Below are 109,271 nucleotides of genomic sequence, written 5' to 3' on the forward strand. Positions count from 1 at the left end.
CACGGCCCTTCCCGGGGCACCGCAGCCCCACCCGAACCCCCGCCGGGGGCGGGCCCGTCCGACCGGACGCGCCCGCCCCCGCCGCACTTTCCGGCCACTGCCCGCCTTACCGGCCACGCCGCTTCTCTTCACTGCGCGCGACCGGCCCACTAACGTGGCCGACCGTGGCGGACGAACAAATCGTGCCGGGGCACGAACACACGGGCGCACCTCTTCCCGCACCGCGCGCGGCCGGTGAAGCCGCCCCCTCCGGACCGGCGGGACCCCCAGGCGGCACCGAGCTCATACCCATGGCCAAAGCGGCCCCGCGCGAGCAGCGCCCCGACGTGAAGAACTCCGTCGTCCTCGCGTTCGCCATCGTCATCCTGGCCTTCACCGCCATCAGCGGCGTCGCCATCTGGGCAGCGGCAAGCTTCGAGGGCGGGCAACCCGGCATCACCGCCCCCGCCGACGGCCATCGCGAAGACCCGGTCATCCGGCCCGCCGACCGCACCCGGCCGCCCGCGCCCGAGGAGACCACCGAACCCGTCGGCGAGGCCAAGGCCGGCGAGCCCAAGCCCGCGACCCCCGCCGAAGACCCGCGCACCCCGCAGCCCCAGACCGGCCGCGGCAACGAGCGCCCCGCGCCCGTCGACTGGACCGCCGTGGCCTACCCCATGGACTGCTCCGGCGCGCCCTTCGAGATCCGCGACGCGCGGCCGCTCGCCCCCGGCAGCGCCACCCACATCGTCCAGGTCCGCTGCGCCGCGGGCGCCGGCGCCGCACCCGACGCCGTCTACGCCTACACCGTCGCGCCCGACGGAACCGCCGCGCGCGACCGGACACTCCTCGACACCGAGGACGACAAACTCGTGAAATCCCTCGACATCAAGAACGGCCGCGTCACCGCGACCGTGCTCGGCTATTCCACCGAGGACATCCCGCGCTGCTGCCCGGACATCGAGGAGACCCGCGACCTCACTCCGTGAGCGCCCGGCGCGAACTCCCCGCGCCGGCCTCAGGCGGCGTCGGGTCCGTACACCTCGACGCCGTCCCCGACACGCCGCACATGAATGCACTCACCTGGGCATTTGCGTGTGGCGTCGATCACTTCGACCAGCAGCGGGGCAGGCACCGGCACCGCCGCACCCACCTCGGTGCGCAGCTCGTCGTCGTCGCCCTTCACGTACGCAAGGCCGTCGATGTCGAGCTCGAACACCTCCCGGGCGAACTGCACACAGATCCCGTCACCGGTGCAAAGATCCTGGTCGATCCACACCTCAAGAGGTTCATTCTCGGTGGACATCAGGCCTCGCACTTCGCTGTTGCGTACTCAGAACCGACCAAGAGACCCTACCGCCGCCCGCTTCTTGATGTTGTCCGGTGGGTATCTGCACCACACGACAGTGGGGGCAATCGCAAGGGTGAAGATCGGACACGCCCGGACCGTCTTTTGATCAAGGGGTTTCAACCCCTCCTGCCGCAGGTAGGGTCGGAGACGTCGCAGCTCCCAGGAGGAGGTGAGGACCGTGGCAGCCCACGACGACGACATGAACCGTGGCGGGAGGCCGGCTCGGGGTACGGACGACCTCATGAGCCAGGTGTCCTTTCTTGAGCAGGAAGTCGCCGTCCTGCGTCGCAAGCTCGCCGACTCGCCGCGTCAGACGAGGATGCTGGAGGAGCGCATTGTCGAGCTCCAGACCAGCCTCGCCGGTCTGACCACACAGAACGAGCGGCTTGTTGCGACGCTCCGAGAGGCCCGCGATCAGATCGTGGCCCTCAAGGAGGAGGTGGATCGCCTAGCGCAGCCACCTTCCGGATTCGGCGTATTCCTGAACGCAAACGATGACGGCACGGCCGACATCTTCACCGGAGGCCGCAAGCTCCGCGTGAACGTCAGCCCCAACCTCGACCTAGAGGATCTGCAGCGTGGCCAGGAGGTCATGCTCAACGAGGCCCTCAACGTGGTCGACGCCATGGAGTTCGAGCGGATCGGCGATGTCGTGATGCTCAAGGAACTCCTCGAAGACGGCGAACGGGCCCTGGTGATCGGGCACACCGACGAGGAGCGCGTGGTGCGCCTCGCCGAACCGCTGCTCGACGGCCCCCTTCGGGCCGGGGACTCCCTGTTGCTCGAACCCCGCTCCGGGTACGTGTACGAACGCGTCCCCAAGAGCGAGGTCGAGGAACTTGTCCTCGAAGAGGTGCCGGACATCGACTACACGAAGATCGGCGGTCTGCGAAACCAGATCGAGCTGATCCGCGACGCGGTCGAACTGCCGTACCTCCACCCGGACCTGTTCAAGGAGCACGAACTCCGGCCACCTAAGGGCATCCTGCTCTACGGGCCCCCCGGATGCGGAAAGACGCTCATCGCCAAGGCCGTCGCCAACTCGCTGGCCAAGAAGGTCGCCGAGGCCAAGGGCGGCGAGACCGGCAAGAGCTACTTCCTCAACATCAAGGGACCCGAACTCCTCAACAAGTACGTCGGCGAGACCGAGCGGCACATCCGCCTGGTCTTCCAGCGGGCCCGCGAGAAGGCCAGCGAGGGAACCCCCGTCATCGTCTTCTTCGACGAGATGGACTCGCTCTTCCGCACCCGCGGCTCGGGTGTCAGCTCGGACGTGGAGAACACCATCGTCCCGCAGCTGCTCTCCGAGATCGACGGCGTCGAGGGCCTGGAGAACGTCATCGTGATCGGCGCCTCCAACCGCGAGGACATGATCGACCCGGCCATCCTGCGGCCCGGACGACTCGACGTGAAGATCAAGATCGAGCGCCCGGACGCGGAAGCGGCCAAGGACATCTTCGCCAAGTACCTGACGGCCAACCTCCCGCTCCACGAGGAGGACCTGAAGGAGCACGGCGACGACAAGGCCACCACCGTCGTCAACATGATCCAGCGCGCCGTCGAGCGCATGTACTCCGAGAGCGAAGAGAACCGCTTCCTCGAGGTGACGTACGCCAACGGGGACAAGGAGACCTTGTACTTCAAGGACTTCAACTCCGGCGCCATGATCGAGAACATCGTCGGCCGGGCCAAGAAGATGGCCATCAAGGACTTCCTCGAACTGGGCCACAAGGGCATCCGCGTCTCCCACCTCCTCGCCGCCTGCGTCGACGAGTTCAAGGAGAACGAGGACCTGCCCAACACCACCAACCCCGACGACTGGGCGCGGATCTCCGGCAAGAAGGGCGAGCGGATCGTGTACATCCGCACGCTCGTCACCGGCAAGCAGGGTGCCGACACGGGACGCTCCATCGACACCGTCGCCAACACCGGACAGTACCTGTGACACCAGCCGCCGCGGCCCACACACTGCTGTGGGCCGCGGCGGCGTGTCCGGGACCGGACGGCCCGGCGGGAACACCGCCGGCAACAATCCGGGCCGGCCGTATCCACACCGCCTGACAAGCGCAATAGGCTCGACATATGACCAGGGTGTACCCGGCCGGCTACCCGTCGGCCAGCGACACCTCGGCGGCCCACCGCCGAGGCGCAGACGGCCGGGTAAGTGATGAGGGGGTCGCATGACCGTCCAGCGCGTGATGGGCATCGAGACCGAATACGGGATCTCCGTGCCGGGGCACCCCGGCGCCAATGCGATGCTGACGTCGTCTCAGGTCGTGAACGCGTATGCGGCCGCCATGCAGCGCGCCCGCCGCGCCCGCTGGGACTTCGAAGAAGAGAACCCGCTGCGTGATGCCCGCGGCTTCGACCTCGCCCGCGAACTCGCCGATGCCAGCCAGCTCACCGACGAAGACGTCGGCCTCGCCAACGTCATCCTCACCAACGGCGCACGGCTCTACGTCGACCACGCGCACCCCGAGTACTCCGCCCCCGAGACCACCAACCCCCGCGACGCCGTCGTCTGGGACAAGGCCGGCGAGCGCATCATGGCCGAGGCCTCCCGGCGGGCCGGCGAAGTACCGGGCGGGCAGCAGATCCTGCTCTACAAGAACAACACCGACAACAAGGGCGCGAGCTACGGCTGCCATGAGAACTACCTCATGCAGCGCGCCACGCCCTTCGCCGACATCGTCCGGCACCTGACCCCGTTCTTCGTCTCCCGCCAGGTCGTCTGCGGCGCAGGCCGCGTCGGCATCGGCCAGGACGGCTCCGCGCACGGCTTCCAGATCAGCCAGCGCGCCGACTACTTCGAGGTCGAGGTCGGCCTGGAGACGACCCTCAAACGACCGATCATCAACACCCGCGACGAACCGCACGCCGACGCCGAGAAGTACCGCCGCCTGCACGTCATCATCGGCGACGCGAACCTCTCCGAGATCTCCACGTACCTCAAGCTCGGCACCACCGCGCTGGTCCTGTCGATGATCGAGGACCGCTTCATCACCCACGACCTCTCGGTCGACCAGCCGGTCCGCACCCTGCACCAGGTGTCGCACGACCCGACCCTCAAGCAGCTCGTCACGCTGCGCGGCGGCCGCAAGCTCACCGCGGTCCAACTCCAGATGGAATACCTGGAACTCGCCCGCAAATACGTCGAGGACCGCTTCGGCACCGACGTCGACGACATCACCGCCGACGTCCTGGACCGCTGGGAATCCGTCCTCACCCGCCTGGAGACCGACCCCATGTCGCTCTCCCGCGAACTGGACTGGGTCGCCAAACTCCAGATCCTCGAGGGCTACCGGCAGCGCGACGGCCTCGATTGGGACGCCCCGCGCCTGCACCTCGTCGACCTGCAGTACGCCGACGTACGCCCCGACAAGGGCCTCTACAACCGCCTCGAAAACCGGTTCGAGCGGATCGCCGCGGAGCCCGAGGTCCAGCGCGCCGCGCACCTGCCCCCCGAGGACACCCGCGCCTACTTCCGCGGCCGCTGCCTGGAGCAGTACGCGGACGAGGTCGCGGCCGCCTCCTGGGATTCGGTGATCTTCGACGTGCCCGGCCACGACTCGCTCCAGCGGGTCCCCACCATGGAACCCCTGCGCGGCACGAAAGCGCACGTCAAGGACCTCCTGGACCGCTGCCGGACCGCCGAGGAGCTGGTCGCCGCCCTGACCGGCGGCTGACCCCGCCCAGGCCCCGTACGGGCCCTCCAGGCGCCGCGGCGGCCCATGATCATCCGTCGGGGTGAAACACGTGTTCGCGGGCAGGTGAACCGGCCCGCGGATGGGTGAACCTGACCCGTGTGGGGGAAGAAGCGGGTGGAGGTCCCGGACCACCGACCGTGTCGCCCGCGATGCGCTCGGTGGTCCCGTGGTCCTCACGGCAAGCCGGCCGTCCGAGCCCAGTGTGACAAAAAGAATTCCCGTGAGCCGGAACAACTGTCGGCCTACGCTTGTAGTGTCTGATCACCTGGCCCGGCAGGGCCGTTCGATCGGATCGTCGAGCGGGACGGCATTGTCCTGCACGGGATCGAGACGAAAAGGCGGGGTGAGTCCCATGGCTGCAAAGGACACCGGTGGACAGGCCCGGGCGAATAAGCGCTCGGAAGAGGTCGAAGAGAATTCCGCCGAGGCCACCGAGGCTTCCGACCTGCAGGAACGCCACGAAAAGCTGACGGACGACGTCGACGCGGTGCTCGACGAAATCGACGAGGTACTCGAGGAGAACGCTGAGGACTTTGTCCGCGGATTCGTCCAGAAGGGCGGCCAGTGACCCAAATGCCCGATTCGCTGTCGAGCGGGAAATTCCCGCCCGGCGAACGGCGTTTGGCGAGTATTTCCCGAGCTTTCGGGGAATTGGTCGGCGGGCCGCGGTGCTGCTGCCGAAAACACCCGGCGGGCCGCGCTGCGGCCGGTCCGGAAACCGGGGTGATGAATACCCCGGTTCGAATTCGACGCACCTGGATCGCGCATGCCCCGGGCACGGGGCGAAGAAGTCGAGTGCGCAGCGCAGTGGGAGCGGAAGTACGGCCTCGCCGGGGCTGCGTACCCGGCGCCGGCAGAGGCGTGGGCACATTGCCGCGCAACATGCCTCGCGGCGCGGGCGGAACACGTCGACTGCGATCACGCAGCGGGTAAAGTCCCAGCCGTACTCTGCTTCATCTGCTTCAACTGCAATGCCGCACTAGGGCACTTCAAGGATCGTCCCGACGCCCTGCGCCGGGCCGCCGCCTACTTGGAAGGGATCGTGTGGAAGCCAACACGCGTGGCACCGGGCGTCTACCGGCTGCCTTCCTGACCCCCGGGTCTTCCTCGTTCACCGAGTTCCTGGACGCCTACCAGCCCGAGTTGCTGCCGTCCCGCCGCACGCTGCCGGCCACCCCGGTGACCGTCGAGGCGCCGCACGGGACCACGATCGTGGCCGTGACCTTCCCCGGCGGTGTCGTGATGGCGGGCGACCGCCGCGCCACCATGGGCAACCTCATCGCGCAGCGGGACATCGAGAAGGTGTTCCCGGCCGACGAGTACAGCTGCGTGGGCATCGCGGGCACCGCCGGCCTCGCGGTGGAGATGGTCCGGCTGTTCCAGGTGGAGCTGGAGCACTACGAGAAGATCGAGGGCGCCACCATGTCCCTCGAGGGCAAGGCCAACCGCCTGTCGCAGATGATCCGCGGCAACCTCGGAATGGCCATGCAGGGGCTCGCGGTGGTGCCGCTGTACGCGGGCTTCGACGTGGGCCTCGGGATCGGGCGGATCTACAACTACGACGTCACCGGCGGCCGGTCGGTGGAGCAGGGCTTCACGTCGGTGGGCTCCGGCTCGCTGTTCGCGCGCGGCTCGCTCAAGAAGCTGTACCGCGACGACCTGAGTGCCGAGGACGCGGTCACCGTGTGCGTGCAGGCGCTGTACGACGCGGCCGACGACGACTCGGCGACCGGCGGCCCGGACGTGTCCCGCAAGATCTACCCGATCGTGACCGTGGTGACCGAGGACGGCCTCGACCGCTGGAGCGACGAGCGGGTCGGCGGCGTGGTGCAGACCATCCTCGGCGAGCGCCTGATCCGTCCGAACGGCCCCAACGCCCCTGTGAACTGAACCTGTCTACGGCCTTCTTGAACCTCTACCGGCAAAGGACTCCACGGTGACTACGCCTTTCTATGTGTCGCCGCAGCAGGCCATGGCGGACCGGGCCGACTACGCCCGCAAGGGCATCGCCCGGGGCCGCAGCGTGGTGGTGCTGACGTATGCGGACGGCATCTTGTTCGTGGCCGAAAACCCCTCGCGGGCGCTGCACAAGATGAGCGAGATCTACGACCGGATCGCCTTCGCGGCGGTCGGCAAGTACAACGAGTTCGAGAACCTCCGTATCGGCGGCGTGCGTTACGCCGACATCCGGGGCTACTCGTACGCCCGGCACGACGTGACGGCGCGCGGTCTGGCGAACGTGTACGCGCAGACGCTCGGCACGATCTTCTCCAGCGGCGGGGAGAAGCCGTACGAGGTCGAGCTGATCGTCGCCGAGGTGGGCAGCACCACCGCGGACGACCAGATCTACCGCCTGACGTACGACGGTTCGATCGCCGACGAGCACCACTACGTCGCGATGGGCGGCAACGCCGACCAGATCACCGAGCAGCTCAAGCGCACGCACCGCGAGGGGCTGCCGCTGGACGAGGCGCTGCGGGTGGCGGTCGACGTGCTGGGCCGGGACGGCAGCGGCGAGAAGCGCACGATCACCGCGGCGCAGCTCGAGGTCGCGGTGCTGGACCGGACCCGGAGCCAGCAGCGCAAGTTCAAGCGGATCGTGGGTGCGCAGCTCGCCCGGCTGCTCGGCGAAGCGGCGCCGGCTGCGGAGGAGCCGGCGGACACCGCGGCCGACGGAGCCGCTGCGGACGGTGCCGGCGAGGCGAACGGTGCGGCGGAGAACGGCTCGACGCCCAAGGCCGAGGGCTCGCCGGAGGAGTAGCGGCAAGTCAGCAGCAGTACAGGCCGGACGCCACGGGCGCGCCCCTTTCGAGGGGGCGCGCCCGTCCGCATTCACCGCAGCGGGTCAGGTGCGCGCGGGCGGCGGAGCGGTGGAGCCGCGGACGGTCAACTCGGCGGGCAGGGACTGGTCTTGCGGGCGGCGTCCGTCGAGGAGGTCGAGGAGGGCGCTCATGCCGTCCGCGCCGAGCCGGTGCGCGGGGAGGCGGACGGTGGTGAGTTCAGGGTCCATGACGGTCGCGATGATGAGGTCGTCGAAGCCGGTGACCGAGAGGTCCTCGGGGATGCGCAGGCCGCGCTGCCGGGCGGCTTTGTAGGCGCCGGCGGCCAGGACGTCGTCGTCGCAGACAAGTGCGGTGGGCCGGTCGGGGCGGTCGAGCAGGGTGAGGGCGGCCTCGGCGGCGTCGTGCACGGTGAAGTGCGTGCGGGCCCGGGTGCTGCGGGTGCCGGGCACGCCGGCGAGGGCGGTGCGGAAGGCGTTCTCGCGGGCGGTGAACGTCCAGCCGTCGATGTGCGGGGTGAGGCGCCCGAAGTCGCGGTGGCCGAGGTCGAGCAGGTGGCCCACGAGGTCGCGCATGCCGGCCGCGACGTCGACGTTGACCGTCGCCGGGCCGACGCCGGGTTCGCTGTCCAGCATGACCAGCGGGAGTCCGGGCCCTGGGCCGGTGCTGCCGAGGAGTTCGGACAGCGTCTCGACCGCGGTGGACGAGGCGAGGACGCCGTCCAGTGCGGTGTGCGCGGCGGCGAAGGGGCTTGCGAAGGGCGCGCGTTCGGTGCCCGCCTCGATGCGGGACGGGTAGATGACGACGGAGAAGTCGCGCCGCGCGGCCGCCTCGGACGCGCCGGTGTGCACGGCCCCGAAGAAGGGGTTCGTCAGCGCGGGGACGACGAGCAGCACGGTGCGCGTGGTGCCGAGGCGCAGGTGGCGGGCGGCCTGGTTGGGCCGGTAGCCGAGCGCCGCGCTGGCCTCGTTGACGGCGCGCACGGTCCGCTCGGAGACGCGGCCGGGCCATTTTCCGGCGTGCACGAGCGAGACCGTGGACTGCGAGACGCCGGCCAGTCTGGCGACGTCCTTGCTGGTCGGGCGGGTCTCGGGGGTCTTGCCGGGGCGGTGGTCCGCGGGGCCGGCCGGGGGCTCCGCGGGCGAGCCGGTCGGGGGCACGGTGACGGTGTTCCCTTCGTACGTACGGGCGTCTGATGCCTGCCGCCACCTTAGGACGTCCCGCCGCAGGGGAGGGGGAGGACCCGGCGGCCGGGTGCGCGCGGGCTTGCTCTTTCCGCGGTGTCTGGTCAGACTGTCGACCAGGAAGTCATACGTATGACGGCAAGGAAATGGCGGCAGGCAGACCGATGCGCATCTACGTGGACCTCTTCCGGGCCCGCCACGCCGGGCGCCTGCTCGGCGGCACGCTGCTGGGTCGGCTGCCCAACGGCATGGGCATCCTGGCGATCCTGCTGCTGGCCCGCGCGGACGGGGCCGGCTACGGGGTCGCGGGCACGCTGTCCGCGCTTTCCGGCCTGGCCACCGCGATCGGGCAGCCCGCGCTCGGGCGCTGGATGGACCGCCGCGGCCAGACCCGGGTGCTGATAGGCGGCGCCCTCGTGTCGGCGCTGGGGTACGCGGTGTTCGCGCTCGTCGGCACCGATCCGCTGTGGCTCGCGTTCGTCGCGGTGCTGGTCGCCGGGTTCGCCACGCCGCCGCTGGAGTCGGGGCTGCGGGCGCTCTGGCCCGCGGTGCTGCGGCCCGACCAGGTGCACGCCGCGTACGGCCTGGACGCCGCGGCGCAGGAGATCCTCTTCACCGCCGGTCCGCTGATCGTCGTGGTGGTCGCCGAGACCGTGTCGGAGTCGGCCGCGGTGCTGGTGACCGGCCTTCTCGGGGTGGTCGGGACGTTGGTGGTGGCGACCTGTGCGCCGTCGCGGCAGTGGCGTCCGGTCGCGCATGTGCAGCATTGGGCCGGGCCGCTGCGGTCCGCCGGACTGCGGGTCCTGCTGGCCTCGCTCGTCCTGGCCGGCACCGCGCTCGGCGTGTTCAGTGTGGCGGCCGTCGCGTACGCCGAGGACATCGGGCAGGACGCCTGGTCCGGCGGCATCATGGCCGCGATGTCGACCGGTGCCTTCGTGGGCGGTGTCGTGCACGGCGCACGCCGGTGGGCACGCCCCGCTCATCAGCGACTCCCGTGGCTGATGGCGTGTCTGACGGTGGGTTACCTGCCGCTCATCGCCGTGCCCGGCCCCTGGCCGATGATGGTGCTGGGCGCGGTGTCCGGGGTGTTCCTGGCACCGGTCATCGCCTGCACGTTCACGCTGGTCGACGAACTGGCCCCGAAGGGCACGGTGACCGAGGCGTTCGCGTGGGTCGTCGCGGCGATGGGCACCGGTGCCGCGATCGGTACGGCGGTCGCCGGATTCGCCGGTGAAGTCGGCGGTGTCAGGGCCGCGTTCGCGGTGGCGCCGGTCGGTGTGGCGCTGGGTTTGGCGGTGTTGGCAGCCGGCCGGAAGCGGTTGTCCGGCGGCGTGATCGACATCGAGGGAATCACCCCCCGCGAGTTGGTGCCGTAACAGCACATCAGCGGCGTAATGTTGGTTCATGGACCGCCGAATCTTCGGGCTCGAAAACGAGTACGGCGTCACCTGCACGTTCCGCGGACAGCGCAGGCTGTCCCCGGACGAGGTGGCGCGGTACCTGTTTCGCCGAGTCGTCTCGTGGGGCCGGAGCAGCAACGTCTTCCTACGCAACGGGGCCAGGCTGTACCTGGATGTGGGCAGCCACCCCGAATACGCCACGCCGGAGTGCGACTCCGTACCCGAACTGGTCGTGCACGACAAAGCGGGCGAGCGCATCCTCGAAGGCCTTCTGGTGGACGCCGAACGGCGGCTGCACGAAGAGGGCATCGCCGGCGACGTGTACCTGTTCAAGAACAACACCGACTCCGCGGGGAACTCGTACGGCTGCCACGAGAACTACCTGGTGGCCCGGCACGGCGAGTTCTCCCGGCTGGCGGACATCCTCATCCCGTTCCTGGTGACCCGTCAGATGCTGTGCGGCGCGGGCAAGGTGCTCCAGACCCCGCGCGGTGCGGTGTACTGCGTGAGCCAGCGGGCCGAGCACATCTGGGAGGGCGTCAGTTCGGCGACCACCCGGTCGCGTCCGATAATCAACACCCGCGACGAACCGCATGCGGACGCCGAGCGGTACCGGCGCCTGCACGTGATCGTGGGCGACTCGAACATGGCCGAACCGACCACGATGCTCAAGGTCGGCGCGACCGACCTGGTGCTGCGCATGATCGAGGCCGGCATGGTCATGCGGGACCTGACCCTGGAGAACCCGATCCGGGCGATCCGCGAGGTCAGCCACGACATGACCGGCCAGCGCAAGGTGCGGCTGGCGAACGGGCGCGAGGCGTCCGCGCTGGAGATCCAGCTGGAGTACCTGACCAAGGCCATGGACTTCGCCGACCGCCGGGGCATCCGCACCGGCACCGTGCAGCAGGTCCTCGACCTGTGGGAGCGCACCCTGACCGCGGTGCAGACCGGGAACCTCGACCTGGTCGGCCGGGAGATCGACTGGGTCATCAAGTACCAGCTGATCGAGCGGTACCGGGCCAAGCACAGCCTGCCGATGGCGTCGCCGCGGGTGGCGCAGATCGACCTGGCGTACCACGACATCCACCGCCGCCGGGGGCTGTACTACCTGATGGAGCGGCGCGGCCAGATCGAGCGGATCGGGCAGGACGTCAAGATCTTCGAGGCGAAGTCGGTGCCGCCGCAGACCACCCGGGCGCGGCTGCGCGGCGAGTTCATCAAGAAGGCGCAGGAGCAGCGCCGCGACTTCACGGTCGACTGGGTGCACCTGAAGCTCAACGACCAGGCGCAGCGCACCGTGCTGTGCAAGGACCCGTTCCGGGCGGTCGACGACCGCGTGGAGAAGCTGATCGCCAGCATGTAGCACGCCGCAGAGTGCGGCAGCAGTGCGGCAGTAGTGCGGAAGCAGCAGGCAAGCAGTGCGGAAGCGGTACGGAATCCGCGGGCCGCCTGCCGGGGCCGTCGCAGGGGCAGGGGTGCCCGTGCGGCGGCCCCGTTCCGTCCGGCGCGGGGCGCGGGGCCGTGATGTTACGCACGGGTACGGTTCGGCAACGGGTTTGGTCTTCACACGATTCCGACTTGGGTTGGCCGTAGAGTGTCCGCGTCCTGTCGGCTCTTGTAGAGGATCACCGTGCGCCGTTTTGCCGCGCTGCTTCTTGTCCCTGCCTTGATGCTCGGTGCCGCGGCGTGCGGCGACGACGACAAGGCCGGCAAGAACAACGCCACTTCCAGCCCGTCGTCGACCAAGGAGGCCCGCAAGGCCGGGGTCAGCACGACCGGCGCTGCGACCGCGAATCCCGCCTTCGGGCAGGCCCCGGACATCAAGATTCCGGACGGCAACCCGCCGGCGGGCCTGCAGGTCCAGGTGCTGACCGAGGGCACCGGGGCGGTGGTCGGCGGACAGGACATGGTCAACGCCAACTACGAGGGCGTCTCCTGGAGCAGCCGCAAGGTCTTCGACAGCTCCTTCGAGCGCGGCGAGCCCGCCGAGTTCTACCTCGAGGCCGTCATCAAGGGCTGGACGCAGGCCCTGACCGGCAAGAAGGTCGGCAGCCGCCTGCTGCTCACCATCCCCTCGGAGCTGGGCTACGGCGCGACCGGCAAGGGCGACGACATCAAGTCGAACGAGACCCTGGTCTTCGTGGTCGACATCGTCGGCACGCGCCCCGGGTACGCGACCGGCACCCCGGTGCCGCCGAACCCGGACCTGCCGACCGTCACCACCGAGGGCGTCAAGGTCACCGGCATGACGTTCCCGGCCGGCAAGGCCGCGCCGACCGCGATCGCCAACCAGAACCTGATCGAGGGCACCGGCGCGCCGGTGGCCGCGGGCGACACCGTCGAGGCCCAGATCGTGCAGTGGATCTGGGGCCAGCCGCAGGCGTACGGCTCGTCGTGGGCGACGACCGGTCCGCAGGAGCTGCCGCTGACCGAGGCCGGCACCTCCGGCGCCCCGCCGATCCTGAAGTCGCTGATCGACGGCCTGACCGGCAAGAAGGTCGGCAGCCGCGTGATGCTGGTCCTGCCGCCGGACAAGGCCTTCGGCGCGGCGGCGCAGGCGGACAAGAACATCCCCGCGAACGCCACGTTCGTGCTGGTCCTGGACATCGTGAAGTCGGGCCCGGCGAAGGCTTCTTGACCGGTCCGCCTGCCGCGGCCGCCGGGAAATCCGGTCCGGCCGCGGCGGGGCGGGGCGCATGGTGCGCCCCCGGACTGGAAGAGTGTCGGACGACAGTCGTCACGCAACAAGGAGCAGTACCGCGATGAGCAGCAACGAGAAGCCCGAGATCGACTTCCCGGGCGGCGAGCCGCCGGCCCAGCTCGAGATCACCGACATCTGGGTGGGCGAGGGCGAAGAGGCCAAGGCCGGCCACACCGTGGCGGCCGACTACGTCGGCGTGGCCTTCTCCACCGGCGAGGAGTTCGACGCCAGCTGGAACCGCGGCGCGCCGCTGGAGTTCCCGCTCGGCGGGGGCCGCGTCATCCAGGGCTGGGACCAGGGCATCCAGGGCATGAAGGTGGGCGGCCGCCGCAAGCTGGTCATCCCGCCGCACATGGCTTACGGCGACCACAGCCCGACGCCGGCGATCAAGCCGGGCGAGACGCTGATCTTCGTGGTCGACCTGCGCGGCGTGCGCTAAAGCGCACCGGAACGCACCAAGGGCGGCATCCCCCAAGGGGTGCCGCCCTTTCGCGCACTAGGTGTCGGTACGGGGGCGCTCCTGACCACCTGTGCCGCCGCACTTCCGCTGTACCCCTGGAGTGGGGGCGTGTGGCGGTTGGTGATCAAGCAGTGGTGGTTGGCGCAGTGGTGGGCGGCAGCAGGGTCGCTGCGTGGCGTCCTGCGGCTGCCGAGGCCAGGAAGTGCGCGTAGTCCTCGTCCAGTCCGCGGCCCATCGTGGACAGCTTCACCGGTGCGGACCGCAGCGCCTCGTCGAGTCCGTCGACCGGCACGGTGACCACACGATGCCGGGCGCGCAGCGGCGCGACGTCGGCGACCAGCTGTGAGGCCAGGGGTTCGGCGACCTCCGGGACGATGACATCGGCGGCCACCAGGGCCACACGCCCGTATGCGGTGAGGCTGTGGTGCGAGATGCCCTGGTGCCGTTCGCGCGCATCCGCGTCGGAGATGCGCAGTGCGGCGACCGCACGGCCGCCCAGCGCCGCCGCGGCGTTGACCGCCTCGCCGGCCGCGACGCCGGAGAAGCCCCAGCGGGTGTCGGTGCCGAGGTTGCCCGGCCCCTGGGTCACCACCGCGATGTCGGCGCCGAGGACGTGCCGGGCGGCGAGCAGGCCGGTGTGCACGGTGACCGCCTCCAAGTCGCCGCCTACGGCCTGACCGGTCGTGACCGTACCGGCCAGCCAGCCGGCCTCGCGCAGCGCCGCAGCGGTCATGGAGAACCACGCAGGCAGCGCGCCCCCGTCCGTCATCACGTAGACGATGCGCGCGCCGGGGCGCACCGCGCGCACGCCCGCGCAAATGGCGGGCAGGGCGGAGTGCAGGTCCGCGACGACGACGGGCATCGCGCCCAGGTCGTCCGCGTCGCGGAGCACGTCGTGGTGCGGCGAATCCTGTTCGTCCGCGCCGAGCACGACCGCTTGCAGGGGCGAGTAGCGGCCCTTGACGAGATGCCCGGGGCCGGCGGGCGGGTCCGCGGGCAGCCGGTCGGGGAGCGCGACGACCAGGGCGTATCCGCCGGTGCCGAGCCCCATGGTCTGCGCGGTGGTGTTGAGCAGCACGGTGTCGCCGGGCTCGGGCCGACCCACGAGCTCCGGGTAGGCGAGCGCCCGCACCGATGCCCCCGCGTTCCCGTCGTCCTCGATGCGGACGGTCAGTTCGACCGCGCCGCGCCACTCGCGCCGGATGTCCACTACCTCACCGCGCCGCCACGTGATCACGGTGGGTGAGGCTAGTGGAGACGCCCGCGCAAGGCGAGTCGGCTGCGCAGAGCCGCTGCCGGCGCTTGGCAGCCGGTCGCACAGAGTGCGCGCGGACGCGGTACGGTCGGGGCGGAACGCGCTGCGCTGCCCCGTGAGTCACACGCCGGGGAGCGGGCTGCGCCCGGACACCGGACAGGCCGGACACACCGGACAGTCGAGCCAAGCCAAGGGGCGGGAACGGATGGCGATCCCCAAGCAGGAGCGGTTGGTGAGCCTGGTCATGTGCCTGCTCGCCGCGCGCCGGTACGTCACGAAAGAGGAGCTGCGCTCCTCGATCGAGTCGTACCGCATGTGCACCTCCGACGAGGCCTTCGACCGGATGTTCGAGCGCGACAAGGACGACGTCCGCGAGCTGGGCTTCACCATCGAGACCGGCGCGAACGACCCGCTCGTGGAGTCGGCGGACGGCTACCGGATCCGCCCCGAGCACAACACGCTGCCGCCGGTCGACCTCGACCCGGAGGAGGCCGCGGCGCTCGCGCTGGCGGCGGGCGCGTGGCAGCAGTCGTCGCTGTCCGGTGCCGCGACGGGCGCGCTCTACAAGCTGAAGGCGGCCGGCGTCGAGATCGACACCGCACCGCTGACCTCGGTCGAACCGCGGGTCACCGCGCGGGAGTCCGCGTTCGGCCCGCTCCTGGAGGCGCTGCGGGCGCGGCGTCCGGTGCAGTTCACGTACCGCGGTTCCGGCGCCGCCGAGGCCAGCCAGCGGGTCGTGGAGCCGTGGGGCATGAGCTGCTGGCGCGGCCGCTGGTACCTGGTCGGCTGGGCGCGCGACCGCGAGGAGCAGCGGGTGTTCCGCCTGGAGCGCGTGCTGGACAAGCCCAAGCCGAAGATCCTGCGCGAGGAACTGCGCGCGCCGGTCCCGGAGAACGTCGACATCCGGGCGCAGGTCGCCCGGTTCGCGGGCGAGGGCGGCGAGGGTTCGGCGCGGATCCGGCTGCGGGCCGGCGCCGGTTTCCCGCTGCGCGCCCGGGCCACTGCGGTGAAGCAGGTCGACGAGGCCTGGGACGAGCTGGAGTTGCCGTACGGGCACGGCCTGCACAGCTGGCTGGCCGAGTTCGGTGCGGACGTGGTGGTGCTGGACCCGCCGGACCTGCGCGGCGCGGTGGTACGGCAGTTGCGGGCCGCGGCCGGCCTCCCGGTGGGTGCGGGAGCCGCGGGCGTCGGGGCGGGGCACGAGGCGAGTGAGGGCATTTCCGCATGAGCAATGCACTGGATGACACCCGCCGGCTGCTGTCGCTGGTCGCGTACCTGCGGGAGCGGCCCGGGGCGCGCCTGGAGGACGTGGCGCGTGCTTTCGGCCACGACATCGGCGCCATCGAGGCCGACCTGGGCACGCTGCACATGTGCGGCACCAGCTTCATGGCCGACGACCTGCTCGAACCGCACGTGGACGCGGACGGCCGGGTGTGGCTGGACAACGCGGACGCCCCGGTGCGGCCGGTGCGGCTGGCCCCGCACGAGGCCCTGACGCTGCTGGTCGCGCTCCGCGCGCTGGCCGGGCTGTCCGGGCTCCGGGACCGGGACCGCGAGGCGCTGGGCCGGGTCACCGCCAAGCTGGAGGACGCGGCGGGCGAGGCGGCCCAGGTCGCGGCGCACGTGAGCGTGGAGTTCGAGGCCGAGGAGTCGTCGTTCGCGACGATGGACCGGGCGATCGCCGAGAAGCGCGTGCTGAAGCTGAGCTACTACGTGCCGCGCCGCGACCAGGTGACCGAGCGCGTGGTGGACCCGGTGCGGCTGCTGCTCGTCGAGGGCCGCCCGTACCTGCTGGCCTGGTGCCGTACCGCGGAGGACCGGCGGCTGTTCCGGCTGGACCGGGTGGTGGCCGCGGAGCTGCTGGACGAGGCGTCCGAGCCGCCCACGGTGGCGCCTTTCGATCCGGCGGACGGCCTGGTGCAGCCGACCCCCGACGACATCGAGGTCGTCCTCGAACTGGGGCCCGGCGGGCGCTGGGTGCGGGAGTATTACCCGTACGACAGCCTCGAGGAACTGCCGGACGGCGGCCTGCGGTTGACGCTGCGCACGCCGGACCCGTCGGTGATGCGCCGGCTGGCGCTGCGGCTGGGCGAGCACGGCCGCGTGGTGGCGCCCGCCGAGCTGGCCGACGAGGTGCAGCGGACCGCCGAGGCGGCGCTGGCGGCGTACGCGGGCGTCTGACGCCGCTGCGGCCTCTTGCCCGGCGCGGCAGGACGGCAGGACAGTAGTGCGGCGGTGCAGCAAGACCGAGGGTCCAGAGTCCGACCGGTGCGCTCTGCGCGGGCGCGCTGCACACATGAGGAGCGGCGGATGGCGACGTTCACGGCGCGTTGCCCGGAGTGCGGCCGGGTCGAGCTGACGGCGGATCAGCTGCGGCTCGTGCTCCGCAGGGACAAGCCGGGGGAGCCGAGCAAGTCGTTCTACGTCTTCCGCTGCCCGGGCTGCGACGACTCGGTGCGGCGCCCGGCCGGCGAGAAGATCGTCGAACTGCTGTCGGACGGCGGCGTGCCGTCGATGCAGGTCGCGGGCTGAGCCCCGGGTAGGGTCGCGCCATGCTTCTGTGGGTTCTGCTCGCCGCCGCGCTGCTGCTGGTCGTCGCGGGTCTGGCGGTCCTGGGCCGGCTGGCCTTCCGGCTGGCCCGTGAGGTGCGTCACTTGGCGGGGGAGATCGGCGATGCGACGGACCGCATCGGCCGTGCTGCGGCCGATCTGGACGACGCCCGCGCCGGCCTCCACTGAAAATTTAGTCAATCCTGGGTCTGTACAGGGCTGACAGGTTGGAAGATCGTGGATTAACGTCCGGTCACCAACGGGTTCTCAAAGCGCCCGGTGTTCGCCACGATGGCGTTGCACAGCCGTAACACTGATCGGCGTACGATCGGACCCATCAACCCCCCGGTTATGAGGTAGCAACTATGTTCGGCAGGCTTGGACCCACCGAGATCATCCTGATCCTGGTCATCGTCGTTCTTCTGTTCGGTGCCAAGAAGCTGCCGGACACCGCTCGGGCGCTCGGCCGCTCGATGCGCATCCTCAAGAGCGAGGCCAAGGCGATGAAGACCGACGACGCGCAGGCCGACGCGGCCGCCGCGAAGCCGGCCGACACCGCGGCCGAAGCCCCCCGGACGATCCAGGCGGCGCCCGGCGACGTGTCGCAGGCGCGCCCCGTGAGCGAGCCCGTGTCGCAGCGCCCCGTGGGCGAGCCCGACGCGAACCGTCGCTGACCCTTTCCAGCCCCCCGGAGTCGGCCCGCCAAGGTGAGCGAACGCAGAGGGCTCTGGCGTAAGCCTGCCCGCCCGCCCAAGAACGACGAGGGGCGCATGCCCCTCATGGACCACCTGCGCGAACTGCGCAACAGGCTGGTCAAATCGCTGCTGGCCATCATGGTGGTCACCATCCTGGCGCTGTTCTATTACCGGGACATCGCCAAGTTCCTGGTGGACCCGGTCTGCGACCTCGACAGCGTCAGCGGCGTCGGCAACGACGTCGAGTGCGGCCAGGGCATCCTCGTGCAGTCGGGTGTCCTGAACCCGTTCTCGACGATGCTCAAGGTCTCGCTCACCACGGGCGTCGTGGCCGCCGCGCCCATCTGGCTGTGGCAGCTGTGGGGCTTCCTCGCCCCCGGCCTGCACAAGAACGAGAAGCGGTACGCGGTCGCCTTCGTGGGCCTGGGCGCGCCGCTGTTCGCGGCCGGCGCGTGGTTCTCGTACTCGATCCTGCCGCACGCGCTCGACGCGCTGCTCGGCTTCACCATTGCGGACGCGAACAACCAGCTGCAGTTCGACGAATACCTCGACTTCGTGCTCCGCATGATCATCGTGTTCGGGCTGGCGTGCGAACTGCCGCTGATCCTGATCCTGATGAACGTCGCGGGCCTGGTCACCGGCCGGCAGCTGATCGGCTGGTGGCGCTGGGTCGTCATGGGCATCTTCGTCTTCGGTGCGGTGGCCACGCCGACCACCGACCCGCTGACGATGTGCCTGCTGTCGGTGCCCATCACGGTGCTGTACCTGGTCGCGGTCGCGTTCTCGCTCATCAACGACAAGCGCCGCGGCAGAAGCCGCAAGGCGGCCCTGGGCGGCGACGTGGACGACGACGAGGCGTCCGCGCTCGACCTGACCCCGTCGCCCGCCGAGCCGGCCACCCCGGCGCCGCGCAGCCCGGAGCCGGAACCGCAGTCCGTGCACGCGGACGACATCACCTGATCCCGAGTCCGGTTCGGAATCCGAGCCGGTGCCCGGGCCGGAGCCTGACCGGGCACCCCGCGCTTCCCGAGCCCTGACCAGCGGAGATGGCACGCCCTGCACTACTGTGCCGGGCGTGTCCCGTGAGATCGCACTCTTCGTGAACCCTGCCGCAGGCCGCGGCCGTGCCGCCCGTGCCGCCGCCCCCGTGGCGGCCGGACTGCGCGCCGCGGGCCTGGTGGTCCGCGAGATCCGCGTGCCGACCGCGGCCGACGCGCTGGAGCGGCTGCGCTCCGAGGTGCGCGGCGGCGTCGGCTCGGTCGTCGCGGTGGGCGGCGACGGCACCGTCTCGCTCGCCCTCCAGGCAGTCGCCGGCACCGGCGTGCCGTTGGGCGTCGTCCCGATCGGGTCGGGCAACGACTTCGCGCGGACCGTCGGCCTGCCGGTCGGCGACGCGGCCGCCGCGGTCCCGGTGATCGCCGCGGGCCACACCCGCGACCTGGACCTGGGCCGGGTCGGGAACCGCTGGTTCGGCACCGTGATCGCATCCGGGTTCGACTCGCGCGTCAACGAGCGGGCCAACGCCATGACGTGGCCCCGCGGCCGGATGCGCTACAACCGCGCGGTGGTCGCCGAACTGCCCGCGCTGGGGCCCATCCCGTACGAGATCGAACTGGACGGCAAGCCCCTCGAGGTCGAGGCCATGCTCGTCGCGGTGGGCAACGGCAGCTCCTACGGCGGCGGCATGAAGATCTGCCCGGACGCCGACATGACCGACGGGAAGTTCCAGATCACCGTGGTCGGCGCCTGCGGGCGGCTGGAACTCCTGCGGGTGCTGCCGCGCGCCTACAGCGGCCGGCACGTGGACCATCCCGCGGTCACCACCTACGAGGCGTCCGTCGTGTCGCTGTCCGCGCCCAAGGTGACCGCATGGGCGGACGGCGAGCGGATCGCCGCACTGCCGGTCACCGCGACCACCGAGCCCGGCGCGCTGCGGCTGCTCTGCCCGGCGCCCGCCGGCGACGTGCCGCGCCCCCGGATAAACGTGATCACATCCGAGGACGCCGCCCGGTAACCTGCTCGGTGAGATGCTTCTCGATCCTTGCCGCGGCGACTGCTGCGATCCCCGAGTCCTGAACAGCGCGCGACCGAAGAGCGGGTGGTCCGAATGACGAAACCGGACCGCACTCCCGACCCTTCCGAGGCTGCCGAGCCGTCGCCCGCAGAGCGCTTTGCCGCCGCCCGCGCGCGGCAGATCGAGGAACGCACCAGCCTGCACGCCTTCCGCAGCGAGTACGAGTTCGGCCTCGACCCCTTCCAGGAAGAGGCCTGCCGGGCCCTGGAGGCCGGGCGCGGCGTCCTGGTCGCGGCACCGACCGGCTCCGGCAAGACGGTGGTCGGCGAGTTCGCCGTGCACCTGGCGCTGGAGCAGGGCCGCAAGTGCTTCTACACGACGCCGATCAAGGCGCTGTCGAACCAGAAGTACGGCGACCTGGTCAAGCGCTACGGCGCCGACAAGGTCGGCCTGCTGACCGGCGACAACTCGGTGAACGGCGACGCACCCGTGGTCGTGATGACCACCGAGGTGCTGCGCAACATGCTGTACGCGTCCTCGCACACCCTCGAAGGCCTCGGCTACGTGGTCATGGACGAGGTGCACTACCTCTCCGACCGGTTCCGCGGCGCGGTGTGGGAGGAGGTCATCATCCACCTGCCGCCGTCGGTCACCCTGGTGTCCCTGTCCGCCACGGTGTCCAACGCCGAGGAGTTCGGCGACTGGCTCGGCACGGTCCGCGGCGACACCGAAGTGGTCGTCTCCGAGCACCGCCCGGTCCCGCTGTGGCAGCACGTCATGGCCGGAAACCGCACGTACGACCTCTTCACCGACGACAACCACCGCGAGGTCAACCCGGACCTCACCCGGCTGGCCCGGGAGACCAACGAGCGCAGCGGCCGCCCGTACGACCGCTACCGCAAGTCCCGCGGCCGCGACGAGGGCACCCGGGCCCGGCGGGTGTGGACGCCCAGCCGCGTGGACGTCATCGAGAAGCTCGACGCGCAGGGCCTGCTGCCCGCGATCACCTTCATCTTCAGCCGGGCGGGCTGCGCGGCCGCGGTCCAGCAGTGCCTGCACGCGGGCCTGCGGCTCAACACGCAGGCCGAGCGCGACCAGGTCAAGTCCATCGTGGAGTCCCGCACCGGGCACATCCCGGACGAAGACCTCCAGGTGCTCGGCTACTTCGAGTGGCTCGAAGCCCTGCAGCGCGGCATCGCCGCGCACCACGCGGGCATGCTGCCGACCTTCAAGGAGGTCGTCGAGGAGCTGTTCGTACGCGGCCTGGTGAAGGCCGTGTTCGCCACCGAGACGCTCGCGCTCGGCATCAACATGCCCGCGCGCTCGGTGGTGCTGGAGAAGCTCGTCAAGTGGAACGGCGAGACGCACGCCGACCTCACCGCGGGCGAGTACACGCAGCTCACCGGCCGCGCCGGGCGCCGCGGCATCGACGTCGAGGGCCACGCGGTCGTGCTGTGGCACCAGGGCTTCGACCCCAAGCACCTGGCCGGCCTGGCGGGCACCCGGACGTATCCGCTGCGCTCGTCGTTCCGGCCCTCGTACAACATGGCGGTCAACCTGGTCGGCCAGGTCGGCCGGCACCGCTCGCGCGAGCTTCTGGAGACCTCGTTCGCGCAGTTCCAGGCGGACCGCTCGGTCGTGGGCATCGCCCGCCAGGTGCAGCGCAACGAGGAAGGCCTGGAGGGCTACCGGGAGGCGATGACCTGCCACCTGGGCGACTTCGAGGAGTACGGCGCGCTGCGCCGGCAGCTCAAGGACCGCGAGACCGCGCTCGCCCGCGAGGGCGTCGCGAACCGCCGCGCGGAGGCCGCCGCGTCGCTGGAGAAGCTCAAGCCCGGCGACATCATCGTGGTGCCCACCGGCAAGTACGCGGGCCTGGCCGTGGTGCTGGACCCCGGGTTCGACGACGGCCACGACGGGCCGCGGCCGTTCGTGCTCACCGCGGACCGGCAGGCCCGCCGGCTGGCCTCGATCGACTTCCCGACCCCGGTCGCACCGGTCGAACGCATGCGCATCCCGCGGTCGTTCAACGCCCGCAACCCGCAGTCGCGCCGCGACCTCGCGTCCGCGCTGCGTACCAAGGCCGGCCACATCGAGCCGTCCCGCCCGCGCCGCGGCCGCTCGGCGGCCGCCGACGACCCGGAGATCACGCGGCTGCGCGCGGCCATCCGGCAGCACCCCTGCCACGGCTGCGACGAACGCGAGGACCACGCGCGCTGGGCCGAGCGCTACTACCGGCTGGCCCGCGACACCGAGCAGCTCGAACGCCGTATGAAGGGCCGCACGCACACCATCGCGCGGACCTTCGACCGGGTCTGCGGGATGCTCACCGACCTGGGCTACCTCACGGGCGACACGGTCACCGAGGACGGCCGGCGCCTCGCGCGCATCTACGCCGAGCTCGACCTGCTGACCGCGGAGTGCCTGCGCGAGGGCCTGTGGGAAAACCTCACGCCCGCGGAACTGGCCGCGTGCGCCTCGGCGCTGGTCTTCGAGGCCCGCCAGCCCGACGACGCCCTCGCCCCCAAACTGCCGGGCGGCGCGGCGAAGTCGGCGCTGGCCGACATGGTCCGCCTGTGGGGGCACTTGGACGCCCTGGAGGACCGCCACCACCTGGACTTCCTCCGCGAACCGGACCTCGGCTTCGCCTGGACCGCGTACAGCTGGGCCTCGGGCCGCCGCCTGGACGCCGTCCTCGGCGAATCCGACCTCCCGGCCGGCGACTTCGTGCGCTGGATGAAGCAACTTGTCGATGTCCTGGGCCAGATCGCCGACGCTGCGCCGGACAACGGCCAGGTCCGCAGCACGGCCCGCAAGGCGGTCGAGGCGGTGCGCCGCGGGGTCGTGGCGTACTCGTCGTTGAACTGACGCATGGCTCGGGGCGCCGGCCGGGACTCCATGAGGAGGCCCGGCCGGCGCTTCAGTCTTGCGGCGGCAAGGCGAACGCCTCCCGCAGGGCCGCGGTCAGCCGCGCGGCCTGCGCAGGCACCTGCGCAACCGCCCAGGCGTGCGCGAGGGCGGCGAAGCCGGCCAGATCCTGCTCGGCACCGGCCAGGAGCCTCCGCAGCTCGTCGGGCGCGACGTCGATGAACGGGCTGTTTGCCGCCTCGCCGTCCACGGTCAACCGCACCCGGTCGCCCAGGCGTTCGGCGGTCGGGTCGGGACCGTGCCCGAAGCCCGCGAAGCCGCTGCCGTCGAGCACGTCGTACCAGGCGAGCCGGTCCTCGAAGCCGTTGCAGCACCCGGGCAGGAAGACCACGCCGGACGCACTGTCGACCACCCGCATGCCGCCGGGCGCGAGTGCTCCGTCGCCGGTGAGCAGCGCGTCCAGGAACGCGGCACGGGGATCGCCGGAGGGCCCCGCCTCGGGCGCTACGTCGTTGTAGCGGGCCAGCGTCATGACCGCGGTCCCGACCTCGGCCGGGGACATTCCGCCGTGCAGCGCCAGGTAGCCGAAGCCGTCGGAGGCGACCACCGGCCACAGCGCGAAGCCGTCGTCGGCGGCCACTTCGAGGACGGGCTGCATCACGATCATGCCGCCATTGTCGCGCGGCGGTCAGCCGGCGAGGGCGACCACCGCCTCGGCGTCCATCACCGCACGCAGCGCGTGCCACGTGCGCGGGGCCTGCTCGCGGACCGCCTCGGCAAGCCGCACCTCGGCGGCGACGTACGGATGCCGGTAGGTGCCCGCGGCGTTCGCGTCCAGGCCGTACACGCCGATGGCGTCGGCGTGGACCGCCAGCAGGCACAGCGCCTCGGCGGGCAGCAGCCAGACCGCCGCGTCCGGATCCCGCCCGGCGAACTCCGCGGCCAACCCGGCCAGCGCAGCACCGACCTCGGGCGAGCCCGCATGCTGCCGCGCCAAGGTGCCCAGCACCATACGCACGTCGGCCGGGACGACGACAACGGACTCGCGGGACAAGCTGATCGGCTGAGGCATACCAGCATGGTTGCGCCCCGCACCGACACGAGGCCCGGAAGGCGACTGCGGGCACGCGCCGCCGTCGCGGCAGCGCCCCAGGCACGGTCGAGTCACCGCCGCGGCACCCGAACGCTGACCATCCGGGCATGCGCACGGCTGCCCTGCCGAGGACACGCGCAAGGACGCGTAGGGGCGGTGCTCACGGCCCCAGCGCTCACGCGGGATCTCCACGTTCCCGGCTTGGCCGGGCTGTCGCGGGCGACCGAGCGACGGCGAACCAGCCCGGCAACTCTCCGGCCGGTCCGAACCGGACATCACCTGGGGCGGTCGGCGCAGTGCAGGCCCTGGCGACCGGTGCCCCGCGGCGTGCAAGGGGCCTGGGGGTGCGGTCAGAGGGCGCCTGGCGTGGCCGGCCCGGACCGCACGTCGCTTGGGGCGGTCGGCGCGCTGCGGGCCCCTGCCGACCGCCGCCACGCGGCGTGCCGGCGTCCTGGGGCTGCGGTCAGAGGGCGTTGAGCGGCGGCACGGTTTTTCGGTGTCGGGGGCGACCCCCGCACTTCCGCTCGGTCCGGAGGTCACCTGCGGCGGTTGGTGAGGCGTGGGTCGTCTGCCCACCAGAACCGCACGGCACTTCGGTCCCCTGGGGGTGACCCGCGTACCTGCGTCCGGACCGGAGGTTACTTGCGGCAGATGGTGAGCCTGGGGTTGCCTGGTTGGCCGAAGTCGCGGCATGTCGGGGCGGGGGTGGGGCGGTTCGGGTTGGCGGGGCGGTTGGGGACGGTCAGGGTGACGTGTTCGCAACGCGGCATGCCGGCATTCGGGACCGGCTGGCCGGCGCACTCGAAGCGGGCGCGGCCGTTGTCGATCACGATGCGGGTCGGCTCGACGATGATCGTCGGCTTGCCGGGCTTCGGGGGCTTGGTCGGCTTCGGCGGGTCCGGCTTCGGGGGCTTCGGGGACTTGGACGGCAGCGCCGCGGCCGGCGGCGGGGCCGGCTTCGTGGTGGGCTGCACGGGCGGGGGAGCCGGCTTCGGGGGCGGGCTCTTGGGCGGGGTGGGCTTCGGGGGCGGCGGGGTGGCCGGCGGGGTCGCCGGGGGCTGGACCGGCGGCGCGGGAGGGGGCGTGGGCTTGGGCGGCGGGGTGGCGGGTGAAACCGCGGGCGGCGGGGCGGCCGCGACCGGCTTCTTCGGGTCGTCCTGATTGGCCACGAACGCCCAGGCCACCGCGGCGACCACGGCGATCGGGGCACCCGCGATCGCGGCCGCCTTCACCATGGTCCCGCCGCCCTCGGCGGCGGCTCCGGCCCCGGCGCTGCCGCCGGAGCCCGCGCTGCCCGCACCCGCGGCACCAGCCGACCCGGCTCCGGCACCTGCGCCGGCTCCCGCCGACCCCGTGCCCGCGGCGCTTGCGCCGACCGCGCCGGTGCCGCCCGCGACTGCCGCGCCGACCGCCGCGGCAGCTGCCGCGGCCGTCGCCAGGTACGCCAGTCCGGCCGCGCCCAGCAGGCCTTCGGCGACGACGCGCATGCACGTGCTGACACTTGCCAGTTCGACGCACGCCGCACGGCACCGGTCGCACGCGTCCAGGTGCGCCTTCACGCTGTCCTCGGCGCGGTCGCCGAGCCGGTGCCGTACGTAGGCGCCGTAGTTCTTGGCGAACGGGCGGCACTCCTTGGGCAGTCCGTTCTCGACGTAGACCTTGAGGTACGCCTCCCGCAGGCCGTCGCGGGCGCGCTCCTTGAGCTTCGACAGCGCATTGGGGCTGACCCCGAGGAGCGGCGCGACCCGGTCGCGGGGCTCGCGTTCCACCTCGGTGTACCAGAGCACCGCCTGCCAGCGCTCCGGGAGTTCCTGGAACGCCTTGGCGGCGAGGTTGCGGTCCGTCGCGGCGACCGCGGGGTCCTCCGGCTCGCCGCCCGGGCTCGCCTCGTACGCGGCGACGTCGTCGGTGAGCAGCACGCGGCGCTCGTTGCGCGCCCAGTCGCCCGCCACGCGCCTCACCGTCGTGAGGAGGTAGGGGCGGCATGCCTCGCGCGGTCCGTGGCCGGAGCGCAGGGCGTGCAGCGTGCGGGTGAAGGTCTCGCCGACGAGGTCCTCGGCGTTCTCGCGGGTACGGGTGCACAGCCGGGCGAGCCGGCGGACCGCGTCCACGTGGCGCTGGTACAGGACTTCGTACGCGGCGTCGTCGCCGTCCCGGACCCGGTCGGCCAAGTACGCGTCGGACGGGCCGTCGTCGCCGCGGTCGGCGGCGTGCTGGTGCTCGGCGCCCGCACCGCCGTCGTCGGCGCCGGGCGCGGGTTCCGGGGCGTCGCCGGGCAGGCCCGGTCCGGGCCCGGGCGGCCCGGGTTCGGGGCGCGGCGCGGGGCCGGTGCCGGCCGCTGCGGTGTCGTCCGGAGGCCCGAGGGGGGCCGGGACGGCACCGGGCGCTGCGGGGTCGGCCGGCCCGGTACCGGTCGCGCCGGCTCCGGCCGGCTCGTGCCCCCGCGGAGCCGGGAACGGTCCGCGGCGGTGGCGGGCGGTGCGCTGCCCGGGGACGACGGGGTGCGGCGGTCCGGCGTGGCGGCCCTGGCCGGGGACCCAAGCGGCGTCCGGGCCTTCGGCCGGCTCCGGTGCGGGGTCGGCCGGCTGCTCCGGCGGCTGCCGGTCGGGACCGGAGGCCGAAGGGTCGTCCTCGCGTGACACCCGTGACCCCCTTGAGCGGTGCTCGTCGCCCCGGTAGCTGCTGCGGCCTCGGTCGGCTCTGTCGTCAGCATCGTGGCGATCTCGCGGGGATCTGTCCAGATCGTCAGGGGGCGTGCGCGGTAAGGGTTGTGCGCTCCGGCGCGCGTAGTGCAGAGCAGGCGCGAGGATTTCCCGTTCGCGCCCGCCCCGAATTTCGCGACGCAGCCGGGGTGACGCTGCGTCATGTGCTGTCCCGCAGACCCCCCGCGGCGGACGGGACAAGCCGTACATGCGGTGCGAGAGGTGCAAGAAGTGCGCGAAATGCTGGAAGTGCCACCAACATACGAACAGATGGAACGGGAAGTGCGGGTGGTGCTGTACACGTTCAGCTCCCCTGGGGAGTACCGGGCTCGACGGCGAGCCGGACGTGCGGGCGTGGGACGGAGGGGACGTGTCCGGGGGCGCCCTGGACCCCGGACAGCGGGTCCACGGGCGCGCGGCAGAGCCGGTCGAGCCGGTCGGTGAGGGCGGGTTCGTCACCGTCCACGAGCGCCATGAGGCGGCCCGCCGGCACGGCGTGCACGTCTTCCTGGAGGGCGCGCTCCATGTGCCGGGCGGTCAGCAGCAGGTGCCGCAGGTGCGCCCAGAAGCGCGACTCGGCGACCTCGAGCTGGACCACCACGAGCCGGGTGCGCTCGCCGGCTCCGGCGCGCGCCTGCAGGCTCCGCTGCAGGACGGCGGCGGAGGGCAGTTCGGTGAGGGGGTCGGTGCCCGGCGGCAGCGTGCCGGGCGCGGTGGCGCGGGCGCGGGCTCCCACGTACGCCTGGACCACCGCGGCGGGGGCCGCGTAGGCCAGTGCGCACAGGAAGAGCGCGTCCAGTTCGGCGAGCGCCACGTCCAGCGGGATCTCGGCGGCCGCGCGGTCGCGGCCCAGCGCGAGGCAGGCGGCCCGGACGTGGCCGGTCGTCACGAACGACTCGATGCACAGCTCGACTGCTTCGCTGTGCCATTCGACGCGGGAGGGCCAGCCGGCCCGCTGCGTCACACGGTGCCACTCGCCCCGCAGCCAGGCGGGGTCGGCGGTCGATGCGATGTCACACTCGGTACCCATGCCAAGGGAGACCGGGGTCCCCCCGAGAAGTGACGCGACTTCCGAGTAATATTCGATGTGACCTGGGTCACACTCTCATTGCGCGCCCGGCGCGCAGCGGGGTGACCCTTTCGAGCGAGAGCTTTGCCTTGCCTTGACCCCCTTGCGAGGGTCGCTCGCAAGGGGGACGAAGTCGGGTCAACTGCCGCCTGCGAGCACCGCCACGAGGCGCTGCACCGAGGTGTTCAGGCCCCAGCGGGCGGCCAGCGCGTCCACCGCGGCGGGATCGCGGGGCGCGCGGGGGAGCGCGAGGTCCAGACCCGGCGGAACCGGAACATCGCGGACGACCTGCACGACCCCCGGAGCCACGTCCAGATAGTCCGCGGCCGCCACGATGTTGCGCCGACGCGCGGGAGTCAGCGACGACGCCGGGTCCTCGGCCGCCGCCCGCACCCCGGCCAGGTCCCCGAACTCGGCGATGAGCTGCGCGGCGGTCTTCTCGCCGATGCCCTTCACGCCGGGCAGGCCGTCGGACGCATCGCCGCGCAGCGTCGCGAAGTCCGCGTAGGACGACGCCGGCACGGCGTACTTGGCCAGCACCGCGGCCTCGTCCATCACGTCGACCACGCCGACGCCCTTGACCGGGTACAGCACCCGTACGCCGCGCTTGTCGTCGACCAGCTGGAACAGGTCGCGGTCGCCGGTCACGATGTCGACCGGCAGCAGGGACTGCGTCGCGAACGTCCCGATCACGTCGTCCGCCTCGAAGCCCGGCGACCCCACGCGCGCGATCCCGAACGCGGCCAGCACCTCCTCGATCACCGGGACCTGCGGGCTCAGCGTGTCCGGGACCTCCTCGGTGTCGGGGGCGTCGCCCTCGACCTCCTCGGCGACCCGGTGCGCCTTGTACGACGGGATGGCGTCCACCCGGAACTGCGGGCGCCAGTCGTCGTCCCAGCAGGCCACCAGCTGGTCCGGGCGGTGGTCGGCGACCAGGCGCGAGATGAAGTCGAGCAGCCCGCGCACCGCATTGACCGGGGTGCCGTCCGGAGCCTTCATCGACTCGGGCACGCCGAAGTAGGCGCGGAAATAGAGCGACGCGGTATCGAGGAGCATCAGTTGTCCAGGCACGCGCCCTATCGTGCCGTACAGGTGTGCCACAGGCCCCGATGCCGCGCGCTCAGCCTGCCGGGCCGAGGCCGAACATCTCCAGGCAGGCGCCCAGGCCGTGCAGTTCGACCGGCACGGTCCGGTGCGCGAGCCACGCCTCGCGGTCCAGCCGGACGCGCTGGAAGAGGCGCTGCCGCCCGTCCGGCGCCGCGTACACGTCGATCCCGTCCGGCACGTACCCGAGCTTGCGCGAGACGCCCAGCGAGGCCGGGTTGTCGGTGAACGCCGACGACACCGCCCACTGCGCGCCCAGCCCCTCGAACGCGAGGTGCAGCACCGCGGCGCGCATCTCCGCGCCCAGCCCGTGCCCGTGCCGCCGGCTCTCCAGCCACGAGCCGGACGAGACCTGCCGGGTGACCGGGAAGTCCGCCCCGCTCAGGTCCTGCGCACCCGCGGGCACCCCTTCGTGGAAGACCACCAGGTCCAGCGTCCAGTCCTCGGGTGTCCACGACGCCCACTGGTGCCAGTGGTGCTGCAGGGCCTTGCGCGAACGCTCCGGCTCGGGCAGCGCCGTCCAGGGGAAGTTGAACGGCATGTAGTCCGGGTCGTGCACGCCGCGCGCCACGGCCGCGAAGAGGCCGTCGAAGTCCTCCATGCGGGGCAGCCGCAGCTCCAGGCGCGGCGTGGTCACCCGCAGGCCGAACAGCGGCCAGTGGTCGGTGATCATGTCCGATCTTCCCGCGGCCGCGATGCCGGGCGCGAGCCGGTTTCCGGCGCGCCGCGGCGTGCTGCCGGGCAGGCCGGTGCAGTTCGGCGGTGCCCCCGCCTCAGACCGAGAACTCGTCCAGGACTTCCTGGAGCGTGTCGCGGACCCCCAGGATGTCGATCAGCCCCGTCATGCGCAGCGTCGCCCGCACATGCCGGTCCGGCGCCGCGAGCCGCAGCCCGCCGCCGCATGCATGCATCGCCTTGAACGCGTCGATCAGCACACCCAGCCCCACCGAGTCGCAGAACGTGAGCGCCGTGGCGTCGACCACGATACGGCGGCAGCCGCCGTCGATGAGGTCGATCAGCGTGCGGTGCAGGAGCGGGGCGTTGTGCAGATCGAGTTCGCCGTGCAGGTGGACGACGGCGCACCCGCGCCAGATCGTCACCCCGGTGACGGGGTGTTCCTGACCGAGCATGCCGAGCCGCGCGACCATGGCCTCGACCTTTCCGTGGTCGGGACGGAAGTGGAACCTCACGGCGCCGACTGCATTCTGAAGCATGCGGGGCGCCGTGGACAGTCCTTGCCGAGCGCGTCTTGGTCGGGACCGGGCGGATCGCGGGTGACTTGGCCGGTTAAGGGGGCTTTCGAGGCTTGTCGGGTTCCGAAAAACCGGGCATTCCCCCGGCTCTGACGGAAGATCAGCAGCGCGCCGTCACCGCCGCGTCACAGGAACGTGCGGCCCTCTCCGCGGTACGTCGGGACCGTGCCGACGACCTCGTCGCCGGACACCAGGTGCAACTGCTCGAACCGCTCGCACAACTCGCCCGCCTTGGCGTGCCGGAACCACACCCGGTCGCCGATCAGTAGGTCGTCCGCGGCGCTCCCGCGCAGCGGCGTCTGCACCTCGCCGGCGCCCTCCTGCGGGTCGTACGCGAGGCCCTCGGGCAGGTACGGCTGCGGCAGCCGGTCCCGGCCCGCCGCACCGGACGCGGGGTAGCCGCCGCCCAGCACCGACACCCAGCCCACCCCGGGCCGGCGTACCACCGGCAGCGCGAACAGCGCCGCCGGGCGCCCCGAGAACGACGTGTAGTCGTCGAACAGCCGCGGCTGGAACAGCCCCGAACCGGCCGCGACTTCGGTGATGCACGGCTCCGCGGCGGTGCGCTCCACGCTGCCGGTGCCGCCGCCGTTCACGAACTCCAGATCCGCCACCGCGCGCACCGCCCGGACGATCTCCGCCCGGCGCGCCGCGAGCTCCGCGCCCGCGCGCGCCTGCATGAACCGGATCGCCCGCCCGTACAGCGCGCGCCCCTGCGGCGCATCCCCGACACCGGCGATCTGCGCCTCGTAGGCCATCAGCCCCACCAGGTGGAACTGCGGCCGCTTCACGACCTGTTCGGCCACCTCGGCGACCTGCTCGGGAGAGTGCAGCGGGGACCGGTGCGCACCCACCCGGATCCGCCCGCCGAACGGCTGCCACGAGCAGTCGATGTCCACGCACACCCGGATCCGCTCGGTGCCGTCGCCGCGCACCCGGTCGATGTAGTCCAGCTGCGCCACGTCGTCGACCATCACCGTCACGCGCGCCGCCGCCACCGGGTCCGCGGCCAGCGCCCGGTACGCCTCGCGGTCCGTCGACGGGTACGCCACCAGTACGTCCTCGACGCCCTGCGCGGCCAGCCACAGCCCCTCCGGCAGCGTGAACGCCATCACGCCCGCGAACCCGTCCAGCTCCAGCACCTCGCGCAGCAGCGGCAGGCAGCGCACCGACTTGCTGGCCACCCGGACCGGCACCCCGCCCGCGCGGCGCACGAGGTCGGCGGCGTTCGCCCGGAACGCCTCGAGGTCGACGATCGCGAACGGCGCGTCGAGATGCGCGGTGGCACGGTCGTAGCGGGCCCGGTCGTCGGAGCGGCGGTACGCGGTGCGCGGGGTGGTGAGGCCGGTCATGGGCGCAGCCTGCCAGATCCGGTTACCAGACGGTAGGGCGAGTGGCCCGCGGCCTGGCCGGGCAGGCCGGAACCGCGGCATCCGGTCCCGCGCCCGGACGGGCGGTTCCGGCGGCATCCGCCCCTCCCCGCCGGTTTCCGGCGGCCCGCCCGCCCCCGGTGCCGGATCCTCCGCCTCGGAAGGGTCCCCCACCACGCGTGCAGATCATGGCAAGGTGCTCAGTGATCCACTTGTTCCCCACGTTCCACCTCGCGCCGGCGCACTCTCGCCACTCACCTCGCGGCCCGGCCAGGCCGGGAAGGCGGACCCCATGCACGTGCGTGCCCTCGACCTGATCGACACCGTCCTCGATCCGGGCAGCTTCACCGCCTGGGCCGACCCGCTGCCGGAGCCTGCCGGGATCGAGCCGCGCTACGCCGAGGAACTGCGCGCCGCACGCGAGAAGACCGGCCTGGAAGAGTCCCTGGTCACCGGCGAAGGCCGCATCCACGGGCGGCGCGTCGCCGTCGCCGCCTGCGAATTCGCCTTCCTCGCCGGGTCCATCGGGGTGGCCGCGGCCGAACGCCTGGTCCGCGCCGTGGAGCGCGCCACCGCGGAACGCCTCCCGCTGGTCGCCTCGCCCACCTCCGGCGGCACCCGCATGCAGGAAGGCACCGTCGCGTTCCTGCAGATGGTCAAGATCTCCGCCGCGGTCGCCGCCCACAAGGCGGCCGGCTTGCCGTACCTCGTCTACCTGCGGCACCCCACCACCGGCGGCGTCTTCGCCTCGTGGGGCTCCCTCGGCCACGTCACCGCCGCCCAGCCCGGCGCGCTCATCGGCTTCCTCGGCCCGCGCGTCTTCGAGGCCCTCAACGGCGAGCCGTTCCCGACCGGCGTCCAGGTCGCCGAGAACCTGTACGAACACGGCCTGCTCGACGCCGTCGTCCCGCCCGGGCAGTTGCGCGAGATCGTCGGCAAGGTCTTCGCCGTCCTCGGCCCCGACGATGATCCTGATGACACGCCCCCGCCCGCGCCCGCTTCCGCCGCCGCCACTGCGCCCGCCCCCGCCGCGCCCGTCGAGCCTGCGCCCTTCCCGGACACCCCCGCCTGGCACAGCGTGCAGCGCTCCCGCGACCCCGAGCGCCCCGGCCTGCGCACCCTCCTGCGGCACGGCGCCCAGTCCGTCACCCCGCTGCGCGGGACCGGCGAAGGCGAGAGCGAACCCTCGCTGCGCCTCGCCCTCGCCCGCTTCGCCGGCCCCGGCTCCGCGGGCCGCCCCTGCGTGGTCCTCGGCCAGGACCGCACCCGGCAGAGCGAGTACGGCCCCTTCGGGCCGGCCGGCCTGCGCCAGGCCCGCCGCGGCATGCGCCTCGCCGCGGAACTCGGGCTGCCCCTGGTCACCGTCGTCGACACCGCCGGCGCCGCGCTCTCCGCGGACGCCGAACAAGGCGGCCTGGCCGGGGAGATCGCCCGCTGCCTCGCCGAACTCGTCATGCTCCCCGCCCCGACCGTCTGCCTCCTCCTCGGCCAAGGCGCGGGCGGCGGCGCGCTGGCCCTCCTCCCTGCCGACCGCGTCCTGTGCGCCCAGCACGGCTGGCTCTCCCCGCTGCCCCCGGAAGGCGCCTCAGCCCTCCTCTTCCGCAGCACCGACCGCGCCCCGGAGATCGCCGACCGCCAGGGCATCCGCGCCGCGGACCTCCTGGCGCACGGGATCGTCGACCGGATCATCCCCGAACTCCCCGATGCGGCAGCCGAACCCGAGTCCTTCGTACGCCGCGTCGCGGCCACCCTCGAACACGAACTCACCGCGCTCCAGGCGGACACCCCGGAGGACCGCATGCATCGCCGCCTCGCCCGCTACCGGAACCTGGGCCTGCCCGAGGTGTAAGACCGGCCGACGCGCGAGGAGGACAGGGGCTTCGCCGCCTCGGATTTTCGCTCTGCGGCATAGCGAAGGCGGCACCGAGGCCACCTAGTTCACGGCGGGCGATGCGCGCTGAGAGCTCCGCGACGCCCCGCGCCCCGGCATGTACCGCGTCGGAAGCTGCCTGAGGGGGGAGCGGTCGCAATCGAGATCCGGCTCGGCGGCTCCGGTCGCTGGTCCGCCCCCGCAGGGCGGCCTTTTCGCCTGGCCGGCGCCACCCGTACGCCAAGCCGGGGGCTCACTCGTACGGGTGAGCGACCGGTGATCGGCTGGCGGCAACTCCGGGGGTGCGTAGCCTGATTCACGTTCGGGATCACGGGTCGTAGCAGCCCGTCCCGCGCCGCGTGGCGGCCGACGACACTGATCGCAGAGTCGTCCGCACCGCGGGCCGCAGCCCCGGACGGGATGCCGCGCGCGGCCCAGTGGTCAAGCCGCGCGCGGCATCCCAGCGCCGGTGCCGTGCAGGTCCGGGGCCCGTCCGGGGCGGTCCGGAGGGGTGCCGCCCGGGCGTTAGGGTCGAGCCGTGGACTTCACCGGCAAGAGCATTCCCGACCCCGGATTCTCCGGCGACGACGGCACCGCCGACGCCGCCCTGGCAGCGGCACTGGCCGCCGACGCGGAGGACGCGTCCGGGCCCGAGGCGGTACTCGGTGCACTCGCCGGGGCGCGCCTGCTCGTCCCGGTGGTCGCGATCCTCGGTGAACTGGAGGAGACCGCCCCCGGCGAGCTCGCCCGCGAGAAGTCCAGCGACATGGCGATCCCCACGATCGTCGGCCCCGGCGGCCGCAAGGCGCTGCCCGCGTTCACCTCGACCGAGGCCCTGGCCCGCTGGCGCCCCGACGCGCGTCCGGTACCGGTCGACGCCCGCCGCGCCGCGCACGCCACGTACTCCGAAGGGGCGGACACGCTCCTGCTGGACCTCGCGGGCCCATACCCCTACGAGGTGACCGGCGCCGCACTGCGGGCGCTCGCCGAGGGCCGCGAGCTGACCGCTCCGCACCTCGACGAGCAGGTCCGCACCGCAGTACGGGACGCCGCGGCAGCAGAGGAGGCGGTCACCGCCGTGTACCTGACCGCAAGCCCCACCGCCGACCTGCAGCTCACCCTCGCCACGACGGCCACCCCCGCAGAAATCACCGCCGCCGCCCAACGCATCGCCGCCCGCCTGGCCGAGAACGACATCCTCCGATCCCGCCTGACCCGAGGCCTGGACTTGGCCCTGCTACCCCCCGACGCAGCGCCCCCGGCACCCCCGCTGTACATCCGCACCCCCTGACCACCGGCAAGGCGCCCCCGCTCGGCCGTGCGCACGAGGGCGGACGCGCCTCCACCGCAGCCGGCAAGACAGCGCCCCGACGCGCACCCGCTCGGACGGCGCACGTCTGCGGGCAATCACGCCGCCCAAGCCGCCACCTGGCCCTGCATGTCCCGAGCTTGGGCCTGGCCCCGTTGCCCCCCGACGCAGCGCCTCCGGCCCCGCCGCTGCGCGTCCGCAGTGGCTGACCACTCGCAGCGCCGCCTCGGCGATAGGCCAACGCCCGCTCGCGCCTGCCTCCGGCCCGTTGCTTCCGCCTGACACGGCACCCCCCCCGGCGCCGCTGTCGTCCGGACCTGCTGATCGCTCACGGCGGTGCCGACCCCGCGCGGCCGCGACGCGAGGCGTGGTCGCGACTCCGCCAGCCGTGCTGCCGCGGCGCGGCACCGCCCGAAGGCCCGTGGGCGGGCCGTGTCGGGGTATCGCCGTCGCGACTGCAGCCGCCCGAACGGCATGCGGCCCGTCGCTCCGCTCCGTATCCGTGCGGTGTCCGTGCGCGCCGGCCGCCCGCGTGCGGCCAGTGCTGCTGTGGAGCCCAGCCTGGCTCGCCCTCGCGGCACGTGATTCCCTGCCGTGCCGGAGGCGCCCCGCCGGAGTGCCGCTCGGGTGCCCGGGCAGGCGCGCCTGGGTGTCTGCGGTTGTTCTTGCCGCTGTGGCATCCCCGCGGGGGCGCGAAGGCGCCCGTACGCTCGGTCGGGCTGCAGGGGGCAGCAAACGCGTGGTGCGGGGGAGTGGATGGTGGACGCTGTCAGCGTGCCCGACGCGGGCGCGCGTTCCTGGTGGGGCCGGGTGTTTCGGTGGGAGCGGCGGCGGTTGGGGGATCCGCCCAAGCGCGTGTTCGTCGGGTGCCTGGTCACCGTCTCGCTGGTGTGCGCGTGGACGTCGAGTTGGCCGAACGGCAGTTTGTTCTGGTTCTTGGCCGAGGCCTTCGCGTGGTTCGTGCTCGGCGTGGTGTGGGCGTTCCTGTTCGGCGCGGCGGTGCTGACCCGGTCCGGGCGGGCCCGGCTGCGGGCTGCGCGGTGGCGTTGGGCGGCGGTGCCGGTCGCCGTCGTCCTGGTGCTCGCCGGGCTGCGCGCGGGGCTGCCGCTGCAGGCCCGGTTCGCGGCGTCGGAGGACGCGCTGCGGGCCACGGCGGTGGAGGCGGCCCGCGGCGGGGAGCCGCAGTTGGGGTGGCGCGGGTTGTACCGGGTGACCGCGGCCGAGCCGCTGGCCGCAGGCCGCGGCGCGCTGCTCAGCGTGCCGGGCGGTAGCGGGGTCTTCCGGATCGACGGCGGCTTCGCCTACGCCCCGGACGGGAGCCCGGCTGCGGACCGCGGGCGGGTGTCGTTCATCCATCTCACAGGTGATTGGTACACCTGGTACGAGTCCTGGTGATGCGGCTGCGGCCGGCCAGGGCAGTGCGAGAACGCCTGGGCCGGCCGCAGCGGGTGCGTCCTAGCCGTAGACCGGGCCGGTGAACTTCTCGCCGGGGCCCTTGCCGGGCTCGTCCGGGAAGAGCGAGGCCTCGCGGAACGCGAGCTGCAGCGACTTGAGGCCGTCGCGGAGCGGTCCCGCGTGCTGCGATCCCAGTTCGGGGGCGCCCGCGGTGACCAGGCCGGCCAGCGCGGTGATGAGCTTGCGGGCCTCGTCGAGGTCCTTGTCCTGCTCGCCGTCCTCGGCCAGGCCGAGCTTGACCGCCGAGGCGCTCATGAGGTGGACGGCCACGGTGGTGATCAGTTCCATCGCGGAGACGTCGCCGATGTCGCGGGTCATCGCGTCCACGGAGCCGGCGTCGTCCGCGGGGGAGGGCTGTGCGCTGTCGGTCATGGCACCCAGTGTCGGGCATCGCGGCACGCCGCCCGCCCCCGGTACTCCGGTCACGGAGCATCCGGTCCGGTCGCGTACAGTAGGGGGCGCGCCTACGCCGCCCGGTGTCCGGTTCATCCGGCCGGGTGGTATTGTGGTGCGTCGACCGATCGGGCACTGATGTGTCCGACCTGCAAGCGGAGGCTCCGTCTCCCACCCGATCGACCTCACGGTCGACGGGTCCCGGTCCGGTGCGGATCATCCTCGGATGATTCCGTGGTGCCGCCCGTCCCCTGTCAGGGGGAATGGGCTGCGCCTGCCACCGGTTATGGAGCCTCGCATGCATCCCATGCGGGGCTTTTCGCATGTCGGGCCGCTTCGGCCGGCCCGGCGCGCAAAAAGGCCCGCCCGGGAGATCGAAGCAGGAGTACGTGGCAGCGGGAAGGACCGCCGACCACTTCAGGAATCGAGGAGGCCCCATCAGCGCCGAGCCCCGCATCAACGACCGGATTCGCGTCCCCGAGGTGCGACTCGTCGGTCCCAGCGGCGAGCAGGTCGGGATCGTTCCGCTTGCCAAGGCCCTGGAGCTTGCCCAGGAGTACGACCTCGACCTGGTCGAGGTCGCGGCCAACGCCCGGCCGCCGGTCTGCAAGCTCATGGACTACGGCAAGTTCAAGTACGAGTCCGCCATGAAGGCCCGTGAAGCGCGCAAGAACCAGGCGCACACGGTCATCAAGGAGATGAAGCTCCGGCCGAAGATCGACCCGCACGACTACGAGACCAAGAAGGGTCACGTCGAGCGGTTCCTGAAGCAGGGCGACAAGGTCAAGATCACGATCATGTTCCGCGGTCGTGAGCAGTCCCGCCCCGAGCTGGGCTTCCGTCTGCTGAAGCGGCTGTCCGAGGACGTCCAGGAGCTGGGCTTCGTCGAGTCCAGCCCCAAGCAGGACGGCCGCAACATGATCATGGTTCTCGGTCCGCACAAGAAGAAGACCGAAGCCATGGCCGAGGCCCGCGAAGCCGCCGCCGCCCGCAAGGAAGCGCGCCGTGGCGAGGGCGAGGCCCCGGAGGCTGCCGAGGCGCCTGAGGCGGCCGAGGCCGCCGCTGCGCCGGCCGAGGAGCCCGTCGCGGCTCCGGCCGCCGCGGACGAGAGCTGACCCCGGTCGTCCCACGACCAGTAGTTCCACACACATCTGTGCCTGCCCGGTGCGATGCCGGGCAGGCGCGGCACGACGAGGAGACAGCGGCGACATGCCGAAGAACAAGACGCACAGTGGTGCCAGCAAGCGCTTCAAGATCACCGGCTCCGGCAAGGTGGTCCGTCAGCGTGCCGGCCGCCGCCACCTGCTCGAGCACAAGCCCTCGACGCTGACCCGCCGCCTCGCGGGCACGGTCGTCGCGGCGCCGGCTGACGCCAAGAAGATCAAGAAGATGCTCGGCAAGTGAGCCACGTGTGCCTGTCCCCGCGAGCCTGACGGCGAAGCGGAGGCGGCGGGCGCCGGTCCCAGTCGTACCCCGGGTCGGGGTCACCACGCCCCGGTCTGAAGTCAAGGAGTCATCTAGTGGCACGCGTCAAGCGGTCCGTCAACGCCCAGAAGAAGCGCCGCGTCATCCTCGAGCGCGCGAGCGGTTACCGCGGTCAGCGTTCGCGCCTGTACCGCAAGGCCAAGGAGCAGGTCACCCACTCCCTGGTCTACAACTACAACGACCGCAAGAAGCGCAAGGGCGACTTCCGTCAGCTGTGGATCCAGCGCATCAACGCCGCTGCCCGCCTGAACGGCATCACCTACAACCGCTTCATCCAGGGTCTGAAGGCCGCCAGCATCGAGATCGACCGCAAGATGCTCGCCGAGCTCGCGGTCAACGACCCGACGGCGTTCGCCGCGCTGGTCGAGGCCGCCCAGAAGGCGCTTCCGGCCGACGTGAACGCGCCGAAGGAAGCCGCCTGATCTTTCGGGCATCACCGGTGGGTCCCCGCACCGGCCGCCGCGGTCCGCAAGGACCGCAGGCGGCCGCGGGGGCCCATCGGTACATTCGGGGGCAGAACGCCCCTGCTGCGGCGGTCCGCCCCCGGATTTCCGTACCTCTCCCGCCGAGCCACGTAGAACGGTTGCCCCCATGGCGAGTCCCGAGCTGACGTCCACCCGCTCACCGCGTGTGGTGGCGGCCCGGCGGCTCGCCAAACGCGCGTTCCGGGCCGGCGAGCGGCGCTTCCTCGCCGAGGGCCCGCAGGCGGTCCGCGAGGCCGTGGCACTGCCCGGCACGCCGATCGAGGTGTACGCCACCGCCGAGTCCGCGGAGCGCTACCCGGACATCGTCGAGGCGGCCCGCGCGGCCGGCGTCCCGGTCCTGCAGGCCAGCACCGAGGTGGTGGCCGCGGTCAGCCAGACGGTGACCCCGCAGGGCATGGTCGCGCTGTGCCGGTTCGTCGACGTGCCGCTCGCCTCGCTCGCCGACGGCCCCGCCCCGGACCTCGTCGCGGTCCTCGCGCACGTGCGCGACCCGGGCAACGCCGGGACCGTGCTGCGCGCCGCGGACGCCGCCGGTGCCGAGGCCGTGGTGCTGACCGACGCTTCCGTCGACCTCTACAACCCCAAGACCGTGCGCGCCTCGGTGGGCAGCCTGTTCCACCTGCCCGTGGTCGTCGGCGCGCACATCGAGGACACCGTCGCGCAGCTGCGCGCCGCGGGGCTGCGCATCCTGGCTGCGGACGGCGCGGGCGAGGCCGACCTGGACGCCGAGCTGGACGCGGGCGGCCTGGACGGGCCCACCGCCTGGATCTTCGGCAACGAGGCGTGGGGCCTGCCCGAGGAAGTCCGGGCGCTCGCCGACGCGGTGGTGCGGGTGCCGATCCACGGGCGTGCGGAGAGTTTGAACCTGGCGACCGCGGCGGCCGTGTGCCTCTATGCGTCCGCGCGGGCGCAGCGCGGGAGTTCCGGCTGCCGCACGCTGCGCGCCGGTTAGCTTCGATGCGCCGGGGCCGCGCGGGCGTGCGCCCGCTTTCGCCATGGGCGCGCAAGGAAAACTGGTCGCGTGACTGTCGAGTGGTGCGGCCCGTTGGAGTAGTGTGACCGGCCCGGAGCATCTGCTTCATAGGGGTATGCCGTTCCGCGGGGGGCCACGGAATGGTGCAATCCCTCGGCCGTGTGGGGTCGGAAGGGGGCCGGTGGACGTGGACGCGGATCCGTACGTGGCGGACATGCTGGGCGGGCTGAGTGCCGACGCACTGCCCGACGGCCTGGTGGTGGCGGACGCGGCGGGCACCGTGGTGTGCTTCAACGCCGCCGCCGAGCGCATCACCGGGGTCAAGGCCGGGGACGCCCTCGGCAAGCAACTCGCCGACGCCCTCCCGCTGGAGGACATAGACGGCCGGCGCTGGTGGGTGTGCACCGACCCGTACGGCGGACTGGGCATCCGCACCCGGCAGCCGGAGCGCAACCTGGTGCTGGGCGGCCGCGAAGTGCTGGTCACCGCCTCGTACGTACGCGAGGACGGCGCGAACTCGCCGGTCAAGCACGTCGTCGTCGCACTGCGCTGCACCTCCGCCCGGCGCCGCGGCGAGCGCAACCACGCCGAGCTGATCGCCACCGTCGCGCACGAACTCCGCTCGCCGCTCACCAGCGTCAAGGGCTTCACCGCCACGCTGCTGCGCAAGTGGGAGCGCTTCACCGACGAGCAGAAGCGCCTCATGCTGGAGACCGTCGACGCGGACGCCGACCGCGTCACCCGGCTCATCACCGAACTGCTCGACATCTCCCGCATCGACTCCGGGCGCCTGCAGCTGCACCGCGAGGTCGTGGACCTGCGCGAGGCCGTCGACCGGCACGTGCGCGCCCAGATCGCGGCCGGCCAGCCCGAGGACCGCTTCCGGGTCAAGGCCCAAGGCCCCCTCCCGCCGACCTGGATGGACCGCGACAAGCTGGACCAGATCCTCGGCAACCTGCTGGAAAACGCGGTGCGCCACGGCGCGGGAGCCGTCACCATCGAGATGGCCGGCACCACGTTCGGCGCGGCCGGCCCGGCCGCCGACGGACTCGGCGGCACGGGCGACGACGAGGGGACGGAGATCACGGTGAGCGACGAGGGCCCGGGCATCCCGGACGAGTTGCTCGGCCGCGTCTTCACCCGGTTCTGGCGCGGCAACCGCCGCGGCGGCACCGGCCTGGGCCTCTACATCGTCAAGGGCCTGGTCGAGGCGCACGGCGGCACCATCGACGTGGGCCGCGCCGAGTGCGGCGGGGCGATGTTCCGATTTCGGCTGCCCGCGGGGATGCCGGACGTCCTGGCCTGAGCGCCGGACCGCACCGCCCCGCGGGCCTGGCCCCCGCGACGATCCCGGGTCCGCCCCGGCCGCCGGGCCGTACCGCCGCAGTGCACGACCGCGATCCCGCGGTGCCGCGGCACGGCCGGGTTCCAGGTCCGCGGCCCGATTCACCTAGACTCGCCCTGTCGCCCCGTACTCCACCGTCCGTACCGCATGCGGTCGGCCGAGGCCCGGAGTGCGTGGCCGCCCGGCTTCGACCGGACACCCCCGCGGGCGAGCATCCCTACAGGAGCACTGGAAGCAGATGTCGGCACCGAACAAGTCGTACGACCCGGTCGAGGTGGAGAGCCTGAAACCGGAGGAGGTCGACAAGGCGCGGGACGCGGCGCTGGCCGCCTTCGCCGCCGCCCAGGACCTCGCCGCCCTCCAGGAGGCCAAGGTCGCGCACACCGGCGACCGCTCGCCGCTCGCCCTGGCCAACCGCGAGATCGGCGCACTGCCGCCGCAGGCCAAGGCCGAGGCCGGCAAGCGCGTCGGCCAGGCCCGCGGGCAGGTCAACCAGGCGCTCGCGGCCCGCCGCGAGGAGCTCGAGGCGGAGCGCGACGCGCGCGTGCTGGTCGAGGAGACCGTCGACGTGACGCTGCCGTGGGACCGCGCCCCGCGCGGCGCGCGGCACCCGCTGACGACCCTCGCCGAGCGCGTCGGCGACGTCTTCGTGGCGATGGGCTACGAGATCGCCGAGGGCCCCGAGGTCGAGGCGGAGTGGTACAACTTCGACGCCCTCAACATCGCCCCGGACCACCCGGCGCGCACCATGCAGGACACTTTCTTCGTGCAGGCCGCGGACGGCTCCCCGGACTCCGGCGTCGTGCTGCGCACCCACACCTCGCCGGTGCAGATCCGCACCATGCTCACCCGCACCCCGCCGATCTACGTGATCTGCCCGGGCCGCGTGTACCGCACCGACGAGCTGGACGCCACGCACACCCCGGTGTTCGGCCAGGTCGAGGGCCTCGCGGTGGACAAGGGCCTGACGATGGCCGACCTGCGCGGCACGCTGGACCACTTCGCCTCGTCGATGTTCGGCGAGGGCATCGTGACCCGCATGCGGCCCTCGTACTTCCCCTTCACCGAGCCGTCCGCCGAGGTCGACCTGCAGTGCTTCGTGTGCCGCGGCGCCTCGGTCGGCGACCCGGACAACCCGTGCCGGACCTGCCGGTCCGAGGGCTGGATCGAGTGGGGCGGCTGCGGCATGGTCAACCCGCGCGTGCTCGTCGCGTGCGGCATCGACCCCGCGGTGTACAGCGGTTTCGCCTTCGGCATGGGGCTGGAACGCACCCTGATGTTCCGGCACAACGTCGAGGACATGCGGGACATGGTCGAGGGTGACGTGCGCTTCACCCTTCCGTTCGGGATGGAGATCTGATGCGGGTCCCGCTTTCTTGGCTGCGGGAGTACGTCGACCTGCCGGCCGGCCAGTCCGGCCGCGACGTCGCGGAAAAGCTGGTCGCGCTCGGCCTCGAGGTCGAGACCGTGGACCAGCTCGGCAGCGACCTCAAGGGTCCGCTCGTGGTGGGCCAGGTCCTCGAGATCGAGGAGCTGACCGGCTTCAAGAAGCCCATCCGGTTCTGCAAGGTCGACGTCGGCGACGCCAACGGCACCGGCGAGCCGCAGGAGATCGTCTGCGGTGCCACCAACTTCGAGGTGGACGACAAGGTCGTCGTGATCCTGCCCGGCGGCGTGCTGCCCGGCGGCTTCGAGATCTCGCAGCGCAAGACGTACGGCCACACGTCGGCCGGCATGATCTGCTCGGCCCGCGAGCTCGGCATGGGCGACGACCACGACGGCATCATCGTGCTGCCCATCGAGGTCGAGGTCGGCTCGGACGCGATCGAACTCCTCGGCCTGGTGGACGAGGTGCTCGACATCGCGGTCACCCCGGACCGCGGCTACTGCCTGTCGATGCGCGGCGTGGCCCGCGAGGCGGCGATCGGCTACGGCATCCCGCTGCGCGACCCCGCGCTGCTCGACGTGCCGGCGCCGAACTCGTACGGCTACCCGATCGCGGTCGAGGACCCGGAGGGCTGCCGCCGGTTCGTGGCCCGCACCGTGGTCGGCGTGGACCCGTCCGCGCCGTCGCCGCTGTGGCTGCAGCGCCGCGTGCAGATGGCCGGCATGCGGCCCATCTCGCTCGCCGTCGACATCACCAACTACGTGATGCTCGAACTCGGCCAGCCGCTGCACGCCTACGACCGCGCCAAGCTCCAGGGCACCATCACGGTCCGCCGCGCGCACGAGGGCGAGAAGCTCAGGACGCTGGACGGCGCCGAGCGCACGCTCGACCGCGAGGACCTGCTCATCACCGACAAGAGCGGCCCGATCGGGCTGGCCGGCGTGATGGGCGGCGAGACCACCGAGATCGGCGCGGAGACCCGCGACATCGTGATCGAGGCGGCCAACTTCGACCCGGTCTCCATCGCGCGCACCGCGCGCCGCCACAAGCTGGGCTCCGAGGCGTCGCGGCGCTTCGAGCGCGGCGTCGACCCCGAGGCCGCCCGGGCCGCCGCGCAGCGCGCGGTGGACCTGCTGGTGCTGCTCGGCGGCGAAGGGGCGGTCGCCGAGGCGGGCGTCACCGAGGTCGACGCGCCGCGCGAGCCGGTGCGCATCGGCATGGCGGTCGACCACCCCGGCAACGTCGCGGGCATCGCGTACGCCGCCGAGACGGTCGCGCAGCGCCTCCAGGAGGTCGGCTGCACGGTCGAGGGCATCGACGCGCTCACCGTGACGCCGCCGACCTGGCGCCCGGACCTCACCGACCCGAACGACCTGGCCGAAGAGGTCATCCGGCTGGAGGGCTACGACGAGGTCCCGTCGACCCTCCCGCAGGTGCCGCCGGGCCGCGGGCTCACCCCCGCGCAGCGGCTGCGCCGGCGGATCGGCCGCGCGCTGGCCGGCGACGGCTACCGCGAGGTGCAGAACTACCCGTTCGTGGGCGAGGCGGTCTTCGACGCGTTCGGCCTGGACGCGTCCGACCCGCGCCGCATCACGGTCAAGCTGGTCAACCCGATCTCCGACGAGGAGCCGGCGCTGCGCACCACGCTGCTGCCGGGCCTGCTCGCCACGCTGCGCCGCAACGTCGGGCGCGGCAACGCGGACGTCGCGCTGTTCGAGACCGGGCTGGTCTTCCGGCCCAAGGCCGAGCGGCCGGTCGCGCCGCGCCTGCCGGTGGACCGGCGGCCGACCGAGGCCGAGCTGGAGCAGCTCGCCGCGGCACTGCCGGACCAGCCGTACCGCGTCGCCGCGGTGCTGTCCGGCGAGCGCGCGCCGTCCGGCTGGTGGGGCGGCGGCCGGACCGCGACCTGGGCGGACGCCGTCGAGGCGGCCCGCACGGTGGCGGCCGCGGTGGGCGTCGAGGTGACCGTGCGCCAGGACCGGCACGCTCCTTGGCACCCGGGCCGCTGCGCCGCGCTGCTGGTCGGCGACACCGTCGTCGGCCACGCGGGCGAGCTGCACCCGCGCGTCGTCAAGGCGCTGCAGCTGCCGGACCGGACCTGCGCGATGGAGGTCGACTTCGACCTGCTGACCGCGGAACTGGCCGCGACCGGCGGCGAGAAGCTCGCGGTCGCGGGCCACATCTCGTCGTTCCCGGTGGCCACCCAGGACGTCGCGCTGATCGTGGACGAGACCGTCCCGGCCGCCGATGTCGAGGGCGCGCTGCGCGAAGGGGCCGGCGAACTGCTGGAGTCCCTGCGCCTGTTCGACGTCTTCACCGGCGAGCAGGTCGGGGCCGGCAAGAAGTCGCTGGCCTACGCGCTGCGCTTCCGCGCGACCGACCGCACGCTGACCGCCGAGGAGTCCACGGCGGCCCGCGACGCGGCGGTGGCGCTGGCGGCGGACCGCACGGGCGCGGTACTCCGCGGGGCGTAGCGCTCCGCGCGATCGACAAGACGAAGGCCCGGCAGCCGAGGAATGGCTGCCGGGCCTTCGGCGTGTCCGGAGAGACGGGAAGCCGCCCACCCGAAGCACACGCGAGACCGCGTCGGCACCGACCGCAAGCGACGCGCAGGGGCCGAGGGGGCTGACGAGTGGAGAACGTGAGGCGTTGGCGGGCTGAGTCGCGGAGGCGCCGAAGTTGTGGGGACGTGGCGCTGAGGGGTGGAGGGAGTGCCCGAGGGGCGGGCGTGGCGTGGCGCTGAGGGGCGGAGGGAGTGCCCGCGGGGGCGGGTGGGGCGTGGCGTCGGCCCCAGGCGTCTGTCGGCCCCCAACCCGCCTGGTAGGGCTACTGCTGCGGGTCGTCGGGGCCGTACGGCCTCAAGTGGAGGCGGCGGGCGTCGTGGTCGGCCAACTCGGCGGCGCGGGTGGCGAGGGCGTCCAGGTCGTCCTTGCCGGCATGCAGGAAGCGGCCCGCGAGGGCGTCCAGGCGGCCTTCCGCCACGGCCACGAGTGCGTCGAGGAAGCGGTCGGGGGAGTACCAGTCGGTCTTGCCCGCGAACATGGCCATGCCTGCGGTCATGTCCGTCTCCAGCGCGCCCGGCGAGATGTCGAAGACGTACACGCCCTTCGCGGCCAGCGGACCGGCGATGGTGTCGGTCAGCCGGAGCAGCGCGGTCTTGGACGTGCTGTACGCCGAGTAGTCCGGGAACGCCTCGACCGCGAACCCGCTGCTCACGTTGACGATGCGGCCGCGGCCGCGGGCCACCATGCCGGGCAGTACCGCGCGGTCGACGTTCGCCGGGCCGCGCAGGTTGGTCTCGACGACGGCCCACCACTGGTCCTGGTCGGCCTCCCAGAACGGGACCTCGGCGGCGTCGATGAGCCCGGCGTTGTTGAGCACCAGGTCGAGCGGGCCGAGCGCGGCCTCGGCCTCGGCGACCGCGGCGCGCACCGCCTCCGGGTCGGTGACGTCGGCGACCACCGGGACGCTCCGGGCGCCGCCCGCCGCCAATTCCTCGTGCAGCGCCCGCACCCCGTCCGGGCTGCGCCCGAGCAGGGCGACGGCGATCCCCTCCGCGGCCAGCCGCCGCGCGGCGAGTCTGCCGATGCCGCGGGCTGCGCCGGTGACCAGGGCTGCGGACGTGGGGCTCATCAGGCGTGCTCCTCGGGGTCGCGCGGGCGGGGACCGGCGCGATCGTATCCGGGCCCTTCGGCCTGTTTCGTGCCGCCGCGCGCGGATTACGCGCCGCATTCCGGCCGGATCCGGGCCGTTTCGTGAGCAGGACCACACGTTGGGCGGTGGGTGCTGTCGAGACAGCGTCGTGCAGGAGATATCTTGATGTCGAGCAATGTTGCAGACGTGGAGTGGAGCGGAGCACCCGGTGACTGACTCGACCATCATCTACACGCACACCGACGAGGCCCCGGCCCTGGCGACGTACTCGTTCCTGCCGGTGGTGCAGGCGTACGCCTCGACGGCCGGCGTGACCGTGGAGACGCGTGACATCTCCCTCGCCGGGCGGATCATCGCGGTGTTCCCCGAGTACCTGCGCGAGGACCAGCGCATCGCCGACGCCCTGACCGAGCTGGGCGAGCTGGCGAACACCCCGGCCGCGAACATCATCAAGCTGCCGAACATCTCGGCCTCGATCCCGCAGCTCAAGGCCGCGATCGCGGAGCTCCAGGAGCAGGGCTACGCGCTGCCGGAGTACCCGGACGACCCGCAGACGGACCAGGACAAGGACGTCCGCGCGCGGTACGACAAGGTCAAGGGCAGCGCGGTGAACCCGGTGCTGCGCGAGGGCAACTCGGACCGCCGCGCCCCCGCCTCGGTCAAGAACTTCGCCAAGGCGCACCCGCACCGCATGGGCGCGTGGTCCGCGGACTCGAAGACCAATGTCGCGACCATGGGCGAGAACGACTTCCGCTCCACCGAGAAGTCCGCCGTGGTCGCCGAGGCCGGTGCGCTGCGCATCGAGCTGGCCGCCGCGGACGGCACCACCACGGTGCTGCGCGAGTCGGTACCGGTGCTGGCCGGCGAGGTCGTCGACGCCTCCGTGCTGCGCGTCGCCGAGCTGCGCGAGTTCCTGACCGCGCAGGTCGCCCGGGCCAAGGCCGAGGACGTGCTGTTCTCGGTGCACCTCAAGGCCACCATGATGAAGGTCTCCGACCCGATCATCTTCGGCCACGTCGTGCGCGCGTTCTTCCCGCAGACGTTCGCCAAGTACGGCGACACCCTCGCGGCCGCGGGCCTGACCCCGAACGACGGCCTCGGCGGCATCCTCAAGGGCCTGGAGGCCCTGCCCGAGGGCGCCGACATCAAGGCGTCCTTCGACGCCGAGCTGGCCGACGGCCCGGCGCTCGCCATGGTCGACTCGGACCGCGGCATCACCAACCTGCACGTGCCCAGCGACGTCATCGTGGACGCCTCGATGCCGGCCATGATCCGCACCTCCGGCCACATGTGGGGCCCGGACGGCGAAGAGGCCGACACCCTCGCGGTCCTGCCGGACAGCAGCTACGCGGGCATCTACCAGGTCGTCATCGACGACTGCAAGGCGCACGGCGCGTACGACCCGGCGACCATGGGCTCGGTGCCCAACGTCGGCCTCATGGCCCAGAAGGCCGAGGAGTACGGCAGCCACGACAAGACCTTCGAGATCGCCGCCGCGGGCACCGTGCGCGTCGTCGACGCGTCGGGCACCGCCGTGCTGGAGCAGGCCGTGCAGCCGGGCGACATCTTCCGCATGTGCCAGACCAAGGACCTGCCGATCCAGGACTGGGTCAAGCTGGCCGTCTCGCGCGCCCGCGCCACCGGCAGCCCGGCCGTCTTCTGGCTGGACGAGGACCGCGCGCACGACGCGCAGCTCATCGCCAAGGTCAAGGCGTACCTGCCGGAGCACGACACCGAGGGCCTGCAGATCGAGATCCTCTCGCCGGTCAAGGCGATCGCGTTCTCGCTGGAGCGCATCCGCCGCGGTGAGGACACCATCTCGGTGACCGGCAACGTGCTGCGCGACTACCTGACCGACCTGTTCCCGATCCTCGAGCTCGGTACGAGCGCGAAGATGCTGTCGGTCGTCCCGCTGATGAACGGCGGCGGCCTCTTCGAGACCGGCGCGGGCGGCTCGGCCCCCAAGCACGTCCAGCAGCTGGTCAAGGAGAACTACCTGCGCTGGGACAGCCTGGGCGAGTTCCTCGCGCTGGCGGTCAGCTTCGAGCACCTCGCGCAGACCGCCGGCAACGCGCGGGCGCAGGTGCTGGCCGACACGCTCGACCGCGCCACCGGCACGTTCCTCAACGAGAACAAGTCGCCGGCCCGCCGCGTGGGCAGCATCGACAACCGCGGCAGCCACTTCTACCTGGCCATGTACTGGGCCCAGGAGCTGGCGCAGCAGACCGCGGACGCCGAGCTCGCCGCGGCGTTCTCCGCGCTCGCCGCGACGCTGGCCGCGCAGGAGGAGACGATCAACGCCGAGCTGATCGCGGTCCAGGGCTCGCCGGCCGACATCGGCGGCTACTACCAGCCCGACCCGGCCAAGGCCGCCGCGATCATGCGGCCGTCGGCCACCTTCAACCAGGCCATCGCAAGCCTGGCCTGACGGCACACGGCAGGCGAACGGCCCTTCGCACCGGGCCGGTCCGCCCGCCCGACGTCCTGAGCTCCGCCCCGTCCGGTCTTGTGCCGGGCGGGGCGGACGCCGTTCACGGCCGGTCCGGGGAACGGTCCGGGGAACGGTCCGGGGAGCGGACCGGGATCAGGCGGCTTCGGCGGCGGGACGGTTCTCCACCGCGGCACCGACCAGCACGGCCGTGGTGAGGCAGGCGGCGATGACCGCCTCCGCCCACAGGAATGCCAAGTAGTCGAGCAGCGAACCCAGGGGCGGGTTGCCGGGCGCGGTGTTGCGGAACGCGGCGAGCGCGAACAGGGTGGCGGCCATCCAGCCCAGAGCCGGCCAGACCAGGCCGCGGCGCCCGGCGACCAGGATGCGGGTGGCGATCGCGACCGAGACGGCGAGCGCCCACATCGCGGCCATCATGAAGACCGCGAAGACCAGGACTGTCGTGGACCGGTCGACGCCCACGTCGAACAGTGCGGCGCCGTCCTCGGCCTGGGCGTCGACGTCGAGCGAGAAGAGCGCGTCGCTGTTGCCGAGCGTCATGTCGACCGGGACGGGCCTGCCGTCGGCCTGCGCACTGACCTCGATGCTCGTGCGGTAGTCGTCGAACGGATAGTCGGTCACCGAGCCGCCGGAGAGCGCGACCGCGAGGTCGGTGGTGGCGATCCGGGTGTGCGCGCGGTAGTTGAGGTCGCCGCGGACCTGCGGCGACGTCTGGAGGGCCAGGTCGACGGCCGGGGCGAGGCCGCCGTCCTCGGCGAGCGCGCCGCGCGGGGTGACCAGGACGCGCAGGACCAGCTCGCGGGCTGCCGCGTCGACGCGCACGACGGTGGCGGTCACGTCGACCCGGTCGGCGTCCGCGCCGGCCGGGACCGCGCGGTACCGGGTGTCCAGGTCGGCCCGTTCGCCGAACTGCAGCCACACGCCCGTCGCAAGGACGGCGGCGACGACGGCCGCGACGGCCCCCGCGACGGCGATGCGGCGGCGCTTGCCCGGGCCGTGGCGCCGCCCTCCGTCCGGATCGCGGCCTTGCCCCCGAGCCGGATCCCGGCTTGGGTCCGTCATGCCGGGGGAGTGCCCGGCTGGTCGTGCGTGGCGCAGTGGATGCCGCCGCCGCCCGCGGCCACGGCATCGATCTGCACCGCGACGATCTCGCGGGTGGGGAAGTGGTCCTTCAGGATCTGCTGCGCCTTGTCGTCCGCGGCCTTGTCGCCGAAGCGCGGCAGGAACACGGCCTTGTTGCCGACGAAGAAGTTCACGTAAGACGACACGAAGTCGTCGCCGCTCCCGGTCATCTCCTGCGGATCGGGCTGCGGCAGGTCGATGACCTGGATCGGCTTGCCGCGGGCGTCGGTGGCGTCCTTCAGCACGCCGCGGGCCTGGTCGGCGGAGCGCGACCACGAGTCCGGGGGCTCGCCGGGGAAGGCCTTGTCGAGCAGGACGATGCCGGGGGCCACGAAGCGGACGAGTGAGTCGACGTGCGCGTCGGTGATGTCCTCGCCGCGCACGCCGTCGAACCAGATCACCTTGGCGACCCCGAGGACGCGCTTGAGCTCGTCCTCGATCTGCTGCCGGGTCCTGCCCGGATTGCGGTTGGGGTTGACCACCGAGCTCTCGGTGACCATGAGGGTGCCTTCGCCGTCGGTCTCGAACGAGCCGCCCTCGGCGACGATCCACGTCTGGTCGCGCGGGATCCCGTACTTCGCCGTCACCTCGCGGGCGACCAGGGCGTCGCGTTCGTGCGGCTGCTTGTTGCCCCAGCCGTTGAAGTTGAAGTCCACGCCGTGCACGACGCCGCCTTCGGTCACGAACACCGGGACGGTGTCGCGCGCCCACAGGTCGTCGACCGGGATCGGGACGACCTCGGCGGCCGAGCCGACCGCCTGCTTGGCGGCGTCGGCCTGCTCGGGCCGGGCCATCAGGACGACGGGTTCGGTGGCGCCGACCGCGCGGGCGATGCGCGCGATGTCCTCGCGTACCGCGGGCAGGTCGTCGCCCCAGATGCCGGCGGATGCGGGCCACGACATGAAGGTGCGGACGTGGCTGTCCCATTCGGCGTCGAACCGCCGGGCCGCGGCCGACGGGGAGGGGGCCGCCGCTCCGGTCGTCCCGCCCGACGCTGCGGGCGAGGCAGGCGCGGACGGCGCGGGGGAGTCCCCGGAACCGCCGGAGTCGGAACAGGCCGCGGAGCCGAGGGCGAGCGCCCCCAGGCCGGCCAGCGACTGCAGCGCCGTCCGGCGCGGCATCGGGGGAAAAGTCGAGGGGAAAGCGGCCACCGGCGACGACCCTCTCGCGCGAGGGCGGGGACGTCCCCGCCCCGATTGCTGCGGGCAAGGGCTCCACGCTACGGCCGCGCGGGGAAGAATGTCCGGTTTGTCGACCCTTGCGTTCGGGTGTGGCGCGCGGCGAACGGGTGATGCCGTGCGGCGCGCCCGGGATGCCGCGGGGTTGGGGTGGTGACGGTCCGGGGTGGTGCGGTCCGGGCCCGCGGCCGGTACGCCGGCCGGGGCGCAGGCCGCCGGCCCGGACCTCCCCGTGGCCGCCACTCTGGCACGTACTGAAAATTCAGTCAATTTTCTGGGCGGCAGAAACCGGCAGCGGGCCCAGCTCCCGCACGATCGCGCCGCGCAGCAGGTCGCGGGCCCGCGCCAGCGACACCGATCCGCTCAGCCACCGCTCGCTCAGGCCCTCGATCAGGGTGGTGAGGCGCTCCGCCGCGCCGAGCGCGTCCACCTCCCGGCCCGCATCGCCGGTCTTCTGCGCGGCCAGGATCAGGTACGCGGCGTCGTCGACCCACTGCGCGGTGGCCTCGCGCAGTTGGCGGCCCAGGTCGGGGGTGAAGACCGCGGTGGCCCGGAACTCGCCCCATGCGGTGCTGTTCTCCATCACCTCGGGGTCGTCCTGGAGCTCGAAGAGCAGCATCTCCTCCAGGTAGCCGCGCGGATCGTCCAGCGGATCCCGCTCGGAGGTGGTGTAGCGCTCGGCGCGCTCGTTGATGAACTCCCAGGTCTGCTGCATGAGTCCGGCCCGGTCGCCGAAGTGGTAGTACACCAGGCCGACCGAGACGCCGGCCTCGGCGGCCAGCTCCTCGACGCGGAGGCCCCGCACGCCCCGGCGGGCGATGAGCCGCGCGGCGGCTTCCAGGATCAGCAATTGGCGGTTGGACACGCTGGCACCCCACACGGGCCGGAGCCGGCCCCGGAACTCGAACGACGGACACAAAAACAAACTGAAGTTTCAGTCACGTTAGCGTGTGCGCACACTCCTTCGCCCCCGTCCGCGCCGCGACCGGCAGCGACCGCGCCCCGCGGCAGTAGAGTGGCGCTCCGTGGCCGATCGACGAACCGTGATCCTGGAAGCCGCCGCGCGGCTCATCGCCCGCCGCGGAGTGCGGGGCCTTCGCGTGGAGGAACTGGCGGCCGAAGCCGCGGTGTCCACCGGGCTGATCTACTACCACTTCAAGGACCGCAGCGGGATCCTCCGCGCGACCCTCGAATTCATCAGCGACCGGGCCGGCCGGTACACCGCCGACCAGGTGGCCGAGGCCGCCCCCGCGGAACCGCGCAGCGTCCTCGAGGAGACGCTGCTGCTGGAGTTCCAGGAGACCGAGATGGTCCGGGAGAACAGCACCGCGTGGGGCGAGCTGCGGGCGAGTGCGATGTTCGACGACACGCTGCGGGCCGGCCTGGAGGACGCCACCCGGGTCTGGAACGGGGAGATCGCCGAGCTGATCGCCGCGGTGCTCCCGGCCGTCCCGGGGGATCCGGCGTACGCGAGCGCGCAGCGCCTCACCGCCCTCGTCGAGGGCCTCAGCGGCCGCTGGCTGAGCGGCGGGATCACCGTCGAGGCGGCCCGCGACCTGATGCTGGACGCCGTCGACGTGGAGCTCGCGCGGCTGGCCCGCTGACCCTTCCGGTCCCACGACCCGCCGGCTCCGGTCGGCGGGTCCTTTGTTCACCGAAGTATTGACTGACTTTTCAGTCAGTGCCACAGTGTGGACACGCCGGACCGGCTCCGCGCCTCCGCCGCCCGCTCCCCGGGCGGCCGGAGAGCGGCCCGATCCGGCCGGCCGCGGGGGCCGTCGGCCGGAGCCGGGCCCGGCAAGGCCCGGCAGCGACGCCCGCAGCGCACAAGCCCTGCATCCCACCCGCCGCAACCCGGCGGAGCGAGCACCCGAGAGGGAGAGTCAGCCATGTTCGGAACGCATCGCAACGGCCCCGTCCCGGCAGCCGGGGAGAACGGCACCGGCCCGTCCCGCCGCAGTGTGCTGGGCGCGACCGTGCTGGGCGCAGCCGGCCTCGCGGTCGGCACCCAGGCCGTCGCCACCGCAGCCGGGGCCGCCTCGCCGGCCGCGGCCGCGGGGACCTTCCGCGTCCCCTCCGACGACGTCGCCCACGTGCGCACCTGGATGGCCTGGCCGGCCAGCCGGTCGATCTGGGGCAGCCTGCTCAACGGCATCCAGAACGACGTCGCACTGATCGCGCGGACCATCGCCCGCTTCGAGCCGGTGATCATGTGCGCGCCGGACGCCTCCAGCGCCTCGACCGCGCGCAGCAAGTGCGGATCGACCGTCACCGTCATCAGCTCGATCCCGGTCGACGACCTGTGGACCCGCGACACCGCCCCGGTGTTCCGCACCGACGGCCTGGGCAACCGGGACGCGATCGGCCTCGGCTTCAACGGGTGGGGCGACAAGCAGACGCACGCCAAGGACGCCCTGGTCGCCTCCCGGATCGCGGCGTACACCCGGCTGCCGTTCTCCCGGACCGCGTTCGTCGGCGAGGGCGGCGCGATCGAGACCGACGGCGACGGCACGGTCATGGCCACCGAGAGCAGCCTGGTCAACCGGAACCGCAACCCGGGGAAGACCAAGGCGCAGATCGAGCAGGCCGTACTGGCCGCCTACGGCGCCACCAAGATGATCTGGGTGCCCGGCATCAAGGGGCAGGACATCACCGACGACCACATCGACGCCACCTCGCGGTTCATCCGCCCAGGCGTCGTCATGGTCCAGGTCCCGCCCGCGAACCGCACCGACATCTGGGCGCAGGACGCCCGGCAGCAGCTGGCCATCCTGTCCGCGGCCACCGACGCCAAGGGCCGCCGGCTCCAGGTCATCCGGCTCGACGGCCCGGACACGGTCCGGTCCACCAACCCGGACTTCCTCGACTCGTACATCAACTTCCACGTCTGCAACGGCGCCGTGGTCATGTCGCAGTTCGGCGACCGCACCAAGGACGCCGCCGCCCGGCAGGTCGTGGCCGCGGCGTTCCCGGGGCGCCAAGTCGTCCAGCTCGACGCCGACCGCCTCGGCGGCGGGGGCGGCGGAATCCACTGCGCCACCATGCAGGAGCCGGTGGCCTGACGCCCGCGGACACCCCGCACACCTCCGCCCTGCCGCACCGAATCGCACTACCCCGTCTCGGAGTTCACTCGTGTTCGCTTCTTCTCTGTCCCGTCGCGCCGTGCTGCGCGGCCTGCTGGGTGCGGGGGCCGTCGCCCTCGGCGCCACCGCCTGCACCTCCGCGGACGCCAGCGGCGGCGGGTCCGAAAGCCCGGCCGGCACCCCCGGCACCGCCGCACCGCAGGGCGGTACGGCGCCGAGAAAGTTCGCGGCGGAATGGGAGCGCCACGAGCGGACCGTCATGTCGTGGCCCGCGTCCACCGGTATCTGGGGCGCCGACCTGACCGCGGTGCGGGCGGACATCGCCCGGATCGCCCGCGCCATCGCCGAGTTCGAACCGGTCGTCCTCCTGGCCCGCCCCCGCCCGGAGGACGCCGCGCAGCGCGCCAGCGGGGCGGCGGTCGAGGTCGTCGCGCTCGACGTCGACGACCTGTGGGCGCGCGACACCGTCGCGGTCTTCGTCGAGGAGGCCGGCCAGGTCGTCGGCGTCGACTTCAACTTCAACGGCTGGGGCAAGAAGCAGACCCACGCCGCCGACGCCAAGGTCGCCGCGGCCGTGACCGCCCGCTACGGCCTGCGCCGCGACCAGGCGCAACTGGTCGCCGAGGGAGGCTCGTTCGAGACCGACGGGGCCGGCACCCTGCTGCTCACCGAGAGCTCGCTGATCAACGACAACCGAAACCCGGGCAAGAGCAAGGCGGACATCGAGGCCGAGCTCAAGCGCGCCCTCGGGGTCACCGCGATCGTGTGGTGCGAGGGCGTCCGCGGTCAGGACATCACCGACGCGCACATCGACAGCCTGGTGCGCTTCACCGAACCCGGCGTCGTCCTGCTCGACACCCCGTTCCCCGGCACGCCCGCGGACTCGTGGTCGCGGTCCGCCGACCAGGCCCGCAAGGTCCTCGGCAGCGCCGTCGACGCACACGGCAAGAAGTTCGAGGTCGTCGACCTGCCGCAGCCCGACCCCGACGCGATCACCGGGCAGAGCGACGACTTCCTGTCCACCTACGCCAACTTCTACATCGCCAACGACGGCGTGTTCATGCCCGAGTTCGGCGACCGCCGCGCGGACGACCGGGCGCGCGGCATCCTCGCCGAGCACTTCCCGGGCCGCGAGATCGTCCCCGTCCGCATCGACGCGGTCGCGAGCGGGGGCGGCGGCATCCACTGCGCCACGCACGACGTACCCGCGGCGCCCGGGCCCGGCGCGAAGTAGCGCCGCGGGGGCGCCCGTCAGCCGTCCCGTACCGGCGCGTGCCGCTACATGCGCCGGTACGGGATGCCGGCCCCGCACCTCAGCTCCACGAACCAGCACCACCCGATCCGAAAGAGACACGACATGACGTTCCGCATGCCTGCCGAGTGGACCGAGCACGAAGGCTGCCTGATGGCCTGGCCGACCCGCGAAGACCTGTGGGGGGACATGTTCGGCCCGGCCAAGAGCGAGTACGCCGCGGTCGCCCGCGCCATCTCCGCATTCGAGCCGGTCACCATGGTCACCATCCCCGGGGCCGGCGACGAGGCCCGCGAGCTGTGCGGCGACGCCGTCACGGTGATCGAACTCCCGATCGACGACGCGTGGTTCCGCGACTCCGGTCCGATCTTCGTGACGGACGGGGAAGGCCGCCGCGCGGGCGTCGACTTCCGCTTCAACGCCTGGGGCCGCAAGCACTCCCCGTGGGACGCCGACGACCGCATCGCCGAGGCGCTCATCGCCCGTACCGGCGACCCGCGCATCGCGTCCGACATGATCCTCGAGGGCGGCGCCATCACGGTCGACGGCGAGGGCACCCTCATCACCACCGAGCAGTGCCTGCTGCACCCGAACCGCAACCCGGACATGAGCCGCGCCGACATCGAGGCCGAGCTCAAGGCGAAGCTCGGCGTCACCAAGATCGTCTGGCTGCCGTACGGCGGCCTGCTCGACACCGAGACGGACGGACACGTCGACGGCGTCTGCGCGTTCGTGGCGCCCGGCAAGGTCATCATCCAGCTCCCCGACGACCCCGAGCACCCGGACTACGCGCGCTGCCGCGCGAACCGCGCCGTGCTGGAGGCCACCACCGACGCGCAGGGCCGGCCGTTCGAGATCCTCGAGGTCCCGCAGTCCGCGTTCGTGACCTGGGGCGGCACCGACATCGAGGTCGGCTACCTCAACTTCTACATCGCCAACGGCGGTGTCGTGGTGCCCACCGCGGACCACCCCGCGGACGCCGGCGCGCTGGCCGCCATCCAGGCCGCGTTCCCGGACCGCAAGGTCGTCGGCGTGCCGACCCGGACCGTCGCGTACGGCGGCGGCGGCGTGCACTGCATCACCCAGCAGATCCCCGCCGCGGCTTCCCCCGCCGTCTAGTTCGGACCCCTCGTCGTGCCGGAAAGGACCTCCAGATGCGCCCGCTGATGCGCCGAAATGTCCCGCTCACGTCCAGATCCGCCCTGCGCCGCACGGCCGTGCCCGCCGCGGCAGTCGTGGCCCTCGCCCTGGTCGCGGGCGCCTGTTCGGGCCCGCCGAAGAAGGAAGGCGGACCCTCGCCTGACGGCGGCGGCTACAAGCTGTCCGACGGAACGCCGCCCGCCAAGGGCGAGATCGACAAGTTCAGCTGGGCGCTCTACGCCGAACCGCTGACCCTCGACTACACCATGGCGTTCGACTACCCGCAGAACACCGTGCTGTCGAACGTCTGCGAAAGCCTCATGCGGTGGACGCCGCAGCTCACCGTGGCCCCCGGCCTGGCCGAGAAGACGGCCAACCCGGACCCGCTGACCTGGGTCTACGACCTGCGGTCCGGCGTGAAGTTCCACAACGGCGAGACGATGACCGCGGACGACGTCGTGTTCAGCGTCGGCCGCCAGATGGACCCCGAGATCGGCGCCGCGTGGGCCGACTCGTTCCAGTACGTCGAGTCGGTCACCGCCACCGGGCCGCTCCAGGTCACCTTCAAGCTCAAGCAGGCCGACTCGATGTTCCCGCAGCTCATGGCCACCGCCGCGGGCGTGGTGGCGAGCAAGAAGGGTGTCGAGGCAGCCGGAAAGGACTACGGCGTCCAGGGCGGCCTGGAGTGCACCGGCCCGTACAAGCTGGGGGAGTGGTCCAAGGGCCAGTCGCTGCAGCTGCAGCGCAACGACGCGTACTGGGGTACCAAGGCCAAGTCCAAGAGCGTCGAGTTCAAGTTCCTCACCGACCCGTCGGCGCGCACCAACGCCATGCTCAACAGCGAGGTCGACGGCGGCTTCCTGGTCCCCACCGAGAGCTACGAGCGGCTGCGCAACAGCGGCGTCGGCACGCTCTACTTCGGTGAGGGCCTCAGCACCGTCAACGTCAACGTGACCAGCATGAAGGGCGCCCTCGGCGACGTCCGGGTCCGCAAGGCCATATCGATGGCGCTGGACCGCAGCGGGTTCGTCAAGACCGCACTGGCCGGCAACGGCTCGGTCACCAACTCGATCACCCCGAAGGCCTCGTGGGCGGGTGCGCCGGCCGACGCCAAGGCCGCCGCGTTCGACAAGCTGCCGCCGTCCACCCAGGACATCGAGCAGGCCAAGAAGCTCATCGAAGAGGCCGGCGCCAAGGGCAAGAAGCTCGTCGTGGCCACCAGCCCCATCGGCCTGGACGTATCGCTGCTGGCCACCGCGCTGCAGGACGCCGGCACCCGGATCGGCCTGCAGATCGAGCTCAAGACCATCGCCCCGGACGCGTTCTCGGCGCTGTTCACCGACCCGGCGGCGCGCGAGGGGATCGACATGTTCCCCGAGACGTTCTACCTGTCCGTCACCGACCCGGTCGACCTGCTGCGCAACTTCAAGACCGGCGCCTACCAGAACCACGCCTCCTACTCGGACCCCGAGTACGACGCCCTGGTCGAGCAGATCTTCCAGACCTACGACCCGGCGCAGAAGTTCGCCCTGGAGGCCAAGCTCCAGCAGATGGCCCACGACCGGGTGCTGTGGATGCCGGTCGCCGAATGGCCGTCCACGGTGTTCCTCAACAAGCGGATCACCGGCGCGCCGACCACCATCTCGTACATGTACTACCCCTGGGCGGCCGATGTGGGGGCCGCGGGGTGAACTTCCTGAGATTCGCCGTACGGCGGCTGCTGGAAATGGCCGTCACCCTGCTCGGCGCCTCGTTCGTGGTCTTCGGTGCGATGTACCTGGCGCCGGGCAATCCGGCGAGTTTCCTCCTCGGCGGGCGGTCGGCCTCCCCGGCCGCCCTCGAGGCGATCGAGAAGCAGTACCACCTGGACGACCCGTTCTTCGCGCAGTACTTCCGCTGGCTCGGCAACGTGCTGCAGGGCGACTTCGGCCGCTCCCTGCAGTACCGCACCGACGTCTCGGAGCTGCTGGCCTCGCGGCTGCCCACCACGATGCTGCTGGTCGGCATGGCGCTCCTGATCGTCGTCGTCCTCGGGCTGGCCCTGGGCCGGTTCGGCGCGGTGCGCGGCGGGGCGGCCGACACGACGGTCCTGGTCGGCACCACGTTCGCGATCGGCACCCCGTCGTTCGTCGCCGCGATCCTGCTGCAAGGCCTCTTCGCGGTCCAGCTCGGCTGGTTCCCGTCCAGCGGGAGCGGCAGCGGGGAAGGCTTCGGCAGCATGGTGTGGCACCTGACGCTGCCGGCCGTCGCCCTCGCGCTCTACCTCGTCGGACTCCTCGCCCGGGTCACGCGCAGCGCGATGCTGGAGGCCATGGAAGGCGAGCACGTGGCCGTCGCGCGCAGCCGCGGCGTCCCGGAACGCCACATCATCCGGCGGCACGTCTTCCGCAACGCGCTCGGGCCGGTGCTCACCACCGCCGGGCTCATCGTCTCGACGCTGCTGGTGTGCACGGTGCTCGTGGAGTCCGCGTTCAGTGTGGGCGGCATCGGCCAGCTCCTCGAACGTGCGGCCACCACCAAGGACTTCCCGACCGTGCAGGCCATCTCCCTGATCATCATCGGCATCTTCATGACCGTGAACTTCGTCGTCGACCTCCTGCTGCCGCTCGTCGACCCGCGCATCACCCTGGGAGCGAGGTCCAAGGCATGACCGCCCCTGCTCCAGCCCCGGCTCCTGCCCCGGCTTCGACCCCGGCGCCCGCCGGCGCCGCCGCACTGATCCGGCGCCCCGGGCTCGCCCGGGTCCGCGCCAAACGCGCCCCGCTGTACGTGGCGAGCCTGGTCTTCGTCGGCCTCGTCGTGCTCCTGGCGCTGCTCGCCCCCTGGATCGCACCGCACGACCCGAACACCGCCGACCTCGGGAACGCCCTGGCCCCGCCGTCCGGCGAGCACCTCCTCGGCACCGACGCCGCGGGCCGCGACACGCTCTCCCGGCTGCTGGTCGGCGCCCGCACCTCGCTGCTCGGACCGCTCGGCGTCGTGGTGCTGTCCACGCTGCTGGGCGCGGCGGTCGGCGTCGCGGCAGGCTGGCGCGGCGGATGGCTCGACTCGCTGCTCTCCCGCGGCTCCGAGCTCACCCTCGCGTTCCCCGGCCTGCTGCTCGCGATCCTCATCGTGGCGGTCTACGGCGAAGGCCTCATGGCCCCGGTGGTCGCCCTGTCCGTGGCGTACTTCCCGTACGTCAGCCGGCTGACCCGCTCGCTCGTCCTCGCCGAGCGCGAACGGCCGTACGTCGCCGCCTACAAGGTGCAGGGCCACTCCGGCCTGCAGATCTGCCTGCGCCACGTGGTCCCCAACATCGCGCCCGTGGTGCTGGCGCAGTCCACCGTCAACTTCGGGTACGCCCTGATCGACCTGGCCGGCCTGTCGTTCCTGGGCCTCGGCGTCCCCGCCCTCACACCCGACTGGGGACGCATGGTCTTCGACGGGAAGTCCGCCATCCAGAGCGGCTATCCGCTCTCCGCCGTCATCCCGTGCGCGGCGATCATCCTCACCGTCGTCGCGTTCAACGTGGTCGGCGAGCGCTGGGCCGACAAGGTCGCGGGGAGGAAGCGGTGACCACACTCGACATCCGCGGCCTGCGCCTGCGGCTCCCGCACACCGCCCGCCCGGTCCTCGACGGCGTCGACCTCGCGGTCGGCCCGCGCGAGACCGTGGCCCTGGTCGGCGAATCCGGCTCCGGCAAGACCCTCACCTCGCGGACCGTCCTGCGGCTGCTGCCCGAAGGGGCGGTCGCCGAGGGCACCGTCGAGGTGGCCGGGCAGGACGTCCTCACCATGACCGCCAAGGAACTGCGCGACCTGCGCACCCGGACCGCGGCCATGGTCTTCCAGGACCCCCGCGCCGCCATCAACCCGCTGCGCCGCATCGGCGACTTCCTCACCGAGAGCGTGGTCCTCAACAAGGTCCTCACCTCGGCGGCCGCCGAGGCCCGCGCCGTCGAGCTGCTGGAGGCCGTCGGCCTGACCTCCGCGGCGCTGCGCCGCTACCCGAGCCAGGTCTCGGGCGGCATGCTGCAGCGCGTCATGATCGCCGGCTCGCTCATGGGCGACCCCAAACTGCTGCTCGCCGACGAACCCACCACCGCGCTGGACGTCACCACCCAGGCCGAAGTGGTCAGCCTCCTGGGCGACATGCGGGAGCGCTTCGGCACCGCGCTGCTCTTCGTCACCCACGACCTCGGGCTCGCCGCCGCGATCAGCGACCGGGTCAGCGTCATGTACGCCGGGCGCATCGTGGAGTCCGGGCCCGCGGCCGAGCTGTTCGCGCACCCCCGGCACCCCTATACCAAGGCACTGCTGGACTCGACCCCGGATCCGGACGCCCCGCCCGGGCGCCTCACCGCGATCGAGGGGCAGCCGCCGGACCTGCGCGAGGAACTCTCCGGCTGCCCGTTCGCACCGCGCTGCGTCCTCGCGACCGCGGTCTGCACCGAGCAGGCGCCGCAGGCCGCACCCGCGCCCGGGAACCCTGCCCACACCGCCGCATGCCACCACAGCGACCGGCTCGGCACCCGCCTCGAAGGGGAGACCGTCGATGCCTGACCGGACCTCCGCGACTGCTGCGCCCGCCGCGTCCCCCGAGGCGCTCCTCGAAGTCACCGGGCTGTGCCGCTCCTTCGGCGACGTGCGGGCCGTCGACGACGTGTCGTTCGTGCTGCCGCCGGGCGGCTCGCTCGGGATCGTCGGCGAGTCCGGCTCCGGGAAGACCACGACCGCCCGCATCATCGTCGGGCTGGAGCGCGCCGACTCCGGGACCGTGCGGGTGCGCGGCCAGGCGCACAACGGCACCGGGCGCGGCCGGGCCGCCCGCCTGGCCCGGGCCCGCCGCGTCCAGATGGTCTTCCAGGACCCCTACCTGTCCCTGGACCCGCGCGCCCCCGTGCGCGCGGTCCTGGCGGAAACCCTCAAGCTGCATTTCCCGGGCACCGATCACGACGCCCGCATCCACGAGCTGCTCGACCAGGTGGGCCTCGGCGCCCGCGCCGCGGACGCCCGGCCCCGCGAGCTGTCCGGCGGCCAGCGCCAGCGCGTCGCCATCGCCCGCGCGCTCGCGGTCCGCCCCGAGGTGCTCGTCCTCGACGAGGCCGTCGCGGCCCTCGACGTCTCGGTCCAGGCGCAGATCCTCAACCTGCTCGCCGACATCCGCGAGGAGACGGCCGTCGGCTACCTCTTCATCACCCACGACCTCGGCGTCGTCCGGTGCGTCACCGACGACGTGATCGTCATGCGCTCCGGCCGCATCGTCGAGGCCGGGCGTACCGGCGAGGTCCTCGGCCGGCCCGCGCACCCCTACACCCGCCTGCTCTCCGCCTCGGTCCCGCGCCCCGGCTGGGACCCGCGCGCCATCGGCGCCGCCCGCCGGGCGCTGGCCGAGGAGGACGCCGCCGCCTCCTGACCGGCGCCGGTCCGCCGCCGCGGACCGCCGCCCCGCCTCGGGCCGGGCACATCCCCGCCCGCCCAAGCCTCCGCCCCCGGCCGACGACCCGGGGGCGGAGCCGTTTCCGGTCCGTGTCGCCACCCCGCCCTGTACTCCGCACGGCGTTTCTTGCGACCGCTGTCCCCCTCTGCGCGTTGTCCACAGCTTGCGGCGGGCCGCGTGCCGGGGGCGCGGCATGATCGGCATGATTGAAGGGTGGCGTCCGACTTGTCGGGCGGCACAGGCGATGTTGTTTGCATACATCTTCCAGCCTCCGTATAGTCATGCCATCACGAGGAGGCGACCATGGGGGTCACGGCGGCATTGGCGGGAGCCAGCGGCTATGCAGGCGGCGAGATTCTCCGCCTGCTGCTCGCGCATCCGGAGATCGAGATCGGCACGCTGACGGCAGGGTCGAACGCCGGCCAGCGCCTCGGTGCGCTGCAGCCGCACCTGGTGCCGCTCGCGGACCGCGTGCTGGCCGAGACCAGCGCGGAGACGCTGGCCGGGCACGACGTGGTCTTCCTCGCGCTGCCGCACGGGAAGTCCGCGGAGATCGCCGCGCAGCTCGGCGACGACGTGCTGGTGGTCGACTGCGGCGCGGACTTCCGGCTGCACGACGCGGACGAGTGGGAGCACTTCTACGGCTCGCCGCACGCCGGCACCTGGCCGTACGGCCTGCCGGAGCTGCCCGGCGCGCGGGAGCTGCTCAAGGACACCAAGCGCATCGCGGTGCCGGGCTGCTACCCGACCGTGTCGCTGCTCAGCTGCGTGCCCGCGTTCGGCGCGGGGCTGGTCGAGCCCGATGTCGTCATCGTCGCCGCGTCCGGCACCTCCGGGGCCGGCAAGGCCCTCAAGCCCCACCTGCTGGGCAGCGAGGTCATGGGATCGGCGAGCGCGTACGGCGTCGGCGGCGTGCACCGGCACACCCCGGAGATCCGGCAGGGCCTGAGCGCCGCGGCGGGCGAGACGGTGACGGTGTCCTTCACCCCGACCCTGGTCCCCATGTCGCGCGGCATCCTGGCGACCTGCACCGCCAAGCTCAAGCCGGGCGTCACCGCGGAGCAGGCCCGGGCCGCGTACGAAGCCGCTTATGCGCACGAGCCGTTCGTGCACCTGATGGCCGAAGGCCAGTGGCCTGCCACCGCCATGGTCTACGGCGCCAACACCGCACTGATCCAGGTCGCGGTCGACGAGCGGGCCGGCCGCCTGGTCGTCGTCGGCGCGATCGACAACCTCGCCAAGGGCACCGCCGGCGGCGCTTTGCAGAGCACCAACATCGCCCTGGGCCTCGCCGAGGACCTGGGACTGAGCAAGACGGGGGTCGCACCGTGAGTGTCACCGCAGCCAAGGGATTCCGGGCCTCCGGCGTCGCCGCCGGACTCAAGACGACGGGCGCGGCCGACGTCGCGCTCGTGGTCAACGACGGGCCTTCGCTCGCCGCGGCGGGTGTGTTCACCTCCAACCGCGTGCAGGCCGCCCCGGTGAAGTGGTCGCGCCAGGTGCTGACCGGCGGGCAGCTGCAGGCCGTGGTGCTCAACTCCGGCGGGGCGAATGCCTGCACCGGGCCGCAAGGCTTCCAGAACACCCACAAGACCGCCGAGCAGGTCGCCGGCCTGCTGGGCCTGAACGCCGGCGAGGTCGCGGTCTGCTCGACCGGGCTGATCGGCCTCCAGCTGCCCATGGACAAGCTGCTGCCGGGCGTCGACGCCGCGGCCGCCGCACTGTCCGCGGACGGCGGCGAGGCCGCCGCGATCGCCATCAAGACCACCGACACCGTGCACAAGGTCGCCACCGCGGGCGGCGCCGGCTGGACCGTGGGCGGCATGGCCAAGGGCGCGGGCATGCTCGCCCCGGGGCTCGCCACCATGCTCGTGGTGCTCACCACCGACGCCGACGTCCCGGCCGCGGAGCTGGACGCCGCGCTGCGGGCCGCCACGCACACCACGTTCGACCGGATCGACTCCGACGGCTGCATGTCGACCAACGACACCGTGCTGCTGCTCGCCTCCGGCGCCTCCGGGATCAGCCCCGGCCAGGGCGAGTTCGCGGCCGCCGTGCAGGCGGTCTGCGCCGACCTGGCCCGGCAGCTGATCGGCGACGCCGAGGGCGCCAGCAAGGACATCGCCATCGTGGTCGAGGGCGCGGCAACCGAGGCCGACGCGCTCGAAGTGGCCCGCTCCATCGCCCGCAACAACCTGCTGATGTGCGCGATCCACGGCGAGGACCCCAACTGGGGCCGGGTGCTCTCCGCGATCGGCACCACCGGCGCGGCCTTCGACGCCGACGAGCTGGACGTCGCGATCAACGGCGTCTGGGTCTGCAAGGGCGGCGCGGTCGGCGAGGACCGCGACCTCGTCGACATGACCGGCCGCGAGGTCTTCATCACCGCCCGGCTCAACGCCGGCGCCGAGACCGTCACCGTCTGGACCAACGACCTGACCGCGGACTACGTCCACGAGAACTCGGCGTACTCGTCATGACCGAGCACGTCGCACAGACAGCGCAGACCCACACCAACTCCGGGGGGAGCACGGTGAAGACCGAGTCGGTGGGCAAGGCCATCCGGGCCGCACGGCACAACGTCGCGCTCGGCAAGGCGCACACCCTCATCGAGGCACTGCCGTGGCTCGAGCACTATTACGGCAAGACCGTCGTCATCAAGTTCGGCGGCAACGCCATGGTCGACGACGCCCTCAAGCGGGCGTTCGCCCAGGACGTCGTCTTCCTGCGCTTCGCCGGCCTCAAGCCGGTCATCGTGCACGGCGGCGGCCCGCAGATCAGCGCGCACCTGGACAAGCTCGGCCTGGAGTCCACCTTCGCGGGCGGCCTGCGGGTCACCACGCCCGAGGCGATGGACGTCGTGCGCATGGTGCTGGCCGGCCAGGTGCAGCGCGAGATCGTCGGGCTGATCAACGAGCACGGTCCGTTCGCGGTCGGCATGACCGGCGAGGACGCGCACACCATGACCGCCGAGAAGCGGCACGCCGTGGTGGACGGCGAGCTCGTCGACATCGGCCTCGTCGGCGACGTCGTCGAGGTCAACCCGGGCGCCATCGCGGCGCTGCTGGACGACGGCCGCATCCCGGTCATCTCGTCGGTCGCGCGCGGCGCCGACGGGCACGTCTACAACGTCAACGCGGACACCGCCGCGGCCGCCCTGGCCGCCGCCCTCAAGGCCGAGCGGCTGGTCGTGCTCACCGACGTCGAGGGGCTGTACGCCGACTGGCCGACCAGCGACGAGGTGATCAGCCGGCTGGACGCCGACGAGCTCGCCGCGCTGCTGCCCAAGCTGTCCAGCGGCATGGTGCCCAAGATGGAGGCGTGCCTGCGCGCCGTCCAGGCCGGCGTCAAGGCCGCGCACGTCCTCGACGGCCGGGTCGCGCACTCGCTGCTGCTCGAGGTGTTCACCGACGAAGGCGTCGGGACCATGGTCGTCCCGGCACACGGCAAGGGGGCAGGGGCATGACGGGGAACCACGCGGACACCGGTGCGAGCGGCAACGCGGACTACCGGCAGCGCTGGGCCGGCGCCCTGATGCCCTCGCTCGGGCAGCCCACCGTCGCCCTGGTGTCCGGCAAGGGCGCGCACGTGGTCGACGCGGACGGCCGCGAGTACGTCGACTTCCTCTCCGGCGTCGCGGTGAACGTCCTCGGGCACGCCCACCCGGCGATCATCGACGCGGTGACCGCCCAGATCTCCGCGGTCGGGCACGTCTCCAACCTGTTCATCTCGACCCGCGCGGTCGAGCTCGCCGAGCGGCTCCTCGGCCTGACCGGCCGGGACGGCCGGGTGTTCTTCTGCAACTCCGGCGCCGAGGCCAACGAGGCCGCCTTCAAGATCGCCCGCCGCACCGGGCGGCCCGAGGTCGTCACCGTCGAAGGCTCGTTCCACGGCCGCACGATGGGCGCCCTCGCGCTCACCGGCCAGCCCGGCAAGCGGGAGGGCTTCGAACCGCTGCCCGGCGGCGTGAAGTACGTCCCGTTCGGCGACATCGAGGCGCTCGACGCCGCGGTCACCGAGAACACCGCGGCCGTGCTCCTGGAGCCCATCCAGGGCGAGTTCGGGGTCCGGCCGCTGCCCCCCGGCTACCTGGAGCGGGCCCGCGAGATCACCGCCGAGCGCGGCGCGCTGCTCATGCTCGACGAGGTGCAGACCGGCACCGGGCGCACCGGCTACTGGTTCGCCCACCAGGACCCGTACTTCGGCGGCGTGCAGCCCGACGTCATGACCCTGGCCAAGGGCATCGGCGGCGGCCTGCCGCTGGGCGCCTGCGTGGCGTTCGGCAAGGCCGCCGAACTGCTCGCCCCCGGCCAGCACGCCTCGACCTTCGGCGGCAACCCGGTGTGCTGCGCGGCCGGCCTCGCGGTCCTCGACACCATCGACGCGGACGGCCTGCTGGACCGCACCCGGGAGCTCGGCGCCCGGATCGCGGACGGCGTGCAGGGACTCGGCCACCCGCTGGTCGATCACGTACGCGGTGCCGGGCTCCTGCTCGGTATCGTGCTGACCGCACCGGTCGCCGCCCAGGTCGCGACGGCCGCGGGCGACGCCGGCTTCCTCGTCAACGCGGTCGCCCCGGACGTCATCCGGCTGGCCCCGCCGCTGGTCGTCGAGGACGCCGACGCGGCCGCGCTGGTCGAGGCGCTGCCCAAGATCCTCGATGCGGCGACCGCCGCCTCGACCCCGGGAGGTGCGGCATGACCCCCACGACCGCGGCGCGCCTCGGCGGCCGACGACGAGTCCGAAGGTAGGCGAGGTCGTCATGAGCAACGAGCAGGACACCATGCCGACGCCGGCATCCGACGGCGTGTACGCGGTGCCCAGCACCCGGACCGCCCGGCACCGGCGGATCGTGGACCTGCTGACCCGGAACCGGGTCAGGTCCCAAGGGCAACTTGCCCGGCTGCTCGCCGACGACGGCCTCGCCGTCACGCAGGCCACGCTCTCGCGCGATCTCGACGAGCTGGGCGCCGTGAAGATCCGCGACGCGGAAGGCGCGCTGATCTACGCGGTGCCCGCCGAGGGCGGCGACCGCACGCCGCGGCCGCCGCTCGAGGACGCGGTCAGCGAAGGGCGGCTCGCCCGGCTGGCCGGCGAACTCCTGGTCTCCGCGGAGGCCTCCGGCAACCTCGTGGTGGTGCGCACACCGCCCGGGGCCGCGCAGTTCCTCGCCTCGGCGATGGACCACGCGGAGAGCCGCGAGGTGCTCGGGACCATCGCCGGCGACGACACCATCCTCCTGGTGTGCCGGGACCCCGAGGGCGGTGCCGCCCTCGTCGCCCACCTGATCTCGCTCGCCGAAGGCCGCGCCGCCGCGACCGAATGACCACCGGATGACCACCGGATGACCTCGGCCGCGGACCGCACCACCTGAACCACCCCGCAAGGCCCGTCCTGCCCCGGGCCCGGCGGACCGAACGAAGGAGAACGCTCGTGACCGAGCGCGTCGTACTCGCATACTCCGGAGGTCTGGACACCTCGGTCTGCATCGGCTGGATCGCCGAGGAGACCGGAGCCGAGGTCATCGCCGTCGCGGTGGACGTCGGGCAGGGCGGCGAGGACCTGGAGGCCATCCGCAAGCGGGCCCTGGCCTGCGGCGCGGTCGAGGCCGAAGTGGCCGACGCCCGCGACGAATTCGCCGACGAGTACTGCCTCCCGGCGATCAAGGCCAACGCCCGCTACATGGACCAGTACCCGCTGGTCTCGTCGCTGTCCCGGCCGGTCATCGCCAAGCACCTGGTCGCCGCGGCCAAGAAGCACGGCGCCACCACGGTCGCGCACGGCTGCACCGGCAAGGGCAACGACCAGGTCCGGTTCGAGGTCGGCATCGCGTCGCTGGCCCCCGAGCTCACGTGCATCGCCCCGGTCCGCGACTACGCGATGACCCGGGACAAGGCGATCGCCTTCGCCGAGGCCAACAGCCTGCCCATCGCCACCACCAAGAAGTCGCCGTACTCCATCGACCAGAACGTCTTCGGGCGCGCGGTCGAGACCGGCTTCCTCGAGGACATCTGGAACGGCCCGATCGAGGACGTCTACGAGTACACCCAGGACCCGGCCGTGCCGCGCGAGGCCGACGAGGTCGTCATCACCTTCCGGTCCGGTGTGCCCGTCGCGCTGGACGGCCGCCCGGTCACCGTCCTGCAGGCCATCGAGGAGCTCAACCGGCGGGCCGGCGCGCAGGGCGTCGGCCGGATCGACATGGTCGAGGACCGCCTGGTCGGCATCAAGAGCCGGGAGATCTACGAGGCGCCCGGCGCCATCGCACTGATCACCGCGCATGCCGAACTGGAGAACGTCACCGTGGAGCGCGAACTCGCGCGCTACAAGCGGCAGGTCGAGCAGCGCTGGGCCGAACTCGTCTACGACGGCCTGTGGTTCTCGCCGCTCAAGCGCGCCCTGGACGGCTTCGTCGAGGAGGCCAACCAGTACGTGTCCGGCGACATCCGGATGACGCTGCACGGCGGCCGCGCCGTGGTCACCGGCCGGCGCAGCGACACCTCGCTCTACGACTTCAACCTGGCCACCTACGACTCGGGCGACACCTTCGACCAGTCGCAGGCCAAGGGCTTCATCGAGATCTTCGGCCTGTCCAGCAAGATCGCGGCGGGCCGCGACCTCACCCAGTAGTCCCGCGGCGCGGGGCGGCCGCTCGGCCGCCCCGCGATCCGCCACCGCCCTACGACGACCACCCGCACCAAGAGAAGGCGACTACCGTGACGAACGAGCAGGAGACCACCCGTCTTTGGGGCGGCCGGTTCTCCGACGGCCCGAGCGAGGCACTGGCGAAGCTGTCCGCGTCGGTCCACTTCGACTGGCGGCTCGCGCCGTACGACATCGCCGGATCGCGCGCGCACGCCCGCGTCCTGCACAAGGCCGGGCTGCTCACCGAGGACGAGCTGACCCGCATGCTGGCCGGTCTGGACCGGCTGGAGGCGGAGGTCGCGGCGGGCACGTTCACCGCGACCATCGAGGACGAGGACGTGCACACCGCGCTGGAGCGCGGCCTGCTGGAGCAGCTCGGCCCGGAGCTGGGCGGCAAGCTGCGGGCCGGCCGCTCGCGCAACGACCAGATCGCCACGCTCGGCCGCATGTACCTGCGCGACCACGCCCGCACCATCGGCACGCTGCTCGCCGACCTGCAGGAGGCGCTGGTCGAGCAGGCCGCCGCCAACCTCGACGTCGCGATGCCGGGCCGCACCCACCTGCAGCACGCCCAGCCGGTGCTGCTCGCCCACCACCTGCTCGCGCACGTCCAGGCGTTCTCCCGGGACGCGGACCGGCTGCGCGACTGGGACCGGCGCACGGACGTGTCGGCGTACGGCTCCGGCGCACTGGCCGGCTCGTCGCTCGGCCTGGACCCCGAGTCGGTGGCCCGCGACCTGGGCTTCTCGGCGTCCGCCGCGAACTCCATCGACGGCACTGCGAGCCGCGACTTCGCCGCGGAGTTCGCGTTCGTCACCGCGATGCTCGGCGTCAACCTGTCCCGGCTGGCCGAGGAGATCATCATCTGGAACACGAAGGAGTTCTCCTTCGTCGACCTGCACGATGCCTACTCCACCGGCTCGTCGATCATGCCGCAGAAGAAGAACCCGGACATCGCCGAGCTGGCGCGCGGCAAGTCCGGCCGGCTGATCGGCAACCTGACCGGCCTGATGGCCACCCTCAAGGCCCTCCCGCTCGCGTACAACCGCGACCTGCAGGAGGACAAGGAGCCGGTCTTCGACAGCATCGACACCCTCGAAGTGCTGCTGCCCGCCTTCACCGGCATGGTCGCCACGCTGCGCTTCCACCGCGAACGCCTGGAGGCGCTCGCCCCGGCCGGCTTCTCGCTGGCCACCGACATCGCCGAATGGCTGGTCAAGCAGGGCACCCCGTTCCGCGTCGCGCACGAGGTCGCGGGCGCCTGCGTGAAGTACTGCGAGCCGCGCGGCCTGGAGCTGTGGGACCTCGACGACGCGCAGCTCGCCGAGATCTCCCCGGAGCTGACTCCCGAGGTGCGCAGCGTGCTGACCGTGCTCGGCTCGATCGGCTCGCGCGACGGCCGCGGCGGCACCGCCCCGGTCCGCGTCGCCGAGCAGCTGTCCGACCTGCGCGAGGACCTCAAGGTGCAGCGCACCTGGGCGGAGAGCTGAGCGAAGGACACTGTGGGGCCCGGTCCGCGCACCCCTGGGGTACGCGGACCGGGCCCGACGCGTTGCGGTGCCGCTTCGGCCGTCGTCCGCCGTGCGGCCGACCGGGTCAGCCGGCCACGAGCTTGGCCACGCTGCCCACGTACTGGATCTTCGCGGACTTCACCTGGTAGGCGAACGTCCCGCCGGTGCCGGCCCATTCGCCCGTGCTGCGGTCGAAGGCGTACGACTTGACCAGGCCCTGGTAGCGGCTGGACCGGACCGCGCCGAGGACCGCGGCGCGGGTGACCGGCTGGTTGCCGAGCGACTTGACCGCCTCGATGAGCAGGTTGGCGATGTCGAAGCCTTCCGCGGCGTAGATGCCCGGCTTTTTCTGGAACACGCGCTCGTAATCGGCCGCGAACGCGGCGAGTGCGGGCTCCGCGGCGGCGTCGGCGACCGGGACGGTCAGCCACCAGTTCTCGGCCGAACTGCCCGCGGAGGAGACGAAGCCCTTCTCGGCCATGGCATCGGCGCCGAGCCGGGTACCGGTGAAGCCGGCCGAGTCCAGCGCCTTGGACAGAAGCGCCGCCTCGGGGCCGTAGCCGACGCACACCACCGCGTCCGCGCCGGCCTTGGCGACCGCGGTGGCGATGGCGGCGAAGTCCCGGGTGCCGGGCGGTGCGGTCTTGCGGCTGTGGCTGATGCCGCGCGAGGTCAGGCCCTCCAGGAGGCCTTCCACGATGCTGTCGGCGTACTCGGTCTTGTTGTCCACCACCACGACGTTCGTGGCCTTGAGCTTGCCGCCCAACAGCGCGGCCATCTCGGTGCCTTCGGCCCGGTCGCCGGGCAGCGCGCGGTGGAACGCGGTGAACCCGCGGGTGCCGAGCGTGTGCTTCGTGGCCCCCGGCGTGACGGTCGCCAGCCCCGCGGCGCCGTACGCCTCGCCGGTGGTCATGGCGGGGCCGCTGAACAGCGGTCCGACGACGGCGACGACCTCGCTGTCGTCGAGCAGCACCTTGGCGGCAGCGGGCCCCTTGGGCCCCTGGCCTTCGTCGTCCGCGACGACCAGCTCGAGCCGGAACGTCAGCTTGCCGGTCGACTCCGCCTGCTTGAGGGCGAGTTCGACACCGGTCTGGAGATTGGCCCCCATCTCCGCGGCGCCGCCGCCGGAGAGCGGAGCCTGCAGGCCGATCCGGTAGCGCGGCTTGGGGCCGGTGGGGGTCGGCGCCGCCGGCGCCTCGCTCGGCCCGGCCGCCGGGGGCGCGGGCGGGGGAGCGGAGCCGGTCGCCGCGGCCGACTTGGTGCCGTCGGACGAACACGCGGCCACACCGCCGATCGCCGCGGCGGACAGCAGCGCACCGCCGATGATCAGGCGCCGGCGCGCCGGGTCCGGCGCGGTACCGGATGCTTCGTCCCGTCGTGCTGACAGGTGGCGGCCGGTGACGGCGGCCGGATCGTCGGACTGCAGCGGGTGCACGTGCGGTTCCTTCCCCGAGTGGATCTTGCGCGGACATAGTGCCAGGACCGACTGGTCGTTTCATCGGCATATCCACGCGGCGCGAGGACCTCGAGGGGTGGCGGTTCAGCCGCCGGTGAGCTTGGCGACGCTGCCGAGGTACTGGATCTTTCCGGACTTCACCTCGTACGCGAAGGTCCCGCCGGTGCCTGCCCATTCGCCGTTGCCGCGGTCGAACGCGTACGACTTGACCAGGCCTTGGTAGCGGCTTGCACGCACCGCGCCGAGTACGGCCGCGCGTGTGGCGGGCTGGTTGCCCAGCGACTTGATCGCCTGGATGAGGAGGTTGGCGACGTCGAAGGCCTCGGCGGCGTAGGTGCCGGGCGCTTCGCGGTACTTGCCGGAGTAGTCCGCGGCGAACCTGGCGAGCGTGCTCTCGGCGCCTGCGTCGACGGCCGGGACGGTCATCGACCAGCCTTCCGCGGCGGTTCCGGCCGCGGCGACGAATGCCGGGTCGGCCATGCCGTCCGGGCCGATGCGGGCGCCGGTGAAGCCCACTTCGGCCAGCTTCTTCGCGAAGAGGCCGCCCTCTTGGTAGTAGCCCAGGTACGCGACGGCGTCCGCGCCCGAGTTCTTCACGGCCGTCGCGGCCGCCGAGAAGTCCGTGGTGCGCTGAGGCACCGAGTCCTTGACGACCTCCGCGCCCAGCCGGCCGAGCCCGGCCGACAGGGTGGCCGAAAGCCCTTGGCCGTACTCGGACATGTCGTCCAGCACGAACACCTTCCGGGCCATGAGCTTCTTGGCGAGGTAGGCCGCCATGTCGGTGCCCTGCGTGGTGTCGCTCGGTGTTGCGCGGTGGAAGGTGTCGAAGCCGAGACCGGCCAGCAGCGGGTTGGTCGCGGACGGGGTCACGGTGGCCAGTCCGGCACTGTCGTACAGCGGCAGGGCGCTCTTGGCCGTCATGCTGAACACCGGCCCCACCACGGCGAGGACCTTTGCGTTGTCGATCAGCTTCTGCGCGGCGGACGCGGCCTTGGTGGCACTGGCCTCGTCGTCGGAGGCGACGAACTCGATACGGAACGGCAGGTCGCCGCGCACGTCGGCCTGCTCGACCGCGAGTTCGGCACCGTTGCGGACATTGATGCCGAGTTGCGCGTTGGGGCCGGTCACGCCGCCCTGCATGCCGATCCGGTACACCGGCTTGGCCGAAGCGGACGGCGGGGGTGCCGCGGAGGCGCCGCCCGAGCCGGACGGCTTGCCGCCGGTGGGTGTCGAGGACGAGCCGCTGCCCGACGCCTTCCCGGTACCGCCGCCGTCCGACCGGGTGGCCAGCCAGCCGGCCACGCCGCCGACCGCGGCCACCGACACCACGGCGCCGCCGATGAGCAGCCCGCGCCGGGCGACCGCCGGGGAGGCCGGCGCGCCGGGCGGCGGGCCGGGCGGGCCGAACGGGAATCCGCCACCGGCGTGGCCTGCGGGCCCGGCGTGCAGCGGTTGTTCGTGCGGCACCGGAGCCGGCGGCCACGGCGCGGGGCCACCGGGCACCGGGGCACCCGGAGGCGGTACGCCGGGCAGGGCACCCACCGTGGGTGCGTACGCGGGCGGGGGAGGCGGCGGCACCGCGGACGGCGGAGCGGCCGGGGCCGGCGGGGCGGCGGCGGGCACCGCCCCGGGCACCTGCGTACCGCCTTCCAGGTCGAGCAGTGCGGCACTGCGCGAGGCGATGTCGTACGTGATGGCCGGCGGCAACCACCCGGCCCGGGTGAGGACTTCGGTGGTCTGGTCGCCGGGCAGCGCGGCGTTGCGCAGCTGCGCGGGCACCGGGCGCTGCGCCGGGTCCTTGGCCAGCAGCGGTGCCACCATCGGCACGAGATAGCCGGGCACGCCGCCGAGATCCGGCTGGGTGTGCACGATCCGGTAGATCAGCGACGGCGTCGAACCGGATCCGAACGGCCCCTGCCCGGTGGCCGCGAAGACCAGGACCGAGGCCAGCGAGAACATGTCGGACGCCGGCCCGATGTCGCCGCCGTCGGCCTGCTCCGGCGACATGTAGCCGGGCGAGCCGACGACAAGACCGGTACTGGTGATCGCGGTGTCGTCCACGGAGCGCGAGACGCCGAAGTCGATGAGCCGCGGCCCGTCCGGGGCGAGCAGCACGTTCGACGGCTTGAGGTCGCGGTGCACCAGCCCCGCGGCGTGCACGGCGGCGAGCGCCTCGGCCAGTCCCGCGGCGAGCGCGCGCACGGTCGCCTCGGGCAGCGGTCCATGCGCCGCGACCGCGTCGACCAGCGACGGGCCGGCCACATACGCTGTGGCCAGCCACGGCGTCCCGGCATCCGGGTCGGCGTCCACGACCGGGGCGGTGTACGGGCCGGAAACCCGCCGGGCGGCCGCGACTTCGCGCCGGAAACGGGTCCGGAACCCCTCCTCGAGGGCGAGTTCGGGCCGGACCACCTTGATCGCGACGGTCCGGCCGCCCGGCGAGCGGGCCAGGTAGACCCGGCCCATGCCCCCCGCGCCGAGCCGGGCCAGCAGGCGGTAGTCGGCCAGTTGCCTCGGATCCTCGGGCTGCAACGGCTCCACGTGAACGTCCTTCCCCCGGCACGTGCCGGGGGCGATCGCCCCCGGCACGTGCATGCTCCCATCGCCCCGGCGCCGCCGTCGCACGGCGTGGCGGAAACGCATCCCCGCAACCGGTCGCGAGTGATCGTCCACCGTTCCGTACCCGGCACATTGCCGTTCCGTTTCGGTGCCGTCTCGGACGACTGGTCGGTCATGAGTGGAAGTAAAGGTTCCGGACGTATATGTGAATTCGTCGTTACTACTGGCTAGTGGCTGTGTTCGCTCCGTTGATTCCGTACTACTGTCGGGCGTGCCGGATCGCCGCAGGGTTGCGAACGGATCACTGTGAGTGATCGGCTGCGCCGTGTTGTCCTGCTCTGGCCGGGGCCGCGCACCATCCGCTCGGGGGAGGGGAATCAAGCATGCTCGACCGCCTGCGCCGGATACGTTCCGAGGGCGAGAAGTCCGCACTGCTGCTGTCCGACATCCCCATGGGGGCGATGCTGCGCAGCGTCCCGCGCTCGGTCGGCTTCGGAGTCCGCTCGTACGTCCGGTCGCTGCGCGCCGAGCGCCGCAACTACCCGGACATGCCGACGGTCTTCCCGACGCCCGGCCTGGTCTCGGCGGCCTTCCTCGACGAGCTCGTGGTGGCCTTCATGTCCACCAGCCGGCTCTCGCCGGGCCCGGAGGACGCCCTCCGGATCCGCGAGGAAGTCGCCGAGGCGCTCGGCAAGTTCCGCGCCGAGACCTACCTGGACGACCCGGCGCTGTTCCACCCGGAACCTCCGCCGCTGACCGACCCGGTCATCCGCGGCAAGTTGTACGGCACCATCAGCTACGAGCAACTTGCCTTCGACAGCGGCTACGTCCCCTGGCCCGGTATCCCCGGCGCCACCCGGTGGCAGTCCGCCGGCGCGAACCAGCGCGTCTGGGCGTACGTCCTCCGGCACCCCGGAAAGCCCCGGCCGTGGGTGGTCAACCTGCACGGCTTCGGCATGGGCCGGCCGAGCGACCTGGCCGCCTTCCGGTCACAGCGCATGCACCGCGAACTGGGCGTCAACGTCATGCACGTGGTCCTGCCGATGCACGGCCCGCGCAAGGCGTCCCGCACCCAGGACGCGCCGTTCATCTCGTTCGACTACCTCGGCAACGTGCACGGCCTGGGGCAGGCGGTCTGGGACACCCGGCGCTGCATCGACTGGGCGCGCAGCCAGGGCGCCACCAAAGTCGCGGTCCACGGGCTCTCGCTCGGCGCGTACGTGGCCGCGCTGCTCGCGGGCGTGGAGGACCTCGACTGCGTGATCGTCGGCGTGCCGTCGGTGGACATGGCCTGGGTCATGTCGCACCACGTGCCGGACGACATCAAACGCGAAGTGCAGGCGGCGGGACTGCTCGGCACCGAGGCCGAGACCATCCACCACGTCGTCTCGCCGCTCGCCGTCACCCCGCGGGTGCCCCTGGAACGCCGGTTCGTCTACGCGGGCCTTGCCGACCGCATGGCCACGCCGCAGCAGGCGTACCGGCTGTGGAAGCACTGGGAGGAACCGTCCGTCTGCTGGTACCGCGGTTCGCACATCGGGGCGATGTGGAACCGGCAGACCCGTCGCTTCATCGATGATGCCCTGACCTCGTCGGGCATCGGGAGGAGGAACACCTGGTGAAGCTCTCCGGTCTGGACTCGGCCTTCCTGGCGCTGGAGTCGGAGACATGGCCGATGCACGTCGTCTGCCTCACCGTCGTGGACGCCTCGGACACCGGCGGACGCATCGACCACGAGGCCTTCAAGGAGACGCTCGCGAAGCGGCTGCCGCGGCTGCCGCTGCTGAGCCGCAAGCTGGTGCAGAGCCCGTGGGGGCTGTCCCGCCCGCACTGGGTGCCCGACCCGGACTTCGACTTCCGCGACCATGTGCACCGCGCGACCGTGGCCAGGCCCGGCGGACGCCGCGAACTGGCCGACCTGGCCGCGCAGATCTACCGCAACCGCCTGGACCGCGACCGGCCGCTCTGGGAGTGGTGGGTGGTCGAGGGCCTGGAGAACGACCGCATCGCGCACATGTGGAAGGTGCACCACGCGTGCATCGACGGCCGGGCCGGCGCGTCGATGCAGGAGGTCTTCTTCGACGCCGACCCGGTCGGCGGCATCTCGCGCGAACTGGTGCCGCTGCCCATGCCGGACGAAGAGGACCCGCTGCCCGAGGGGTTCGCGCGCGTCGCCGAGATGGCCAAGTCGGTGGCCGGCACCCCGGTGCGGCTGGTCGGGCAGCTGGGATCGACCGCGCAGGGGGTGGTGTCCGCCGCGATGACGGGGCGGCTCTCCCAGGCGATGCCCCTCAACATGCCGCGGACCCGCTTCAACGCGCCGGTGGGGAAGGAGCGTTCGTACGGGTTCTGCACGGTCTCGCTGTCCGATGTGAAGACCGTCAAGAACGCCTTCGGCGTCAAGGTCAACGACGTCGTGCTCGCCATCGTGGGCGGCGCGATGCGCGAACAGCTCGATTCTTTCGGCGAGACGCCCGACAAGCAGTTGGTGGGGACCGTTCCGGTCGACGCCACCAAGGGCGACACGCGCTCCAGCGGCAACTTGATCACCGGCATGCTGGTGGGCCTTTCCACCGACATCGCCGATCCCGCGGAACGCCTTTTGTGCATCCATGAGAACGCGCTGGCCTCCAAGGCCGTGCAGGGCGCGTTGGGCAACGACCTGCTGACCAACCTGGCGGACACCCCGCCTCCGGTTCTGCTGAGCCTCGGCGGAGACGTCTTCCGCGCGGCGAAGATCGCCACGCATCTCCCGCCGGTCTGCAACGCGGTCATTTCCAACGTTCCGGGCCCCCGCAAGACGCTGTACTCGCAGGGGCAGAAGGTGGAGGCGTTCCACTCGATGGGCATAGTCGCGGACGGATTCGGCCTCTTCGTCGGGGGCATGAGCTACGACGACCAGATCGACATCGGGGTGCTCGCGGACCGCGAGACGCTGCCCGACCCCTTCGCGCTGGCCGACAGCATCGTCGACCAGCTGAACGTCCTGCTGAAGGCGGCCCACGAGTTCGGGCTCCCGGCCGGTTCGGTGCCGCAGCCGGACCCGGAGACCCAGGCGGAGACCGAGGCGGAGGCCGTGGTCCCGGCCGAGGACCCGGTCGAGGTTCCGGCCGGACAGCCGGTCGAGGCGCCGGCCGAGACCGTCGCCGAGACCCCGGTCGCAGCCGCGGCCGAGGCCCCGCCGGTGCCCGCCGCCAAGCCCGCCGCCCGGCCCGCGGCGAAGCGGACCCCCGCGGCCAAGCCCGCCGCGAAGACCGCCAAGACCGCCGCGAAGAGCACGGCCAAGCCCGCCGCCAAGCCTGCCGCGAAGACCGCGGCCAAGCGGGCCCCGTCGCGCGGCGGCGCCGCGAAGAGCACGACCACGACCCGGACCGCGGCCACCGCGTCCCGCAAGCCGGCGGCCCGCAAGCCCGCCGGCCCGCGGACCGCAGCGGCACCGGTACCGGCCGGCACGACCACCGGTCCGGCAGCGCCGCCGGCCGACCCCCAGCCGCAGATCCCCGCCCAGGCCACCGCCGCCCGCGTCCGCCGGACGCCCGCAGCGCGCGGCCCGGCCCCCGCGACCGCGCCGACCGTTCCGGCCGCGACGCCGGCCGCGGAGGACAACGCCGTCCCCGCGTCCACCGCAGTTCCGACGACGTTGACCGCGAAGCCGGCGGCCGGCGCGCAGGAGGCCCCTGCCGCCGCGGCCCCGGTGCCGGCCTCGGTGGCCGGAGTCTGACGGAAGGGTGACCGTGGCACGGAAAGCACCGAGGAAGACCGCACTCGTCACCGGCGCCAACTCGGGACTCGGCTTGGCCGCGGTCCTGCAGCTGGCCCGGACCGGACTGCACGCCGTGGGCACCGTGCGGTCCGCGGAGAAGGCCGAGAAGGTCCACGCCGCCGCGGAGGAGGCCGGCGTGGACGTGGAGACCCGCCTGCTCGACGTGACCGACGCGGCCGGCTGCAAGGACGTCATCGGCGACGTGCGGCCGGACATCCTGGTCAACAACGCGGGCAGCACCTGCTACGCGCCGGTCGCGGACGTCATGGAGGAGGAGGCCAGGCACCACCTGGAGACCTCCCTGTTCGCCCCGATCCGGCTCGCCAGGCTGGCCCTTCCGCACATGCAGGACCGCGGATGGGGCCGGATCGTCCAGGTCTCGTCGGTGGCGGGCAAGGTCACCTATCCGCTGATGGGCTGGTACCAGGCCGGCAAGCACGCGATGGAGGCGGTCTCCGACGCGCTGCGCCTGGAGGTGGCCGGCTCCGGCGTCCAGGTCGTGGTCGTCGCGCCGGGCGGCTTCCGCAGCGGCATCAGCGAGGACATGGCCGACGTCGCGCACCGCTACCGGGGGTCTAAATACGCGACCGCCTTCCGCCGCCTCGACCTCGGGTTCACCCTGGTCCAGCCGTTCTGGACGGACACCGACGAGGTCGCCGACGTGATCGCGTTCGCGGCCACCGCGGAGAACCCCAAGGGCCGGTACGTGGTGGGCCGCGACGCCCATGTCACGTTGCTGGTCTCGCGGATCGTGGAGAACTTCGGTGCCGCGGTCGAAGCCCGGGACAAGGTGGTCCGCCGGCTCATCGGGCTGCCCTGACCCTCGCCCCGGCCGCTCCGGACATCCCGATTGCGCGGCCTCGCGATCCAGGGTGTGCCGCGGGTTCCCACCCGGGTAGAAGAACCGGAAAAGCCGTGTGGAACAGTGACGGAACACAAGGCGGCGGGCGTATTGCCCGCCGCCCGTGCACACTTCGCACGGCGATCAGGGCGATCAGGGCCCGTGCGGCGGGGGACGTCGGGTCGGCGTCCCCGGCCGCGCGTGCCCGCGGGTACACCAGGGAGTACCGGATGGGGCAGAACGTACGGGTCGACACGGCTGACGTAGCCGATGCCGAACAGATCCTGAAGTTGCAGTACCTCTGCTACCAGGGCGAGGCAGCCCTGTACAACGACTACGGCCTTGCGGCGCTCACCCAGTCGCTCGACAGCCTGAAGGCCGAGTTCGCCACCCACACCGTGCTGGTCGCGCGGCTCGGCGACGAGGTCGTCGGGTCGGTCCGCGGCGTGGTCGAGGACGGCGTGGCGCGCATCGGGCGGCTGATCGTGCACCCGCGCCTGCAGGGCCACGGCCTCGGTACGCGGCTGCTCAACGCGGTCGAGGACCGGCTGGCGCATGCCGAGTCGTTCGAGCTGTTCACCGGCCACCGCAGCGAGGACAACCTGCGGCTGTACGCCCGCCTCGGGTACGCGGAGGCCCGCGTGGAGCGGGTCGGCCCGCGGCTCAGCCTGGTCTACCTCACCAAGGCCACCACCCTCGCGGCCTGACGCGCAGACTGACTCGGGCCCGACTCGGGCTGCCCGGCAGTCCCGGCGAAGCCGCGGCCTCCCTCGACCGCGCTCCGCACCCGGCCTGTTCATACCTTGGAAACAACTTCAAAAGACCCCGGCGACCTGCGAAGTCATGGTCGTCGGGGTCTTTTGCATCCGTTCACATTTCCCAGACCGATGTTTGTCTGATTTAATCGTCACCATGTTCATCACGGCACACATGCGCGCAGTCGAGGCCATCGCCCCGACTCGCTGCTGTATGCGCCGAATGTGTCGAATGTGCGGCTGCTGAGGCCCTGAGCCCAGCGACCGGTTGAGCGCCCACCTGTCCGGCGCCCCGGCCCGTTCGAACACTCCCCGCCCGCCCGTCCGGCGACGCCTGCCCTGAGCGAACCTCACGGCACGCCGCCGCGGTCCCCGAGCAACCTGGAATCCACGGTGATCCGTACCCACGCCTTGACCAAGGTGTTCCGCACCCGCGACCGCGAGGTGACCGCCCTCGACGACGTCAGCCTGCACGTCCCGGAAGGCGAGATCTTCGGCGTGCTGGGCCGCAGCGGCGCCGGCAAGAGCACCCTGATCCGCACCGTCAACCTCCTGGAGCGCCCCACCTCGGGCACCGTCGAGGTCGGCGGCCGCGAGCTCACCGCGCTCTCGGCCCGCGAGCTGCGCGCCGAGCGGCTGCGCATCGGCATGATCTTCCAGCACTTCAACCTGCTGAGCGGCCGCGACGTCGCGGGCAACATCGCGGTCCCGCTGGAGATCGCCGGCGTGGGCCGCGCCGAGCGCACCCGCAAGGTCGCCGAACTGCTCGACCTGGTCGGCCTCGGGCAGCACGCCAAGGCGTACCCCGCCCAGCTGTCCGGCGGCCAGAAGCAGCGCGTCGGCATCGCCCGCGCGCTGGCCAACGACCCGCGCGTGCTGCTGTGCGACGAGGCCACCTCGGCGCTCGACCCGGAGACCACCCGGTCGATCCTCGACCTGCTGCGCGAGCTGCGCGCCTCGCTCGGCCTGACGATCCTGCTGATCACCCACGAGATGGACGTGGTCAAGAGCATCTGCGACTCGGCCGCACTCATGGAGGCGGGCCGCGTCGTGGAGTCCGGCACCGTCACCGACCTGCTGGCCCGCCCCGACTCGCGGCTGGCCCGGGACATGTTCCCGCTCGGCCTGCCCGCGCCCAGCACCGGCACCACGATCCTGGACATCACCTTCCGGGGCGCCGAGACCGCGCACCCCTTCGTGTCCACGCTGGCCCGCACCTACAACGTCGACGTCAACATCCTCGGCGCCGCGGTCGAGACGCTCGCCGGCCGCCAGGTCGGCCGCATGCGGATCGCGCTGGACGGCTCGTTCGAGGACAACGTCGTGCCGATCGGCTACCTGCGCGAGCAGGGCCTGCAGGTCGACGTGCTGGACGCGTACGACTCCGGCTTCGCCCCGGCCGCGCTGCCCGCGCAGCTCCCCGACGCCGTCCCGACCCTGGTGAAGGAGGCCTGACATGCCCTGGGACGAACTGCGCCCGCTGCTGTGGACCGCTCTCCAGGAGACCTTCACGATGGTCGGCTGGACGATGCTGCTGACCGTCGCGATCGGCCTGCCGCTCGGCATCCTGCTGGTGCTGACCGACAAGGGCGGCCTGCTCGCGGTGCCGCCGGTCAACAAGGTGCTCGGCTTCGTGGTCAACGTCGGCCGGTCCTTCCCCTTCCTGATCCTGCTGGTCGCCCTCATCCCGTTCACCCGCTGGGTGATGGGGCTGTTCGGCCAGGCCACCGCGATCGGCACCGACGCGATGGTGGTCCCGCTCACCGTCGCCGCCGTCCCGTTCTTCGCCCGCCTGGTGGAGACCTCGGTGCGCGAGGTGGACCGCGGCCTGGTCGAGGCCGCGCAGGCGATGGGCGCCTCGGTGCCCGTCATCGTGCGCAAGGTCCTGGTCCGGGAGGCGCTGCCGTCGCTCGTCTCGGGCCTGACGGTGACCGTCATCGCGGTCGTCGGCTACTCCGCCTTCGCCGGGGTCATCGGCGCCGGCGGGCTCGGCGACCTCGCAATCCGCTACGGCTACAAGAACTTCGACGACCGGACGATGCTCGTGACCGTCGTCGTCCTGATCGTCATCGTGCAGGCGGTCCAGCTGGTCGGCGACTTCGTGTCGCGCCGGCTGAGCCACCGCTGATGACCCGCCGGTCCGCCCCCGGACCGGCGCCGCATCACCGCTGAAACACCCACCCAAGAAGGAAAGGCACTCTTCGTGCGCAAGATCATTTCTCTCGCGGCGGTCGGAACCCTGGCGCTGGGCCTCGCGGCCTGCAGCAGCGACGACTCCAAGTCCTCCGACACGCTGAAGGTGGGCGCCTCCGCGGTGCCGCACGCCGAGATCCTCGAGTACATCCAGAAGAACCTGGCCGACAAGGAAGGCCTGAAGCTCGACGTCAAGGTCTTCGACGACTACTCGCTGCAGAACCCGGCGCTGGTCGACGGCAGCATCGACGCCAACTTCTTCCAGCACAAGCCGTACCTGGACAAGTACAACGCGGAGAACAAGAAGGACCTGGTCCCGGTCGGCCCCGTGCACCTGGAGCCGCTCGGCCTGTACTCGAAGAAGAACAAGGCCGTCGCCGAGATCAAGGACGGCGCGACCATCTCCTTCCCGAACGACGCCACCAACGGCGGCCGCGCGCTCAAGCTGCTCGCCGACAACGGGCTGATCAAGCTCAAGGACGGCGTCGGCGTCAACGCCACCGAGAAGGACGTCGCCGAGAACCCGAAGAACCTCAAGTTCAAGGCACTCGACGCGGAGCAGCTGCCGCGCACCCTGGACGACGTGGACGCCTCCGTCATCAACGGCAACTACGCGCTGCAGGCCAAGCTGACCGCCAAGGACGCGCTGGTGCTGGAGAAGGCCGAGGGCAACCCGTACGCCAACGTCCTCGTGGTCAAGAAGGGCCAGGAGAAGGACGAGAAGGTGCAGAAGCTGCAGAAGCTCCTGAACTCGCCCGAGGTGAAGAAGTTCATCGAGGACAAGTACCAGGGCTCGGTGCTGCCGGCCTTCTAAGCGGTACGGCGCGCCTGGCGTGCCGATGCCCTTGCCCTGACGTACAGGTGGCGCGGATGTGCGAACCGGCCGGACCCGAAACGGGTCCGGCCGGTTCTGCGTCGCCCGTCGCCCGTCGCCCGTCGCCGCGCGGCTGTTCAGGCGGTCCGCGCGGTCCAGTACACGTCGGTCACATAAGGCAGTTCGACCCGCTCCTGCCCGCGCGTCTCCGGATGCGCGTCCAGGACGTCCTCGACCTCGCGCCGCACCCGCGCCTGCTCGTCCGCGTCCAGGCAGGCGATGTGGCTGCTGGAGAGCATCCGGTCGATCACCCCGCCGCGCGAGACCCGCTGCGGGTTGGGGAAGTGGCGTTCGCGGATCCGGCCCCATCCCGGCCGCGCCTCCAGGCGCGTGCGCCATGTGCCGTCCTGGTGCGACGGCAGCCCTGCGGGTGCGCGCCGGAAGTAGATGTCCTGGTAGTCGCGCACCCACGGCACCGTCGCGTCATACGTGTTCCACACCAGGCCGAGTCCGCCGCCCGGCGCCAGGACGCGTTCGACCTCGCCCTGCGCCGCCTCGCCGTCGAACCAGTGCCAGGCCTGCGCGGCGATCACCGCATGCGCCGACCCCGCGGCCAGGCCGGTGCGCTCCGCGGTCCCGTCCGCGACGGTCACCGAGGGCAGCAGCTCCGCGAGCCGGCCGCGCATCGCGGCCACCGGCTCCACCGCCACCACACGGGCCCCGGTCAGCGCCAGCAGCCGGGTGAACAGGCCCGTGCCGGCGCCCAGGTCCACCACGGTCCGGCCGGCCGCCAGGCCGAAGGCGTCGGTGAGTTCGGCCAGTACCGGCAACGGGTAGGACGGGCGCGCCCGTTCGTAGACGCCGACGGCGCGCGTGTACCCGGTCCTCGCGACCTCGTGAGCCCCCACGCGCCGACGCTAGCAGCCCGAACGCACCCATAGCCGCAGGTCGGACGGATTTCGCGCAGTGTTCCGCGCCCGTTGACCCGAACGGGCGGACGCCCTTGCTACGCGGGCAGGTACGCGCCGATCCACCGCGCGAGTTCGGCGAACACCTCGGTGCGCGCGGCAAGCGGGGACAGCACCAGATCGTGCATGCCGCCCTCGATCCGCACCACCGTCACATGCCGCCCCAGGCGCGGTGCGAGCATCGCGATGCGCTCCGCGTCCAGCACCGCGTCCGCCCGGTGCAGGCCCTCGTGCCACAGCCGGCCGTCCACGCTCGCCGCCGACGACATGGCCAGCACCGGGACATCGATGCCGAGCCCGGCCGCGACCGCCCGGTGCCCGCGGTGCACTGCGGCCACCCACCCGGCATACGCGGGCACTCCTTCGATGGCCTTCCACGCCGGGTCGAACACCCACTCGCCGTGGTGGTCGCGGTGCAGGCTCTGCCCGTAGCCGCCGCCCAGGCCGCCCGGAACCGGGCGGCGCGCCACGTGCCGGCGGGCCGCGTTCACCGCGCGCACGCCCACGGTCCGGGTGGCCAGCGGCGCGTTCAGGTCGAGGAACGCGCTGTTGAGGAACAGCCCGTCGACCACGCCGCGGCCCGCCCGGTGGTGCGCCCACAGCGCGGCGGTCAGGCCGCCGGTGGAGTGCCCGTTGACCAACAGGGTCGTGTGCCCGTCCACTTCGCGGACCACCCGGGCCGCGAGGTCCAACTCCTCGGCATACCGGCCGAGATCGTCGACATAGCCGGGCGTCCGGTGCGGCCGGATCGAGCGCCCGTACGAACGCAGGTCCAGCGCATAGAAGTCGAAGCCGAGCGCGGTGTAGAAGTCCGCCAGGCCGGTCTGGAAGAAGTAGTCGTTGAAGCCGTGCACATACAGGACCGCCCGCCGCGCGGGCTCCGCCGCGCGGCGCCGGACGAGGGTCGCCACGGCCTCGCCCTCGGCGTCGTCCCGCAGCGCGAGCGTGGCGGCCTCGTAGCCGTCGCCGAGGACGTCGGGCTGGTACGCAAGGTCTTCCATACCGGCAGTCTGCCACCGCGGCACCGCCCGCCCGCCGCGCTGCCCATGCGTGTCGGCGCAGGTGGGAGCAGGTCGGGACGTCGGCCCCCGCCCCGGCGGAGCCTTGGTCCCGGCGGCCCGGAGCAGGTCGCCGCGCTCGGGCGCGGGTGTGAGAGGCTGTCGGCCGACAGCAGGGGAGGAATCCGGTGCGAAGCCGGAGCGGTCCCGCCACTGTGACCGGAAAGCCGCCCTCGGGCGGGCCGCGCCGTTCGGCGCGGACCCGCGGAGGGCATGAGCTTCCCGGGAGCCAGACACTTCCGGCTGTCCGGGACCGCGCCGCGGGCCCGCCACCTACCAGGGCGTGGACACCCGAGGGAGGCCGACAGTCGATGTCGCCGTGCATACCGTGCTGTTCCGGGACCGCCGTGCAGGTCCGCCGATGAGCGCCGGCTACCCGTTCTCCGCGATCGTCGGACTCGCCGACCTGCGCCTCGCCCTCCTGCTCAACGCCGTCTCGCCCGGCGTCGGCGGCGTGCTCGTGCGCGGCGAGAAGGGCACCGCCAAGTCGACCATGGTCCGGGCGCTCGCCGCGCTGCTGCCGGACACCGCCGCGGTCTCCGGCTGCCGCTTCTCCTGCGACCCGGCCGCCCCCGACCCGGCCTGCCCGGACGGCCCGCACGACGCCGCGGCGCCCGGCGAGACCCGGCGCGCCCGGCTCGTCGAACTCCCGGTCGGCGCCACCGAGGACCGCCTGGTCGGCTCGCTCGACCTGGAACGCGCGCTGGCCGAAGGCGTCAAGGCGTACGAGCCCGGCCTGCTCGCCGCCGCACACCGCGGACTGCTGTACGTCGACGAGGTCAACCTGCTGCACGATCACCTCGTCGACCTGCTCCTCGACGCCGCCGCGATGGGCACCGCGCACGTCGAACGCGAAGGCGTCTCGGTCCGGCACGCGGCCCGCTTCCTGCTGGTCGGCACCATGAACCCGGAAGAAGGGGAGCTGCGCCCGCAGTTGCTCGACCGGTTCGGCCTGACCGTCGAGGTCGCGGCCAGCCGCGAACCGCGCGAACGCGCCGAAGTGGTCCGGCGCAGGCTTGCGTACGAGGCCGACCCGGACGGTTTCGCGGCGCGCTGGGCGGAGCACGACGCGGCGCTGGCGCTGCGCATCGAGGCGGCCCGCGCGCTGCTCCCGGACGTCGTGCTGCCGGACGCCGAACTGGAGCGCGTGGCCCGGGTATGCGCCGCATTCGAGGTGGACGGACTGCGCGCCGACCTGGTCACCGCGCGCACCGCGATCGCGCTGGCCGCGTGGCACGGGCGTACCGAGGTCGAGGCGTCCGACGTACGCCAGGCCGCACAACTGGCCTTGCCGCACCGGCGCCGCCGCAACCCCTTCGATGCCCCCGGTCTCGACCAGGACAAACTGGACGAAGCGCTGCGCGACGAGCCCGAGCCCGACCTGCCGGACGACCCGGACCCGGATCCCGAACCCGACGGCCCGGACGGTTCCGGCGGATCCGACCGGCCTGACGGACCCGGCGGGCCCGGCGGACCCGACCAGGACGGCCCGGGCGGGGGCGGTCCGGGAGGCGGCCCCGCGCCGCAGGAGACCGCGCCCCCCGAGCCGCCGCGCAACGCGTCCTCGGATGCTCCGGCCGCCGAACAGCCGCCGCCGGCAAGGGAGTCCACTGCCGCCGCGGCCGCCCCCGAGCAGCCCGCGGTGGCCGCCTCGGAACCGTTCCGGGCCCGGCTGCTCGCGGTCCCCGGCCTCGGCCAGGGCGCCGCCGGCCGCCGCTCGCGCGCCGAGACCGGCACCGGCCGCACCACCGGCGACCGCCGCCCGTCCGGCCCGGTGGCCCGCCTGCACCTGGTCGGCACGGTGCGCGCGGCCGCGCCGCACCAGGCCGCCCGCGGCCGCCGCGGTCCCGGGCTGGTGCTGCGCCGCGACGACGTGCGCGAAGCGGTCCGCGAAGGCCGCGAGGGCAACCTCGTCCTGTTCGTCGTCGACGCGTCCGGGTCGATGGCCGCCCGGGCCCGGATGCGCACCGTCAAAGGCGCGGTGCTCTCTCTCCTGCTCGACGCCTACCAGCGGCGCGACAAGGTCGGCCTGGTGACGTTCCGCGGCGCGGGCGCCGAACTCGCGCTCCCGCCCACGTCGTCCGTCGAGGCCGGCGCGGCCCGCCTCGCCGCACTCCCGACCGGCGGCCGGACGCCGCTCGCCGCCGGACTGCTGCGCGCCCACGAGGCTCTGCGGGTCGAGCACCTGCGCGACCCGCGCCGCCGCCCGCTGCTCGTGGTCGTGACCGACGGGCGCGCCACGCACGGCCCCGACCCCCTCGGAGCTGCGCGCCGCGCCGCGGGCCTGCTGGCCGCGGCCGGCAACGCGTCGGTGGTCGTGGACTGCGAGAGCGGCCCGGTCCGCCTCGGGCTCGCCGCACGGCTCGCCGCGGACCTCGGCGGCCCGGTCCTCGGCCTCGCCGACCTCGCCGCGGACGGCCTGGCCGGCCTGGTCCGCGACCTCCGCGCCGCGGGGTGAGCGACGGGACCACCCCGCCCGCACCGCCCCGCCCGTACCGACCGCCCGCACCGACCGGCCCGGCGCGCCGGCCCGGCTGCGCCGCGCCGGCCGGCCCGCCGATCCCGTCACCTGTCCGTTCATGAGGAGGCGACCATGCCGCAAGGCAAACCCGAACACGTCCCCGCCGACGGGCTGACCACGCGTCAGCGCCGCAACCGGCCGCTGGTCATGGTGCACACCGGCCCCGGCAAGGGGAAGTCCACCGCGGCCTTCGGGCTCGCCCTGCGGGCCTGGAACCAGGGCTGGCCCGTCGGGGTGTTCCAGTTCGTCAAGTCCGCCAAGTGGAAGGTCGGCGAGGAGAACGTCCTGCGCACGCTCGGCCGCGTGCACGACGAGACCGGCGAGGGCGGTCCCGTCGCGTGGCACAAGATGGGCGAAGGCTGGTCGTGGATCCAGCGCGGATCGGACGCCGACCACGCCGCGGACGCCGCCGAGGGCTGGGCGCAGATCAAGCGCGACCTGGCCGCCGAGGCGTACCGCTTCTACGTCCTCGACGAGTTCACCTATCCCATGAAGTGGGGCTGGGTGGACGTCGCCGACGTCATCGAGACGCTGACCTCGCGGCCGGGGCAGCAGCACGTGGTGATCACCGGGCGCGATGCGCACCCCGATCTGGTCGCGTACGCCGACCTCGTCACCGAGATGACCAAGGTGAAGCACCCGATGGACGCCGGGCAGAAGGGCCAGAAAGGCATCGAATGGTGACATTGCGCATCCCGCGCCTTGTCGTCGCTGCACCCGCGTCCGGCCAGGGCAAGACCACCGTGGCGACCGGCCTCATGGCCGCCCTCGCCGCACGCGGCCTGGCGGTGTCGCCGCACAAGGTCGGCCCCGATTACATCGACCCCGGCTACCACGCCCTGGCGTGCGGCCGCCCGGGGCGCAACCTCGACCCGTTCCTGGTCGGCGAGGAGCGCATCGCGCCGCTGTTCGCCCACGGGGCGCGCGGCGCCGACGTCGCCGTCGTCGAGGGCGTCATGGGCCTGTTCGACGGGGCCGCCGGGCGCGGCGGGTTCGCCTCGACCGCGCACGTCGCCCGGCTCCTCGGCGCACCGGTGGTCCTGGTCGTGGACGCCCGGTCGCAAGGCCGCTCGGTGGCCGCCCTGGTGCACGGATTCGCGACCTTCCAGCCCGGGCTGCGCCCGGCCGGGATCATCCTCAACCGGGTCGGCACGGAGCGCCACGAGGCGATCCTCCGCGAAGCGCTGGAACCGCTCGGCATCCCGGTGCTCGGCGTGATCGGCCGGCACGACGCGATCGCCAAGCCGTCCCGGCACCTCGGCCTGGTACCGGTCGCCGAACGCCATGCCGACGCGGTGGCCACCGTCGACGCGCTCGGCGAACTCGTCGGCCGGGCCGTGGACCTGGACGCCGTACTGGCGATCGCGCGCGGCGCGGGACCGCTGGACGCGGTGCCCTGGGATCCCGCCGACGAAATCCGCATGGCCCGGGGCAACGCGGCCGCCGGGCCGCCGGCCGGGCAGGTCGGGGCTTCTGCCGCGGCACTGTCCGGCGCGCCGCGGAATGCGCAGAGCCGCGAGGCCGGAGGCGCTGCCGCCGCGTCGTCCGGCGCGTCGCCGGGCGGAGACCGCCGCGCGGCCGACGGTGCCCGCCCCCGGATCGCGCTGGCCGGCGGCGCTGCCTTCACGTTCGGGTATGCCGAGACCACCGAACTCCTCGCTGCCGCGGGGGCCGAGGTCGTGACCGTGGATCCGCTGCGCGACGAAGATCTCCCCGAGGGGACATCCGGGCTGGTGCTCGGCGGCGGCTTCCCCGAGGTCTATGCGGCCGAGTTGTCCGCCAACAGCGCCTTGCGCGCCGCAGTCGCGGACTTCGCGGCGCGCGGGGGAGCGGTCGCGGCCGAATGCGCCGGGCTGCTGTACCTGGCGCGTTCGCTCGACGGCAGCCCGATGTGCGGGGTCCTCGACGCCGAGGCGCGCATGACCGAGCGGCTGACGCTCGGCTACCGCGAGGCGACCGCGGCCGCCGATTCGGTGCTCTCCACCACGGGAACGCCGGTGCGCGGGCACGAGTTCCACCGCACCGCGGTGACGCCCAGGGCCGGCCGGACCGCCGCCTGGAACTGGCCGGGGGCGGCACCCGGCGAGGCGCGCAGCGAGCCACCCGGGGCGGAGACTTGCGACAGTTTCGGCCGCACGGTCCCGGCACCCGATCCCGGCGCCGCACGGCACACCGAAGGGTTCATCGCGGGGCGCGTGCACGCCTCGTACCTGCACACGCACTGGGCCGGAAACCCGGGCGCGGCAAGGCGGTTCGCGGCACACTGCGGCCTGCGGTGACCGGTCCGCCCGGTGCGCCGGCGCGTCCCGAGATGCGCGGTGGACCCGTCGGGCGGCATGATCGGGCCGCGCAGTCGACGACGTGTCGGGAACCTCATGCGGTCCCGCACACGTCGTGGCGGGTGAGATCGTGCGGCTGCGCGCCGCGGATGCCGGATCCCGGTGCCGCGGCGGCACCGCGGAACAGGCGACAGGACGGACGGGCAGGGCGTATGGCGGACCGGGTGACGGTCATCGGGTGGGACGGCGCACCGCTGTCCGCCGCGGCGCGGACCGCGTTGGGGTCGGCGACCCTGGTGGCGGGCGGTGCCCGGCACCTTGATGCGGTGCCGCTGCCGGACGGCGCCGAGCGCGTGGTCATGGGCAACGTGCACGTGGCGGCGCGCCGCATCAGCGAGCACCGGGGGAGCGCCGTCGTGGTGGCCTCCGGCGACCCCGGCTTCTTCGGGATCGTCCGCATACTGCGGCGGCCGGAATACGGCCTCGAACTCGAGATCGTGCCCGCCGTCTCGTCGGTCGCGCACGCGTTCGCCCGCGCCGCCATGCCCTGGGACGACGCGAAGGTGGTCAGCGCGCACGGCCGCGAACTGCGCCGCGCGGTCAACGTGTGCCGGGCGTACGGCAAGGTCGCGGTCCTGACCGGGCCCGGCTCGGGACCCGCCGAACTCGGCCTGATGCTGCGCGACGTGCCGCGCACGTTCGTGGTCTGCGAGAACCTCGGCACCGACCAGGAAGAGGTCACCATGCTGGCCGCCGACATGGCGGCCGACCGCACCTGGTCCGACCCGAACGTGGTGATCGTGGTCGGCCCGAACCCGGTCACCTCGGCACCCGCCGGCTGGATCGCCGGGCAGCGCCCGACGTTCCCCGGGCCGGTGCGCGGCTGGGGACTTCCGGACGACGCGTACGACAGCGCCGGGGCGGCCGTGACGCGCGCCGACGTGCGGGCCGCGGCACTCGCCCGGCTCGGCCCGCGCCCCGGCGACCTGGTGTGGGACATCGGCGCGGGCAGCGGCGCGCTGAGCGTCGAGGCGGCCCGGCACGGCGCCGCGGTGATCGCGGTGGACCGCGACCCGGTCGGCTGCGAGCACATCCAGGCCAATGCCGCGCGCTACGGCGTCGAGGTGCAGGTGGTGGCCGGTACCGCGCCCGACACGCTGTCCCGACTGCCCGACCCGGACACGGTGTTCATCGGCGGCGGCGGCCTCGAAGTGGTCGCGGCCTGCGCGGCCCGGCGGCCGGAACGCGTGGTCACCGCGCTCAAGGCCCTGGAGTCGGTGGGCGCCGTGCACCACGCGCTGACCGGTGCCGGGTACGAGGTGTCCGGCACGCTGCTCCAGTCCTCGCGCCTGGTGCCGGCCGGCGGGCAGGCGCACCGCCTGGCGCCCGACGAACCGGTGTTCGTGCTGTGGGGCGAACGCTTGTGACGATGCGCCTGGCCGTCGGGGTGGGGGCGTCGCGCGGCGCACCGGCGGCCGAGGTCGAGGAGACCTTGCGCACCGCGTTGGCCGCCGCCGGGTTGCCCTGGGACGCCGTGGCGGTGGTGGCCAGCGCGGCCGCCAAGCGCGGCGAGCCGGCCGTGCGGGAACTTGCCGAACGGCTCGGCGCCGAGCTGCTGTGGCTGTCCGCCGAGCAGCTGGCCGGGCAGCCGGTCCCCAATCCGTCCGCCGCGGTGGAGGCCGCGGTCGGCACCCCGAGCGTCGCCGAGGCCGCGGCCCTCGCGGCGTTCCCGGACGGAGAGCTCGTGATTGCGAAAACGCGCAGCAACCGCCGGCCATCTATGTGCACGATTGCCGTTGCACGCCATCGGGTTGGTGGGAATAGCGACACGAACGACCGAAAGCGAGCGGTCATCGTTCGGTGAATCGATCAGAGGGGGCAGGGTTGTGATCATTCCGTCGACCCCGCCGACCCGGACCGGCATAGTCACCAGCATGATGGACGCCGACGGCACGACGGCGGACCGCACGACGCAGGGCAGGGGCACGGACACACCGCATATGCGCACCACCGAACCCGAGGCAAGCTCGACCGACGGCACCATCGACGGCACCGCTGAAGGCACCACCGACGGCCGCACCGACGACGGCACCGAGGGCACCGACGGCACCATCGATCTGCGCCACCACGGCGACCGCGAAGTCGGCCCCGGACTCGTCGACCTCGCCGTCAACGTCCGCGGCAGCGCCCCGCCCGCCTGGCTCGCCGCCCGCCTCGCCGACAGCCTCACGCGCCTCGCCGCCTACCCGGACGCCGCCGACGCGCGCGCCGCGGTCGCCGCCCGGCACCGGCGGCCGGTCGGCGAAGTACTGCTCACCGCGGGTGCCGCCGAGGCGTTCGTGCTGCTCGCCCGCACCCTGAAGCCGCGTCACGCGGTGGTCGTGCACCCGCAGTTCACCGAACCGGAGGCCGCGCTGCGAGCCGCCGGGCATACTGTGCACCGGGTCCTCCTCGCGGAACGGGAGGGCTTCGGCCTGGACCCGGCACGCATCCCGGAGGAGGCCGACCTCGTGGTGATCGGCAACCCCACCAACCCGACGTCCGTCCTGCACCGCGCCGGGACGCTCGCCGCCCTGGCCCGGCCCGGGCGCGTCCTCGTGGTCGACGAGGCGTTCGCCGACACCGTCCCGGGTGAACCCGAAAGCCTTGCCGAACGACGCGACGTCGAAGGCCTCGTCGTCGTGCGCAGCCTCACCAAGACCTGGGCGCTCGCCGGACTCCGCATCGGCTACCTGCTCGCCCCCTCCGACCTGGTACGACGCTGCGCCGAGGCGCAGCCGCTGTGGTCGGTCTCGACCCCGGCCCTGGTCGCCGCGGAGGCCTGCAGCGGCCCCGACGCCGTGGCGCACGCCGAGGCTTCGGCCGTTACGCTCGCGACAGACCGGGCGTACTTGGTCGAAAGACTGCGTGCGATACCCGGGGTCCGGCTCCCCGTCGAACCCCGCTCCTCGTTCGTGCTCGCGCACGTCGAGAACGGCCTGGCGGTCCGCGAACTCCTGCGTGCGCAGGGCTTCGCGGTCCGGCGGGCCGACACCTTTCCGGGCCTCGGCCCGGACTGGCTCCGGATAGCGGTACGGGACCGTGCCACGACAGAGGCCTTCGCGGCTGCACTAGAGGGAGTGTTGACATCGTGAGCGAGCGACGCGGCGTGCGAAGCGAGGTGCGGGCATGAGTCAGCCCGACGAGCTGCGTCCCGCTCAAGGGCCGCACGGCGGACCCGGCGAGCCGGGGCACCCCGGCACGCCCGGACCGGCGTACGCGTACCCCGGCGTCGACGACCTCGATGACCTGGACGACCTGGACGACGACGATGCGCTGCTGATGCCCGGACCGCAGGGCGGTTGGGCCGAGGCACCCGCCGAGTCCGGGCAGTACGCCGCGCAGAACGGCCCCGTGCCGGGGGTCGGCCCCGGCATGCCTCCCGGTCCCGGTCAGGCGGCCGGGCCGGGCGCGGCAGTGCATCCGCACCCGAACCCGAACCTGAACCTGCATGTGGACCCGAACGCAGGCCTCGGTGGACGGGCCTCGGCCGGGCTCGGTCCCGTGCCGCCGGTCGCGATGCACGACACCGCGCGGCTCAGCCCGATCCCCGCGGAAGGTCCTTTCCCCGGCGCCCCGGTGGCGCCGCAGGGGACCGGTGCGCCCGGATTCCCCGGGGCGGACCCGCACGCGAGCGCGCCGGCGACCCCGAACCCGAACCTGAACCCGAATGCGGTTCCGGCGGCGGACCCGGGGAGTGGTGCGCAACGCGTCGCGGGGCGGGGCTTCGGCCCGGTGGTCCCGGCCGGTGCGACTCACCCCGGTCCCCACGTGCCCGGCGCCGCCGGTGTCCCGGGGCATGCGAACCCGGCTCAGGGCGGCGTGCCGCAGGCGGCCGGCTACCCCGCCGCGGCTCCGCAGGGCGGCTTCGCCGGAGACCCCGCCACGGGGCAACAGCCGGTGCCGGCCGACGCGTTCCCGGGTGCTCCCATGCCCGGTCCGATCGGCGGCCACGCCGGACCCGCCGGTACGCCCGAGGGCATGCAGCCGGCGGCAGCGGGCGGCGCGGCCCGCGGTCCGGTCCCCGGGTACGAGGTCCCCGGGGAGCCGCACAACGAGCCCCTCAGCGTGCAGTTCCACGCCCAACAGCCGGGCGCGGCACAGGGCATGGCCCCGGGGGCCGCCGGTGCGCCGGGTACGCCGATCGTGCCCGTCATGCCGCAGGACGTCCCTGGTGCGGGCGGCGAGGCAATGCCTCCGCAGCCGGGGGCTCCGCTCGGCGGTGCTGCGCCGGCCGGCAACGGTCCGGCCTCCGGACCGGTCCGCTCGCTCGCCGACCGCATGTCGGCCGCGGCCGCCGCGCCGGTCCCCGCGTCGGGCCTCACCCCCGCTCAGCCGGTGCAGGCGGCACAGCCCGTCCAGCCCGTCCAGCCGGTCCAACCCGGCCAGAGTGCAGCGGTGCCCGCCGGAGCCGGCCCCGTTCCGCCAGCCGGGCTTGCGCCCGCCGGCCAGGAGCCGGGATCCGCACCGGTGTTCGCGGTCCCCGGGACGGGACCGGCCGGAGGCGTGCCGCACCCGCCGGTGCCGGACTCCGGTGCCGCTCCGGCCGCGCTGCCGCAGCAGGCTGCGGACTCGCAGCCTGTGCAGGCCGGTCAGGGCCCGCAGACCGGCCTGGACGTGCCGCCGTCGGGCGTGCGCCCCGGCACCGCGGTGCCGGGCGCGGCACCCGCGGCGGAGATCCGCATCCCGGGCCAGTCCGGCCAGATCGCCGCGGTCCCCGCGCCCGCGAGCGATGCGTCCGCGCCGGTGCAACTGCCGCAGCAGCCCTCGGGAACGGGGCACTCGCAGCAGGTCCAGGCGATGACCGGCGGGCCGCTCCCGCAGACGTCTCGCACCACCCTGCCGCCGCGGCGCCAGCGCCGCGTGGGCCGCGGCCCGGCCTCCGCGCAGTACCAGGCGGTCGCACCCGGCACCCCGGGTGCCCCGGGTGCCGGCACCACCGCACCGACGGTGCCGCAGCCCGCGACCGCGCCGGCGCAGGCCGCGCCGCCGAACGCAACTCCGGTTCCTGCCGCGCCCGACGAAGCAGCAGGGGGCGGCACGGCGCAGAACACCGCCGCCGGGCAGGCTGCGGCTGCGCCCGATGCGGCAGTTGCTGCACCGTCTCCTGCGGCTGCGCCCGCGCCGGGCCCGGCTGCACCTGGTGAATCAGCTGGTGCACCGTCGGCCGCGGGTGCGCCCGCAGCCGGTCCCGCCTCGGCTCCGAGCACGCCCGCACCCGGTGCAGCCGTCGCCGGACGGCCCGCTGCGGGTGCGCCCGCGGCCGGTCCCGCGGCTGCTCCGGGCACGGAATCCGCTGCTCCGCAGGCCGGTTCGGACGTACCGCGGATTCCGCCGCCGCCCGCCGGCCCCCTCCCCGCGGGCGACGCGGGGCAGCCCGCCGACCCTGCGGCGGCCGCCGCGCCCACGCGGCGCATGCGTACCGCCGCGTTCGCGGACCCGGACGCAGCGCCCCGACGCGGCGTGCGGACCCGCAACCTGCGGGCGCAGCCCGCGGGTGAGGAAGCACCCGGCGCCGAGAACACGGAAGCCCGGTCCGCGACGGTTCCGGTCGCCGCGGCCGAGCAGCCCGCCGCAACGGCCGTGCCCGGCCAGGCGGCTGCCGACGAAACCGGTGCGGCTGCCGCGGACCGCACGCGCGGCACCCGGGTCCGCCCGCGGGTCCGGGCGCGCCACGTCCCGCCCGGCGCACCTCCGGTGCCGATCGGCGAGACCGCCGGTGCACAGGCGCAGGACGCTCCGGCGCACGACCCGGGCGCGCAGGCGGTCGGGGGAGGCACCGAGGGCGCGAACACGCAGGCGGGCGCGGATGCTTCGGCACCGCAGATCCCCGACGCGGGTACGGCCGGAGCCGCGGCCGTCGGCCCGGCGAACGCACAGCCCGGGAACCCGGGTTCCGCCGTTGCAGCAGGGGCGCCGAGTGCGGCGGCCACGGCTGCCGGCGGAGCGGGGACCGCGCAGACTCAGGACGCAGAGGCGCAGGTTGCTGCGGCCGCGACCCCGGGCGCCACGGGCGCGGCAAACCAGCAGCCCGCTGCGCCGGGTGTCCCCGTGCCGGTGGCCGACGCGGCGAACGGACAACCCGGAGGACCGGGTTCCGTCGCTGTCGCGGGCTCGCCGGGTGCGGCTGCCGATGGTGCCGGTACCGCGCAGACCCAGGACGCAGTGGCGCAGGCTGCTGCGGCCGCCACCGCGGGCGCCGCAGGCGCGAACCCGCACGCGGATGCAGGTGCTTCCGCCTCGCAGGCCCCCGGCGTGGGCGCGGCGAACGAACAGCCCGGGGATCCGCGTTCCGCTGCCGACGCGCAGGCTCAGGACGCGCAAGCTGCTGCGGCCACCGCCCCGGTCGCTTCCGGGGCCGACCCGCACGCGAGCGCTTCGGCACCGCAGGCCCCCGGCGCGGGTACGGCCGATGCGGCGAACGGGCAGCCCGGGACTTTGGGTTCTGCCGCTGTCGCAGGCTCGCCGGGTGCGGCTGCCGGTGGTGCGGGGACCGCGCAGGCTCAGGACGCGGTGGCGCAAGCTGCTGCGACCGGCCCCGCCGGTGTGTCGCCCACGGGAGCGGTCGCGACCACGAATGAGCAGGCTGGTGACGCGAGTTCGGCAGTCGCGGGGACTGGTGGCGTCGCTGCCACTGGTGCGCCTGCTGCCGGGCAGCCGACCGTCGAGGGCGCTGGTGCGGAGCCTGGTGCTCAGGCCCTGCCCGGTTCTCACGCGACGGTGGCCGGTGGCGGCGTTGCTGCTGCCGGTGTGCCCGCCGCAGGGCAGTCGTCCGGTGGCGGCGCGGTGCCGGGGGCTCAGACTGTGCCCGGGGGCGCTGCCGCCGTGGCCGGTGGCGGAGTTGCGGGTGCGCCCGCAGGTCAGCCGGCCGATGCCGGTGCCGTGCCCGGGGCTCAGGCCATGCCGGGATCCGCTGCCCCTGTGGTCGGTGGCGGCGCTGCTGCCGGCGTGTCCGCGGCCGCACCCGGGTCCAGTGCCGCGGCGACCGGGGATGGCACCGCCGCCTCTGATGCTGCTGCCGGTTCGCCCGCTGCCGGGCCGTCGCCCGTCGCGGGTGCCGGTGCGGCGCCCGAGGCTCAGGCTGTGGCCGGGGCCACTGCGGTGGCGGCCAGTGGCGGCGTCGCTGGTGCCGGTGTGCCCGCCGCAGGTCAGCCGTCCGGTGGCGGTGCCGTGCCTGGGGCCCAGGCCGTGCCCGGCTCCGCTGCCGCGGGGACCGACGGCGCTGCCGCCGGTGCGCCCGCAGGGCAGCCGTCCGGTGCTGGTGTCGTGCCCGAGGCTCAGGCCATGCCCGAGTCTGCTGCTGCCGGGCAGCCGCCCGTCGTGCCGGGGGCCCAGGCCGTGCCCGGGGCAACTGCGGTGGTGGCTGGTGGCGGCGTTGCTGCTGCCGGCGTGCCTGCCGCAGGGCAGCCGTCCGGTGCCGGTGCCGTGCCGGGGGCTCAGGCTGCGCCCGGCTCCGCTTCCTCGGTGGCCGGGGGCGGCGTTTCTGCGCCTGCTGCCGGGCAGCCGTCTGCCGCGGCGCCCGGCCTGCCCGACCCTGGTCCTGTCGGTCCGCCGGCTCCCTCGCACCGGGTGGCTCGGCGCGCCCGGTCCGCGGCCGCGGCAGCCGCCGCGGCGGCGCAGCGGGGCGCGGGGGCGGGCGTGCCGGTCCAAGGCACCCCGCAGCCCGGTGCTCCGGCTGCCGGCGGTCCGAACCCGGCGGGAACGCTGCCCGGTTCCCCGGCTGCCGCAGCCCCGAACCAGGCCCAGCCCGCGGCTGCTGCTGCACACGCGGCGGCGGCCGTGCCGGGTGTGCCGGTTGCGGGCGCTCCGCAGCCCGGTGGGCCGAACACGGCCGGAGCGGCGGCTGGTTCTCCGGCTGTCCCCGCTCAGGCCGCGACCGGTGCGCCGGTCCCCGGCACCCCGCAGACCGGCGCCCCTGCCGAATCGCCCGCGGCTGCCCAGGCAGCCGCTCCGGGCGACGGCGACGCCCCGACCGGCCCGCAGCCCGCCCAGGGGGCCCCGGAGGCCCAGGCCGCCGCAGGTGCCGCGAACCAGTCCGGAACCGCTGCCCGGCCGGGCTCGGCCGCCCAGGCGGCAGCCGCCCCGGCCGCGGCCGGCGGCCCGGCAGGGCGTAGCGTTCCCGGGACGGACCGGGGCGCCGCCCGGCGGGCCCGGCAGGCCGGGGCCGTCCCCGGCCCGGTGCCCGCCCCGGCGGCCGAGGGCGCTGCGGGGACCCCGGTGGTCCCGATTGCGGCGACACCGGCGGCCGGCACCGCGCCCGTATCCGCATCCGCTCCCGTACACCAGGGACCGATTCCCGTCCCGCCCGTGGCCCCGGCCCCGGGCGCGGAACCGGTCCCGGCAGGTGCCGCAGCCCTGGCAGGTCCCGGCGCCGGCACCGGCACGACAGGCAAGGACGACGTGACCGAGAACCCGGCGAATCCGGCGACCCCGGCAGCCCCGGAGGACGCAACCACCCCGCAGGCTCCCGGCGGCACGCCGCAGGCCGTTCCGGACGAGGTGCCGCCCGGCACAGGGACCCGCCGCCGTGTCGTGCCGCCCGGTGCGCCTGCACCCGGCGAGTCCGTCCCCGCCGCGGCGGCCACCGCACCCGGCGCACCCGCGGCCACCGGGGCCCCCGGGGACGGCGAACCCGCCGCCCAGGCCGCCGACGCCCCCGAAGGCGAAGCCGCCCCCGGGTACGCCGACGCCGACCGCGAGGCCGTGCACCGCGTCATGCGCGAGCGCCGCGACGTGCGGAGCGGCTTCCGCTCCGACCCCGTCCCGGACGACGTGCTGATCCGGGTCCTGGAGGCCGCGCACCACGCGCCGAGCGTGGGCTACTCGCAGCCCTGGGACTTCGTGGTGATCCGCTCCGCGGAGACCCGGGCCGGGGTGCAGCAGCTCGCCGCCCGGCAGCGCGAGGCGTACGCCGCGTCGCTGCCCAAGGCCCGCGCCAAGCAGTTCCTGGGCATCAAGACCGAGGCGATCCTGGAGACGCCGGTCAACATCGTGGTGACCGTCGACTCCACGCGCGGCGGCCGGCACACCCTGGGCCGCCAGACCCAGCCGCAGATGGGCCCGTACTCCAGCGCGCTCGCGGTGGAGAACCTGTGGCTCGCGGCCCGCGCCGAGGGGCTCGGGGTCGGCTGGGTGAGCTTCTTCGACGAGCGCGAGCTCTGCGCGGCCCTCGGCCTGCCCGAGCACCTGGAGATCGTCGCGTACCTGTGCGTCGGGTACGTCGACGCCTTCCCCGAGGAGCCGGAGCTCGCGCAGTCCGGCTGGGCCAAGCAGCGCCCGCTGTCCTGGGTGGTGCACGAGGAGGAGTACGGGCGGCGCGGCCTGCCCGGCGAGGAGCCGATCCGGCTGCTCGACGAGACCGTCCGCTCGGTGCGCCCGCTGGACGCCAAGGCGCTCAGCGCGGCCTGGGACCGGCACAAGGTCATGACCAAGCCCGCCGGCTCGCTGGGCGTGCTGGAGATGATCTCGGCGCAGCTGGCCGGGCTGGCCCGGGTCTGCCCGCCGCCGGTGCCCGAGCCGGCCGCGGTCGCGGTGTTCGCCGCGGACCACGGGGTGCACGCGCAGGGCGTGTCGCCGTGGCCGCAGGAGGTCACCGCGCAGATGGTGCACAACTTCCTGGCCGGCGGTGCGGTGGTCAACGCCTTCGCCCGGCAGGTCGGCGTCGAGGTGTGCGTGGTGGACGTCGGCGTGGCCGGCGAACTCCCGGTCGCCGCGGGCCTGCTGCCGCGCAAGGTGCGGCCCGGCACGGCCGACATGACGCAGGGCCCGGCGATGACCCGCGAGGAGGTCATGCGGGCCATAGAGGTCGGCATCGAGACCGCCCGCGACCTGGTCACGGCCGGCAACCGCTGCCTGCTCACCGGCGACATGGGCATCGCGAACACGACCGCCTCGGCGGCCCTGATCGCGGTGTTCACCGGTACCGACGTCGCCGAGGTGACGGGCCGCGGCACCGGCATCGACGACGTCACGCACGACCGCAAGGTCCAGGTGATCCGGGCCGCGCTCGCCAAGCACGCGCCGGACCCGGAGGACCCGATCGGGGTGCTCGCCGCGGTCGGCGGCCTCGAGCACGCCGCACTCGCCGGGTTCATCATCGGGGCCGCCGCGCTGCGCACCCCGGTGGTCCTGGACGGGGTCATCGCGGGCGCCGCCGCACTGGCCGCGCACCGCATCGCGCCGGACGCGCTGGCCGCCTGCGTGGCCGGGCACCGCTCGGCCGAGCCCGGCCACGCGGCCGCGCTCGCCAAGCTGGGCCTGCGCCCGCTGGTCGAGCTGGAGCTGCGGCTCGGCGAGGGGACCGGGGCGGTCCTGGCCCTCCCCCTGGTGCAGAGCGCGGCCCGCGTGATGCACGATGTGGCTACGTTCGACTCCGCCGGAGTCAGCGGCAAGACGGGCTGAACCGACCCCCGCGCGGCGGCGCGGCCGTGGCAGCACCCCTGCCGGGGTACTGCGTCCTGCGGCCGCCCGGCCGGATCTGCACCGATCCGGGTCGATCCGGGTTCCGACGGAAACGGATAGCGAGAAAGAGCGCCATGTCCCCGAAGTACGACGACGTCCCCGCCTACCCCGCAGGCCTGCGCCTGGCCGGGCGCAAGGTCGTGATGGTGGGGGCCGGCACGGTCGCCCGCCGCAGACTGGCCGGCCTGGTCGACGCGAAGGCCGATGTGCTCGTGGTGGCCCCCGCCGCGACTCCGTCCGTCGAGGCCATGGCCGACGACGGCGAACTGACCTGGGCGCGCCGCGGGTACGAGCCGGCCGACCTGGACGGCGCCTGGTACGTGATCGCGGCCACCGACGACCCCGCGGTCAACGCCGCGGTGGAGGCCGACGCCGAGGCCCGCCGGATCTTCTGCGTGCGCTCCGACGACGCCTCGCAGGCCAGCGCGTGGACGCCCGCCTCGGGCCGGCACGACGGCCTGCAGGTCGCGGTGCTCGCGGGCGGCGACCCGCGGCGCGCCGCGGCGATCCGGGACCGGATCCTCGAGGAGCTGCGCGAGGGCACCCTGGGCGCCGCGCACTTCCGGGCCAAGAAGGCCGGTGTCGCGCTGGTCGGCGGCGGCCCGGGCGACCCCGACCTGATCACCGTGCGCGGCCGCCGGCTGCTCGCCGAGGCGGACGTGGTGATCACCGACCGCCTCGGGCCCCGGGCGCTCCTCGACGAGCTGCCGTCGGACGTCGAGGTCATCGACGCCGCGAAGATCCCCTACGGCCGCGCGATGGCCCAGGAGGCCATCAACAACGAGATCATCAAGCACGCCTCGGCGGGCAAGTTCGTGGTCCGCCTCAAGGGCGGCGACAACTACGTCTTCGGCCGCGGCTTCGAAGAGGCCATCGCGTGCGCCGAGGCAGGCCTGGCGGTCGAGGTCGTGCCCGGCATCACGAGCGCCATCTCGGTGCCCGCACTGGCCGGGATCCCGGTCACCCACCGCGGCGTCGCGCACGAGTTCACCGTGGTCTCCGGCCACGTCGCCCCGGACGACCCGGCCTCGCTCACCGACTGGTCCGCGCTGGCCCGGCTGCACGGCACGCTCGTGCTGCTGATGGCGATGGAACGTCTCGGCAAGATCGCCGACGCGCTGATCCGGCACGGCCGCGACGCCGCCACCCCGGTCGCGGTGATCCAGGAGGGCACCATGGCCACCCAGCGGACGCTGCACAGCACGCTCGGCGAGGTCGCCGAGGCGGTCCGCACCGAGGGCCTGCGGCCGCCCGCGATCGTGGTCATCGGCGACGTCGTCGCGGTCGGCGACCGCATCCGGCCGCGCGGCACGCAGGACTGATACCGCGACGAAGGACCGGCCGCACGCGAGCGCGGCCGGTCCTTCCGCATGATCGCGACCGGTAGCGTATGGCCCGGCAAAAGCGCGGGGACCGCGCGGTCGGACAAGAGCGCGGGGACCGCGCGGTTGGGAAAAGGCGCGGGGACCGCGCGGTTCGGCGGCGCTGCGGCGCCCGGCAAGGAGCAGGCACATGGCGCGCGGCGGCCTCGGATGGAAGCTGTACGGGGACGGCGGCACCCCGGGGCCCGGCGAAGTGGTCCCGCCCGACGAGCGGTTGTCCTGGGGGAGGACCGCGGGCCTTGGCGCGCAGCACGTCGTGGCGATGTTCGGCGCGACGTTCGTGGCCCCGGTCCTCATGGGCCTGGACCCGAACCTCGCGGTCATGCTGTCCGGCATCGCGACGGTCCTGTTCCTGCTGATCACGCGCGGCAAGGTGCCCAGCTACCTGGGATCGAGCCTGTCCTTCGTGGGCGTCGCGGCGTCCATCAAGGCGGCCGGCGGCAGCGTCGCCACGGTCACCGGCGCGATGCTCGTGGTCGGCGCGGTGCTGCTGGTGGCCGGCCTCGTGGTGACCGCCCTCGGCGCGAAGATCGTGCATGCGGTGCTGCCGCCCGTCGTCACCGGCGCGGTCGTCATGATCATCGGGTTCAACCTGGCCCCTGTGGTGGCCCGGACGTACTGGCCGCAGGACCAGTGGATCGCCCTGCTGACCATGGCCTTCACGATGGCCGCGATGGTCGTCGTCCGCGGATTCTGGTCGCGCATCGCGGTGTTCCTCGGCCTGGTGTTCGGCTACGCGATGTCGTGGGTGTTCGACCGCGTCTTCGGGCAGATCGACTCGGCGACCGCATCCGGCGAGACCACCAGCCACTACCGGGTCGACTTCTCCGGCGTGGAGTCGGCCGACTGGTTCGGCCTCCCGTCCCTGCACGCCCCGGACTTCAAGCTCTCCGCGGTCCTGCTCGCGCTGCCCGTCGTCATCGCGCTCATCGCGGAGAACGCCGGGCACGTCAAGGCGGTCGCCGAGATGACCGGCGACGACCTGGACCCCGAACTGGGCCGGGCCATCGCCGCGGACGGCGCCGCGTCCGTGCTCTCCACCGCGGTCGGCGGCCCCGCCACCACCACGTACGCGGAGAACATCGGCGTCATGGCGGCCACCCGCGTCTACTCCACCGCCGCCTACTTCGCCGCGGCCGGCTTCGCCATCATGTGCGGACTGTGCCCGAAGTTCGGCGCCATCGTGGCGGCCACCCCGGGCGGCGTGCTGGGCGGCATCACCGTCGTCCTCTACGGCATGATCGGCCTGCTCGGCGCCAAGATCTGGGCCGAGAACAAGGTCGACCTCGGCAACCCGCTCAACCTGGTCCCGGTCGCGGCCGGCGTCATCATCGGCATCGGCAACGTCTCGCTGGAGTTCACCGACGACTTCAAGCTGGACGGCATCCCGCTCGGCACCATCGTCACCATTGCCGGCTACCACCTGCTGCGGCTGTTCGCGCCGCCGCACCTCAAGACCGGACCCGCGCCGCTCGACGCCTCCATGCCGGGCGGCGAAGGCGGGCCGAAGACCGCGAAGGACCGCGCGTGACCGCGACCGTACGCATCGAGGACCCGGCCGACCCGCGGCTGGCCGACTACACCGACCTCACCGACGTCGAACTCCGGCGCCGCCGCGAGCCCGCCGAAGGCCTGTTCATGGCCGAGGGCGAGAAGGTCATCCGGCGCGCCCTGGAGGCCGGCTACCCGCTGCGCTCCATGCTGCTCACCGACCGCTGGCTCGACGTGATGGCCGACGTCGCCGAGGCCGCCGACGGCCCGGTGTACGTCGCGTCGCCCGAGCTCGTCGAGCAGGTCACCGGCTACCACGTGCACCGCGGCGCACTCGCCTCCATGCAGCGCAAACCGCTCCCGGACCCGGCCGGACTCCTGGCCGGGGCGCGGCGCGTGGCGATCCTGGAAGCGGTCAACGACCACACCAACATCGGCGCGATCTTCCGCGGCGCGGCGGCGCTTGGCATGGACGCCGTCCTGCTCTCCCCGGACTGCGCCGACCCGCTCTACCGGCGCTCGGTCAAGGTCGCCATGGGCGCGGTGTTCTCGGTTCCGTACGCCCGCCTCGCGCCCTGGCCGCGCGCCCTGGAGACGGTCCGCGAAGCAGGCCTGACCGTACTCGCCATGACCCCGGCCGAAGAAGCCGTGCCGCTGCACGAACTCCCGCCCGCCGACCTGGAACGCTGCGCCGTCATGCTCGGCGCCGAGGGCCCCGGGCTGACCCGCAAGGCCCTCGACGCGGCCGACCGGCTGGTCCGCATCCCCATGTCGCACGGCGTCGACTCGCTCAACGTCGGAGCCGCGGCCGCGGTGGCGTTCTACGCGGTCGGCTACGGGCACGCGGCACACTGAGGACGCCCGCCGGAACCCGCCGCACCGGGCCGCTCGTCCCGGCGACCGGGACCAAGGTCCCGAGGGCGCGCCCGGTCGGCATGGCACAATCGGAGCAGTTGTCCGCCGCCCGGTGGGTCACCAGGACCCGGGCCGCACAGCTTCCGGCGACGAAAGGAGGCAGCTGTGTACAGCGAACCTCCTAGTCGCGTCCAGGCCTGACTTTTCGGCCGGACTCCCGTAATGCGCGCCCTGCGTACGCGATTTCCGCGTGCCCTGAGGCGCCTTGCACACCTTCCCGAGTGACGTCCGTCCGCCGCGCCCGCGTGCGCCGCGGACCGGCGTCTGCGTACCCGCGTGCGCCATGACGCGCGGCTGCGCCACATCCAAGGGCTCTGTCATGACGAACTCCGTACGTTCCGCGCGCCCGCGTCCGGGCGCCGCCGCACTGTCCACCCGCCGCAGCGGGCTCCCGTGGATCGACATCCTCGTCGCCGCGGCCGTCCTCGTCGGCCTCTACCTCGCGGTCCGCGTCGGCTCCGGCGCGGACGTGTCCTTCGACCCCTCGCACCCGCTCACCGTCGACACCGATCCGGCGAACCTGCCGTACGACGCGGCCCGCAGCCTGCTGCGCATGTTCGCGGCCCTGGCCGCCTCGGTCGTGTTCGCGTTCGCCTACGGCTACGCCGCGGCCCGCAGCCGCCGGCTCGAACGCGTGCTGATCCCGGCCCTCGACATCCTCCAGTCCGTCCCTGTGCTCGGCTTCCTGTCGGTCACCGTGACCGGCTTCATCGCGCTGTTCCCCGGCTCGACCCTGGGCCTGGAGGCCGCCGCGGTCTTCGCCATCTTCAGCGCGATGGCCTGGAACATGGCCTTCGCCTTCTACCAGGCCTCCCGCTCGCTGCCCGCCGAACTCGACGAGCTGTCCCGCGACTTGCGGTTCACCCGCTGGATGCGGTTCTGGCGCATCGAGGCGCCGAACGCGGCGATCCCGATGATCTGGAACGGCATGATGAGCTTCGGCGGCGCATGGTTCTTCCTGACTGCGTCGGAGGCCATCACCGTGCTCGGCACGGACCAGGCCCTGCCCGGCGTCGGCTCGTACGCGGGCGCCGCGATCGCGGACGGCGACCTCGGCAAGGTCGGCTGGGCCATCCTCACCATGGTCGTGATGATCACCGCGGTGAACTTCCTGTTCTGGCGCCCGCTCACGGCGTGGGCCGAGAAGTTCAAGAACGAGCAGTCCGAGGCCGCCGAAGTGCAGCGCTCGCTGGTCCTCGACCTGGTACGCCGGGCGCACTGGCCCGCGTGGGCAGGCCGGCCGTGCCGTGCCGCGGCGGACCGGATCGGGCGCGCCGCACGGGTGTTCGGTGTCGACGACCGCTCCCTCGCGGTCGACCCGGCCCGCCGCCGGGCCGGCGACCTGGCGTTCGGGGTCGCGGCCGCCGCACTGGTCGGCTGGGGCCTGGTCAGCCTGCTCGCGTACCTGCACGACCGCACCGGGCTCGGGGTGTTCGGCGAACCCCTCGTCCTCGGACTCGTCACACTGCTGCGCGTCATCGTGCTCGTGGTGCTCGCGACCCTGGTCTGGGTGCCGGTCGGCGTCTGGATCGGCATGTCGCCGCGCCGGGCGCGCATCGCGCAGCCGATCGTCCAGGTGCTCGCCAGTTTCCCGGCGAACTTCCTGTTCCCGGTGGCCATGTGGGTGTTCCTGCGCACCGGCCTGAGCATCGACATCGGCGGCATCGCGCTGATGGCGCTGGGCGCCCAGTGGTACATCCTCTTCAACACCATCGCCGGGGCCATGGCCATCCCCACCGACCTGCGCGAGGCGATGGACGACCTCGGCGTACGCGGATGGCAGCGCTGGCGCCGGCTCATCATCCCGGCCGTGTTCCCGTCCTACGTCACCGGCGGCATCACCGCCTCGGGCGGCGCCTGGAACGCCTCGATCGTGGCCGAAGTGGTCACCTTCGGCGGCACCACGCTGACCGCCACCGGACTGGGCGCCTACATCGCCGAGGCCACCGGCAGCGACGACTTCCCACGCGTGCTGGCCGGCGTCGCCGTCATGAGCCTGTACGTCGTGGTGCTCAACCGCCTGGTCTGGCGCCGCCTCTACCGGCTCGCCGAGAACCGCTTCGCGCTCGCCGCCTGACCCCCGGCCCACCAAAACACTTCATCGACAAGGAGATTCACCATGGCTCTGCGTCTGCTCACCAAGCACAGCGCCCACCTCGGCGCCGCCGACGCGCCGATCACCGCACCGGCCGGCCGCCCCGCACCGGTACGCGGCGAAGTCCTGCTGCGCACCCGCGACCTGGTCAAGTCGTACCCCGGCCCGGACCGCGACCTGCCGGTCCTCGGCGGCGTCGACCTCGACATCAAGGACGGCGAGATCGTCGCCCTGCTCGGCCGCAGCGGCTCCGGGAAGTCCACCCTGCTCCGCCTGCTCGCCGGGCTCGTCGCCCCCACCTCGGGCGAAGTCTCGTACCGGGGCACGCCGTTGACCGGTGCCAACCCTGGCACCGCGATGGTCTTCCAGTCCTTCGCGCTGCTGCCCTGGCTCACCGTCCAGCAGAACGTCGAGACCGGCCTGGAGGCCCGCGGCGTCCCGGCCCGCGAGCGCGCCGCAGCCGCCCGGGCCGCGCTGGACCGGGTCGGCCTGGACGGCTTCGAATCCGCGTACCCCAAGGAACTGTCCGGCGGCATGCGGCAGCGCGTCGGCTTCGCCCGCGCACTCGTGGTGCGGCCCGACGTCCTGCTCATGGACGAGCCGTTCTCCGCACTCGACGTCCTCACCGGGCAGAACCTGCGCGGCGACCTCATGGAGTTGTGGGCCGCAGGGGAGTTCCCCACCCGGGCCGCGGTCCTGGTCACCCACAACATCGAGGAGGCGGTCACGATGGCCGACCGGATCGTCGTCCTCGGCGCCCGGCCCTACGGGCACATCACCGCCGAGTTCGACATCCCCCTCGCACACCCGCGCGAGCGCGGCACCCCGCAGTTCGACGCCCTCGTCGACGCGGTCTACCGCACCATGACGGGCCACTCCGACGGCTCCGCCCGCACCCGGCCGGCCGCCAAGCCCGGGCACCGCACCATCTCCAACACCCCGCTGCCGGCGGCAAGCGTCGACGGCATCGCCGGACTCGCCGAACTCCTGTGCCGCGAACACGGCTCCGCCGACCTCAGCGACCTCGCCGAACGCCTGGGCCTGGAACACCGCGACCTGCTCCCGCTGGTCGCCGCGCTCGACCTGCTCGGCTTCGCGGTCGTCGACGGCGACGACCTGTGCCTGACCCTGGCCGGCCAGGACTTCGCCACCGCCGACGTGCAACTCTCCAAGGAGGCCTTCTCCGCCGCCGCACTCGGCGTCCCGCTGGTCCGGCTGATCGTCACCAGCCTCCGGCACAGCGACGCCCCCCTGCGCGCCGGCTTCTTCCGCGACCTGCTGGCCCACCACTGGACCCGCGAGCGCGCCGCCGGGCAGCTCGACACCGCGACCGACTGGGGCCGCTACGCCGAGCTCTACGCGTACGACGCCGACCGCGAGGAATACACCCTCGACCCCGCCGCCCGGTGACCGCGCGCCGGGATCCGGGTCACGACGGCGCGGCGCTGCCGGACTTGGCGGTCCGGCGGCGCCGCGCCGCGGTGCTGCGCCGCATGTGGGCGCGGATCTCGGTGCCCCGGGACCAGACTTCGGCAGTCTGGCCGGTCTCGTCCTGGCCGGTGCGCACCTCGTCGGGCAACTGCTCGCGGGCCAGCCTGGCCGCGGTGACACGGGCCCGGTAGTCGGCGAACACCTGGACTTCCAGGCTGAAATCCTCGTGGATGTCGTCGTAGTCCATGCCCCGCGGTGCGTACGGGCCGCGGTGGGCCTCCGCGTTCAGACCGCCGATCTGCACAGCCCATTCGCGCAGCCAATCCGCGGTTCCCGGCAGGACCAGCAGACCGGCGCGCTGCCGGATCACCGGACGCATGTGCCGCTGGTCGTACCCGTGGTAGTTCTGCGGCGGTCGGGCCGCGAACCACGCCCGGCTGTCCGTGAGTGCCGCGGCCAGGCCGTGCGCGTGCAGCCGCACCGTCCCCTCCGAGGGGCCGAGCGGCAGCTTGCGGCGCAGATCGCGCGCCGCGCCGTCGCCGAACGGGGTGGTCTGCACCGGCACGACGACGATCGGCGGCGACGGCTGCGCATCGAACGGGTTGGCGTCCAGGAACGGGCGGTCCACGACCAGGATCGTGTCCGGAGTCCGCTGGTACGAAAGCCCCCACAGCAGGGCGGCGAGCAGATGCGACCCCGCGGTGTGCGTGACGATGTGCCACGTGCCGTGGAAGTGGTTGACCGCGAACCGCTCGGCGGCCGCCGGGCGCAGGCCCAGCACGGTGTAGCGGCGCCCGTCGAGCAGCAGTGTGCGCCGGTGGAGTTTGACGTTGTCGTACGGATGCGTCGGCGGTGCGTCCCCGGAGATCCCGGCCTCCCGTTTCGGTGTTGTCCTGAAGTGCTCTTGCCGGACCGCGCCCCGTCGACTCCACGTCGATGAGGGTCCGTCATGTCCGTTGTGCGGCAAGGTTCCCGGGTCCGCTGCCGAATTGTCATCAGGTTTTCACCGAGCTTTGGGTCCACGAGACGGCGCGTCGGCGCACGCATCACCCGAACGGCTGTATCGTCGGGCGGTCGGCGGCGCCCTGCAACGGTGCGGCGTCCGACCGCACCGGTTTTCGCAGCGCCCCATCAGCCACGCACCCGGCCGCCGGAGCCAAGCCCTCCAGGGTGAACCGCCTGTCACCCACAGAGGGGTTGTTCCGCCATTCGGGATACGCGGCGCGGATTTTCCGCCAGGATAGGGCGCCGTACACGGGGGCATCCGGCGCGCAGGGAACGCTCCGAACTCCGGTCCGGCGCGCGCCGATTCGCTCGGGCACACGGGGGACCGGCGTCCGCGGTCCGGACCAGGTATGGGAAGGCAGGCACAACGGCTTCATGAAGATCATGGGTGTACCCCTGGCCTGGGCCGTCGTCGGCCTGGTCGAACTCGTCCTGCTCGTGGCGCTGGTGACGTACCTCTTGCGCACCAAGCGCGCCGCCGGGGTCGGACTCGCCGGCGACGACAGCTGGGAGCGCGACCAGGAACGCCGCCGCCGCAAGGAACTCTGGTACGGCGTCGCCTCCTACACGCTGCTGTTCTGCTGCGCCGCGGTCGCCGCGGCGCTGTCGTTCCGCGGCCTGATGGGCTTCGGCCGGGAGAACCTCGGCCTGGACGGCGGCTGGGAGTACCTGGTGCCGCTGGGCCTGGACGGCGCGGCGATGTTCTGCTCGGTCCTCGCGGTCCGCGAGGCCAGCCACGGCGACGCGGCGCTCGGCTCGCGCATCCTGGTGTGGACCTTCGCCGGTGCCTCGGCGTGGTTCAACTGGCTGCACGCGCCCCGCGGCATCGGACACGACGGCGCCCCGCAGTTCTTCGCGGGCATGTCGCTCGCGGCCGCGGTGCTCTTCGACCGCGCCCTCAAGCAGACCCGCCGCGCGGCACTGCGCGAACAGGGCCTCGTGCCGCGGCCGCTGCCGCAGATCCGCATCGTCCGCTGGCTGCGCGCCCCGCGCGAGACCTACGCGGCGTGGTCCCTCATGCTGCTCGAGGGTGTCCGCACCCTCGACGAGGCGGTCGAGGAGGTCCGCGACGACCGGCGCGCCAAGGCCGACTCGCGCGAGCGCCGCCGGCTGCAAAGCAAGCGCGAGCGCGCCCAGCTGAAGGCGATCAGCCGCGGCGAGAGCCGCAATTGGGGCCGGTCCGGCCCGCGTCAGGAAATGGCGGCGCTGCCGGGAGGTGGGGGCTCCGAAGCTGTTTCGGAGCCGGCCATAGCCGAAAGCGAAAGCGGCCCCGCAACGTCGCACTCCGCAAGCCGTCCTGCCCTTCCCTCGCCCGCCGAGGGGACGACCGGACGCGACGTCATCGACCTCACCGCCGAGGACGACACGATGACGCTCCCGCGCCTCGACTCGCTCGAGCGCAAACTGAAGGACCTGGAACGCCAGTTCGGCTGAGCCGAGCCGGACCACGACCACCGGGCGACTTCCCCGAGAAGGGGCGCCCCCCCCCCCCCCCCCCGCCCCCCGGGGGGGGGGGGGGCGGGGGGGGCGGGGGGGGGGCGGGGGGGAGGG

87 protein-coding genes and 1 riboswitch are annotated in these 109,271 nt (G+C 73.1%); of the genes, 66 read left to right on the forward strand and 21 right to left on the reverse strand.

Translation table 11 applies throughout. From position 1 onward, the window contains the following. The first annotated feature begins 290 nt into the window (after nucleotides 1-290). A complete protein-coding gene (locus LZ495_RS09370) occupies nucleotides 291-968 on the forward strand; it encodes a hypothetical protein (RefSeq protein ID WP_235051573.1) in 678 nt (225 codons plus the stop codon). Between the two features lie 29 nt (nucleotides 969-997). Here LZ495_RS09370 and LZ495_RS09375 read toward each other — a convergent pair whose 3' ends face one another. Further along, nucleotides 998-1,285, reverse strand: coding sequence for a ferredoxin (locus tag LZ495_RS09375; protein WP_235051574.1), 288 nt, complete (start codon nucleotides 1,283-1,285; stop codon nucleotides 998-1,000). Nucleotides 1,286-1,508: 223 nt separating this feature from the next. Here LZ495_RS09375 and arc point away from each other — a divergent pair, with 223 nt between their 5' ends. The 6 genes from arc to prcA all read left to right on the forward strand — a co-directional run bounded on the left by arc (nucleotide 1,509) and on the right by prcA (nucleotide 7,798). Further along, the gene (arc, locus tag LZ495_RS09380) at nucleotides 1,509-3,275 is read left to right on the forward strand and encodes a proteasome ATPase (RefSeq protein ID WP_235051575.1); all 1,767 of its coding nucleotides are present in this window, start codon (nucleotides 1,509-1,511) and stop codon (nucleotides 3,273-3,275) included. 235 nt (nucleotides 3,276-3,510) lie between these two features. Then, nucleotides 3,511-5,016, forward strand: a complete 1,506-nt coding sequence (gene dop / locus LZ495_RS09385) for a depupylase/deamidase Dop (protein ID WP_235051576.1) — start codon at nucleotides 3,511-3,513, stop codon at nucleotides 5,014-5,016. 373 nt (nucleotides 5,017-5,389) lie between these two features. Beyond that, a complete protein-coding gene (locus tag LZ495_RS09390; protein WP_235051577.1) occupies nucleotides 5,390-5,605 on the forward strand; it encodes a ubiquitin-like protein Pup in 216 nt (71 codons plus the stop codon). A gap of 198 nt (nucleotides 5,606-5,803) precedes the next feature. After that, on the forward strand, nucleotides 5,804-6,130 hold the full coding sequence (locus LZ495_RS43930; protein WP_268822567.1) for an endonuclease domain-containing protein: 327 nt from the start codon (nucleotides 5,804-5,806) through the stop codon (nucleotides 6,128-6,130). Next, nucleotides 6,082-6,927, forward strand: a complete 846-nt coding sequence (gene prcB / locus LZ495_RS09400; RefSeq protein ID WP_235051578.1) for a proteasome subunit beta — start codon at nucleotides 6,082-6,084, stop codon at nucleotides 6,925-6,927. Before LZ495_RS43930 ends, prcB begins: the two co-directional genes overlap by 49 nt. A gap of 46 nt (nucleotides 6,928-6,973) precedes the next feature. Next, nucleotides 6,974-7,798, forward strand: coding sequence for a proteasome subunit alpha (prcA, locus tag LZ495_RS09405; protein WP_235051579.1), 825 nt, complete (start codon nucleotides 6,974-6,976; stop codon nucleotides 7,796-7,798). A gap of 84 nt (nucleotides 7,799-7,882) precedes the next feature. Here prcA and LZ495_RS09410 read toward each other — a convergent pair whose 3' ends face one another. Beyond that, nucleotides 7,883-8,875, reverse strand: a complete 993-nt coding sequence (locus LZ495_RS09410) for a LacI family DNA-binding transcriptional regulator (RefSeq protein WP_235051938.1) — start codon at nucleotides 8,873-8,875, stop codon at nucleotides 7,883-7,885. A 272-nt stretch (nucleotides 8,876-9,147) separates the two neighbouring features. Between LZ495_RS09410 and LZ495_RS09415 the strand changes: the two genes are divergently transcribed. The 4 genes from LZ495_RS09415 (at nucleotide 9,148) to LZ495_RS09430 (ending at nucleotide 13,544) form a co-directional block, all read left to right on the forward strand. Beyond that, entirely contained in the window at nucleotides 9,148-10,377 is a 1,230-nt protein-coding gene (locus LZ495_RS09415; protein ID WP_235051580.1) for an MFS transporter, read from the forward strand. 28 nt (nucleotides 10,378-10,405) lie between these two features. Further along, complete coding sequence (gene pafA / locus LZ495_RS09420) at nucleotides 10,406-11,767, forward strand: Pup--protein ligase (protein ID WP_235051581.1); 1,362 nt, start codon at nucleotides 10,406-10,408, stop codon at nucleotides 11,765-11,767. A 267-nt stretch (nucleotides 11,768-12,034) separates the two neighbouring features. Beyond that, the gene (locus LZ495_RS09425) at nucleotides 12,035-13,042 is read left to right on the forward strand and encodes an FKBP-type peptidyl-prolyl cis-trans isomerase (RefSeq protein ID WP_235051582.1); all 1,008 of its coding nucleotides are present in this window, start codon (nucleotides 12,035-12,037) and stop codon (nucleotides 13,040-13,042) included. A gap of 124 nt (nucleotides 13,043-13,166) precedes the next feature. Next, nucleotides 13,167-13,544 carry an FKBP-type peptidyl-prolyl cis-trans isomerase gene (locus LZ495_RS09430; RefSeq protein WP_235051583.1) on the forward strand — a complete coding sequence of 126 codons (378 nt, stop codon included), beginning with the start codon at nucleotides 13,167-13,169 and terminating at the stop codon, nucleotides 13,542-13,544. Between the two features lie 145 nt (nucleotides 13,545-13,689). Here the strand turns inward: LZ495_RS09430 and LZ495_RS09435 are convergent, their stop codons facing one another. Continuing rightward, nucleotides 13,690-14,802: a DUF3866 family protein gene (locus tag LZ495_RS09435; RefSeq protein WP_235051584.1), complete on the reverse strand. Its 1,113-nt coding sequence runs from the start codon at nucleotides 14,800-14,802 to the stop codon at nucleotides 13,690-13,692. A 223-nt stretch (nucleotides 14,803-15,025) separates the two neighbouring features. Here LZ495_RS09435 and LZ495_RS09440 point away from each other — a divergent pair, with 223 nt between their 5' ends. From LZ495_RS09440 to LZ495_RS09475, 8 genes are all read left to right on the forward strand, one after another. Continuing rightward, nucleotides 15,026-16,048 (forward strand): helix-turn-helix transcriptional regulator, encoded by a 1,023-nt coding sequence (locus LZ495_RS09440; protein WP_235051585.1) that lies wholly within the window; start codon nucleotides 15,026-15,028, stop codon nucleotides 16,046-16,048. Then, a complete protein-coding gene (locus LZ495_RS09445; protein ID WP_235051586.1) occupies nucleotides 16,045-17,001 on the forward strand; it encodes a helix-turn-helix transcriptional regulator in 957 nt (318 codons plus the stop codon). The genes LZ495_RS09440 and LZ495_RS09445 overlap by 4 nt, the downstream gene beginning before the upstream one ends. A 129-nt stretch (nucleotides 17,002-17,130) precedes the next feature. Beyond that, nucleotides 17,131-17,352, forward strand: coding sequence for a hypothetical protein (locus tag LZ495_RS09450; protein ID WP_235051587.1), 222 nt, complete (start codon nucleotides 17,131-17,133; stop codon nucleotides 17,350-17,352). Nucleotides 17,353-17,372: 20 nt separating this feature from the next. Next, nucleotides 17,373-17,558, forward strand: a complete 186-nt coding sequence (locus tag LZ495_RS09455) for a hypothetical protein (protein ID WP_235051588.1) — start codon at nucleotides 17,373-17,375, stop codon at nucleotides 17,556-17,558. Between the two features lie 176 nt (nucleotides 17,559-17,734). Next, complete coding sequence (gene tatA, locus LZ495_RS09460; RefSeq protein WP_235051589.1) at nucleotides 17,735-18,043, forward strand: Sec-independent protein translocase subunit TatA; 309 nt, start codon at nucleotides 17,735-17,737, stop codon at nucleotides 18,041-18,043. Between the two features lie 33 nt (nucleotides 18,044-18,076). Beyond that, on the forward strand, nucleotides 18,077-19,024 hold the full coding sequence (gene tatC, locus LZ495_RS09465) for a twin-arginine translocase subunit TatC (RefSeq protein ID WP_235051590.1): 948 nt from the start codon (nucleotides 18,077-18,079) through the stop codon (nucleotides 19,022-19,024). A gap of 115 nt (nucleotides 19,025-19,139) precedes the next feature. Next, nucleotides 19,140-20,078, forward strand: coding sequence for a diacylglycerol kinase (locus LZ495_RS09470; RefSeq protein WP_235051591.1), 939 nt, complete (start codon nucleotides 19,140-19,142; stop codon nucleotides 20,076-20,078). Between the two features lie 93 nt (nucleotides 20,079-20,171). Continuing rightward, complete coding sequence (locus LZ495_RS09475) at nucleotides 20,172-22,946, forward strand: DEAD/DEAH box helicase (RefSeq protein ID WP_235051592.1); 2,775 nt, start codon at nucleotides 20,172-20,174, stop codon at nucleotides 22,944-22,946. 52 nt (nucleotides 22,947-22,998) lie between these two features. Here the strand turns inward: LZ495_RS09475 and LZ495_RS09480 are convergent, their stop codons facing one another. The 8 genes from LZ495_RS09480 to LZ495_RS09515 all read right to left on the reverse strand — a co-directional run bounded on the left by LZ495_RS09480 (nucleotide 22,999) and on the right by LZ495_RS09515 (nucleotide 31,519). After that, complete coding sequence (locus tag LZ495_RS09480) at nucleotides 22,999-23,613, reverse strand: hypothetical protein (protein ID WP_235051593.1); 615 nt, start codon at nucleotides 23,611-23,613, stop codon at nucleotides 22,999-23,001. Nucleotides 23,614-23,634: 21 nt separating this feature from the next. Beyond that, the gene (locus tag LZ495_RS09485; RefSeq protein WP_235051594.1) at nucleotides 23,635-24,018 is read right to left on the reverse strand and encodes a hypothetical protein; all 384 of its coding nucleotides are present in this window, start codon (nucleotides 24,016-24,018) and stop codon (nucleotides 23,635-23,637) included. 659 nt (nucleotides 24,019-24,677) lie between these two features. Continuing rightward, nucleotides 24,678-26,681, reverse strand: a complete 2,004-nt coding sequence (locus tag LZ495_RS09490) for a sigma-70 family RNA polymerase sigma factor (protein ID WP_235051595.1) — start codon at nucleotides 26,679-26,681, stop codon at nucleotides 24,678-24,680. Between the two features lie 364 nt (nucleotides 26,682-27,045). Further along, nucleotides 27,046-27,771, reverse strand: coding sequence for a hypothetical protein (locus LZ495_RS09495; protein ID WP_235051596.1), 726 nt, complete (start codon nucleotides 27,769-27,771; stop codon nucleotides 27,046-27,048). A 177-nt stretch (nucleotides 27,772-27,948) separates the two neighbouring features. Beyond that, the gene (locus LZ495_RS09500; protein WP_372498547.1) at nucleotides 27,949-28,881 is read right to left on the reverse strand and encodes a 5'-3' exonuclease; all 933 of its coding nucleotides are present in this window, start codon (nucleotides 28,879-28,881) and stop codon (nucleotides 27,949-27,951) included. A gap of 49 nt (nucleotides 28,882-28,930) precedes the next feature. Next, nucleotides 28,931-29,587, reverse strand: coding sequence for a GNAT family N-acetyltransferase (locus LZ495_RS09505; protein ID WP_235051597.1), 657 nt, complete (start codon nucleotides 29,585-29,587; stop codon nucleotides 28,931-28,933). 100 nt (nucleotides 29,588-29,687) lie between these two features. After that, nucleotides 29,688-30,104, reverse strand: a complete 417-nt coding sequence (locus tag LZ495_RS09510; RefSeq protein WP_235051598.1) for an STAS domain-containing protein — start codon at nucleotides 30,102-30,104, stop codon at nucleotides 29,688-29,690. Between the two features lie 188 nt (nucleotides 30,105-30,292). After that, on the reverse strand, nucleotides 30,293-31,519 hold the full coding sequence (locus LZ495_RS09515) for an amino acid deaminase/aldolase (RefSeq protein ID WP_235051599.1): 1,227 nt from the start codon (nucleotides 31,517-31,519) through the stop codon (nucleotides 30,293-30,295). A gap of 310 nt (nucleotides 31,520-31,829) precedes the next feature. On the opposite strand from LZ495_RS09515, the gene LZ495_RS09520 reads away from it, so the two are divergent. From LZ495_RS09520 to LZ495_RS09530, 3 genes are all read left to right on the forward strand, one after another. Further along, nucleotides 31,830-33,386: a carboxyl transferase domain-containing protein gene (locus LZ495_RS09520; RefSeq protein WP_235051600.1), complete on the forward strand. Its 1,557-nt coding sequence runs from the start codon at nucleotides 31,830-31,832 to the stop codon at nucleotides 33,384-33,386. Nucleotides 33,387-33,945: 559 nt separating this feature from the next. Continuing rightward, nucleotides 33,946-34,698: an SseB family protein gene (locus LZ495_RS09525; protein ID WP_235051601.1), complete on the forward strand. Its 753-nt coding sequence runs from the start codon at nucleotides 33,946-33,948 to the stop codon at nucleotides 34,696-34,698. 774 nt (nucleotides 34,699-35,472) lie between these two features. Beyond that, on the forward strand, nucleotides 35,473-36,111 hold the full coding sequence (locus LZ495_RS09530) for a hypothetical protein (protein WP_235051602.1): 639 nt from the start codon (nucleotides 35,473-35,475) through the stop codon (nucleotides 36,109-36,111). A 60-nt stretch (nucleotides 36,112-36,171) separates the two neighbouring features. On the opposite strand, the gene LZ495_RS09535 is transcribed toward LZ495_RS09530, so the two are convergent. After that, nucleotides 36,172-36,543, reverse strand: a complete 372-nt coding sequence (locus tag LZ495_RS09535; protein ID WP_235051603.1) for a DUF1844 domain-containing protein — start codon at nucleotides 36,541-36,543, stop codon at nucleotides 36,172-36,174. A gap of 458 nt (nucleotides 36,544-37,001) precedes the next feature. On the opposite strand from LZ495_RS09535, the gene infC reads away from it, so the two are divergent. The 7 genes from infC to pheT all read left to right on the forward strand — a co-directional run bounded on the left by infC (nucleotide 37,002) and on the right by pheT (nucleotide 44,713). Then, entirely contained in the window at nucleotides 37,002-37,679 is a 678-nt protein-coding gene (gene infC / locus LZ495_RS09540) for a translation initiation factor IF-3 (RefSeq protein ID WP_372498551.1), read from the forward strand. 94 nt (nucleotides 37,680-37,773) lie between these two features. Next, nucleotides 37,774-37,968 carry a 50S ribosomal protein L35 gene (gene rpmI / locus LZ495_RS09545; protein ID WP_235051605.1) on the forward strand — a complete coding sequence of 65 codons (195 nt, stop codon included), beginning with the start codon at nucleotides 37,774-37,776 and terminating at the stop codon, nucleotides 37,966-37,968. Nucleotides 37,969-38,084: 116 nt separating this feature from the next. Further along, nucleotides 38,085-38,471, forward strand: a complete 387-nt coding sequence (rplT, locus tag LZ495_RS09550) for a 50S ribosomal protein L20 (RefSeq protein ID WP_235051606.1) — start codon at nucleotides 38,085-38,087, stop codon at nucleotides 38,469-38,471. A gap of 169 nt (nucleotides 38,472-38,640) precedes the next feature. Further along, nucleotides 38,641-39,486 carry a TrmH family RNA methyltransferase gene (locus LZ495_RS09555; RefSeq protein WP_235051607.1) on the forward strand — a complete coding sequence of 282 codons (846 nt, stop codon included), beginning with the start codon at nucleotides 38,641-38,643 and terminating at the stop codon, nucleotides 39,484-39,486. Nucleotides 39,487-39,622: 136 nt separating this feature from the next. Further along, on the forward strand, nucleotides 39,623-40,813 hold the full coding sequence (locus tag LZ495_RS09560; protein ID WP_372498548.1) for a sensor histidine kinase: 1,191 nt from the start codon (nucleotides 39,623-39,625) through the stop codon (nucleotides 40,811-40,813). 277 nt (nucleotides 40,814-41,090) lie between these two features. Further along, nucleotides 41,091-42,212, forward strand: coding sequence for a phenylalanine--tRNA ligase subunit alpha (gene pheS / locus LZ495_RS09565; protein ID WP_235051608.1), 1,122 nt, complete (start codon nucleotides 41,091-41,093; stop codon nucleotides 42,210-42,212). After that, nucleotides 42,212-44,713, forward strand: a complete 2,502-nt coding sequence (pheT, locus tag LZ495_RS09570; RefSeq protein ID WP_235051609.1) for a phenylalanine--tRNA ligase subunit beta — start codon at nucleotides 42,212-42,214, stop codon at nucleotides 44,711-44,713. The genes pheS and pheT overlap by 1 nt, the downstream gene beginning before the upstream one ends. Nucleotides 44,714-45,065: 352 nt before the next feature. Here pheT and LZ495_RS09575 read toward each other — a convergent pair whose 3' ends face one another. After that, nucleotides 45,066-45,872, reverse strand: a complete 807-nt coding sequence (locus LZ495_RS09575; protein WP_235051610.1) for an SDR family NAD(P)-dependent oxidoreductase — start codon at nucleotides 45,870-45,872, stop codon at nucleotides 45,066-45,068. A gap of 229 nt (nucleotides 45,873-46,101) precedes the next feature. Here LZ495_RS09575 and LZ495_RS09580 point away from each other — a divergent pair, with 229 nt between their 5' ends. After that, on the forward strand, nucleotides 46,102-48,321 hold the full coding sequence (locus LZ495_RS09580; protein WP_235051611.1) for an NADP-dependent isocitrate dehydrogenase: 2,220 nt from the start codon (nucleotides 46,102-46,104) through the stop codon (nucleotides 48,319-48,321). A 156-nt stretch (nucleotides 48,322-48,477) separates the two neighbouring features. Here the strand turns inward: LZ495_RS09580 and LZ495_RS09585 are convergent, their stop codons facing one another. From LZ495_RS09585 to LZ495_RS09595, 3 genes are all read right to left on the reverse strand, one after another. Beyond that, on the reverse strand, nucleotides 48,478-49,404 hold the full coding sequence (locus LZ495_RS09585; RefSeq protein WP_235051612.1) for a DUF4436 family protein: 927 nt from the start codon (nucleotides 49,402-49,404) through the stop codon (nucleotides 48,478-48,480). After that, nucleotides 49,401-50,585, reverse strand: coding sequence for an agmatine deiminase family protein (locus LZ495_RS09590; protein ID WP_235051613.1), 1,185 nt, complete (start codon nucleotides 50,583-50,585; stop codon nucleotides 49,401-49,403). The genes LZ495_RS09585 and LZ495_RS09590 overlap by 4 nt, the downstream gene beginning before the upstream one ends. A gap of 319 nt (nucleotides 50,586-50,904) precedes the next feature. After that, complete coding sequence (locus LZ495_RS09595) at nucleotides 50,905-51,507, reverse strand: TetR/AcrR family transcriptional regulator (RefSeq protein WP_235051614.1); 603 nt, start codon at nucleotides 51,505-51,507, stop codon at nucleotides 50,905-50,907. Nucleotides 51,508-51,667: 160 nt separating this feature from the next. Here LZ495_RS09595 and LZ495_RS09600 point away from each other — a divergent pair, with 160 nt between their 5' ends. The 16 genes from LZ495_RS09600 to argH all read left to right on the forward strand — a co-directional run bounded on the left by LZ495_RS09600 (nucleotide 51,668) and on the right by argH (nucleotide 69,673). Beyond that, nucleotides 51,668-52,246, forward strand: coding sequence for a TetR/AcrR family transcriptional regulator (locus tag LZ495_RS09600; RefSeq protein WP_235051615.1), 579 nt, complete (start codon nucleotides 51,668-51,670; stop codon nucleotides 52,244-52,246). Between the two features lie 285 nt (nucleotides 52,247-52,531). Further along, complete coding sequence (locus LZ495_RS09605) at nucleotides 52,532-53,704, forward strand: agmatine deiminase family protein (RefSeq protein ID WP_235051616.1); 1,173 nt, start codon at nucleotides 52,532-52,534, stop codon at nucleotides 53,702-53,704. 70 nt (nucleotides 53,705-53,774) lie between these two features. Further along, nucleotides 53,775-54,959, forward strand: coding sequence for an agmatine deiminase family protein (locus LZ495_RS09610; RefSeq protein ID WP_235051617.1), 1,185 nt, complete (start codon nucleotides 53,775-53,777; stop codon nucleotides 54,957-54,959). Nucleotides 54,960-55,082: 123 nt separating this feature from the next. Continuing rightward, on the forward strand, nucleotides 55,083-56,096 hold the full coding sequence (locus LZ495_RS09615) for an agmatine deiminase family protein (RefSeq protein ID WP_235051618.1): 1,014 nt from the start codon (nucleotides 55,083-55,085) through the stop codon (nucleotides 56,094-56,096). A gap of 35 nt (nucleotides 56,097-56,131) precedes the next feature. Beyond that, entirely contained in the window at nucleotides 56,132-57,808 is a 1,677-nt protein-coding gene (locus tag LZ495_RS09620) for an ABC transporter substrate-binding protein (RefSeq protein ID WP_235051619.1), read from the forward strand. Then, nucleotides 57,805-58,767, forward strand: a complete 963-nt coding sequence (locus LZ495_RS09625; RefSeq protein ID WP_235051620.1) for an ABC transporter permease — start codon at nucleotides 57,805-57,807, stop codon at nucleotides 58,765-58,767. Before LZ495_RS09620 ends, LZ495_RS09625 begins: the two co-directional genes overlap by 4 nt. After that, a complete protein-coding gene (locus LZ495_RS09630) occupies nucleotides 58,764-59,675 on the forward strand; it encodes an ABC transporter permease (RefSeq protein ID WP_235051621.1) in 912 nt (303 codons plus the stop codon). Before LZ495_RS09625 ends, LZ495_RS09630 begins: the two co-directional genes overlap by 4 nt. Then, nucleotides 59,672-60,661, forward strand: a complete 990-nt coding sequence (locus LZ495_RS09635) for an ABC transporter ATP-binding protein (RefSeq protein ID WP_235051622.1) — start codon at nucleotides 59,672-59,674, stop codon at nucleotides 60,659-60,661. The genes LZ495_RS09630 and LZ495_RS09635 overlap by 4 nt, the downstream gene beginning before the upstream one ends. Further along, on the forward strand, nucleotides 60,654-61,514 hold the full coding sequence (locus LZ495_RS09640) for an ABC transporter ATP-binding protein (RefSeq protein WP_235051623.1): 861 nt from the start codon (nucleotides 60,654-60,656) through the stop codon (nucleotides 61,512-61,514). Before LZ495_RS09635 ends, LZ495_RS09640 begins: the two co-directional genes overlap by 8 nt. A gap of 327 nt (nucleotides 61,515-61,841) precedes the next feature. Continuing rightward, nucleotides 61,842-62,870, forward strand: coding sequence for an N-acetyl-gamma-glutamyl-phosphate reductase (gene argC / locus LZ495_RS09645; RefSeq protein WP_235051624.1), 1,029 nt, complete (start codon nucleotides 61,842-61,844; stop codon nucleotides 62,868-62,870). Next, a complete protein-coding gene (argJ, locus tag LZ495_RS09650; protein ID WP_235051625.1) occupies nucleotides 62,867-64,018 on the forward strand; it encodes a bifunctional glutamate N-acetyltransferase/amino-acid acetyltransferase ArgJ in 1,152 nt (383 codons plus the stop codon). Before argC ends, argJ begins: the two co-directional genes overlap by 4 nt. Nucleotides 64,019-64,098: 80 nt before the next feature. After that, a complete protein-coding gene (argB, locus tag LZ495_RS09655) occupies nucleotides 64,099-65,004 on the forward strand; it encodes an acetylglutamate kinase (protein ID WP_235051941.1) in 906 nt (301 codons plus the stop codon). Beyond that, entirely contained in the window at nucleotides 65,001-66,239 is a 1,239-nt protein-coding gene (locus LZ495_RS09660; RefSeq protein WP_235051626.1) for an acetylornithine transaminase, read from the forward strand. Before argB ends, LZ495_RS09660 begins: the two co-directional genes overlap by 4 nt. 61 nt (nucleotides 66,240-66,300) lie before the next feature. Then, nucleotides 66,301-66,864 (forward strand): arginine repressor, encoded by a 564-nt coding sequence (locus LZ495_RS09665; RefSeq protein WP_235051627.1) that lies wholly within the window; start codon nucleotides 66,301-66,303, stop codon nucleotides 66,862-66,864. A 107-nt stretch (nucleotides 66,865-66,971) separates the two neighbouring features. Continuing rightward, nucleotides 66,972-68,168 (forward strand): argininosuccinate synthase, encoded by a 1,197-nt coding sequence (locus tag LZ495_RS09670; RefSeq protein ID WP_235051628.1) that lies wholly within the window; start codon nucleotides 66,972-66,974, stop codon nucleotides 68,166-68,168. A gap of 86 nt (nucleotides 68,169-68,254) precedes the next feature. Beyond that, a complete protein-coding gene (argH, locus tag LZ495_RS09675; RefSeq protein WP_235051629.1) occupies nucleotides 68,255-69,673 on the forward strand; it encodes an argininosuccinate lyase in 1,419 nt (472 codons plus the stop codon). Between the two features lie 106 nt (nucleotides 69,674-69,779). Here argH and LZ495_RS09680 read toward each other — a convergent pair whose 3' ends face one another. Then, nucleotides 69,780-71,129 (reverse strand): branched-chain amino acid ABC transporter substrate-binding protein, encoded by a 1,350-nt coding sequence (locus LZ495_RS09680; protein ID WP_235051630.1) that lies wholly within the window; start codon nucleotides 71,127-71,129, stop codon nucleotides 69,780-69,782. Nucleotides 71,130-71,234: 105 nt separating this feature from the next. Continuing rightward, nucleotides 71,235-73,691 (reverse strand): bifunctional serine/threonine-protein kinase/ABC transporter substrate-binding protein, encoded by a 2,457-nt coding sequence (locus tag LZ495_RS09685; RefSeq protein ID WP_235051631.1) that lies wholly within the window; start codon nucleotides 73,689-73,691, stop codon nucleotides 71,235-71,237. 401 nt (nucleotides 73,692-74,092) lie between these two features. Here LZ495_RS09685 and LZ495_RS09690 point away from each other — a divergent pair, with 401 nt between their 5' ends. The 7 genes from LZ495_RS09690 (at nucleotide 74,093) to LZ495_RS09720 (ending at nucleotide 82,075) form a co-directional block, all read left to right on the forward strand. After that, nucleotides 74,093-75,331 carry an alpha/beta hydrolase family protein gene (locus LZ495_RS09690; protein ID WP_235051632.1) on the forward strand — a complete coding sequence of 413 codons (1,239 nt, stop codon included), beginning with the start codon at nucleotides 74,093-74,095 and terminating at the stop codon, nucleotides 75,329-75,331. Next, nucleotides 75,328-77,430: a WS/DGAT/MGAT family O-acyltransferase gene (locus LZ495_RS09695; protein ID WP_235051633.1), complete on the forward strand. Its 2,103-nt coding sequence runs from the start codon at nucleotides 75,328-75,330 to the stop codon at nucleotides 77,428-77,430. Before LZ495_RS09690 ends, LZ495_RS09695 begins: the two co-directional genes overlap by 4 nt. A gap of 13 nt (nucleotides 77,431-77,443) precedes the next feature. Then, on the forward strand, nucleotides 77,444-78,292 hold the full coding sequence (locus LZ495_RS09700) for an SDR family NAD(P)-dependent oxidoreductase (protein WP_235051634.1): 849 nt from the start codon (nucleotides 77,444-77,446) through the stop codon (nucleotides 78,290-78,292). Between the two features lie 251 nt (nucleotides 78,293-78,543). Continuing rightward, complete coding sequence (locus LZ495_RS09705; protein WP_235051635.1) at nucleotides 78,544-79,020, forward strand: GNAT family N-acetyltransferase; 477 nt, start codon at nucleotides 78,544-78,546, stop codon at nucleotides 79,018-79,020. A gap of 441 nt (nucleotides 79,021-79,461) precedes the next feature. Further along, nucleotides 79,462-80,523, forward strand: coding sequence for a methionine ABC transporter ATP-binding protein (locus LZ495_RS09710; RefSeq protein WP_235051636.1), 1,062 nt, complete (start codon nucleotides 79,462-79,464; stop codon nucleotides 80,521-80,523). A gap of 1 nt (nucleotide 80,524) precedes the next feature. After that, entirely contained in the window at nucleotides 80,525-81,196 is a 672-nt protein-coding gene (locus tag LZ495_RS09715) for a methionine ABC transporter permease (protein WP_235051637.1), read from the forward strand. A gap of 75 nt (nucleotides 81,197-81,271) precedes the next feature. Further along, nucleotides 81,272-82,075: a MetQ/NlpA family ABC transporter substrate-binding protein gene (locus LZ495_RS09720; RefSeq protein WP_235051638.1), complete on the forward strand. Its 804-nt coding sequence runs from the start codon at nucleotides 81,272-81,274 to the stop codon at nucleotides 82,073-82,075. Between the two features lie 137 nt (nucleotides 82,076-82,212). Here LZ495_RS09720 and LZ495_RS09725 read toward each other — a convergent pair whose 3' ends face one another. Together LZ495_RS09725 and LZ495_RS09730 are read right to left on the reverse strand one after the other, a co-directional pair. Continuing rightward, on the reverse strand, nucleotides 82,213-82,983 hold the full coding sequence (locus tag LZ495_RS09725; protein WP_235051639.1) for a class I SAM-dependent methyltransferase: 771 nt from the start codon (nucleotides 82,981-82,983) through the stop codon (nucleotides 82,213-82,215). A gap of 98 nt (nucleotides 82,984-83,081) precedes the next feature. Continuing rightward, nucleotides 83,082-84,044 carry an alpha/beta hydrolase gene (locus LZ495_RS09730; RefSeq protein ID WP_235051640.1) on the reverse strand — a complete coding sequence of 321 codons (963 nt, stop codon included), beginning with the start codon at nucleotides 84,042-84,044 and terminating at the stop codon, nucleotides 83,082-83,084. Between the two features lie 176 nt (nucleotides 84,045-84,220). Next, nucleotides 84,221-84,339, forward strand: a riboswitch (cobalamin riboswitch). Between the two features lie 123 nt (nucleotides 84,340-84,462). Here LZ495_RS09730 and LZ495_RS09735 point away from each other — a divergent pair. From LZ495_RS09735 to LZ495_RS09790, 12 genes are all read left to right on the forward strand, one after another. Next, nucleotides 84,463-86,559 (forward strand): putative cobaltochelatase, encoded by a 2,097-nt coding sequence (locus tag LZ495_RS09735; RefSeq protein ID WP_235051641.1) that lies wholly within the window; start codon nucleotides 84,463-84,465, stop codon nucleotides 86,557-86,559. Nucleotides 86,560-86,694: 135 nt separating this feature from the next. After that, nucleotides 86,695-87,306 (forward strand): cob(I)yrinic acid a,c-diamide adenosyltransferase, encoded by a 612-nt coding sequence (gene cobO / locus LZ495_RS09740; RefSeq protein ID WP_235051642.1) that lies wholly within the window; start codon nucleotides 86,695-86,697, stop codon nucleotides 87,304-87,306. Then, nucleotides 87,300-88,901, forward strand: coding sequence for a cobyrinic acid a,c-diamide synthase CobB (locus LZ495_RS09745; RefSeq protein WP_235051643.1), 1,602 nt, complete (start codon nucleotides 87,300-87,302; stop codon nucleotides 88,899-88,901). Before cobO ends, LZ495_RS09745 begins: the two co-directional genes overlap by 7 nt. Before the next feature lie 212 nt (nucleotides 88,902-89,113). After that, nucleotides 89,114-90,328 carry a precorrin-6y C5,15-methyltransferase (decarboxylating) subunit CbiE gene (gene cbiE, locus LZ495_RS09750; protein WP_235051644.1) on the forward strand — a complete coding sequence of 405 codons (1,215 nt, stop codon included), beginning with the start codon at nucleotides 89,114-89,116 and terminating at the stop codon, nucleotides 90,326-90,328. Between the two features lie 2 nt (nucleotides 90,329-90,330). Next, nucleotides 90,331-90,765 (forward strand): cobalamin biosynthesis protein, encoded by a 435-nt coding sequence (locus LZ495_RS09755; protein ID WP_235051645.1) that lies wholly within the window; start codon nucleotides 90,331-90,333, stop codon nucleotides 90,763-90,765. Nucleotides 90,766-90,835: 70 nt separating this feature from the next. Continuing rightward, complete coding sequence (cobC, locus tag LZ495_RS09760; RefSeq protein ID WP_235051646.1) at nucleotides 90,836-92,035, forward strand: Rv2231c family histidinol phosphate aminotransferase CobC; 1,200 nt, start codon at nucleotides 90,836-90,838, stop codon at nucleotides 92,033-92,035. A 34-nt stretch (nucleotides 92,036-92,069) separates the two neighbouring features. After that, on the forward strand, nucleotides 92,070-99,341 hold the full coding sequence (gene cobT, locus LZ495_RS45430) for a nicotinate-nucleotide--dimethylbenzimidazole phosphoribosyltransferase (protein ID WP_235051647.1): 7,272 nt from the start codon (nucleotides 92,070-92,072) through the stop codon (nucleotides 99,339-99,341). A 134-nt stretch (nucleotides 99,342-99,475) separates the two neighbouring features. Next, nucleotides 99,476-100,723, forward strand: coding sequence for a uroporphyrinogen-III C-methyltransferase (gene cobA, locus LZ495_RS09770; protein ID WP_235051648.1), 1,248 nt, complete (start codon nucleotides 99,476-99,478; stop codon nucleotides 100,721-100,723). Nucleotides 100,724-100,913: 190 nt separating this feature from the next. After that, entirely contained in the window at nucleotides 100,914-102,314 is a 1,401-nt protein-coding gene (locus tag LZ495_RS09775; protein WP_235051649.1) for a uracil-xanthine permease family protein, read from the forward strand. Beyond that, on the forward strand, nucleotides 102,311-103,129 hold the full coding sequence (locus LZ495_RS09780; RefSeq protein ID WP_235051650.1) for a TrmH family RNA methyltransferase: 819 nt from the start codon (nucleotides 102,311-102,313) through the stop codon (nucleotides 103,127-103,129). Before LZ495_RS09775 ends, LZ495_RS09780 begins: the two co-directional genes overlap by 4 nt. 379 nt (nucleotides 103,130-103,508) lie before the next feature. After that, a complete protein-coding gene (locus LZ495_RS09785) occupies nucleotides 103,509-105,266 on the forward strand; it encodes an ABC transporter permease (RefSeq protein ID WP_235051651.1) in 1,758 nt (585 codons plus the stop codon). Between the two features lie 42 nt (nucleotides 105,267-105,308). Then, nucleotides 105,309-106,694 (forward strand): ABC transporter ATP-binding protein, encoded by a 1,386-nt coding sequence (locus LZ495_RS09790; protein ID WP_235051652.1) that lies wholly within the window; start codon nucleotides 105,309-105,311, stop codon nucleotides 106,692-106,694. Between the two features lie 19 nt (nucleotides 106,695-106,713). On the opposite strand, the gene LZ495_RS09795 is transcribed toward LZ495_RS09790, so the two are convergent. After that, nucleotides 106,714-107,682: a hypothetical protein gene (locus LZ495_RS09795; RefSeq protein ID WP_235051653.1), complete on the reverse strand. Its 969-nt coding sequence runs from the start codon at nucleotides 107,680-107,682 to the stop codon at nucleotides 106,714-106,716. A gap of 413 nt (nucleotides 107,683-108,095) precedes the next feature. Between LZ495_RS09795 and LZ495_RS09800 the strand changes: the two genes are divergently transcribed. Beyond that, the gene (locus tag LZ495_RS09800; RefSeq protein ID WP_235051654.1) at nucleotides 108,096-109,154 is read left to right on the forward strand and encodes a DUF2637 domain-containing protein; all 1,059 of its coding nucleotides are present in this window, start codon (nucleotides 108,096-108,098) and stop codon (nucleotides 109,152-109,154) included. Nucleotides 109,155-109,271: the final 117 nt, after the last annotated feature.

It is taken from the genome of Yinghuangia soli (assembly GCF_021502675.1).
Taxonomy (GTDB): domain Bacteria; phylum Actinomycetota; class Actinomycetes; order Streptomycetales; family Streptomycetaceae; genus Yinghuangia; species Yinghuangia soli.

Bases quoted from the DNA above. Each gene is read 5' to 3' on its own strand.
- LZ495_RS09370 (WP_235051573.1), top strand. From the start codon at position 291: ATGGCCAAAGCGGCCCCGCGCGAGCAGCGCCCCGACGTGAAGAACTCC.
- LZ495_RS09375 (WP_235051574.1), bottom strand. From the start codon at position 1,285: ATGTCCACCGAGAATGAACCTCTTGAGGTGTGGATCGACCAGGATCTT.
- dop (WP_235051576.1), top strand. From the start codon at position 3,511: ATGACCGTCCAGCGCGTGATGGGCATCGAGACCGAATACGGGATCTCC.
- LZ495_RS09390 (WP_235051577.1), top strand. From the start codon at position 5,390: ATGGCTGCAAAGGACACCGGTGGACAGGCCCGGGCGAATAAGCGCTCG.
- LZ495_RS43930 (WP_268822567.1), top strand. From the start codon at position 5,804: ATGCCCCGGGCACGGGGCGAAGAAGTCGAGTGCGCAGCGCAGTGGGAG.
- LZ495_RS09415 (WP_235051580.1), top strand. From the start codon at position 9,148: ATGGCGGCAGGCAGACCGATGCGCATCTACGTGGACCTCTTCCGGGCC.
- pafA (WP_235051581.1), top strand. From the start codon at position 10,406: ATGGACCGCCGAATCTTCGGGCTCGAAAACGAGTACGGCGTCACCTGC.
- LZ495_RS09430 (WP_235051583.1), top strand. From the start codon at position 13,167: ATGAGCAGCAACGAGAAGCCCGAGATCGACTTCCCGGGCGGCGAGCCG.
- LZ495_RS09440 (WP_235051585.1), top strand. From the start codon at position 15,026: ATGGCGATCCCCAAGCAGGAGCGGTTGGTGAGCCTGGTCATGTGCCTG.
- LZ495_RS09445 (WP_235051586.1), top strand. From the start codon at position 16,045: ATGAGCAATGCACTGGATGACACCCGCCGGCTGCTGTCGCTGGTCGCG.
- LZ495_RS09450 (WP_235051587.1), top strand. From the start codon at position 17,131: ATGGCGACGTTCACGGCGCGTTGCCCGGAGTGCGGCCGGGTCGAGCTG.
- LZ495_RS09455 (WP_235051588.1), top strand. From the start codon at position 17,373: ATGCTTCTGTGGGTTCTGCTCGCCGCCGCGCTGCTGCTGGTCGTCGCG.
- tatA (WP_235051589.1), top strand. From the start codon at position 17,735: ATGTTCGGCAGGCTTGGACCCACCGAGATCATCCTGATCCTGGTCATC.
- LZ495_RS09475 (WP_235051592.1), top strand. From the start codon at position 20,172: ATGACGAAACCGGACCGCACTCCCGACCCTTCCGAGGCTGCCGAGCCG.
- LZ495_RS09480 (WP_235051593.1), bottom strand. From the start codon at position 23,613: ATGATCGTGATGCAGCCCGTCCTCGAAGTGGCCGCCGACGACGGCTTC.
- LZ495_RS09485 (WP_235051594.1), bottom strand. From the start codon at position 24,018: ATGCCTCAGCCGATCAGCTTGTCCCGCGAGTCCGTTGTCGTCGTCCCG.
- LZ495_RS09495 (WP_235051596.1), bottom strand. From the start codon at position 27,771: ATGGGTACCGAGTGTGACATCGCATCGACCGCCGACCCCGCCTGGCTG.
- LZ495_RS09505 (WP_235051597.1), bottom strand. From the start codon at position 29,587: ATGATCACCGACCACTGGCCGCTGTTCGGCCTGCGGGTGACCACGCCG.
- LZ495_RS09515 (WP_235051599.1), bottom strand. From the start codon at position 31,519: ATGACCGGCCTCACCACCCCGCGCACCGCGTACCGCCGCTCCGACGAC.
- LZ495_RS09520 (WP_235051600.1), top strand. From the start codon at position 31,830: ATGCACGTGCGTGCCCTCGACCTGATCGACACCGTCCTCGATCCGGGC.
- LZ495_RS09530 (WP_235051602.1), top strand. From the start codon at position 35,473: ATGGTGGACGCTGTCAGCGTGCCCGACGCGGGCGCGCGTTCCTGGTGG.
- LZ495_RS09535 (WP_235051603.1), bottom strand. From the start codon at position 36,543: ATGACCGACAGCGCACAGCCCTCCCCCGCGGACGACGCCGGCTCCGTG.
- rpmI (WP_235051605.1), top strand. From the start codon at position 37,774: ATGCCGAAGAACAAGACGCACAGTGGTGCCAGCAAGCGCTTCAAGATC.
- LZ495_RS09555 (WP_235051607.1), top strand. From the start codon at position 38,641: ATGGCGAGTCCCGAGCTGACGTCCACCCGCTCACCGCGTGTGGTGGCG.
- LZ495_RS09560 (WP_372498548.1), top strand. From the start codon at position 39,623: ATGCCGTTCCGCGGGGGGCCACGGAATGGTGCAATCCCTCGGCCGTGT.
- pheS (WP_235051608.1), top strand. From the start codon at position 41,091: ATGTCGGCACCGAACAAGTCGTACGACCCGGTCGAGGTGGAGAGCCTG.
- pheT (WP_235051609.1), top strand. From the start codon at position 42,212: ATGCGGGTCCCGCTTTCTTGGCTGCGGGAGTACGTCGACCTGCCGGCC.
- LZ495_RS09575 (WP_235051610.1), bottom strand. From the start codon at position 45,872: ATGAGCCCCACGTCCGCAGCCCTGGTCACCGGCGCAGCCCGCGGCATC.
- LZ495_RS09585 (WP_235051612.1), bottom strand. From the start codon at position 49,404: ATGACGGACCCAAGCCGGGATCCGGCTCGGGGGCAAGGCCGCGATCCG.
- LZ495_RS09590 (WP_235051613.1), bottom strand. From the start codon at position 50,585: ATGCCGCGCCGGACGGCGCTGCAGTCGCTGGCCGGCCTGGGGGCGCTC.
- LZ495_RS09605 (WP_235051616.1), top strand. From the start codon at position 52,532: ATGTTCGGAACGCATCGCAACGGCCCCGTCCCGGCAGCCGGGGAGAAC.
- LZ495_RS09615 (WP_235051618.1), top strand. From the start codon at position 55,083: ATGACGTTCCGCATGCCTGCCGAGTGGACCGAGCACGAAGGCTGCCTG.
- LZ495_RS09620 (WP_235051619.1), top strand. From the start codon at position 56,132: ATGCGCCCGCTGATGCGCCGAAATGTCCCGCTCACGTCCAGATCCGCC.
- LZ495_RS09630 (WP_235051621.1), top strand. From the start codon at position 58,764: ATGACCGCCCCTGCTCCAGCCCCGGCTCCTGCCCCGGCTTCGACCCCG.
- LZ495_RS09640 (WP_235051623.1), top strand. From the start codon at position 60,654: ATGCCTGACCGGACCTCCGCGACTGCTGCGCCCGCCGCGTCCCCCGAG.
- argC (WP_235051624.1), top strand. From the start codon at position 61,842: ATGGGGGTCACGGCGGCATTGGCGGGAGCCAGCGGCTATGCAGGCGGC.
- LZ495_RS09660 (WP_235051626.1), top strand. From the start codon at position 65,001: ATGACGGGGAACCACGCGGACACCGGTGCGAGCGGCAACGCGGACTAC.
- LZ495_RS09665 (WP_235051627.1), top strand. From the start codon at position 66,301: ATGAGCAACGAGCAGGACACCATGCCGACGCCGGCATCCGACGGCGTG.
- LZ495_RS09690 (WP_235051632.1), top strand. From the start codon at position 74,093: ATGCTCGACCGCCTGCGCCGGATACGTTCCGAGGGCGAGAAGTCCGCA.
- LZ495_RS09705 (WP_235051635.1), top strand. From the start codon at position 78,544: ATGGGGCAGAACGTACGGGTCGACACGGCTGACGTAGCCGATGCCGAA.
- LZ495_RS09715 (WP_235051637.1), top strand. From the start codon at position 80,525: ATGCCCTGGGACGAACTGCGCCCGCTGCTGTGGACCGCTCTCCAGGAG.
- LZ495_RS09730 (WP_235051640.1), bottom strand. From the start codon at position 84,044: ATGGAAGACCTTGCGTACCAGCCCGACGTCCTCGGCGACGGCTACGAG.
- LZ495_RS09735 (WP_235051641.1), top strand. From the start codon at position 84,463: ATGAGCGCCGGCTACCCGTTCTCCGCGATCGTCGGACTCGCCGACCTG.
- cobO (WP_235051642.1), top strand. From the start codon at position 86,695: ATGCCGCAAGGCAAACCCGAACACGTCCCCGCCGACGGGCTGACCACG.
- LZ495_RS09745 (WP_235051643.1), top strand. From the start codon at position 87,300: ATGGTGACATTGCGCATCCCGCGCCTTGTCGTCGCTGCACCCGCGTCC.
- cbiE (WP_235051644.1), top strand. From the start codon at position 89,114: ATGGCGGACCGGGTGACGGTCATCGGGTGGGACGGCGCACCGCTGTCC.
- LZ495_RS09755 (WP_235051645.1), top strand. From the start codon at position 90,331: ATGCGCCTGGCCGTCGGGGTGGGGGCGTCGCGCGGCGCACCGGCGGCC.
- cobC (WP_235051646.1), top strand. From the start codon at position 90,836: ATGATGGACGCCGACGGCACGACGGCGGACCGCACGACGCAGGGCAGG.
- cobT (WP_235051647.1), top strand. From the start codon at position 92,070: ATGAGTCAGCCCGACGAGCTGCGTCCCGCTCAAGGGCCGCACGGCGGA.
- cobA (WP_235051648.1), top strand. From the start codon at position 99,476: ATGTCCCCGAAGTACGACGACGTCCCCGCCTACCCCGCAGGCCTGCGC.
- LZ495_RS09775 (WP_235051649.1), top strand. From the start codon at position 100,914: ATGGCGCGCGGCGGCCTCGGATGGAAGCTGTACGGGGACGGCGGCACC.
- LZ495_RS09785 (WP_235051651.1), top strand. From the start codon at position 103,509: ATGACGAACTCCGTACGTTCCGCGCGCCCGCGTCCGGGCGCCGCCGCA.
- LZ495_RS09790 (WP_235051652.1), top strand. From the start codon at position 105,309: ATGGCTCTGCGTCTGCTCACCAAGCACAGCGCCCACCTCGGCGCCGCC.
- LZ495_RS09800 (WP_235051654.1), top strand. From the start codon at position 108,096: ATGAAGATCATGGGTGTACCCCTGGCCTGGGCCGTCGTCGGCCTGGTC.